84 protein-coding genes, 2 tRNA genes and 2 pseudogenes (2 of these 88 running past the window's edge) are annotated in these 115,343 nt (G+C 41.4%); 36 read left to right on the top strand and 52 right to left on the bottom strand.

The genetic code is table 11. The features are described from left to right. Positions 1-1,119, top strand: partial view of a mechanosensitive ion channel family protein gene (locus C1A09_RS01335; RefSeq protein ID WP_101541938.1) — the 3' portion only. Its footprint begins 687 nt before the window's first position; only the last 1,119 of its 1,806 coding nucleotides appear in the window; the start codon falls outside the window, past its left edge; the stop codon is at positions 1,117-1,119. Between the two features lie 50 nt (positions 1,120-1,169). Here the strand turns inward: C1A09_RS01335 and C1A09_RS01330 are convergent, their stop codons facing one another. The 5 genes from C1A09_RS01330 to C1A09_RS01310 form a co-directional block, all read right to left on the bottom strand. Beyond that, positions 1,170-2,099, bottom strand: coding sequence for a metallophosphoesterase (locus C1A09_RS01330; RefSeq protein ID WP_180949158.1), 930 nt, complete (start codon positions 2,097-2,099; stop codon positions 1,170-1,172). A gap of 23 nt (positions 2,100-2,122) precedes the next feature. Then, entirely contained in the window at positions 2,123-4,891 is a 2,769-nt protein-coding gene (locus tag C1A09_RS01325) for a TonB-dependent receptor (RefSeq protein WP_101541937.1), read from the bottom strand. Positions 4,892-5,079: 188 nt separating this feature from the next. After that, positions 5,080-6,339, bottom strand: a complete 1,260-nt coding sequence (locus tag C1A09_RS01320; protein ID WP_101541936.1) for a THUMP-like domain-containing protein — start codon at positions 6,337-6,339, stop codon at positions 5,080-5,082. Between the two features lie 7 nt (positions 6,340-6,346). Further along, positions 6,347-7,975: a redoxin family protein gene (locus tag C1A09_RS01315; RefSeq protein ID WP_101541935.1), complete on the bottom strand. Its 1,629-nt coding sequence runs from the start codon at positions 7,973-7,975 to the stop codon at positions 6,347-6,349. 104 nt (positions 7,976-8,079) lie between these two features. After that, on the bottom strand, positions 8,080-8,859 hold the full coding sequence (locus C1A09_RS01310) for a M15 family metallopeptidase (protein WP_101541934.1): 780 nt from the start codon (positions 8,857-8,859) through the stop codon (positions 8,080-8,082). Positions 8,860-8,991: 132 nt separating this feature from the next. Between C1A09_RS01310 and C1A09_RS01305 the strand changes: the two genes are divergently transcribed. After that, complete coding sequence (locus C1A09_RS01305; protein WP_101541933.1) at positions 8,992-11,736, top strand: TonB-dependent receptor; 2,745 nt, start codon at positions 8,992-8,994, stop codon at positions 11,734-11,736. 226 nt (positions 11,737-11,962) lie between these two features. On the opposite strand, the gene C1A09_RS01300 is transcribed toward C1A09_RS01305, so the two are convergent. Then, complete coding sequence (locus C1A09_RS01300) at positions 11,963-15,952, bottom strand: hybrid sensor histidine kinase/response regulator transcription factor (RefSeq protein ID WP_101541932.1); 3,990 nt, start codon at positions 15,950-15,952, stop codon at positions 11,963-11,965. Positions 15,953-16,908: 956 nt separating this feature from the next. Between C1A09_RS01300 and C1A09_RS01295 the strand changes: the two genes are divergently transcribed. From C1A09_RS01295 to C1A09_RS16780, 12 genes and pseudogenes are all read left to right on the top strand, one after another. Further along, on the top strand, positions 16,909-17,949 hold the full coding sequence (locus tag C1A09_RS01295) for an SIR2 family protein (RefSeq protein WP_145998960.1): 1,041 nt from the start codon (positions 16,909-16,911) through the stop codon (positions 17,947-17,949). Positions 17,950-18,383: 434 nt separating this feature from the next. Next, entirely contained in the window at positions 18,384-19,874 is a 1,491-nt protein-coding gene (locus C1A09_RS01290; protein ID WP_180949157.1) for a tyrosine-type recombinase/integrase, read from the top strand. 17 nt (positions 19,875-19,891) lie between these two features. Then, on the top strand, positions 19,892-21,136 hold the full coding sequence (locus tag C1A09_RS01285) for a DUF6043 family protein (RefSeq protein ID WP_061448473.1): 1,245 nt from the start codon (positions 19,892-19,894) through the stop codon (positions 21,134-21,136). A 178-nt stretch (positions 21,137-21,314) separates the two neighbouring features. Then, the gene (locus tag C1A09_RS01280; protein WP_061448472.1) at positions 21,315-21,632 is read left to right on the top strand and encodes a DUF3853 family protein; all 318 of its coding nucleotides are present in this window, start codon (positions 21,315-21,317) and stop codon (positions 21,630-21,632) included. A 4-nt stretch (positions 21,633-21,636) separates the two neighbouring features. Next, positions 21,637-23,022, top strand: a pseudogene (locus C1A09_RS01275) (virulence-associated E family protein). Between the two features lie 136 nt (positions 23,023-23,158). Next, positions 23,159-23,506, top strand: coding sequence for a hypothetical protein (locus C1A09_RS01270; RefSeq protein WP_061448470.1), 348 nt, complete (start codon positions 23,159-23,161; stop codon positions 23,504-23,506). Between the two features lie 51 nt (positions 23,507-23,557). Further along, complete coding sequence (locus C1A09_RS16460; protein WP_245874948.1) at positions 23,558-23,869, top strand: hypothetical protein; 312 nt, start codon at positions 23,558-23,560, stop codon at positions 23,867-23,869. A gap of 17 nt (positions 23,870-23,886) precedes the next feature. Beyond that, positions 23,887-24,249 (top strand): hypothetical protein, encoded by a 363-nt coding sequence (locus C1A09_RS16455; protein ID WP_245874947.1) that lies wholly within the window; start codon positions 23,887-23,889, stop codon positions 24,247-24,249. A gap of 173 nt (positions 24,250-24,422) precedes the next feature. Further along, a complete protein-coding gene (locus tag C1A09_RS01260; protein WP_101541930.1) occupies positions 24,423-24,821 on the top strand; it encodes a plasmid mobilization protein in 399 nt (132 codons plus the stop codon). Positions 24,822-24,836: 15 nt separating this feature from the next. Further along, complete coding sequence (locus C1A09_RS01255; RefSeq protein ID WP_101541929.1) at positions 24,837-26,030, top strand: relaxase/mobilization nuclease domain-containing protein; 1,194 nt, start codon at positions 24,837-24,839, stop codon at positions 26,028-26,030. Positions 26,031-26,054: 24 nt separating this feature from the next. After that, positions 26,055-26,603 carry a hypothetical protein gene (locus C1A09_RS01250; protein WP_101541928.1) on the top strand — a complete coding sequence of 183 codons (549 nt, stop codon included), beginning with the start codon at positions 26,055-26,057 and terminating at the stop codon, positions 26,601-26,603. A gap of 208 nt (positions 26,604-26,811) precedes the next feature. After that, positions 26,812-27,318: pseudogene (locus C1A09_RS16780) on the top strand (restriction endonuclease subunit S domain-containing protein); the annotation flags it as partial. A gap of 100 nt (positions 27,319-27,418) precedes the next feature. On the opposite strand, the gene C1A09_RS01240 reads toward C1A09_RS16780, so the two are convergent. Genes C1A09_RS01240 through C1A09_RS01215 form a run of 6 tightly spaced genes read right to left on the bottom strand, consistent with a single transcriptional unit; the run spans position 27,419 to position 34,584 of the window. Continuing rightward, the gene (locus C1A09_RS01240; protein WP_101541927.1) at positions 27,419-28,024 is read right to left on the bottom strand and encodes a restriction endonuclease subunit S; all 606 of its coding nucleotides are present in this window, start codon (positions 28,022-28,024) and stop codon (positions 27,419-27,421) included. Further along, positions 28,021-28,320: a hypothetical protein gene (locus C1A09_RS01235; RefSeq protein ID WP_008646594.1), complete on the bottom strand. Its 300-nt coding sequence runs from the start codon at positions 28,318-28,320 to the stop codon at positions 28,021-28,023. Before C1A09_RS01235 ends, C1A09_RS01240 begins: the two co-directional genes overlap by 4 nt. A 9-nt stretch (positions 28,321-28,329) precedes the next feature. Then, positions 28,330-29,463 carry a PDDEXK nuclease domain-containing protein gene (locus C1A09_RS01230; RefSeq protein WP_101541926.1) on the bottom strand — a complete coding sequence of 378 codons (1,134 nt, stop codon included), beginning with the start codon at positions 29,461-29,463 and terminating at the stop codon, positions 28,330-28,332. Continuing rightward, a complete protein-coding gene (locus tag C1A09_RS01225; protein ID WP_101541925.1) occupies positions 29,456-31,117 on the bottom strand; it encodes an HsdM family class I SAM-dependent methyltransferase in 1,662 nt (553 codons plus the stop codon). Before C1A09_RS01225 ends, C1A09_RS01230 begins: the two co-directional genes overlap by 8 nt. Before the next feature lie 12 nt (positions 31,118-31,129). Further along, positions 31,130-34,360, bottom strand: coding sequence for a type I restriction endonuclease subunit R (locus C1A09_RS01220; protein ID WP_101541924.1), 3,231 nt, complete (start codon positions 34,358-34,360; stop codon positions 31,130-31,132). Then, positions 34,357-34,584, bottom strand: coding sequence for a helix-turn-helix transcriptional regulator (locus C1A09_RS01215; RefSeq protein WP_021980359.1), 228 nt, complete (start codon positions 34,582-34,584; stop codon positions 34,357-34,359). Before C1A09_RS01215 ends, C1A09_RS01220 begins: the two co-directional genes overlap by 4 nt. A gap of 106 nt (positions 34,585-34,690) precedes the next feature. On the opposite strand from C1A09_RS01215, the gene C1A09_RS01210 reads away from it, so the two are divergent. Next, positions 34,691-35,644, top strand: a complete 954-nt coding sequence (locus tag C1A09_RS01210) for a hypothetical protein (RefSeq protein WP_101541923.1) — start codon at positions 34,691-34,693, stop codon at positions 35,642-35,644. Between the two features lie 154 nt (positions 35,645-35,798). On the opposite strand, the gene C1A09_RS01205 is transcribed toward C1A09_RS01210, so the two are convergent. The 5 genes from C1A09_RS01205 to bamJ (C1A09_RS01185) all read right to left on the bottom strand — a co-directional run bounded on the left by C1A09_RS01205 (position 35,799) and on the right by bamJ (C1A09_RS01185) (position 38,407). After that, positions 35,799-35,872 (bottom strand) — tRNA-Ile (locus C1A09_RS01205). Positions 35,873-35,965: 93 nt separating this feature from the next. Further along, the gene (locus tag C1A09_RS01200) at positions 35,966-36,277 is read right to left on the bottom strand and encodes a DUF4491 family protein (RefSeq protein WP_101541922.1); all 312 of its coding nucleotides are present in this window, start codon (positions 36,275-36,277) and stop codon (positions 35,966-35,968) included. Between the two features lie 11 nt (positions 36,278-36,288). Then, the gene (locus C1A09_RS01195) at positions 36,289-36,753 is read right to left on the bottom strand and encodes an Lrp/AsnC family transcriptional regulator (RefSeq protein ID WP_004291634.1); all 465 of its coding nucleotides are present in this window, start codon (positions 36,751-36,753) and stop codon (positions 36,289-36,291) included. A 184-nt stretch (positions 36,754-36,937) separates the two neighbouring features. After that, positions 36,938-37,801 carry a BamJ family beta-barrel-assembly machinery protein gene (gene bamJ, locus C1A09_RS01190; protein ID WP_101541921.1) on the bottom strand — a complete coding sequence of 288 codons (864 nt, stop codon included), beginning with the start codon at positions 37,799-37,801 and terminating at the stop codon, positions 36,938-36,940. Between the two features lie 12 nt (positions 37,802-37,813). Beyond that, entirely contained in the window at positions 37,814-38,407 is a 594-nt protein-coding gene (gene bamJ, locus C1A09_RS01185; RefSeq protein ID WP_101541920.1) for a BamJ family beta-barrel-assembly machinery protein, read from the bottom strand. Between the two features lie 143 nt (positions 38,408-38,550). Here bamJ (C1A09_RS01185) and C1A09_RS01180 point away from each other — a divergent pair, with 143 nt between their 5' ends. After that, positions 38,551-39,249, top strand: a complete 699-nt coding sequence (locus C1A09_RS01180; RefSeq protein ID WP_101541919.1) for an SIR2 family NAD-dependent protein deacylase — start codon at positions 38,551-38,553, stop codon at positions 39,247-39,249. A gap of 96 nt (positions 39,250-39,345) precedes the next feature. On the opposite strand, the gene C1A09_RS01175 is transcribed toward C1A09_RS01180, so the two are convergent. The 3 genes from C1A09_RS01175 to C1A09_RS01165 are packed head-to-tail and all read right to left on the bottom strand — an operon-like array spanning position 39,346 to position 42,611. Beyond that, a complete protein-coding gene (locus C1A09_RS01175; RefSeq protein ID WP_101541918.1) occupies positions 39,346-40,089 on the bottom strand; it encodes a glycosyltransferase family 2 protein in 744 nt (247 codons plus the stop codon). After that, positions 40,082-41,344, bottom strand: coding sequence for a glycosyltransferase family 4 protein (locus tag C1A09_RS01170; RefSeq protein ID WP_101541917.1), 1,263 nt, complete (start codon positions 41,342-41,344; stop codon positions 40,082-40,084). The genes C1A09_RS01175 and C1A09_RS01170 overlap by 8 nt, the downstream gene beginning before the upstream one ends. Before the next feature lie 4 nt (positions 41,345-41,348). Then, the gene (locus C1A09_RS01165; protein ID WP_101541916.1) at positions 41,349-42,611 is read right to left on the bottom strand and encodes a glycosyltransferase; all 1,263 of its coding nucleotides are present in this window, start codon (positions 42,609-42,611) and stop codon (positions 41,349-41,351) included. Positions 42,612-42,795: 184 nt separating this feature from the next. On the opposite strand from C1A09_RS01165, the gene C1A09_RS01160 reads away from it, so the two are divergent. From C1A09_RS01160 to C1A09_RS01140, 5 genes are all read left to right on the top strand, one after another. Beyond that, positions 42,796-43,647 carry a hypothetical protein gene (locus C1A09_RS01160; RefSeq protein ID WP_101541915.1) on the top strand — a complete coding sequence of 284 codons (852 nt, stop codon included), beginning with the start codon at positions 42,796-42,798 and terminating at the stop codon, positions 43,645-43,647. Beyond that, the gene (locus C1A09_RS01155) at positions 43,644-44,396 is read left to right on the top strand and encodes a cytidylyltransferase domain-containing protein (RefSeq protein WP_101541914.1); all 753 of its coding nucleotides are present in this window, start codon (positions 43,644-43,646) and stop codon (positions 44,394-44,396) included. The genes C1A09_RS01160 and C1A09_RS01155 overlap by 4 nt, the downstream gene beginning before the upstream one ends. A gap of 99 nt (positions 44,397-44,495) precedes the next feature. After that, positions 44,496-45,539, top strand: coding sequence for an N-acetylneuraminate synthase family protein (locus C1A09_RS01150; RefSeq protein WP_101541913.1), 1,044 nt, complete (start codon positions 44,496-44,498; stop codon positions 45,537-45,539). Then, positions 45,536-46,396: a glycosyltransferase family protein gene (locus tag C1A09_RS01145; RefSeq protein WP_101541912.1), complete on the top strand. Its 861-nt coding sequence runs from the start codon at positions 45,536-45,538 to the stop codon at positions 46,394-46,396. Before C1A09_RS01150 ends, C1A09_RS01145 begins: the two co-directional genes overlap by 4 nt. Positions 46,397-46,432: 36 nt before the next feature. Then, a complete protein-coding gene (locus C1A09_RS01140; protein WP_101541911.1) occupies positions 46,433-46,936 on the top strand; it encodes a 3-deoxy-D-glycero-D-galacto-nonulopyranosonate 9-phosphatase in 504 nt (167 codons plus the stop codon). Here C1A09_RS01140 and C1A09_RS01135 read toward each other — a convergent pair. From C1A09_RS01135 to metG, 3 genes are all read right to left on the bottom strand, one after another. Continuing rightward, positions 46,911-47,933: a glycosyltransferase family 2 protein gene (locus C1A09_RS01135; protein ID WP_101541910.1), complete on the bottom strand. Its 1,023-nt coding sequence runs from the start codon at positions 47,931-47,933 to the stop codon at positions 46,911-46,913. The two genes, C1A09_RS01140 and C1A09_RS01135, sit on opposite strands and share 26 nt — an antisense overlap. Positions 47,934-47,935: 2 nt before the next feature. Further along, the gene (wzx, locus tag C1A09_RS01130) at positions 47,936-49,381 is read right to left on the bottom strand and encodes an O-glycosylation flippase (protein ID WP_101541909.1); all 1,446 of its coding nucleotides are present in this window, start codon (positions 49,379-49,381) and stop codon (positions 47,936-47,938) included. A gap of 77 nt (positions 49,382-49,458) precedes the next feature. Further along, a complete protein-coding gene (metG, locus tag C1A09_RS01125) occupies positions 49,459-51,501 on the bottom strand; it encodes a methionine--tRNA ligase (RefSeq protein WP_101541908.1) in 2,043 nt (680 codons plus the stop codon). Between the two features lie 327 nt (positions 51,502-51,828). Between metG and C1A09_RS01120 the strand changes: the two genes are divergently transcribed. Continuing rightward, positions 51,829-53,889 (top strand): acetate--CoA ligase family protein, encoded by a 2,061-nt coding sequence (locus tag C1A09_RS01120; RefSeq protein ID WP_101541907.1) that lies wholly within the window; start codon positions 51,829-51,831, stop codon positions 53,887-53,889. A gap of 42 nt (positions 53,890-53,931) precedes the next feature. Here the strand turns inward: C1A09_RS01120 and C1A09_RS01115 are convergent, their stop codons facing one another. The 4 genes from C1A09_RS01115 to xerD form a co-directional block, all read right to left on the bottom strand. After that, positions 53,932-55,470 carry a YifB family Mg chelatase-like AAA ATPase gene (locus tag C1A09_RS01115; RefSeq protein ID WP_101541906.1) on the bottom strand — a complete coding sequence of 513 codons (1,539 nt, stop codon included), beginning with the start codon at positions 55,468-55,470 and terminating at the stop codon, positions 53,932-53,934. 45 nt (positions 55,471-55,515) lie between these two features. Further along, entirely contained in the window at positions 55,516-56,580 is a 1,065-nt protein-coding gene (locus tag C1A09_RS01110; RefSeq protein ID WP_101541905.1) for a TlpA disulfide reductase family protein, read from the bottom strand. Between the two features lie 107 nt (positions 56,581-56,687). Next, complete coding sequence (locus C1A09_RS01105; RefSeq protein ID WP_101541904.1) at positions 56,688-58,379, bottom strand: tetratricopeptide repeat protein; 1,692 nt, start codon at positions 58,377-58,379, stop codon at positions 56,688-56,690. A 135-nt stretch (positions 58,380-58,514) separates the two neighbouring features. After that, the gene (gene xerD / locus C1A09_RS01100; protein WP_101541903.1) at positions 58,515-59,465 is read right to left on the bottom strand and encodes a site-specific tyrosine recombinase XerD; all 951 of its coding nucleotides are present in this window, start codon (positions 59,463-59,465) and stop codon (positions 58,515-58,517) included. Between the two features lie 77 nt (positions 59,466-59,542). Here xerD and aroQ point away from each other — a divergent pair, with 77 nt between their 5' ends. The 3 genes from aroQ to C1A09_RS01085 all read left to right on the top strand — a co-directional run bounded on the left by aroQ (position 59,543) and on the right by C1A09_RS01085 (position 62,249). Continuing rightward, a complete protein-coding gene (aroQ, locus tag C1A09_RS01095; protein WP_101542412.1) occupies positions 59,543-59,968 on the top strand; it encodes a type II 3-dehydroquinate dehydratase in 426 nt (141 codons plus the stop codon). A 27-nt stretch (positions 59,969-59,995) separates the two neighbouring features. After that, positions 59,996-61,453 (top strand): pyruvate kinase, encoded by a 1,458-nt coding sequence (gene pyk, locus C1A09_RS01090; protein ID WP_101541902.1) that lies wholly within the window; start codon positions 59,996-59,998, stop codon positions 61,451-61,453. A 166-nt stretch (positions 61,454-61,619) separates the two neighbouring features. Then, complete coding sequence (locus C1A09_RS01085; RefSeq protein WP_101542411.1) at positions 61,620-62,249, top strand: O-methyltransferase; 630 nt, start codon at positions 61,620-61,622, stop codon at positions 62,247-62,249. Positions 62,250-62,284: 35 nt separating this feature from the next. Here C1A09_RS01085 and C1A09_RS01080 read toward each other — a convergent pair whose 3' ends face one another. Together C1A09_RS01080 and rbfA are read right to left on the bottom strand one after the other, a co-directional pair. Next, positions 62,285-63,520: an FtsX-like permease family protein gene (locus C1A09_RS01080; RefSeq protein WP_101541901.1), complete on the bottom strand. Its 1,236-nt coding sequence runs from the start codon at positions 63,518-63,520 to the stop codon at positions 62,285-62,287. Between the two features lie 30 nt (positions 63,521-63,550). Next, on the bottom strand, positions 63,551-63,883 hold the full coding sequence (rbfA, locus tag C1A09_RS01075; RefSeq protein ID WP_101541900.1) for a 30S ribosome-binding factor RbfA: 333 nt from the start codon (positions 63,881-63,883) through the stop codon (positions 63,551-63,553). 265 nt (positions 63,884-64,148) lie between these two features. Between rbfA and C1A09_RS01070 the strand changes: the two genes are divergently transcribed. Next, positions 64,149-65,789, top strand: a complete 1,641-nt coding sequence (locus C1A09_RS01070) for a DUF4168 domain-containing protein (RefSeq protein WP_101541899.1) — start codon at positions 64,149-64,151, stop codon at positions 65,787-65,789. A 773-nt stretch (positions 65,790-66,562) separates the two neighbouring features. On the opposite strand, the gene C1A09_RS01065 is transcribed toward C1A09_RS01070, so the two are convergent. Then, the gene (locus tag C1A09_RS01065; protein ID WP_101541898.1) at positions 66,563-69,073 is read right to left on the bottom strand and encodes a YfhO family protein; all 2,511 of its coding nucleotides are present in this window, start codon (positions 69,071-69,073) and stop codon (positions 66,563-66,565) included. Positions 69,074-69,218: 145 nt separating this feature from the next. Between C1A09_RS01065 and C1A09_RS01060 the strand changes: the two genes are divergently transcribed. From C1A09_RS01060 to C1A09_RS01050, 3 genes are all read left to right on the top strand, one after another. Next, positions 69,219-69,929 (top strand): 5'-methylthioadenosine/adenosylhomocysteine nucleosidase, encoded by a 711-nt coding sequence (locus tag C1A09_RS01060; protein ID WP_101541897.1) that lies wholly within the window; start codon positions 69,219-69,221, stop codon positions 69,927-69,929. A 10-nt stretch (positions 69,930-69,939) separates the two neighbouring features. After that, positions 69,940-70,422: an S-ribosylhomocysteine lyase gene (locus C1A09_RS01055; protein WP_101541896.1), complete on the top strand. Its 483-nt coding sequence runs from the start codon at positions 69,940-69,942 to the stop codon at positions 70,420-70,422. Between the two features lie 155 nt (positions 70,423-70,577). Beyond that, a complete protein-coding gene (locus C1A09_RS01050; protein ID WP_101541895.1) occupies positions 70,578-71,750 on the top strand; it encodes a sensor histidine kinase in 1,173 nt (390 codons plus the stop codon). Positions 71,751-71,831: 81 nt separating this feature from the next. Here C1A09_RS01050 and C1A09_RS01045 read toward each other — a convergent pair whose 3' ends face one another. The 4 genes from C1A09_RS01045 to rpsO form a co-directional block, all read right to left on the bottom strand. Continuing rightward, a complete protein-coding gene (locus C1A09_RS01045) occupies positions 71,832-73,481 on the bottom strand; it encodes an AMP-binding protein (RefSeq protein ID WP_101541894.1) in 1,650 nt (549 codons plus the stop codon). A 92-nt stretch (positions 73,482-73,573) separates the two neighbouring features. Beyond that, positions 73,574-74,149, bottom strand: a complete 576-nt coding sequence (locus C1A09_RS01040) for a helix-turn-helix domain-containing protein (RefSeq protein WP_101541893.1) — start codon at positions 74,147-74,149, stop codon at positions 73,574-73,576. Positions 74,150-74,282: 133 nt separating this feature from the next. Beyond that, positions 74,283-74,771, bottom strand: coding sequence for a DUF4251 domain-containing protein (locus C1A09_RS01035; protein ID WP_101541892.1), 489 nt, complete (start codon positions 74,769-74,771; stop codon positions 74,283-74,285). A 230-nt stretch (positions 74,772-75,001) separates the two neighbouring features. Further along, the gene (gene rpsO, locus C1A09_RS01030) at positions 75,002-75,271 is read right to left on the bottom strand and encodes a 30S ribosomal protein S15 (protein ID WP_101541891.1); all 270 of its coding nucleotides are present in this window, start codon (positions 75,269-75,271) and stop codon (positions 75,002-75,004) included. Between the two features lie 156 nt (positions 75,272-75,427). Between rpsO and typA the strand changes: the two genes are divergently transcribed. After that, on the top strand, positions 75,428-77,227 hold the full coding sequence (typA, locus tag C1A09_RS01025; RefSeq protein ID WP_101541890.1) for a translational GTPase TypA: 1,800 nt from the start codon (positions 75,428-75,430) through the stop codon (positions 77,225-77,227). Between the two features lie 89 nt (positions 77,228-77,316). Here the strand turns inward: typA and C1A09_RS01020 are convergent, their stop codons facing one another. Beyond that, on the bottom strand, positions 77,317-77,964 hold the full coding sequence (locus C1A09_RS01020) for a nitroreductase family protein (RefSeq protein WP_101541889.1): 648 nt from the start codon (positions 77,962-77,964) through the stop codon (positions 77,317-77,319). 97 nt (positions 77,965-78,061) lie between these two features. Beyond that, positions 78,062-79,669 (bottom strand): phosphoenolpyruvate carboxykinase (ATP), encoded by a 1,608-nt coding sequence (gene pckA / locus C1A09_RS01015; protein WP_101541888.1) that lies wholly within the window; start codon positions 79,667-79,669, stop codon positions 78,062-78,064. A gap of 308 nt (positions 79,670-79,977) precedes the next feature. Between pckA and upp the strand changes: the two genes are divergently transcribed. Further along, positions 79,978-80,637, top strand: coding sequence for a uracil phosphoribosyltransferase (gene upp, locus C1A09_RS01010; RefSeq protein ID WP_101541887.1), 660 nt, complete (start codon positions 79,978-79,980; stop codon positions 80,635-80,637). 464 nt (positions 80,638-81,101) lie between these two features. Here the strand turns inward: upp and C1A09_RS01005 are convergent, their stop codons facing one another. Together C1A09_RS01005 and C1A09_RS01000 are read right to left on the bottom strand one after the other, a co-directional pair. Further along, a complete protein-coding gene (locus C1A09_RS01005; protein WP_101541886.1) occupies positions 81,102-82,106 on the bottom strand; it encodes a 2-oxoacid:ferredoxin oxidoreductase subunit beta in 1,005 nt (334 codons plus the stop codon). A gap of 13 nt (positions 82,107-82,119) precedes the next feature. Continuing rightward, positions 82,120-83,967 (bottom strand): 2-oxoacid:acceptor oxidoreductase subunit alpha, encoded by a 1,848-nt coding sequence (locus tag C1A09_RS01000; RefSeq protein ID WP_101541885.1) that lies wholly within the window; start codon positions 83,965-83,967, stop codon positions 82,120-82,122. Between the two features lie 167 nt (positions 83,968-84,134). Here C1A09_RS01000 and C1A09_RS00990 point away from each other — a divergent pair. Then, positions 84,135-84,206 (top strand) — tRNA-Arg (locus C1A09_RS00990). A 208-nt stretch (positions 84,207-84,414) separates the two neighbouring features. On the opposite strand, the gene secDF is transcribed toward C1A09_RS00990, so the two are convergent. From secDF to C1A09_RS16795, 5 genes are all read right to left on the bottom strand, one after another. Then, a complete protein-coding gene (gene secDF, locus C1A09_RS00985) occupies positions 84,415-87,420 on the bottom strand; it encodes a protein translocase subunit SecDF (RefSeq protein WP_101541884.1) in 3,006 nt (1,001 codons plus the stop codon). An 83-nt stretch (positions 87,421-87,503) separates the two neighbouring features. Further along, positions 87,504-89,588: a M3 family metallopeptidase gene (locus C1A09_RS00980; protein ID WP_101541883.1), complete on the bottom strand. Its 2,085-nt coding sequence runs from the start codon at positions 89,586-89,588 to the stop codon at positions 87,504-87,506. A gap of 64 nt (positions 89,589-89,652) precedes the next feature. After that, positions 89,653-90,753: an endonuclease/exonuclease/phosphatase family protein gene (locus tag C1A09_RS00975; RefSeq protein WP_101541882.1), complete on the bottom strand. Its 1,101-nt coding sequence runs from the start codon at positions 90,751-90,753 to the stop codon at positions 89,653-89,655. A gap of 36 nt (positions 90,754-90,789) precedes the next feature. Further along, on the bottom strand, positions 90,790-91,680 hold the full coding sequence (locus C1A09_RS00970; protein ID WP_101541881.1) for a rhomboid family intramembrane serine protease: 891 nt from the start codon (positions 91,678-91,680) through the stop codon (positions 90,790-90,792). Further along, positions 91,661-92,344, bottom strand: coding sequence for a rhomboid family intramembrane serine protease (locus tag C1A09_RS16795; RefSeq protein ID WP_503092582.1), 684 nt, complete (start codon positions 92,342-92,344; stop codon positions 91,661-91,663). The genes C1A09_RS00970 and C1A09_RS16795 overlap by 20 nt, the downstream gene beginning before the upstream one ends. Before the next feature lie 268 nt (positions 92,345-92,612). On the opposite strand from C1A09_RS16795, the gene C1A09_RS00960 reads away from it, so the two are divergent. Both C1A09_RS00960 and argS read left to right on the top strand, forming a co-directional pair. Next, positions 92,613-92,879 carry an HU family DNA-binding protein gene (locus C1A09_RS00960; protein WP_101541880.1) on the top strand — a complete coding sequence of 89 codons (267 nt, stop codon included), beginning with the start codon at positions 92,613-92,615 and terminating at the stop codon, positions 92,877-92,879. A 108-nt stretch (positions 92,880-92,987) separates the two neighbouring features. Then, entirely contained in the window at positions 92,988-94,805 is a 1,818-nt protein-coding gene (gene argS / locus C1A09_RS00955) for an arginine--tRNA ligase (RefSeq protein WP_101541879.1), read from the top strand. A 154-nt stretch (positions 94,806-94,959) separates the two neighbouring features. On the opposite strand, the gene C1A09_RS00950 is transcribed toward argS, so the two are convergent. The 5 genes from C1A09_RS00950 to C1A09_RS00930 form a co-directional block, all read right to left on the bottom strand. Next, positions 94,960-98,952: an SUMF1/EgtB/PvdO family nonheme iron enzyme gene (locus C1A09_RS00950; protein ID WP_101541878.1), complete on the bottom strand. Its 3,993-nt coding sequence runs from the start codon at positions 98,950-98,952 to the stop codon at positions 94,960-94,962. 61 nt (positions 98,953-99,013) lie between these two features. Beyond that, positions 99,014-101,365, bottom strand: a complete 2,352-nt coding sequence (gene topA / locus C1A09_RS00945) for a type I DNA topoisomerase (RefSeq protein ID WP_101542408.1) — start codon at positions 101,363-101,365, stop codon at positions 99,014-99,016. Between the two features lie 137 nt (positions 101,366-101,502). After that, complete coding sequence (locus C1A09_RS00940) at positions 101,503-103,158, bottom strand: TonB-dependent receptor (RefSeq protein ID WP_101541877.1); 1,656 nt, start codon at positions 103,156-103,158, stop codon at positions 101,503-101,505. A gap of 12 nt (positions 103,159-103,170) precedes the next feature. Continuing rightward, positions 103,171-106,203 (bottom strand): tetratricopeptide repeat protein, encoded by a 3,033-nt coding sequence (locus tag C1A09_RS00935; RefSeq protein WP_101541876.1) that lies wholly within the window; start codon positions 106,201-106,203, stop codon positions 103,171-103,173. A 104-nt stretch (positions 106,204-106,307) separates the two neighbouring features. Further along, positions 106,308-106,841 carry an NUDIX domain-containing protein gene (locus C1A09_RS00930; protein WP_101541875.1) on the bottom strand — a complete coding sequence of 178 codons (534 nt, stop codon included), beginning with the start codon at positions 106,839-106,841 and terminating at the stop codon, positions 106,308-106,310. Between the two features lie 166 nt (positions 106,842-107,007). Between C1A09_RS00930 and C1A09_RS00925 the strand changes: the two genes are divergently transcribed. Continuing rightward, on the top strand, positions 107,008-108,594 hold the full coding sequence (locus tag C1A09_RS00925) for a glycoside hydrolase family 31 protein (protein WP_101541874.1): 1,587 nt from the start codon (positions 107,008-107,010) through the stop codon (positions 108,592-108,594). A gap of 170 nt (positions 108,595-108,764) precedes the next feature. Beyond that, positions 108,765-109,928: a Gfo/Idh/MocA family protein gene (locus tag C1A09_RS00920; protein ID WP_101541873.1), complete on the top strand. Its 1,164-nt coding sequence runs from the start codon at positions 108,765-108,767 to the stop codon at positions 109,926-109,928. An 80-nt stretch (positions 109,929-110,008) separates the two neighbouring features. Here C1A09_RS00920 and C1A09_RS00915 read toward each other — a convergent pair whose 3' ends face one another. The 4 genes in view from C1A09_RS00915 to C1A09_RS00900 are tightly spaced (at most 37 nt apart) and all read right to left on the bottom strand, a layout consistent with a single transcriptional unit that may run on beyond the window. After that, positions 110,009-111,181, bottom strand: a complete 1,173-nt coding sequence (locus C1A09_RS00915; RefSeq protein WP_101541872.1) for a DUF4998 domain-containing protein — start codon at positions 111,179-111,181, stop codon at positions 110,009-110,011. A 5-nt stretch (positions 111,182-111,186) separates the two neighbouring features. Beyond that, positions 111,187-112,467, bottom strand: a complete 1,281-nt coding sequence (locus tag C1A09_RS00910) for a DUF5000 domain-containing lipoprotein (protein ID WP_101542407.1) — start codon at positions 112,465-112,467, stop codon at positions 111,187-111,189. Between the two features lie 37 nt (positions 112,468-112,504). Then, positions 112,505-114,457: a RagB/SusD family nutrient uptake outer membrane protein gene (locus C1A09_RS00905; protein WP_101541871.1), complete on the bottom strand. Its 1,953-nt coding sequence runs from the start codon at positions 114,455-114,457 to the stop codon at positions 112,505-112,507. 14 nt (positions 114,458-114,471) lie between these two features. Continuing rightward, positions 114,472-115,343 carry the end of a SusC/RagA family TonB-linked outer membrane protein gene (locus tag C1A09_RS00900; RefSeq protein WP_101541870.1) on the bottom strand. The gene runs 2,356 nt beyond the window's last position, so 872 of the gene's 3,228 nt are visible here — the last part of the coding sequence; its start codon lies off the right edge, out of view — the gene reads right to left on this strand; the stop codon is at positions 114,472-114,474.

Here is a 115,343-nt window from a genome sequence, read left to right as displayed (position 1 = left end):
CGGTTCACCAATTGGTTGTTCAGGAAACTGAAAGTGCGTATACAGAAGCTGAAGGATACGAAACTGAAGCCTGTTTCCATTCAAGATTACGAACTGCTGGATACACAGAAACAGGTAAATCTTCTTGTTTTTTTTGCCAACCTCTTGCGATATGTATTCATGTTGCTTCAGTTATTGCTCACGGTTCCCCTGCTTTTCTCAATTTTTCCGCAGACCAAGAACCTCGCTTTTAAACTGTTTTCTTACATTTGGGATCCGATAAAAGGTATTTTTCTTGGAGTAGTAGACTATATCCCCAATTTGTTTACCATTTTTGTGATATGGTATGCCGTCAAATATCTGGTTCGATTGGTGCGTTATCTGGCGAACGAAGTTCAGTCTGAACGCTTGAAGATACGCGGATTTTATCCTGATTGGGCAATACCGACTTTTCACATTGTCCGCTTTTTACTTTACGCATTTATGATTGCGATGATATATCCTTACTTACCGGGGTCTAAATCGGGCGTATTCCAGGGTATATCTGTCTTTGTAGGTTTGATTGTTTCGCTTGGCTCCAGTACGGTTATCGGCAATATCATAGCGGGTTTAGTCATCACTTATATGCGGCCTTTCAAATTGGGTGACCGTATCCAGCTGAACGACACTACGGGCAACGTTATTGAGAAAACTCCGCTCGTCACCCGTATTCGTACTCCGAAGAATGAGGTAGTGACTATCCCCAACTCTTTTATCATGTCTTCCCATACCGTGAACTATAGTGCTTCTGCACGTGAATACGGTTTGATTATCCATTCCGAAGTAACCATCGGCTATGATGTTCCCTGGCGGCAAGTACATCAGTTATTGATAGATGCGGCATTGAATACCCCTGGTGTAATAGACGATCCTCGTCCTTTTGTATTGGAAACCTCTCTCAGCGACTGGTATCCTGTTTATCAGGTAAATGCCTATATCAAAGATGCCAACCGTTTGGCGCAGGTTTATTCAGATCTGCACCAGAATATTCAGGATAGATTCAATGAAGCGGGTGTAGAGATTATGTCACCCCACTACATGGCGACACGTGACGGGAGCGAGACGACAATTCCGAAAGATGATTGGCGGGAAAAGAAGTGAGCCGGACTGTTGAGGGGAGCCGGCTCTATTAAGAATATGAGTTGTGCCAATTATTTGTTTCTGGTCACCGTGTGCAACACGTTTCCTTTCTTGTCAATCATACGCAGTTCCAGGGCATTTTTATTAGCTGATACGATGGAGAAACCCGGTTGGGGACTGCAGAATACCGTTCCTTCGATTGGCTTTACTTTGCGGCTGAGTGAAGCGGAAGAGTTGGTGATATAATCAATGTTACTACCCGCTATACGAACATGCTGAAAGTTGTGAATATGTCCGCAGATATACATGTCTACTTTATGTTTACGCAAGATCGGGTCAAGACGGGTTTGCAGATCCATGCGTTCGCTTTCATCTTTTGGCGTTTCAGCATAGATGGGATGGTGTCCGGCAACGATTACCCAGTCTTCTTTTGCGGTAGTGAGTACAGAATCTATCCATACGAGCTGTTTTTCATAGTCTTGCTTACAGGCATCAGGGTAAGTTCTGTTTTCGTTCCGGTATTTATCGATCATAGGAGCGGTATCTATCCACACCACGCGGAGGGTAGTGCCTTTATCTTCAAAAGTCTTGGTGTAATAACGGGCGGGCATGGTCCAGCGGCGGCTGACATGGGTATAGTCTAATACGGCTTGTGTGTTACCGCGATACTCATGGTTGCCCAATACGGGAAACCAGTCGATCATCAGTTCGGGATGGCTGTAGATTAGTTCAAAGTTTGTCATCCAAAGCGGATCGTTTACACTGCGTACGCCTTCAAAATGATGTACATCACCGGTGGCCAGTACAAACTCAGGTCCTACTCCTTCTCCCATCACACCCATAAGTTCTGCAATTGGCTTCTGGTCGTAATAACCGTTACGCCCCAAATCGTTGGCGACATAGAAATTGAATTTCTTGTCAAAGATGGAATAATCGCTGATTTGTGCCGTTGCCAGATTACTGAGAAAGGCAACGAATAATAAGAGGAATATTTTTTTCATTGTTATTTTCATTGTTTTATTATTTAAAAGTTGATTTTTACTCCTGCATTTACTTTCACCCCGTAATATTCAGCTTGCATGGTGCGGTCTTTAGTGCCTTGATAATAACGTAAAGGCTGGTTCAACAGATTGTTTGCTTCGGCATAGAAAGTTGTCTTGATCTTCTTTCCGAATGTATAGCTTGCATTGGCGTCCATATAATTCACTTTGTCATAGTAGCGATCATAGAACGTGCTTTCGCCCATTTCGTCAATAAAGTCGGAAGCGAAGTTGTAACTCAGGCGAATATTCAAACCATTCTTCTCAAAATAGAGTGAGGCATTGGCTGTATGTTCCGGTGACCCCGGTAAGCTGAGGCCTTTCTCATTCTCACGTCCTTCGAAGTTGAAATCTTCCACGCGTGAGTGTGTATAAGTGTATGTTCCGTAGAAGCCTATGCATTTCAATGCAGGGGCAATGAAGCCGAAATCGCGTTGATAGGATAGCTCTACGCCAAGCAGATTGGCATTGCCTGCATTCTTGGGTTGTGTGAAGCGTGTATATACATTGCCCTGATACTCGTAGTTGGTACTGATTTGGTCTACGATGAAATCATCAATCTTTTTATAGAAGATACCGGCACTGACCAGACCGATACTACGGAAATAATAATCGGCGCTCAAATCGAAGTTGTAAGACATCGTCGGTTTCAATTCGGGATTGCCGATGGTAATTTCGTTGTCGGAACGTTTGATGTTTACGCTTGGTACAAGGGCTGAATATTTAGGACGTGACAACGTTTGGGTGAACGAGCCGCGCACTTTAAGGTCATCGTTTACATTCCATTTCAGCAGTAAAGAGGGTAGGAAGTTGATATAACTGTTCCGCTTGCGTTCGGTTTTCGAGGTTATATCTTCGTCGGCATCATAAGTACGTCCCGTATAAGCCAGATCTGTATTTTCAATGCGAAGTCCTGACATCCATTCTATATCGTCCGTAATTTTCAGGTCGAAACGGATATAACCCGAACTGACAGTCTCACGCGCTTCGAAGTTACCGGCAAGTTCCTCTTGTACCTGTTCCTTCTCAAAGAGTGAAGCGTTATTCAAGTCCAGCGAACCGGTATATTCCTTGCCGGCATAAATGCCTGCCTGATATTTTTTGTTGGGCATGAAGTGCTTGTTGGTCTGATTTACAGTGCTTTTCAAGCTGTTTGCCATGAAAGCGTCTTCGTCCAGCGGAGTATATTCATAAAAATCCACTTCTTTATCTTTTGTTTTGCGTACCACCTTTGCTCCGAATTTCAATTTGTTTCCGTTCTTGAAAGGAAGTTTGAAGTTGGCAGAGAATTTCAGGTCTTGTTCCTTAATATCTTCCTGTTGCTCGGTCAACTCCTTTAAACTGAACTTGTCATTCAGGATCATGGTAGAACCTTCTTGAGGAGTGGCATACGGTTGGCGTTCATCATTCAAGTCGACGTTAAAGTTTTGCTTTTTCAGTTGGAAGTCGATGTAACGTTCGTTGGGGCGCTCTTCACTGGCTTTGGCATAACTGGCGTGCCAGTCCATAGAAAGAGAGCCAAACAGGTGCTCTCCACCGAGAGCGAAGTCCATGGTGCGTTGACGTTCCAAACGGGCGTTACGGTTGTCCGGCGTACCGGCCTTGGTCTGTATACGTACGGTTGCTTTTCCGTCAGCACTAAGGTCTTTCAAGGTAGTACGGTAACGGTTTTCCCAGTCGTTACGGTTGTTGAAGATACCTTTGAAAGTTAACTTGTGATTGGCATTGATATCCCAATCCAAGGCAGCCGAATAACTTTGGCGTTCGCGAGTGACGTAATATTGGCGGATTTGGTAGTCATTGACGAAAACTTTTCCGTTGTCATCCTGTTCCCACATGAATTCCGTATCATAGGAACCCGAAGGTGAATTCTGGTAGGATGCGGAAAGTATCAAACCCAATTTACCGTTGAAGAAGCGGTCTCCGTAGGTGAACCCCAGGTTTAGCTGTGCCTTCTCGCTTATCCAATTGTATCCGGTTCCGGCAGTGGCGGTGATAGTACGTTTGTAAGGTGAATTTTTGGTTACCAAATTAATAGATCCGCCGATAGCGTCGGCATCCATATCCGGGGTCACTACCTTATTGACTTCAATGGTTTGTATCATATCGGCAGGTATCAGGTCGAGCTGTACATTACGTGTGTCACCTTCGGCAGAAGGAACACGATTTCCGTTGATGGTGACCGAACTGAGATCGGCGCTCGTACCGCGTACTTGTCCGAAGCGTGCTTCTCCTTGGTCGTATTGCACGTTGATACCGGAGATACGTTTCAATGCATCGCCGATATTGGAGTCGGGGAATTTTCCTACCTGGTCGGCAGAAACGATGTTGGTGATACCGAGGTTGTTTTTCTGTGAGTTGATAGCTCGTCTCTGGCCTTGGAATGCACCGCCAACAACGACCTCTTGAAGTTCGACCCCCTCATTCAGTACCACGTCTTTCTCTAAAGTACGTCCGGCGGGAATAGTGATTTTAAGTTCTACAGGTGAATATCCCACATAACTCACCTTTATGGTATAAGTTCCCGGGTCAAGGTTAGAGAAAGTGTAGAACCCGTTGACGTCGCTTGTCACACCTGTGCGTAGTTTCTCGATGTAGATAGAGGCACCCGGGAGGGTTTGTTTGGCAGCATCAATGATACGGCCACGTACCGTACCTTGTTTCACGATATTTGCTTTTTCATCAGCCATGGCAACATTGCCGGCTATGGCGAAAAGAAGTAAAAATAAGAATGCTCTTACAATCTGTTTCATACTTGTTATTGTCTGTTAATATTCTGCCGCAAAAGTAGAGGGATGCCGTTACGTGCAATTTACGGAAGATTGAAGAACAAGTAACAATTCGGTTACAATCCGGTTACGGGGAATAGGGGTATAATTATATTGAGTCTACCTCAGTGGTATACTCAGAAATCTCAGCCGTATACAGAGATATGCCGATTTTAATGGATTTGTTTACAGGAGATTAGCAGTTTCCTTTCATCGGCAAGAGTGGTAGCGAACAGATAGAGTTCTCCACCTTCTGCCAACTTCAGACGTTTACGTAGTTCGGCAACGCTGGCGGGGAAATTGCGTACAGTAAGATTGGATTTCTTTTCTGTACCTAACAGTTCCTTGACTTCCTTTTTGTTAAGGCTGCCGCTCTTGATTATCCGGAATTTCCGGCCGGGGAAGTCCGGTATATAGTTGTCGGAAGTGTAAAGATGGCTGTTGGGATGTAGTTTCTCTACCTTATATATAGAAGAGATACTCCGATAAGCGCCCGCTTTCAGAATAGAAACATTTGGCTCATAAAGATAGGTTTTGAGAGTGGAGGTGTATCGGGTCGGTAGCTCTTTTTCTTCCCGGCGGTTGAATATCAATGATTGTACTCCCTGTTGATAGTTGAGATTGATACAGTGAATGGGGATATTCTCAATGGGAACTTCTGCTTCTGCCTCTTTAGACGGAGATATCCCCACTTTTTCTACGTGCCCCAGTACAAGTAATAGCTCTTTACACTCGTTGTTCAAGGAAACGACATGAACTTGTTGCACATGTTTCAGGTCATGTAGCGCCAATGTTAAATCCAGCATCGGTGATAGTTTTACCAGTACATGTCGTGCTTTTTCAAGTAATAACTTTTCCAGGGCGGCAATATTCGGTTCACAGTCACTGATGGCCACCGTCTTCCCTCCGTGACTGTCTCTGCGGGCAGGGTCAATGAATATCCAATCTACAGGAGCCATCTGCTGTAAATGCCGGATACCGTCTTCATGAGAAACGGTGATATGGTTTAAGCCGAGTAGCGGAAAGTTATGCGAAGCGATTTCACATAATATTTCTTGTTGTTCCACGTAGGTTACTTTTTTGAAGCAGGAAGACAGAAAAGCACAATCTATACCGAAACCACCGGTGAGGTCGGTAAGACTATCCCAAGGAGATATATCTTCTTTTTGGGAAAAGGTACGGATAACTTCTGTTTTGTAGCGGGCTGTGGCTTCTGAAGAACATTGTTCCATGGAGAGATGAGGTGGATACAATAACATTTCATGAGTTGCCCATGTGGGTATTTTGTCTCGTGAAACTTTCCATCCGGTTATCTGCGTCAGTGCATTGGGCATATCCACCATCGGATATCTATGCGCCAATAGAGCAAGAACACGTACGTCCTCGTTGCGATGTTCGCGAATAAAGTGTAGAGTCTCTTCTGATAAGTTCATAGGCTTTTTACAATAGTTTCTCTAACCACATTTTTACTTGTTCTGCATCAGGATGGATCGCTATGATACACCCTTCCCGGTCTACAAGAAAGGTTCGTCCTCCTCCGTTACCTATACCGTATTCTTCCCATATTTTGTTGCTGTCATTCAGTTCCAGCAGATTGAGCCACGGGTATTTATCTCTGTTTATACAGTTGGTCATATCCGAAAGTTTACGTTCACGTGCAACACCTACCACAGTGAAACCTTTGTCTTTATAGACCTCGTATATTGGGATCATACTGATGGAAAGGCGCCGACACGGCCCGCACCATGATGCCCAGAGATCTATCAGTGCCACTTTCCCTTTGATTTCCTCGGATAAGGTGTGAAGTTTACCCTCTGCATCGGGAATTGTGAAATCAATAAACCGGCTACCTACTTGTATTTGTTGGGAGATTATCCAATGTTTCATATAGTTACTCATTGGATTATCGGTGAATTTACCATCATATAAGGCGTTGTATATCTCTTTGATGGTATTTATACCTTCGGGTTCCAAGTCAATTGCAACTTGGCTCATTAGTAAGAAAAGACCGGGTAACGTAACGTTTCTACGAATGTATTCATTTTGGAAATCTTTCATTTCCCGGTACATTTTTTGCATTTTCTTTTCAAAGGCCTGATACTCCTCAGTATAAACTTTCCCTTTTTCTTTCAATGTCTGTATCTGCTTGTCCAGCTCTTTTAGTTTATTCTCTTTGTCTGCCTGTTCTGTTTTATACAAAGTTTCCATTTGTCGGTACAAGATTTTCATTTCGGGAGTCATCACTTTATCTGCCTTTTCCAATTGTTCGCGTTCTTGACGGATGCTGTTTGTGAAACGTTCTTTTATCTCTTGTCTAAAACGTAATAATTCTTTGTTTAGTGGGGTTTCAGTATGTATCTCGGATATTTCTTTCAATGGACGAATAGTTATTCTTATCATACCTTCTTCAGCGAAGAAACTGACCGGAGACCAAGCGCCATTCAAGTGGGCACTCCAAGGATAGAGCTCATAGGGTTCGTTAAGGTCTGTGTATAGATCGTACGAAAATTTCCCGTCGATGACAGGAATAGATATCCATTCGTTGACTCGTGGATCGCTATTGTAGCGCATTAGCATTATTCGGCTGTATGCTGGGTGGTTAATGACTGTTCCTTCTATCCGACAATGTATTTTTGAACTTTTTGTTTTTGTGGAAAGACGGATGTCATTAACGGTAAATCCTGTATTATTATCGGGTGTTTCATAAAAGTCTACGTATTCATCTTTAGGATCAACCGGTTCAAATTGCATACTGAATGAACGGGTATAAGTATCGGGCATATACTCTTTTCGGTCTGTTTGTATACCAGTGGTACGTATCAGTCGATAATTCTTATTCGTGTTTTTTCCTTTTAGTATGGATGATGAGGCTATTTTAACCCAATAATTGGGACGGTTGTATAGATTGCCATATAAGATAACGGCTGTATCTGATACTTCTGCCCGATAGATTTCCAACGATTCGGTGGTACGTACTCCACTGACGGGATAGTCAATAACTTTATTCTGTGCATTAATAATCCATGCTCCCATAGTTATCATTCCGAGAAAGAAAAGTAGTTTTTTCATGACTTTGTTGTGTTTTGATTGGATTATTGGCAACAAAGTTACTTTAATAATCCAGATAAACAAATGGTACAAAGGAAGAGTTTTGCTATCTTTTGAACACGAAATCAGGGTATTACTTGATATTTCTCTCTGGCAGTCTGTCGGCTATACCGATTGAAATGCCACCACTCACTTGGCAACGGACGAAAACCGGCTTTCTTCATCACTTGGCGTAATAACAAACGGTTATTGCGTTCTTGGACGGTAATCTTACCACTTTTCACCAGTTGTTCTTCATGGGTGATATGGGCTTCTTTGCCAAAATAGTCTACAGGGGTTCCCATAGATAGAGGATTTCCTTTTTCATCGAGGATACTGAGGTCTACGGCAAGGCCGTAATTGTGCAGACCACCACCATGAGCGGGATTGGATACATAGATATATTGTGCAGTACCTTTCACGATATTCCACATGGTTTGCTGAATGGACATGGGGCGTGCCGCATCGTATACGATGAGAGTATAGGCGGGGTGTAATTCTTTTAAAAACTGTTGTGCCTTTATCAAGCTTTCCATTGCTTCGGGATGGAGATAGGCTTCACGTAAATCTTTGTATAAGAGTTGACCAGTAAAGTTGTCGGTACGAGAGTACATCAATTCGATGGCGATGGTACTATCCGCCTCGGCTATATTAATGAAACCTAATGAGTCCAGATAATGTGCCATGCAACTTTTGGCGGGAAGCGGTGGCTTCTCTTTCTCTTCCTTTGCTAGAAAAACGGTAATAGATTGTTCATTGGTCCGGCAGTTTCCAGTAGAGTTTTCTTGCGCGGGATATTGTTGCTGACGGCATCCACGGCATCCGGATAAAAAGAATAAAATATAAAAGAAGAGAATATATTTCATTGATTTGTCCTATTTCAGTTGATATTGTTGGGACAAAGGTAATTGAAATATGTAAAATTGATTAAACCTTTTGCTTATATTCTTGTCATATAAATTACAAAACCATAAAGAAACACACAACACACTCACATAATGAAAAACATAATTGTTGGGCTATTACTTTTTTTATTTGTACCAGGAACTATCTTGGCACAAAAACGTATCATTACAGTTTCAGGGCAGGTTGTAGAGCAGGAAACTAAAGAAACTATAGAGGCTGCCACTGTACAATTATTAGCGTTGTCAGATAGTTCGCAGGTTGCGGGTATTGTAACTCGTGCGCAGGGACGTTTTGTCTTACCTCGTGTCAAAGCCGGTAATTATCTATTAAAAGTATCTTTTGTGGGATATACCACATTCTTTCAGCCTGTAACCTTATCTGAAAAGAAAACGTCGAGAGATCTCGGTGTGATAGAACTATCGGCAGATGGTATATTACTGGATGAAGCGGTTATTACAGCTGAGGCTCCTCCGATAGTTATCAATGAAGATACCACAGAGTATAACGCTTCCGCTTATAGGGTAGCGGCAGGTTCGATGCTTGATGAACTGATAAAACAGTTACCCGGTGCTGAGATTGATGAAGATGGGAAGATAACATTGAATGGTGAAGAAATCAAGAAAATAATGGTAAATGGTAAAGAGTTTTTTGGTAATGATACGGATATGTCACTGAAAAACCTACCTGCTGATGCTGTACAGAAATTAAAAGCCTATAAGGAAAAGAGTGATAACGAACGGTTAACCGGTATTAAAGATGGTAATGAAACACCGGTATTGGATCTTACCTTGAAGAAGAACAGCGGATGGATGGGAAATTTGAGTGGTGGATATGGAACGGAAGACCGTTATGAGGGGAATATAAATGTAAATCATTTCACGGATGATATCAATCTTTCATTTGTAGGGGCGGCTAATAATACCAATCGTCAAAGTAGTGGTCAACGTACTCATCAAAGTGCAGGTATTACTTATGCTCGTAAGAGTGAGAAATTAGATATAAGAAGTAATGTACGCTACCGTCATAATGTGAATGATGTGATTACGGAAACTTCTTCTGAAACTTTTTTGGGTGATGAATCGACTTTCTCCAACAGAGCCTCAAATAGACAAAATGGCAGTCATGGCCTGAATGGAAATGCGCGAGTGGAATGGAAGATAGATAGTTTGAATACTTTGAATACTCGTATAAACTTTGATTATAGTAAAGGTAGTTCATGGAATGAAAGTAGGAATAAACGACTCAATAATGATAAGGAAGATATTAATGAAACAGTTTCTGCAGGTAGTGGGGATACAAATAATCATGGAATAGAAGGTGCAATAGCTTATTATCATAGATTTCGGAAACCGGGGCGTAATTTTCATGTCTCACTCAATTTTGATTATAGTGAAAACAGTCGGGATAATTTCAATAAATCTTATTCCCAGTTTTTTATGCAAGACAGTATTTCGGATATTGAGCGAAATACGAAAGGTGAGGGTCATAATCTAAGCTGGAATATTTCTGCCAGATATATTGAGCCTCTCTCCAAACATTATAGAATTAGTGTCGGTTATACTTTTTCTAATAGACATGGGTTATCGCAGTCGTTGGTGTATGATAGTATCAATTATGCAGATCGTATGAACTATGGATATAATGACAATCTAAGTTCTCGCGTAGAAAACCACTATGGCAATCAGCGGTTTAATCTTTCCTTACAGGGCGACCATACGCAATGGCAGGGTGAACGTAAAGGTTTAAATTACAATATAGGTATTGCTTTAAATCCGCGTTTTACTGAAAGTGTGACTACTATCGGGCCAAATACGAATAAAGATTTACCACGGCAGAATGTTATAAACTGGTCTCCTTCCGTATCGTTGGATTATTATTTTTCACGTCGTGAACGTTTTACCTTTCGATATAGCGGACAGAGTTCTGCGCCTAACATGGAGGATCTTCAAGAAGTTATAGATGTTACTGATCCGATGAATTTACGTTATGGAAACCCGAATCTGAAATCTTCGTTTTCGAATACGGTTAGTGCTAATTATAACCGATATTCAGTTACTACTATGAGAAGTTTCCGGGTAGGAGTAGGATTTAACAATACTATGAATTCAGTTGGTAATCGCATGACTTATGATACCAGAACCGGTGCGCGTACTTATCATAAGGTCAATATCAATGGTAATTGGAGTTCGAATATGAACATCTCTTTTGATACTCCGTTCAAGAATAAGAAGTTTACAATCAGTACAGGGGCTAATGCCAGATATAGCGATCAGGTCAGTTATACGTCTGTAAATAAAAAAAGTACAGATGCGGAACTGAGTACTACGCACAACTTTTCTGCTACAACTCGTCTACGGGGAGCATATCGCAGTAACAAATCCGATATTGCTTTAAACGCTTCATTCCGTTACAATAACGTACAGAATAATAAACAAAAGAACAGTAATCGTGAAACATTTGATTATACACTGGGGGGAAATACGAATATTCGCCTTCCATGGGATATAGAGTTTTCTACAGATATGCATTGGCGGATACGTGAAGGATATAGTGGTGATGCGAATAGAGATGAATTCTTATGGAATATGCAGCTCTCAAAACGTTTTATGAAACGGAAACAAGCTATGGTGCGTGTTAAAGTGTATGATATTTTGCGTCAACAGAACAACCAGAGCCGTTCAGTGAGTGGCACGAGTATCACTGATACAACTACCAATATGCTTACTAGCTATTGTATTGTCCATTTTGTCTATCGTTTTAATACATTGGCCGGTAGCCGTGGCGGTGGCGGCAGGGGAGAAGGCAGGAGAAGAATGCACAATGTTGACGAATATTAGTTCTTTTCTTTGCGAGTTATTAATAGAAGAATAATAATTGTCGGAGTGATTACTTTTAAAATATTTGTCACGTAAACCTCGCTCAGAGAAGTCGGAGACACAGTGAGGGTATACAAATAGATTTGTCTTGAATTAGAGGTAAAAAGAACGGGAATGACAAGGTTGTACTTGGAGAGTGTATAAGAGGTTCTATTCTGTTAAGAATGAGCCTCTTAATTTCTAACCATCACTCTTCCGATTTTTTATAAAATTTGCTTGGGCTTACATTATAATATTTTTTGAATACCTCACGAAAGTACTTTGCATCCGAAAACCCGACAATATCAGCAATCTCCGCTATTGTATGTTCGCCTTGCTTTAGTAATTGTGCAGCATGTTGCAAACGTATCATCCGGATATAGTCAGCCGGAGCATAACCGGTCAGTGCCTTTAATTTATTGAAGAAACTTGTACGGCTCATATAATGTTGACTACTGAGTATCTCCACATTAAAGTCCGAGTCTCCCATGTTCTTTTCTATACATTCCTTAACGGAAGCTATAAATTTCCAGTCCATGGTGTTAGTACAATTCACTGGAAGATTTTGTTTTTTATCTTCGATACTGTTATAAGCCTGACGGAGCAAAGCGCGATTTGCAAGTATGTTCTTAATCATTGCTTTGAGTATTCCCACACTGAAAGGTTTGATGATGTAGGCGTCCGCCCCGATTTCCAGCCCTTCCAACATGTTTTTCTCATCTCCCAGTGCAGTTAGCAAAATGACTGGAATATGGGATATTTCAAGATTTCCCTTTATAGCTGAGCAAAGTTCATCTCCGTTCATCTCGGGCATCATTATATCGGATATGACGAGATCGGGATTGAATTCTCGTATTATAACAAGTGCGTCTTTTCCATTCGGACAGGACTGAATATTATAATCCGTACTAAGCATATCCATAAGATAACTACGTAAATCATCATTATCTTCCACTATCAGGATACGTTGTGAAGGACTGTTTATCTGGAATGTTTCCGTAGACGAACCGGAATTTTGAGTCGGTATGATAGCTTCCGGATGTTCATCTGGTGTCTTGGGTGAGATAAATTTTGCTTTATGGAGGTGCCTGTTTCCTTTCGGGAAAGTGATCCGTACACAGGTACCTTGATGTTCGGTACTTTGAATCTGAATCTTACCTTTATGTAACTTGACCAGTTTATATACCAGCATTAATCCGATTCCACTGCCTGTCACTTTTAGATTGATGACATTACTACCCCGAAAACAGTTTTTAAATAATTTCTTTTGTTCACGCGAAGGAATACCGATTCCGGTATCTTTTACCTCGATACTCCAGGTATTTCCTTCCTCACAGGCATAAATGCATACACTGCCACCTTCAGATGTATACTTTAATGCATTTGATAAGATATTTTTTAGAATAGATCCCATCTTGTCACTGTCAAACCACACATTCAGATAGTCAAAATTGCTTTCGTAGACAAACCTTACACGTTTCATTTCTGCATATTTACGGAAAACGGCGTAAATATTATTCATATAAGAATTCAGTTCATACTCGGAAATGTAAAGAGTGGAAGAGTAGACATCTATCCGTTCGAAATTTATCAGGTTGGTCGTCAGCTGAAGTAATGTATTCACATTTTTAAGAGCCATATTCATATGCGGTAATGCTTGTTCCATCACCATGTGGTTTTCTACAATCTCTTCCAGTGGAGCCTTTATCAATGTAAGTGGTGTGCGTATGTCGTGAGCTGTGTTAATGAAGAACCGTGTTTTCTCATCCGAAACTTTCTTCTGTTTGTGCAACATGATGATACGGAATATAATAACCAGAATCAGAACCAGTAAGATTGCATATCCTACCATAGCCCATACACTGGCCCATATCGGAGGTGTTATGATAATCTGGATGTTTCTTGTTTCATAGGTTTTGTATTGTTCCTCATTGGATACTGTACGAATTCGTAATGTATAACTGCCTGGAGGTAGATTTCTTACAATAATCCGGTTGTCCAGGCTTGGACGACTCCATTCTTTATGAAAACCGTCAATTTTCCATGAATAAAGAATATTGGAAGGATAATCATAATTAATGGAAATTACATCAAGAGAAAAAGTGTTTTGTCTGTAGGTCAGTTCTAATCGGTCAGTCTCATTAATGTCTTTCTTTAGGGGAGATCCGTCATCACCCGGATAAATGGGGTGATAAGCTATCATAAAATCGCGCAGTAACAGACGTGAATAATAGGGTTCCGGTATCTGTATGTCTGTCGGGAACTTGACAGCACCGTCATTACCGCCAAAAATGAGCGTACTTTTGTTACATGCTGTGGCAGAGCCTGCATTAAAATTGACACTCATCAATCCTTGCTCTCGTGTCCAGTTACGGAAAGAGTGTTTCTTTGTTGAATATATGGTAATACCGTTCTCCGTACCCATAAGTAGACTTTCGTCCTGACGTGGAAGAATTGCATAAATATTATCGGAAATCAATGCACAGTTGTCTGTAAGGTACTGATGGATAAACTCATTATTATTAATGTCGTAAACTAGAAGGCCGGATCCGCGTGTACCAATATACAAGATACTGTCATCTCTTTGATACAATGCACATATATAGGGAGATTCGATAGGTAGGTCAACATATTGATAAACACCGGATTTCTTATCAAGTTGGTAGAGCCCCATTCTTGTACCGATCCACATCTGCCGGGCATCCTTTTCCTGAATGGTAGTGATAGAATTTACTCCCGGATATAAGCGCACGCTTTTGGTCTTAAGATTGATACGCTTCAAATGGTAATACCCACCGGACCATATATCACCGTTCGAATCTTTTTTAATGTCATAAATATATTGATCAGGACGTACTCCTGCAATAGCAGCCGGAGAAAGATAACTTATCTTAAATTCTTTCTTCTTTTCTATCTTGTAAATACCTGACGTAAAGCCGCCGGCCCATATCACACCGGGAGTGACTTCACACAGTGCTAAGAAGATGTGATTTTCATCATCTAATGCCGGGTCAAAAGAACTGAAGAAAGAACGCCACTCTTTTGTAGTAGGTTGATAAAGACTGATACCGTTACTGGTCGCAAACCAGAGATCACCATCACTGTCCTCTATCACGTCATGAACCTGATTGTTCACCAATGAATGGTTATTACCGAGAGAATGTCTGATTAGGTCGTAACTCCTATAGCGGTTGTTACGGATGGTAATGCCTGTAGGATAATTGGCAAGCCAGATGCGCTGTTCTTCATCCACATAAATATCATTGATATTGTTCCCGTTCATACCGTTATAACTACTATAATCGGCTGTTATGTAGGGGGTACTCATGCGGGTATTTATGTCTAGTTTATATACTCCTTTTCCACCTGTGGCTACCAGAAGCTCATGAGCGTTCAAAGCAACGATTTGATTGATCTCTACATTATTGGGTGATTGGCAGGAACTGATTTTTGCTGTTCTGCCTATGTCATATACGAGTATTCCCTCTTTATAGTTTCCCACAAACAGTTGTTTTGAAACGGCATGATAATAGAGTTTATGCACTGGGGTATCGATATTTTCCACCGCCTTATCTGAAACCAGTTTCCACCCTTTATCTTCTATCCTGGCTCGGAACAGACCACTTCCCGTACCGATAAAGAAATGCTCATCGTCTGTCTGTTCAATGGCCGTTATTTCATCATTAACAGGCGTTGGTATATGCAGAGCTGTTCCAGTACGAGTATTATACCATGTAATACTATCTTTACAACATAACCAAATACGACCATTCTTGTCTAAATAACCGTAATTAAGGAATGCCTGTGACTTATTTCTGATCAGTCTCGGATGTACGTAAACCAGTTCGAACTTATCATGTTGCGAATCATATTTGAAAACACGACCTTTTTGACCGATTACCCATAATACATTCCCCTTGTCCATATAAAGCCAGTGTAGGGCAATTCGTGAATCTAACTTCATACTATCGTCTGAAAAATTGTAATGCTTGATATGTTTTCCATCATAGCGATCTATCCCCTCTTGAGTTAGAAACCACATATATCCCCGTTGATCTTTCTGGATATGATATATTTTCTGATTATTCAGACCGTCTTCCAGCCCTATGTACTTATAAATCTGCCCCTTACTTACAGTACCGTTAATGAAAAAGATTGCAAAAAGTAAAAGTCGTCTAATATTCAAAAGTGTTTTCATATAATATTCAAAAAATACATTTGCAAAATTATAAAATATTAGTTAAAATACCATCGGGTAAATTAATAATCATATATCAAAACAATAAAATTGAATCAATAAAAAGTGGACGATATCTTGTTGTATCAAACATTTTTGATTTGGATTGTTCCAATTATGAGTTCTATTTAATAGATTATGGGTACAGCAAATTTAACAAAAAGTATACATTCTGGAATAATGTTCATGATTTCTAACGGTTTCTTTATGCTTACCGAATAAAGAGATAAAGATCGATTAGAGGGTACACACTTACCCTGCTGCATTAACTTTTTTGTTCGTGCTTCACGCTCTTTGTTAAATCATTTAGGGTTACGAATAGGCTTGTTGATATACGTTTCATTCTTCTGTTAAGAGTAAATCTAAGCCTTACGGTGAAATAGTCATTTGTCTTTCTTTGTACTTCTACTACTTCTGGGTTGATTGTCGGCATATTACATATTGTTTAATTGGTGAAACAACTGTTCTTTCTTAAGGCTAATGTAATCAAGCAACAGACCCTTAATTGGAGGTATCTATGAACTAAAAAAACTATATTCTGTTAAGAATGAGATTTTTAGCTCGTGGATCAGTCTGGGCTTGAACCAGGGATCTTCAGATTATGAGAACGGCAAAGTGATATTCAGCGATAGTCCATTTTATCAAATTCTATTGTGTATCAATTAGTTCGATTTTCGCCACTTCCTATAAAACTCACTAAATCCCCCTAACTGAAACCGTTTGTTTTCGCATTGTTTTCGCAGAAATGGTAGAGAAATACATAAAATAGGCAAGACAATGCTGTTTTCTAGTAACAAAAAAATCACAAGAAACATCCTACTATACAATAAAAATCTATAACTTTGGATTTTAAAAGTAAATTATATTAGTTGTCTATTATAATTAGGCGACAACATATCGACCTATATCAAAAATATATGGCAAAAGAAGGATTAAATAAAAAAACAATATCTCAGCTCGTTCCTGCGGGTAAAACATGGGCATTATGTGTTGGTGCTGGTATATCATTCCCGATTTTTCCATCATGGAATACTTTAGCGGAAAGAATTATTTTACACAGTTCTCCAAATTCTATTAACATCATAAATGAGATAAATAGCTATTTTTCATCTGAAGTCATAATACAATCCTGTTATGAACAATTAAGATCGAAAAATAAAGATATAAAATTCCCTGAAATACTAGCAGAACTACTTTATAAAGATTTATTAAAATCAGTCAACCAAAGAGATAGAGATTTGTTGTGTAAATGTTTATCAACACAAGTACCTTCCCCTAATTTGGATTGGAATAGATTTCTTACACTTATAAAACAACTATCACCTGTAAGCTCAATAGATTTAGCTCAATTAGTTATAGAAGCCTATAAGAAAGATGCTGGTTTAAATAGTATAATTACTTTTAATGCAGAAACTCTTTTCCCTACACTTATAAATGCTTATGCCCAAATTAGCTTGAAGAAAAATGACAAAATATTAGATTATATAACAGAACCTACAACTTCTCATTATCGCGGTAGGATACCTTTTTATTTTTGTCATGGATTAGTCCCTTTGCCAGGAAGTAAGCAAAAATGGATGAATGCTTCTGATAAACTGGTTTTCCTAGAAAATGAGTATTTACAACTTGCAAATAATGCTTTTTCCTGGCAGGCAATAAGTTTTTATAATATCTTATCTACTAATACCGTCTTTTTTATAGGTTTGTCATTTCGAGATGCAAATGTCAGAAGGTGGCTTTCCTGGTTGCATAAGGCCAAAGTTGATACTATCAATAAATATGGCGGCGCAAATGAAAGTACCACTCATTATTGGATTGAAAAATCTCCAGAATCTTCTCAATTGAAAAAATGGTATGAAGCTTCGGTTGCGCATCTAGGTATAAGATTAATCTGGATAACAGAGTGGACAGAGGTTGCTTCTATAATTAGAACATCGGTTGAAAATTTACGTACATGATATTGTAATAAGTTATAGTTTTTAATCTTCTTATTGTACAATAGTGAAAATAATTCATTACCTTTGCATCATTATGTAAGGTGAGCCATGACCAAAAGGTGCTCTTTCCCCAAAAGGAAAAGTGAGTTTGCCTAACTTTCGTGGGAGGGTCATCCCATTCCGATGAATCGAAGCGTAGAGGGAGTATTAGTCGGAAGATACTCTATTTCAAACAATACGTGAGAGTTGCTTCAGGGGTTGAGACCGATTAGCAGAAGCCCGGTTACCAGTCAGCGACAGGAGACAACGAGATTGCACCGCTGCATATAACGACAATGTTTTATCCGTCAAAGGATAGGGACTCAGTGGTTATATGCAGCGTTTTGTATATGTACGCCTCACATTACAAAGCGGCTGTGTTCAGAGGTTATGTTGAACATAAACTATTGAATGCAATGGAAAAATTAACCAAATCCATGCCCCTTTTCAAAGAGTGTGGTTGTACTGTATCACTTGCCCTTGATATTCGAACCAACAGGAGGAAATCAAGTGAGTACCCTTTATCTGTGCGTTTTACATTAGAACGTAGAGCTTTTTATTATCCCGTTGGTGGGTCTTATACTGCAAAAGAGTTTTCGGACATTTGTAGTGCTGTAAAATGTAGGAGCGAGAACTACAAGTTGCAAAAGGAATGGAAGGACACGTTTATTCCCAAGTACAAGGAAATCTTGATGAATCTGAACAAGGGAGGCATCCTCACATACGAAATGGTACGTCGATGTATAATAGACGGTGAAGAAGCAACATCCATAGATGACAACGCTACTGTCTCTCAATCTTTTGTTGGCATTTGGGAGCAAGTCATCCATGACCTCCGAACAGAAGATGGCGGAGTACGCTTTACCACAGCCGAAAGTTACGAGTGTTCTCTCAAATCATTCAGAAAGATTCTTGGAGAGAATGCCATAAAAGGCTTTTGTATCAGTGCGGCAGAACTTCAGAAGTGGAAGGATGGTATGCACAATGGGGTAAAAGATGAAAATGGTGCGATTGTCGGGAAAATCAGCGACACTACGGCCGGTATCTATTTGCGTTGTTGCCGTGCCGTATGGAACAGGTGTGTGCATGAGGGTTACCTCAAAGATGTTCCTTATCCCTTTTCTAACAAGAAAGAGAAAGGCTTGGTAAGCATTCCCAAGAGCGCAAAGCGCAAGCAGAGTTTCCTGAACGTAAACCAGATGACAGAGCTTTATAACCTTTTCGTTTCAAAGCAATACCCCGAACATTGGACGGAAGATTATATGAAACGTGCCCATTATTCATTAGGGCTGTTCCTTGCGCAATACCTGTGTAATGGTTTCAACATGGCTGATGCCGGACGTCTGACTTACAACAGTTATTATTACCAGACAGAAGGCAAGGCGTTCCGCTTCAATCGCAAAAAGACTTCCCGAAGATGCCCCGATGGTTCCGAGGTGATAGTTCCTATTATCCCTCCCTTACAATATATCTTGGATGAGATTGCTGCGCCTCCGACTCGTGATGGCTTGGTGTTCCCCGACATATTAAAGGGATCGGAGACAGAAGAACTGCGCCGCAAATACACGGTACAAGAAAACTCAAACGTGAAAGACCGAGTCATCAAGATTTGCCATGAGGCATTGAATTGGGATAAGTCCATCTGTCCGTCCGGCACATGGTGCCGACACTCGTTTGCTACTAATCTGCATAATGCCGGAGTGGATATGGATTATATCTCTGAAAGCATGGGGCATTCAACTTCTGATCATGCCATTACTCAAATCTACATTGAGCATTATCCTCTCGATATACAGATGCAAAACAATTCAAAACTGCTAAACTTGGATAACACTTCTGAAAGGGATGCTCTGTTAGCGAAGCTGGCAAGCATGTCCACAGAAGAATTGCTCAAACTATTCAGATAACCTTAATCAGTAATACAATGATAAACTTCATAGAGAGGATAAAATCCTATTCCAAAAGAAAGGATACTGCTGATATGGCTATTCGTGCGTGGAAATCGGCCAATGAGGAAGCGTATGCCAACTTTTGTAAGCGCATAGATGCTGTGGCTAAAGGTAACATATCAGTTATGATGGACATGTATCTGATGATGCGGGATTGCGTACCACCTGAAGCCTTGATGATGTATAACTGGCTCTCTGATTTTGTAAACGGCAAGGATGTGTCAGACATTGCAAACCAACAATGGGCTGGCCAATATACCGAGACCATCGCCAGATGTATCACCAACATGCGTTTGTGGATAGGCATCAATGTGAAAACAGGTACGGTAGAACTGCTCACTTCTCCAAAGTCAGGGCTACTGATGGTTCATTCTGAAACACCTATTGAAATATGGAATCGTCTGCCGCAGGAGTTAAGGTCCTACTTGATTGGGCAATTAGATATGTTCATGAGAAACAGCAAAGGATGTTATCTGTTGAGCAAACTGGAAAGAAAAATGGTTTATCAGTTCTTGACCTATATCTCTCAAATTGTTTTCCTCTTTCATGCAGTATTCATTGGTGGGTTCATGGCTAACCTGTATGACCGTGTAATGGAAAAGAAAGAGGATTTGGCTTATTGTATGTATTATTTCGTGGTATTTGACCACGGTCTTTCACGTATGGCCAAATTACTTAACCGTCTGTTGAACAGTGAAGAGGTTGACCATGGCGATATACTTCTTGTAAAGTCATGCGTTACCCTGCTTGTAAATGGAAGTATAGAGATGGGCGCAGAAACCAAAGCGGATTGGGAAAACACCGTTGAGAAGTGTAACCCAGAAATCTGGAAGGAGGTGATGTTTGCCTTACGAAAAGTAAAAGGCAGGCGAGGCAATAGAAAGGTGATACAATCATTGGATGATATTCTTTTGGGCGACAAGGAACGTATCAAGCTGGGTATCCTTTTGTTTCTTGAAGAGAATACAGAGGACATAAGTCTTGCCTATCTGTTGAAATCATTGGTAAAGTCTGGCAAGATAAAAGCGTCCACAAGATACATGACATTCCACCGTGCCATAGAACAGTTCTCTCAACGACATTACGGGCACGACATTCCACAGAAGCGGTACTGGGAAATCAAAGAACTTACGTTGAACTCACCTCAAAGAGGAAGCAGTTACACCAAAGCAAAACGGATAATAGACCGATGGACGGACTATTTTGCCAATAACGGGTAGTTGGGAAATCCAGCTATCCGTTTTTTACAGCAAACATCTGTTGTAATTCGGTCGGTAAAATTAAGGTATAAATAAACCGACCAACACACAGAGTTTCATACACTACCTTTGCTTGCGAAATCGGTTTCACAGAGTTGAACCGAGGCTTAAAGTATTTAATCATCAAACAAGTAAAGATATGGAAGAAAAACTCAATTTTACCCAACTACTCCAAAAGCCCATCGCCATGATGACGGGTGAGGAGCTTTGCTTTCTCATCACTAAAAGTGTGGAAAGTACAGAAGTGGCCATTCCCCAAGTGGCATCCAAAGGCAACTACTATGGTATAGAGGGTATCGCCCGTGTATTCGGTTGTAGCGTACCCACCGCCAACCGCATTAAGAAAAGCGGTATCATAGATAAAGCTATCACACAGATAGGACGAAAAATCGTAGTGGATGCAGACCTTGCGTTGGCTTTGGCAAAGGAATCAGGTGGCATTCGCATCAAAGAATAGGTGTATGGAAGATGATTGGAAAAAAAATCTGGCAACAGACAGTTACGGAAATCCTGCTCGTTCCATCAGTAATCTCCGGCTTATTTTCACACTGGATGAGAATCTTAGTCAGATAAGGTACGATACCTTCTGTCAGGACGATGTATGTTTCTGCCCTTTGTTCCGCAATGTCAACGGAAACAAGATAGATGAAGAGTCGGCAGGAAAGATACAGGATTATTTGGAAAGGACATACAGAATACGTCTGACGCAGAATAAGGTATTTGAGATATTGAAGACCACTTCTTCTGAACGGAGTTTCAATCCTGTACAGGGATTCATCGCACAAGAGACATGGGACGGACAACCTCGCATAGCCACAACCATCATAGATTATCTTGGAGCGGATGACACTCCGCTTGTTAGGGAACAGACAAAACTTTGGTTCGTGGCGGCTGTAGCAAGAGTATTCAATCCAGGTTGCAAGTTTGACAACGTACTGACCTTGCCCGGTCCCCAAGGTATTGGTAAAAGCACCTTCTTCAAAGCCATCAGTGGGAGATGGTTCAACGATTCATTCTCTTTCGCCAGTGGTGACAAGGAGAAAGTGGAGACCATAACCAACGGTTGGATTATTGAAATCAGTGAGTTGAATGGTTTAAAACGGGCGAATGACGCGGAAGCAGCCAAGGCTTTTCTAAGCCGTTGCAGTGATTATATGCGTCCGGCTTATGGGCATAAGGTGGTGGAGTTCATGCAGCATAATGTTTTTGCTGCGACTACTAATGAAATGAACTTCCTACAAGGAGACAATGGAAACCGCCGATGGTGGATTATCCCTGTCAAAGGCAGCGGTCATGTGTCAGATTGGTTGGATGATTTGCAGTGTTCCGTTCCTCAACTTTGGGCAGAGGCATACGCATATTATCGACAAGGAATGAAACTCTACTTGTCACCGGACATGGAGAATGAGGCCAACGAGGTGCAGATGTAACATTCCAACATTCTTGTTGACCCAATCATGGAGGACATAGAAATGTATCTGGAACGTGAGGTTCCCGTGCAGTATGCAAATTGGATGATTCCGACACGACTGGCTTATCAGAAAGGAGCATACTCAGAACCAAATTCCACAATGACCTCACTCAATATGGTTTGTGCCCGGCAGATTATAGAGGAACTGCCCAATGATTTAGTCAGACGAAATCCGTCCAAATACACTTCGCAATACCTCAACCGCCTGATGTCCATGTTTCCCAATTGGAAACGGAGTGAACAGGAGAAGGTCAAGGGGCTGCATCCAGCCTACTGTGATAAGACGGGACGGACGAAATACCCATGGGTGAGGGTGGACGCTCCAAGTGAAGAGTCCTGCGCAACGCTGCCAAGTGAACTGGAATTACCATTTTAATTTCAAAATAAGGGAAAAGAAAAAACCAATGTCCCCTTGTCCCCCTTTTGCCCTCGAAAAAGAATAAAAACAGGAAGTAAGCAAAATAGAAAATTATAAAAAACGCTTGGGACACGGGACAATATAAACCAACAATATGAGGAAAGAAGAACTTATCAAACAGCTACAAGAATGTGACCCGTTGTTGGCAAATGCGGTCAGCCACATGGTTACGTATGTTCAAGACCGTTATCCCTCCACCTTTCCAAGCAAGGAACAGACCGAGGCGGTGAACAATTACCTACGAAGTGTCCATGCCGATGGAGACGGAAGTATATCAGAACGGAATTGTGAACACCGCCGTATCGCTTCACAGAACATTACCATTGCCGCCATCCGTATATTAGACAGCCGTCAACTTGACAGGCTTCAAGACGTGCTTGACCACATCGCATACGACAAGGAGTATTATGTGCCGGAGAGAGGTTACGGTATGCACCGCTGACTTTCTCTTTTGGCTGCACCATTTATAAACCATCTTCAAAATTGACAGACGATGAAAACAAACTTGAATTATTGTATAGTGCTTTCGTCAGAGCAACTTGCATATCTGGCAGGGAGCAAGTATGGCATTGACCGCATGAAAATTCTGCACCAACTTATCGAAGCGGCAGTGCTGGAAGAAAACGATTATGCCATAAAAGGATTTTCCACAACCTTACAAGTGGGGCAAGCCATCCTTTCGGAAGTGGATTTGTCCAGCAAATTGGGTTATGACAAGAAAACCATATCCCGCGTGTTGGACAAGATGAACCAGTTGAGAATTGTCGCATCTGCGAAAGCAACAGAACAAGTGTCCACACGCTGAAATGTATATCGGCATGGATGGAAAATGGCAATCGCATAGACAACCCTTTTTATGTCCGACTAAAAGACCAACAAGACGAAAAGAAGAACGCACCTGCAATGTCCGATGATACCGTACCCGTTTTGTCAATGGCTCCATTGGAGGATTCGGATAGCTGTATGAAGGAAAACTTACCCAACTCAAATGATTGTAAGCAAATAGAAGCGACGAATGAGGTCTGTGCTTCTGACACTGATTTTTCCTTAGTAGGCAAAGAACCTGTTATATCAGACGAGGGCGAACTGCTTACCCTTTCATCTTTTCCTTCTGTTCCGAATTCTCTACAGCCTGCGAGAGAGGAAGAATCTAACGAGGATGTTTCAGCAGATGGTCAGACATAATCATATTGGATATGGCGGTAGAGCCTATATTTTGTGCGGGGTCTTGCAAGAAGTTCCTATGTCGCACAAATTCGTTACACTCATCCGTACTACATAGGCGTATTCCGGCAGTCGCAAGCTCCCACCCTGCTGTCCCTTTTTAGATTGATGTCTCACCCATAACATAACAAAACATGAAGAAGAAAAAGATTACCAACAAAGATGTTGATGAAGAGAACGACAAGAAAGTTATGAGGCGTACCTTGCGACTTGAAGCCAGAGTAACGGAGCAGGAATACACCCAAGCGAAAGAACTTGCCAAAACCTGCGGTTTGTCCATGAGCAACTATGTGCGCCGCACTGCTTTAGGGCAGCATCCACGGCAACGGTTGTCTGAGCGTGAGGTAGAAGCCTTGTGCAGCCTGACGGATGCAAGAGGCGACCTCATCCGTATTGCGGCTGCCGTGAAATCCATCCAAGCGGATAAACGAGCCATGTATTTCAGTGACACACGCTTTGTGGAACAATGGATGATGACAGCCACGCAACTAATCAACCGCTGGAGCCAGATAGAGAATTATCTTACCGAATAAATTTCCTTACCCGTTATGATAGCAAAAGCCAGTACCATACCGCATGGCGCAAATGCCATAAGATATTCCGTCAATAAAGACAGAGCGGATATAGTCAAAACCAACCTGTTGCCCGATGATATTTCACCGGAAGCGATGTACGGTCGGATGATGCTCGTGCAGAAGATGTTTACCGAGAAAATCAACAAGGGCAGACCTCTTGGCAGAAACGTGATAAGAATTGAAATTTCCCCGTCCGAAAAAGAGAGCCGAAACTGGACAATGGATGACTGGGCTCGTTTGGCAGATGAGTTCATCCGGGTATTCGATTCCATAGACCTTTCCCAAAAGACCAAACGGGCTTCCTCAAAACAAACCAATCTCAAAGGTTCGCAGTACATAGCCGCCCTGCATCGTGATTCTAAAAGTGGCATTCTACACCTGCACATTGATGCCAACCGTGTGGATATGAATGGGAAAATAAATGATAGCCATAAGATTGGTGAGAGGGCAGTCATGGCTGCGAATATCATCAACGAGAGACGTGGCTGGGTGCAGTCTGAAGAAATAGGTATACGGCACAAGCAGGAAATCTCAAACTGTTGTATGGAGATACTTCGTACAATGGACAAATTCAGTTGGCGACAATATGAAATGGAACTGACAAAACGGGGGTACAAAGTACACATACAAGAAAATGATAAGGGAAAAGTTTATGGTTATTCCATCAAACGGGGTAACTCAAATTATAAATCATCCGTGTTGGGTATCGGGAGAAATCTGACTCCATCAAAGATAGAGGCTACTTGGGCAAAACTGCATCAGCAGGAAAGGAAATCCGAGCCAACAAAATCTATTCCTCAACAAACACGGACAGCAGATTTGACTCCTATTTTACTGCCTGTTATAAAGCATTACGATATTGCGACAGACGAATATCACAGCTACCATGTAGAGATACCCGAAGCCGCTGACAATATCATCCGGCAAGATTGTTCTTTGAAGGAAGCTCATCCGTTAGCTAAGATTAAAGAGATACAACACACGGCTCTTTTACTCTTTGCAGGATATATGGATGCTGCTACCAGTATAGCTGTTTCAAGTGGCGGTGGCGGTTCTGACACTGGAGGTTGGGGAAAAGACAAGGACGAGGATGAACTTGAATGGGCACGCCGTTGCGCACGAATGGCAAACAGCATGTGCAAACGCAGGAAAGGGCTGCACAGATAATTCACTTTTTATAAATACAAGAACATGGGTATAGGAAAATCAAGAGGCACATCGCCTATAAATGTCAATGACATGCTGGAGAAGGTTGAAATGAACCAACAAATTGAGTCAGAAAAGCAAGAAATTGATAAACTTCTCGTAGAAATCAGAGAGGCAAAAGAAACGCTGATAAAGTTCAATGAGGATTTGGAGAAAGCTATCGCTGCCGAATGTCACATTGAGGGTGCGCTCAAAGCGGCAGTTGGCAGTTGCGATAATATTGTCAATGACATCTGCAATGCCATTGTGAAAGCTGAACGAGACACGAAATTCAAAACAACAATTACCCCTGACCAACTTGCAAAGCTTAAGCAACTGATAGACCATTCTGTAGAAAGTTGGATTTCGGTATTGGCAAATCACCGTGCCGAACAATCGAAACTTATTACTGAACATGAATCCAACATGCGTAAAATCCTCAGACGGAATGAAGGCGTTTGGTTCTCGGATTTTTGGATGAGAGGCTTGGTGATATTCTTACTCGTTTATACGTTGGGATTAGGGCTGGTTGTATATTATGTAACATACAACTAACAGGGACGGTGTTCCGCCCCTGTTATAGTCTACTTATTGTGGTTTTTGTGTTTATCGGCAAATTGCCAGCAAATGAAATGTGAGCAAAATCGCACTGATACTCAATAATATACATCCGAATAGTTGCTTTTCGGCAAATTGCCGGCAAATGAAATTATGCCTAAGTTTCTGTATACCGAAATCAAGATATAGGATAAGATGCATGCCAATAAATCAGAATTTAGAGGCGATGGCAAAGCAGCTGTACGACTACTGGTTTGTGCAGTTTGACTTTCCAAATGAAGAAGGCAAGCCCTATAAATCAAGCGGTGAGGTAATGGTATATAATGAACGGTTTGGAAGAGAAATCCCGCAAGGGTGGTCAACAATGCCGATATCTGAAATTTTAGATAAGTATCCTACAACAAAACGGTATGAAACAAAGGAATATCTTTCTTGTGGGAAATATCCAATTATAGACCAGGGTGATTCGTATATTGTTGGCTTTACAAATGAAGTTGACCATCTTTTAACACGACATCCTGCGGTTTTGTTTGGCGACCACTCCACAAAGGTCAAATTCTTAGACTTTGATTTTGCACGAGGAGCTGATGGTACCCAAATTTTATATTCCTCAAACGAGGCTGTATCTCAATACTATTTGTATTTGGCAGTAAGCGCATTGCAAATTTCCAATCCAGGGTATTCTCGCCATTTCAAATATCTCAAAGAATTGCCAATTATTATTCCAGATTTGAAAATTGCAAACACATTTAAAAATATTGTCAAGCCATTATTTGAAGAATGGACTAAGAATATATTCTGTAACATAGAACTCACAAAACAGCGTAACGAACTTTTGCCTCTCCTGATGAATGGCCAAGTATCGGTAAATTCTGATTTATCGCTCGGTTAAGTTCTATCTTGCGGTCAATGGAGCGCAATAACTTACCGATGCGTTTTTGCTCAGATAATTCGGGAATCCACACTGTGCAATCCTTGATTTTATCAGGTGAAGTGTGACGAATTTTAGTCTGTTGGGCAGCAGCACTTAGCTGTTGCTTAACGAGGGCGGAGGATATGAGATAAAATGCGAAATCCTTATCTAACAAGTCTTCCTTGCAGATAATCTTTGCTACATCTTGACTTTGTATGTATTTGCCGCTTTCAGGAATAATGGCAGTAGAACCAAGCAAGCCTATTGCCTGTTCTGTCAAAGGGGTAATAATATCTCCCTCTTCCATTAGAAACTCAGATTTGAAGTCTCCGACATAATAAAGATTGTCCTTGGACTTGTTCTCCTTAAAACAGTTGTTCTGATAGTCGAAATTGCCACAAGTCAGACGGATATATTCACCCTCAGTGGCGTAATACTCGCCACTGAGACTTGCACCTCTTGTAACATCAAGGATTTCTCCCAATTTATATTTCGTCAAAATCATAATAATCTATTTTGATTTTTTAGATATGATTTGGCTTCATGTTCAAAGCAATTCAAAAAGTATTCTTGTCCATTTTTTACATCTTCTTTATGCTCTGTAGTCCAATATGGATTTTCTTCAACTTCTTTTTTCATCTTAGCTTTTAGCCATTCTACACCATCGTGCAAGTCTTTTTCGGATATAGAGTAATGATTGCCTAACATTTCATTTATCGCAAATGCAGACAACTGAAAACCACCGTTCGCATTCAATCCCATAGTGGTCATATATTCGGTTATTTTATCATAATCTATCATATTTTTCTTTCAACTTTTATCTTTATTGCCCAATTTTGCTTCTATCTCTTCAATCGTTGGTATTGTTCCATCCACCTTTTCTGGATAGAGTTTAGATAACTCATATTCAGATATTCCTAAAGGAAGATTACTTCCCTCCAATGCGTATTGCGCAAGTAATGAATCCTTTTGACGACAAATGAGCAAACCAATTGTTGGATTGTCTCGTCCTTCTTTTTTAAGGATATGGTTGCATGCAACAACATAACCGCTTAACTGTCCCAAGTCTTGAAAGTCAAACTCGCCGATTTTGACTTCAATTACCACATAACATGACAAATTTATGTTGTAGAAAAGCAAATCTATGAACTTTTCCTTTTGCCCGATTTGAAGCCGATATTCTTTTCCAACGTAGGCGAATCCCGTGCCGAGTTCCAATAAAAATTGCGATATATTGGCCAGCAAAGCATCTTTAAGAATCTGCTCGTTGTAGGGTTTTGTGATTCCTGTAAAGGCAAAATTGTAAGGGTCTTTCGTCAGTTCTTGTGCGAGATCGCTTGCTTCGTCCGGTAATGTTCGGGTGAAGTTTGTTAGTGCCTTGCCTTCTCGTTCATATAACCCTGAGTCCATAAAGTTGAGAAGCACATCACGACTCCAACCCTCTTTCATGGTTTTTTTAACATAAAAGAAAGCCTTTTCAGGTTCAGTTCCATACCTGTCAATCAAATAACGGTGGTGCCCCCAAGGTATGGAAAAAAGCATTTCTTCTAATTGTCCCACAACTTGTGGGACAACTTCAGAGGAATCTTCCGTGACTTGTGGAGCATTTTCATCCTCCAATTGTCCCACAGCTTGTGGGACAACTTTTAGGTATTGGGAATAAAGCAAATAAAATTTCTTTGCATAGTAGATGTTGGTACGTGAAAGTCCTGTTGAGTTTGGGTTCTTGAGTTGCAAATCCACAGAGAGATTTTTAATGACACTCTGTCCCCAACGTTCTTCAACGTGCATTTCTTCTATATCTCGGCCGAGTTCCCAATAATACTTGAGCAGTTCTCGGTTTACTCTTACTGCAGCCTTGGTTTGACTTTGGCGATAACGCACACTAAGGTCTTCTACCCACTGGGTGTAGTCCTTATCTATGATGGTCAATCCTTTACTCATTGTTACCTACATTTGCGTTGAAATGCAAAGCATCCAACTGTTTCATGATTTCTTCTTTCAGCCGATGACTTTCTGCAAATTGCTCGGAAAGCGTTTGTTTGTAATTTGCCATACGAGCATTAAACTCGTCCTCAGTAATATCTACATAATCAATCTTTATGTCGAAATATTGTCCGGCTGAGAGAGAATATCCCTTTTCTTTTATTTCATCGTAAGTAACGGCTACAGAAAAATCCTCCACAGCTTCCTTTCGTTGGAATGTACCGACAATCTTTTCTATCTCTTCGTCATTTAGACGTACTTTCTTTAATCCGTTGGCATCTTTGTATTCCTCACCCAATTTGCTGGCGTCAATCAAGATAACCTTATCTGAGGTTGCAGACTTGTCAAAGAACAGAACACTTACATTCGTACCCGTATTGGCAAACACATTGCTTGGCATGGAAACGCAACCATACACAATTTTTTCATCTACTATCTTGTGAAGTATCTTGTTTTCAATACCACTTTTAGCTGTGATAAATCCTGTCGGGATGACAATCGCACCTTTACCCGTCTTTTTCAGTGAGTTGATAACATGTTGAATGAAGCAAGTATAGATTGCCATTGATTCTTTTTTCTTGGCAGGCACGTTTGGAACTCCTGCCCAGAAACGTGCTGGCATGGCAGCTATCTTTTCTCTTGTATCTGAGAAATCCATTTTGAAGGGTGGATTGCTGACCACGAAATCAAACTGTCGTAACTGTTGCCCATCATCACTCTTATGATAAGGATTGACAAGAGTGTCGCCTTGAATGGCATTATCAAGCGAAGAGACAAGCCCGTTGAGTAACAGATTAAGTTTCAACATCTTATTACTACGTTGAGAAATATCCTGCGAGAAGATAGTACAACGGTCTTCACCAATCTGGTGACTGAGTGCCATAAGAAGTGTACCTGTTCCTGCTGATGGGTCATAACATTCCATACTATGCAGGTCGGCATTGTCTCCCACCAAAAGACGAGCCATAATAGTGGCAATAGCATGAGGGGTATAGTATTCTGCATACTTACCACCTCCGGCTGTATTGTAGTCCTTTATCAGGTACTCAAAGATGCTGGAGAAGAAATCGTAATTTTGTGCAAATACTTCCTCAAAGGAGAAGTTTACGAGTTTATCTACCAAAGCGCGGGCAAAAGGCGCACGTTGTGCTGTGTCGGTCACAAACGGTGTCAAAGCCTCAAACAAAGGAATCTTTGTATTGGCCGTGGTCTGCGTGGAGAATATATCCGCATTTTGCTCCGCAATGTCTGTCATTGTGGAATCAAAGATGGTATCGAAGTCCCCTTTACCTTGCTGGTTCCAAAGATTAGCAATCAGGTGATAGGGTTCGAGCATCGGCACATCTGGAGAAATGGCACTTTGGATAAGCATACGCTCATCATCCGAAAGATTCTCGTATGCCGTTTCCCATTTCACATCCCCTGTCAGTTTCCTGGCAATATCGCTTTTAGCGTTTTTCAGTTCATAGCCAAACTTGTCATTCAGGAATTTATAGAGAAACACCTGAGTGATTATCTTATATTCGTTACCATCGTTACCCATGCCGTAAGACTGGCATGTGGCTTTCAGTCCGTCAATGAGCTTTAATGTTTTTTCTTTTATATCAGACATGATAATTTCTATTTATGCTAAGCCGTATGTGGCATTATATTGGTTGATGTATTGTTGTGAAATTCGTTGCTGGATGAACTTATAATCTTCTGGATTAGGGTCCAAGTTTACAATGCCATTTATGCTTCCACTAATAGCTGCCATTACTGTACGTCCAAAATAAGCATCCTTTTTTAGAATGTTATTGCGGTCATACACTTTACCATCAATATCCTCTTTAATCATATTGAGGACAACCATAATTTCTTCATCAAGCAAAGCAAGTATAGGCTTCCCTCCATGCATTTCTCTTTCTCTGTTCACTTCACGGATGCGCTTGTGTACTCGGGCAAACTTCTCATCCCCTTTATATTTCTTTACCAAAGCATTATTTCGTTTTTGCAAGTCCTGTAAACGGGTTATAATTTCATCCAAAGCCTGAGTCTCTTCGTTGAACTTGGCTATGCTGTCAATCACAAAGCCATGCTCCTTGAAGCGTTCCATAAAAGCATCACGCAGCGACATAAATTCAGGATCGTCTTGGTCGAAGTTCTGGGTAAACGAAGCAATGGTGCGTTGCCATTTCTCTTTCAGCTCCGCTCCGCCTGAAATAAGGCGCATTTCTTCCTGTCCTATTTTAGAGAAGGTGAACTCTATATCCATCATCGCCTCATTAATAAGTGTCTTTGTTTCATCACCTATGCTAAAAGTTTCCTTCTGGTTGATGATGCTGATACGCCTTTGCACTTCGGAAAGCAACTGAGGCAACTTCGTGATTTCAAGTTTGGCGAATTGTTCCTTCATGTCCTCATCGCCGAAAGTACGCACGAGGTTTGCCATATTTTTCGCAGATTCCAAAGCCTGTTTTAGGTCAAGCAGAACAGCCTTGTCTTCTTCCGTGGAAATCTCCGAAGAAAACTCTTCCGCATTATCGTAGGAATAATCGAAGAGGGTCTGGCGTACTTTTTTCATTTGTGCCACAATCTCGTCCTTGTCCTCAATCACTTGAGTGAAAGTGTCTGTGGCATTGCCGTCACCAGTCTCATCCACATCGTTAAAACGATTCAACTCTTGCAGATAAGCCTCGTTTGTTTCTTTGAAGTTACGTTTAATGTCGGCAAAGTCAATGACAAATCCGTAACGCATTCCGGGATATGGACGATTTACACGGGTAATGGCTTGAAGTAGATTATGGTCTTTCAACTTACGACCGAAATACAAACGCTTCAAACGAGGTGCGTCAAAACCAGTCAATAGCATGTTGAAGACAATAAGGATGTCCACGGTCATATTCTTTTTGAAATCCTTGACTATCTGTTTTCTGGTTTCCTTGTCATCTGTGTCGTGGAGAATGATTCCGGCTTTCAGTGGTCTATACTTTGACTTGTAATCCACTTCGGGTTCACCTACCACAAACGTCCCGTCAGGGAGCTTAATCTTGATAGGCTTTGGTTGGTATTTCTGCCACTCCTCTTGGAATACATCATAAAGCCGTCTTGCTTGTTCACTGGTTTCGCAGATGACCATACCGCCTAATGTATCATCTCCTTGTATCTTACGAAACTCTTTCAAGTCCTTCATGATATAGTGAGCCAACTCGTTCACATAGCTGGGGTGCTCTATGATTTCCGATTTGCGGATGTCTTTCTTTTGCACCAATGTGTCCAGCTTGTCGTACACGTCCGAAAGTCGCTCTTTGTAGGATGTTTCTATATCTTCACGAATGATTTTCAGCGTATAACCGTCTGCAATGGACTTGTCATAATAATAGGTATGCAGGTAAGTGCCGAAGACCTTGCAACTTGCACGTTCCTCTTTTAACAACGGAGTACCCGTGAGGGCTATCTTTATTGCATCGGTGTCCGCATCAAAAAGGTTGGCAAGAAAACACCCACCGGGCTTATAGCCACGGTGTGCTTCGTCGAGAATGAAGATACGTTGCAGATTTGTAGCATAATCATTGATGCGTACTTTTTCCTTATCCTCTGCAAAGCGTTGTATATTCACGACTGTAATTTCAGCTTGGCCGCTTGTTCCTTGTTGTGCTTGGTTGCTGCGGAACTGCTCCATCAGTTCCGTCCTTGTGTTAGCAGTTGAAACCACCAGTCCACGGGCTTCAAATTCCTGTGTGGCTTGCTCCAACAAATCAAGGCGGTCAACAATGAAATAGAATTTGGCGACCTTGTTCTGCTTAGAATAGAAGTCGTTGAGAATATAGGTCAGATAATAAGACAAAGCTGTCTTTCCACTACCTTGTGTATGCCAAACAACTCCTGATTTTATTCCCTCGGCAAGTTTCTTACAAATAGCCAATGATGCAAACAATTGCTGGTAACGCATGATATGCTTTTGGTCGGTAGATTCAATCTTACCATCTACTTCTCGCTCCATTCTTACGTATGCTATACCATATTTAATAATATACAGCAAACGTTCTGGAGAACACATAGAAGTCAATATCCTATTAGTGGGTGTATTGACGTCGAGATTAGTTTGATATTCAGGGCTGGTATGGATTACTTGACAGTTGTAATCAGACAGTATTTTCTTTTCCACAGCTTTGTCAATCTCCTTATATGGATAATCATGATGGTATGGAGCAATTTTCTGGCCGCTTGGGTTTTCCTCACGGAAGCAATTGAATGGAGAATAAGTGCGTGCGCCTGTACAATAGAAAGCCCCTTGTATGGGTACGATACCACCCAACGCATCGTATTCCATATTATTACTGAAAATCATCAGTTGGGTTATATTGATGAAGCGACGGAACTTCTTATTCGGGAAACGCTCTTTGTTCATCCGTGCGCTTTCTGCCAGCATACCACCATGATTATTTGGTTTCTTTACTTCTACAAAGCAAAGAGGCAGACCATTTACAAACAGGGTAATGTCTGGTCGGAACTCGTCTTGACCGTTCTTGCAAGTAAACTCTGCTGTAAAATGGAAGGTATTGTTTCCGATATTGTCAAAGTCTATCAGTTTTACAGGAGATACGGCTTTAAGGCGGTTGTAAAAACCACGTCCAAGGTCATCATCATTCAATTCTTTGCGGATGTCTTTCTGTACTTGCATCCATTCACCCTCATGACCAGGGTTCAGCTTTTTGAATTGTTGCTCAAAAACAGGTAAAAGAATATTCGTGTCACCGTCATAGACTGTGCCGTTCTTATCTTCACTCAGCTTACCAAAGTAAGTATATCCTATTCGGGTAAGATGAACCATTGCAGGCATCTGTACCCGAGTCGCTTCAGAAAACTGCTTCATGCCTTTTGAGACAATATATATGATTTATACTCGCGAACTATCAATTCTTTAATATCTACTTCCAACAAATCTGCAATCCTTAGCAAACTGGTTATATCTGGCTGCGATGTGTTTGTACACCATTTTGACACAGTTGATGGATTAACCCCCATTTGTTCTGAAAGCCATTTGCTGGTACGTTTTTTCTCTACTAAAACGAGTTTAATTCTGTTTACGTCTTCCATTATTGCATCTTTTGATTGCAAAAATAATGATTATTTTTCATTTTCGTTATTGTTTGGAAATAAATTTATTAACTTTACACTCGAATATTTAAATCAGATAGGCTATATGAATATTATATTTACTGCCAAAACAATTATTGATGGAAACTTTGCACTGAAAGAGCCAGTACAGATATTATATTGTTTACATAAAATTAGTTTATATCTTGAGGGCGGAATGTACATGTTATCTGTTTCCAAAGAGATTAGTATTGAGCATTCAGATTTAGTCGAATTGTCTAAAAATGGAGAAAACAAATCATTTACCATGAATGTGGACAAATACCTTGACAGTAGGATGCTTGATATATTTCGTAATATAGAAGTTTATGGTGGATTTCAACATGGCATAATGAAAGTCTATTATAATGAATACTTAGACTTATCATGGACAGACAAGGCTAAAAACGAGTTATTGTTTTCTATGAGAAAATCATTAAACAAACAGAAAAAGGTATTAATTACTAGTGACAATTTCTCTAAACTAATGCTTGATAAAACATTTATACCAGAAGCCAAAGTTCCATATAATTTCTTTCGAGAAGCTAATAGCTATCTAGACAAACTAGATTATATTTCTGCTTATATTCATTTTTACATGATTTTAGAATATTGTTTTGCAAAGGGTAAATTTTCTGGAGAGCAAAAACAGAATTTTAAGAAATCTAACATGCTTAAATATGCTGTATTATCGACAATAAGCATGATTAAAGAGCGGAACTATGATTTGTATTTAGAGATTAAACAGGAATGCACCGATAAACACAAAGAACTGAATTTTGATTCTCTTATTGACATAATGTATTGTTATCGCGGAGAGTTGTCACACGCAACGAAAAGAGCTGTTTATGAAGAAAAGCAAGAATTGATAAAACCAATAACACTCTTCATTTCATCTGTTTGCTTTTCTGTTTGTGGCAACATGAAAGTATATTGTGATAAATTTGTTTCGGAAGATACACGAAAACGCAGAGTGAATGATCACATTCAAGAATTAGAAAAGCGACTTGGACTTGAATAACATCAAATTCTACCCAATAACAAATAAAATATCACAGAGATTAACTAATATTCTATTTGTAATAATGTGAAACTCAAACCTTTTGTTTTCGCATTGTTTTCGCAAAACGAAAATCAGCGACTTACGTTTGTGCGTAAGTTGCTGATTTTCATTGTGGACCAGCCTGGGCTTGAACCAGGGACCTCCAGATTATGAGTCTGTTGCTCTAACCAACTGAGCTACAAGTCCGGTGTATCCATCTCTCGGATAGCGGGGGCAAAAGTAGTATTTTCTACTGAAATATGCAAGTGTTTCTGATAAAAATACGGATGACCTTCTATTTTAGAATTTATAAGTACGTTTAGGGTTCTTAGGAAACCAGCCTTTTTTCACCCGATCTTCTTGCTCGAAGATTTCCTTTATCGTCCAAAAAGAAGAAAAAGCAAATACTCCCAAGAGCGAAGCTATCAGGATATTTTCAGTACAAAGTGATGCAATTATACCACCTATACCCAATAATAGGAAAATCCACCAGCATTTAGTACCCCAATAATATTCGGCTTTTACGACTATTGGGTGAAACAGCCCGATAATAAGAAAGGTACAAATGCCAATGACAAGTCCCGAAAGGTGATAATCGTTTAAGAAGCTCATCTTTTTATCTTTTACTTTTCGGGACAAATAGGAATTTCTTTCTTGATGCTCTGTTCCAGTGAAATTAATGTTTCAGTGGCTGTGACACCGGGAATTTCCTGCATTTTGTTGTTCAGCAAATCCATTAAATGTTCGTTGTCGCGGGCATATACTTTAGTCAACATGGTATATGGACCGGTAGTGAAATGACATTCCACAATTTCAGGGATTTTTTGCATTTCGGCAACAACCGCTTTATACATGGAACCTTTTTCCAATTTAATTCCTACATAAGTACATGTCCTATAACCCAAAGACTTGGGGTTTACATGATAGCCGGAGCCAACGATGACACCCAGGTCAATCAGACGCTGTACACGTTGGTGGATGGCAGCGCGTGATACGCCACATTCAGCAGCTACATCCTTAAAAGGAATACGGGCATTTTGAGAAATGATTTCCAAGATTTGCCGGTCGAGATTGTCTATTTTTTCCATAATAGTAAATAAAGTAAAATTCTTGTTGTTATCAAATAGTAAGCAAATATAGGACTTTATTTTAATTTATCTATAAAAAGGAGGGGAAAAAAGGATAAAGTATCAAAGATTGAGTATAAAGTAATAGGGTGGTAAAGTATCATCACCTTACCACCCTATTATTTTATTACTCTATTATTTTCGCTTACTTTTCAATATCCAGTAATTCTATTTCGAATATCAGAGTAGAGAAAGGCTTGATTTGACCGCCGGTTTCTCTTGATCCGTATGCCAGGTCATAAGGGATATAAAGTTCCCATTTAGAACCGACAGGCATCATGGTAAGAGCTTCAGTCCAACCCTTGATAACTTGGTTGGCACGGAAAGTGGCAGGTTCTTTACGTTTGTATGAACTATCGAATTCAGTACCGTCAATCAAAGTACCTTTGTAGTTTACTTTCACCTTGCAGGTATCAGCAGGGATGGCACCTGTACCTTTAGTGATGATTTTGTATTGCAAACCGCTTTCGGTAGTTACAACGCCTTCTTTAGTCTTATTGTCGGCAAGGAATTTTTCACCGGCAGCCTTGTTGTCGGCATATTTCTTTTCAGTAGCTTTTTCTTTGATGGCATCCATCTGAGTCTGCATGAACTGTTGAGCTTCTTCCTTGGTCATGATACCTTTACCGATAACTCCGGCAACAAAACCTGCCAACAGGTTCTCGCGGCTGATAGTCTGTGTGGAGTCACCACCGAAAATTTGCTGATTGAAACCTTCAACCCATTGTTTGCTAACCATCTGGCCTATTTGCAGACCTGTCATGTAAGCTACGTCTTTTTTGTCAATCTTAGTGGCTCCTTCATTGAAACCTTTGATGAATTCTGCCATTTGAGTAGAATCGACGCCTTGTTGTGCCAGGTATTGGTCCAAACCTTCGGTGCGGGCCATGCCGATAGCATAAGATAATGAGTCAACGTCTGTTTTCAAGTCAGCTTTCGGACTTTGTGCAGTACAAGATGCCAAACCGGCAACTACTGCGATAGCCATGATAAATGTTACTTTCTTCATTTTGCTTTAAAATTATTTATTTAATACTTTAAGTAGTTCTACTTCAAATATAAGTGTACTGTGAGGAGGGATCATTTCACCTGCTCCTTGTGCTCCGTAAGCCAGTTCGCTGGGGATATAAAGCTTCCATTTGGCACCTTCGGGCATCAGTTGCAAGGCTTCTACCCATCCCGGAATAACTTGGTTAACACCGAATGTGGCAGGCTGTCCGCGCTTGATAGAGCTATCAAACAGAGTTCCGTCGATAAGCGTACCTTCATAGTGGCATTGTACCTGGTCGGTAGCTTTGGCATAGGTACCTACATTACCTTCATTGATCACTTCGTACTGAAGTCCACTCGGCAGGGTGACGACACCCGGACGTTTCTTGTTTTCTTCAAGGAACTTTTGGCCTGCTTCAATATTGGCGGCATTCATTTTCTGTTCCAGTTCACTGAAGTATTTGTTTACTATATCACGGGCTTCCGTATGGCTGATAGCCGTCTGATTTCCCTCCAATACGTCTTTGATTGCTTGTGCAAAGTCATCTACTGCGATGCCTTTAGCACCCATGCTTAAAAGATTTTGACCTATTCCCAGGCCGATAGCATAACTGAATTTATCCATTTTTACTTAATTAAGAGTCGCAAAAGTAACCTTTTTATTTGAATGATAGGACTTTTCGTCATTTAATTTTTCTTATTTAAGTATCAACTATGTCTATCTTTTGTATTTTTGTAAGAAACAAAATAAAAAATAGGATACGGGATATGAAAAATTTGGTCATTTTATCCGGTGCCGGCATGAGTGCCGAGAGTGGTATCAGTACATTCCGTGATGCGGGAGGTTTGTGGGATAAATATCCGGTAGCTCAGGTAGCCACTCCTGAGGGGTATGCGCGTGATCCGGAACTGGTTATCAATTTTTATAACGAGCGTCGCAAGCAGCTGTTGGAAGTAGAACCTAATGCCGGGCATATTGGAGTTGCCGCACTGGAAAAAGATTTCAACGTGACAGTGGTTACGCAGAATATCGATAATTTGCATGAGCGTGCAGGCAGTCAACGCATCATCCACCTACACGGTGAACTGACGAAAGTTTGTTCCAGCCGTGACCCTTACAACCCTCATTATATAAAGGAGTTGAAACCGGAGGAATATGAAGTAAAGTTGGGTGATAAGGCAGGCGACGGAACACAATTCCGCCCGTTCATCGTTTGGTTTGGAGAGCCGGTGCCCGAAATAGAGCGAGCCATCGGTTATGTGGAGAAAGCGGATATCTTTGTCATTATCGGCACTTCCATGAATGTATATCCGGCTGCCGGACTGTTGAACTACGTGCCTCGCACAGCAGAAGTCTATCTGATTGACCCTAAGCCGGTGGACACGCACACCATGCGTCCGATACATGTCATTCAGAAGGGAGCTTCGGAAGGGGTAAAGGAGTTGGCGATGATACTTGAACATTGAGGTTAATGCCACCGTATTGGCACAGTCTTGCCTCTTTGTTGGCACGGTCGTGCCAATACGGTGGCATAACAGTGCCAATATAGTGGCACTGTTGGGTTATTTAATAACCGCTCTCAGCGCGAACCACGCGTGATGTGCCACGGTACTTATAAGCCCGTAGTGTTTTGACATGATGCAGAACCGTTCTTTGAGAGATGCTTTCCGGTTTTGTGTAGTCATTCCTTCCTCCAGGTAATCGATAAGCGTGAGATGTGTGTTGTGCAGGGTCCGCGCTTTTTTCATGATCTTGATACACCAGTCGAAGTCGGCCGAGAAACGGTACTGCAAGTCGTATGGCTCTACCAGTATACGTTTGGCAAAAAACGCCTGATGGCAGACCAGCATGCCTTGCTTGAAACTTTTCCATGTCAGGACCTCAGGGGAGGAGAGACGGCGCATGCGGATAAAGTGTCCTTCTTTATCGACTAAAGCTGTTTCACCGTACAGAATGTCAGGCAGTCCACCGTTACTGAGAGTATGTACCATTTGTTGCAAAGTGTCGTCTTCGTGAAAACTGTCTCCGGCGTTGAGGAAACAAAGATAATCGCCTGTCGCGTGTTCAATACCCTTGTTCATGGCATCGTACAGCCCTTTGTCCGGTTCGCTTACGACCAGGGAGATACGTTCCTTGTAACGGTTGATGATGGAGAGAGTTCCGTCTGTGGAAGCCCCGTCTATGATGATATACTCTACGCGATGATAGGTCTGGGAGATAACACTTTGAATAGTATCTTCCAGTACCGTTTCTGCGTTGTAGGTCACGGTGATGACACTGAACTTAGGTGTAAGATGGTTATGCATTTCTTCCGGTAACTTTATTATAGAGATCGATATATTTCTTAGCGATGGTACCTTCTGAATAGTGCGTCACGGCTTTCCGGCAAGCCTGTTCCGACAGGCTTGGATAGTCGGGTTCGGTCAGTGTCCAATAAATACCGTTGGCAAAGTCCTCGGACGATTTATATTGTGCCACGTATCCATTGTGGAGATGGTCTATCATTTCAGGAATACCACCCACGTTGAAACCTACACAGGGAATGCCGCAGGCCATAGCCTCCATAATCGTGTTAGGAAGATTGTCTTCTAACGATGGGGTGACGTAGATGTCTACGGCATTGTATATATCTACCAATTGATGTTCATTCTTTAAAAAATCCATTGGATAAACTTTGAATGGCAATAAATTCTCCAACTGTCGGGATTGATTGCCGAAAGCCACGACAGCTAATTGTTCTTTCAGTTCAGGATGTTTCTTGAACAAAAGATGGCAGGACTCTATCAGGTAATTGATCCCTTTTCTTTGATCGGTGATTTTTACCGAGCCGAATAACACGAGCTTGACGTTGTGAGGTAACATATATTTGTCACGAGCCGCGTTTTTATTGTGGGGCTTGAAAAGATTTATATTGATCGGGTTGGGTATACTGATTACTTTATGGTCATGAAATAGCGCACTCTTTTGTGCTAACTCCCCTAACCATCGGCTGCATGTCACGAAATGGATACGATTTTTTTTGTATAACTTTTGTTTTTTGTAGAAAGTACGGTAGGCAAGATCTTTCTTGCCATTGGCGTAAATATATGGACAATTGTGGCACTCTTGTTCATAGTTGGTACATCCGATGCTGTAATGACATATACCCGTACATGGCCACATATCGTGCATCGTCCAAACAACGGGCTTACCTGATGCCAGTATTTTCTCGATATTCTTTAGCGAAAGCATTCCTTGATTTATCCAATGAAGGTGGATCACATCGGCCTGTTGAAACTCGGGCAAAGAGGTGATGTCCGTACCTGTATTGGCTATATCGACAGCAAAAAGGTTATTTTTCTTGAAATGGTTAGCTTTCCAAATTACAATACGTTCCCATACAAATTTCCATACCATACGCCAATTATGTTTTAACTCAACGACGGTAATTTGTTCTGTCTGTTTGTCGCGTACCAGCATTTTAGCTTTGATGCCATTGTTTTTCAGAGCTTCCATAAGACGGCTGGCTGCTATGGCAGGTCCGCCTATTTTTTCTGTAGTATTTATGAGTAGTATTCTCATTATATTACTTTTTTTTGATAACAGTCTTATAAAGGTCGAGATATTGATTGGCAACTACCTTACTGGAGTATTTTTCGAACACATAATTTCTCATACTTTCTTTGGAAAGGGTGTCTTTTCCTTCCGTCATTCCCCATTTGATTCCTTCTGCCAGGCTGTCAGCCGATAGATAGTCTGCTAAGAAGCCATTCTTTTTGTGGTGTATGATGTCCGATTGTCCGCTGTTTCCAAATGAGATCGGGATACAACCACATGCTTGCGCTTCGATAAGTGTCTGTCCGAAAGTCTCGTACAGTGAGGCTGAAACTGTAACGTCTGCCGCAGAATATAGTTGCGAGAGCTTATGAGAACTGTCAATTCTTCCGAAATATGAATAACTGATGGGAATATGGACAAGTACTTTCTGGGGATATTTTATTTTTCCGAATAAGGCCAGATGCAACTCTTCGGATTGGAAATGTTTTTGTTTGATTAATAGATGTATGGCTTTTAATAAGTACTCAAAACCTTTGATGGGGTCATCAATTCTGGCCGCACCAAATAAAATGATGTACTTGTTGGGCAAGAAAAGTTCTTTTCGGGATATCTTTTTATCCAATATTTTAAAATCGGAAAGAGAAAGCACATTCGGAATTACAAGAATATCTTTGTTTCCCAACAAAGCACTCTGTTTGACTTGTGTAGAAAGCCAGTTGCTGACTGCTACAATACTTAAATCATGATTAGAAAAGAGTTTTAATTTTTTTCTGAATACTCTATGTGCTAAATCGTTATTGCCGGGAAAACGCAGAAACCGACAATTCTTACACTCACTTTTAAAGTTTGTACAGTTATGTGCATGATGGCAAATGGCGGTACATTCCCACATGTCATGCATTGTCCAGATGACAGGTTTGCCCGATTTTAGAATTTCCTGGATACTTTTAATGGAGAGTAATCCCTGATTAATCCAGTGCAAATGGATGATGTCCGCTTCTTGAAACGAAGGTAGTTTAGTGATATTAAATCCTGTATTGGCAATGGATACGGTGAATAGATTTTTTCTACTGAATAAGTTGTTAATCCATATAATCAGTCTTTCCCATAAGAAAGTATACCGCTTTTGCCAGTTTTTACCTATTGACATTACCTGAGACAAATCGCTTTCTTTGTGTAGAACAAGCATTTTTGCATCTACATCTACTGTATGAAGCGATTTCATTAAACGTTTGGCGGCAATGGCTGCTCCACCGGTTTGCTCAGATGTGTTTACTAATAGTACTCTCATTTTGGAGAATGTTTGTGCAAAAGTACTGTTTTTGTCGTTTTATATTCTATAAAAACATTTATTTTTTAGTCTGTAATCACTAAACTCTCTATCTTTGCGACATTAAAATCAGCTATTGTAAGACCGGTATATACATTGGGTATCTGGGGTGTGAATAGCTTTAATTGTATATAATTTTATAGCTATGGGAGAAAAAGGACTAAAATGGTTGGAACAATTGTGGCAATGTTTTCTTAGCGTAGTGAAGGTATTGTTGCAATCTAAGTGGAATACTCGCTTGCCATCTTCTTTCAGTAATGCGGATGAGTTATTGATATTGGCTAATGGCCCTTCATTGAACCATACGGTGCAGGAATTCCCGGAATTTGTGAAAGAAAAGACATTGTTGGCAGTGAACTTTTGTGTAACGTCACCTATGTTTGAACAACTTCGCCCTGAACTTTACTTGATAGCAGACCCTTTGTTCTGGATTGTTCCCGAAAAACGGGTGCAATTGTTTCAAACTCTGGCGGAAAAAACTACCTGGCCGATAAATTTGTTTATTCCTGCCCGTGCTTTGAAGAATAAAGAATGGCAACCGATGTTGGCAGGCAATCCCAATATCAATCTTTGTATTTATAACACTACTCCGATTGAGGGTTTTCAAGGTTTTTGCAATTGGGTATTCCGTAAGGGTTGGGGTGTTCCCCGTCCACATAATGTACTGATACCTTCCATCGCGATAGGATTGCGTCTGCCTTTTAAGAAGATATACCTGGCGGGTGCCGATCACTCTTGGTTACCGGAAATCACGGTGACGGACGAGAATGTGGTGCTGATGCATCAGAAACATTTTTACGACCAGAATAAGTCGCAGGCGGCTACCGTGAAGCAGGAAAACTTGAATAGTGCCCGTCTCTATGTTATACTTTATCACATGCACGTGGCTTTTAAATCTTACTTTATACTTGAGGCATATGCCCGGAAGTTGGGAAAAGAGGTGATTAATATTACACCGGGCAGTTATATCGACGCTTTTAAACGAATGAAATTATGAAAGACGGAATAATCATTCAGGCACGTACCGGTTCTACCCGGTTGCATAATAAAATACTGCTCCCTTTTTATGGTGAACAGCGCATTATTGATATCTTGATATCAAATATTAGGCAAGCTTGTCCGGAGAAGACAATCGTACTTGCCACTACCGATCGCCCGCAAGACGATGTGTTGGCGGAAGTTGCACGCCAGGCAAAAGTTTTCTGTTACCGGGGCGACGAAGACGATGTGCTCGACCGCTTTATCCGGGCTGCCGAGACATTTGGTATCGACCGCTTCATCCGTGTTTGTTCGGATAATCCTTTCCTGCGTCCGGACAGTTTCAAGGTATTCTTTAATGAACACGATACTTGTCCGGCAGATTACATTGCATACGGCTTTGCTGACGGCCGTCCCACCATCAAGTCGCATCTGGGTTTGTTTGCCGAGTTGACTACGACCGACGCTTTGCGTCGTGCTGCTGCTGCCACGCAAGAGAAACTCTACATCGAGCACGTCACCATATATCTCTATACACACCCCTCGGAGTTTAGTGTTCGCCTGCTTCCCATGCCCGATGGGCTGGAGGAGCGGCTCGATCTCCGCTTTACCCTCGACACCATGGAAGATTTTACTCTGCTGCAAACGCTTTATGCCACCTTTCATGAGCAGACAGACCATAGTATCCATGCTCTGTTGCAGTTGGTAGAAACGCATCCGGAGTATCGTGTAAAGATGTTGGAGAACATTGCCCGCAATGAAAAATGACATTCCGCGACGTTCTTTTGTGCAATTTCGTTAAGGCTGAATGCCGTTCGTGATGCAACGGAATATTTATCGTAATGGTTGTAAACTATTTTATATAATATGAAGAGTACTTACATTATCGGAGAAATCGGACAAAACCACAATGGTTCGGTCGATATAGCCAAGTTGATTGTTGATTTGGTATCCCGCCCTGTTCGTGAGGAGGTATTCAATATGGAACTGCGTCCGATGGATGCGGTGAAACTGACTAAGCGTGACCTGAATGAGGAGCTGACCGACTCGCAAATGAACCGGCCGTATGTTTCTCCCCACTCTTTCGGACGTACATACGGTGAGCACCGGGCTTTTCTGGAATTGACGGATGAGGAACACTTCGAAGTCTACAAGCATGCCAAGTCTCTGGGATTGGATTTTGTGGAGACTCTTTGTTCTAAGGGCTGTATGTCATTACTGAAACTCTTTACGCCTGATCGGCTGAAAGTGGCAAGCCGTGATCTTACCAACCTTCCTTTGCTGGAAGTAATGGCGGAAACTAAAATACCTATTATCCTTTCTACAGGTATGGCGGGAAAGAAAGAACTGGATGATGCATTGGATGTTATCACCCGTTATCACAGTGATATTTCCATTCTGCATTGTGTGTCACAGTACCCCACTCAGCCCAATAACCTGAACCTGAAAACAATCAGCTATCTGAAGCGGTACTATGGACAGTATGTCATCGGTTTTTCCGATCATACTATCGGCATTGCGGCTCCGGTGGTTGCTGTGGGCATGGGTGCCGAGATCATAGAAAAGCACGTAACTATAGACCGTCGCATGAAGGGTACCGACCAGCAGGGGTCTTTGGGACCGGACGGTGTGAACCGTATGATTCGTGACATCCGCATCGCGGAGCATTGGTTGGGGCAGGAAGAACTGTATGTAGACCCTGCGGTTTCAGCCGCTAAGGTGAAACTGGAACGTTCTATCGCCACTAATAAGGTGTTGTGCCCGGGGGATATGATTACAGAAAATGATATCCATCTGCTCAGTCCCGGAGACGGATTTAAGTGGGCTGACCGTAATAAGGTGATAGGACACCGGGTGCTAAAGGAGATACCCCGTAACGAAATTATTTATCCTTCGTTGATTGAAGAATGAAACTGGCTGCTGTTGTCGTACTCTATCATCCCGGCGAGGATTTAACCGGAAATATCAATAGCTATCTGCCGCAGGTAGACAAATTGCTGTTGTGGGATAATACGCCCGAGGGCGAGAAAAAACAATTGCCTCTGTCGGAAATCTGTCATCCGGAACGTTTGGAATATAGGGGGTGCGGGAGGAATGTAGGTATCGGTATTGCTCTGAATGACGCCGTGGACTATGCCCGTAAGAATGGATTTACCCATCTCTTGACGCTCGATCAGGACAGTTTCTTTCTGGATGGAGAGTTCCGGCGCTACATGACGGCTGTTCGAGGTTATGGAGAAGACGAGCAAACTATCTTTTCTGTGAATTATTTTATCAAGTCGCAACAATCTTCCCTTTATCCGGTGGTGGATACAGTAGATAAAGTATCTTCCGCCATGACTTCCGGTACGATCTATCCGGTCAGCCTGTTTGAGGAATTGGGTACTTTCATGGAAGACTTGTTTGTTTGGGGTATCGATAGTGAGTATTGCTGGCGTGCCGCCCGGAAAGGGGTACCGACCGTTTGCTTCAAGAATATCCTGTTGCAGCACGACTTGGGATATCAGAAGAAGAAACACCGTCTGCTGGGAAAAGAAGTTTTTCCTAATGAGTATCCTCCGGCACGTACCTATTATAATGTGCGGAATGGTATCATTCTTCATAAGCTTTATCCTGAGAGTTTAAATTTGAAGGCTCACTTGCGCTATCATTTATATAAACGGATGGTCTTTGTACTTTTGTACGAGAAGCAAAAGTTTGCCAAATGGAAAGCTCTCTGGGAGGGTTATCGTGATGGAAAACGTGGCAAGCTGGGTGAACGCAGTTGATGGGAATTCTCTATTTTTAATTTTAAATGAATAAGTATGTTACCGAAATTAGTGATTACTGATATTGATGGCGTCTGGACTGATGGTGGAATGTATTATACCGGCGAGGGGGATGTAATGAAACGCTTTTCCGTGAAAGACGGTTGGGGTGTGATTTTCCTGCGTGAGCTGGGAATACCCGTAGCCATTATGACCGGTGAGAATACGCAGATTGTCCAAAAACGTGCCGATAAGTTGAAAATCAAATATTGTTATCTGGGTGTGAAGGACAAGGTGGCTCAGGCTGAAGAATTATGTAACGAACTGGGTATAACCCTGGGAGAAGTTGCTTTTATCGGTGATGATTTGAACGATTTGCCACTGCTTCGTCGGGTTGGTTTCAGCGCTTCGCCCAGTAATACACCCGACTACGTGAAACGTGAAGTGGCTTATGTGACAACTGCACATGGTGGTTATGGGGCTTTCCGGGAGTTTGTGGAGAAACTATTGGCCGACAATGGTATGTTACAGTCGGTTATAGAACGTTGTTTGTCAAAATAGCTTTAATGATTTCTTCTTTTTCGGGTGTGGAGAATGTACAAGGATAGCTTGGCATTCCTTTTACAGCCTTAAGCCCTTTCTGATGATATCTTTGGTCTGCAAGTTTGTTTACCCAACGTAGTAGGGCATATTTTTTGGTAAATTCCATCAGTCTCTTTTTCCATGAAATTCCGGGAGCGTCTTTGGGCATATTACTGATGTTGCATATGAAGGAGATCGCTTCTTCAAGTTTGCTTGTTTCCTGGTCTCTCAATAATTCTCCCACAGCCAACAAGAAACCTTGATATTCTTTTTGATACTCTGGAGAAGTCTTGATGACAGATACTTGTACGGTTTGGTCGGTTGCGGAACCGGATATACGTTCACGTGCACTGTAGAAATAGGGTAATGTGGCGTATTTACCGGATATGAGTGCGGCATGGTTAAAAAACTCTTCTGCCAGAAAAAGGTTGGAAAAACGTAGACTTCCGTCGGTGTTGAAACAGGAGGCATACATCTTCTGAAAAACATCGGTACGTATAACCGAGTATAGGAGGGATGCATACATATTTTTTTCTTGTAATAGTCTCTCACGTGGTGTTTCGTCTGTAATCCGTTTGTCGAAATAACGGATATAACGTGGGTAAAAATGGACTTTCCCTTTCCGAGGGGTGAAGGTCAGGTAATGTCCTTGTGCCGTATTGTAATCAGGATGAGTCTCTAAGAAGGCAACCATTTGCGCAATACCGGTGGGCACTATGAAGTCATCGTCGGCACAGTAAACTACATAGGGGGTATTGATAAACGGAAGTATCTCTTTTATTTTCAACAGGAAGTGTAGTCTGGGACGGTGCAGGTAAGTTACTTTCGGATATTCTGCCGCATAAGGGAATATCCGATCGGACGAGTCGGGAACGAGTATTTTTATATCCGTATGGCGATAATAGTTGAGTAATCGGCGTAAGCGTTCAGGACGGTTGTGTGCAGGGATGATTACGGTAACATTTTGTAGAGTCATTGTTACAAGTTTTTCTTTTTTAATAAATATTGCAGGCTTTCCCGAAAGACGGTGGATCTCAAACTCCACATAAAGAATATATAAAGTGAAGCGGCCAGAATTACCTTTACCGGCAGGGAAATATAGTTATTCTCAATATGGCTTCCTACCCAATAAGTGAAACTCATGGTTACTGCCGACAAGATAACATAGGGACTAATATCCCATAGGATATGCAATAGAGAAATTCCTATATGTTTGTGGGCAAAATATTGCCAGACCAACAACCATAATATATTGATGGAAGTGTAGACTATCAACATTACATTCAACCCGTAAGGATAACTGAACCACACGCATAGTAGTTGGAAGGCTCCCAATGTAATGGTGTTCCACATGTAAATGTTCGGTCGTCCTATACTGTTCATTAGGTTGGAGTAGAGGGTGGAAATGGGCATAAAAGCTCCCCATACACATAAGATCTGCATGATGGGTACACAAGGTAACCATTTGTCGGTAATGGTCAATACAATCAGTTCGCGCGAAATGATAGCGAGTCCTAACATGGCAGGGAAACTGACAAAAGCCGTGAAACGTAATAGTTTCCGGAAAATGTTTTGCAGGCGTTGAACGTCTCCCGAAGCTTCTTTGAATACAGGTTGCCCCACACTGTTTATCATTCCGAAGATGGTGGAGTACCCCATAGTGGTCCATTTGCTTCCTTGTGAATAGTAAGCGGCTTCCTGAATAGTATAAAAACGTCCCAGCAATGCAGAAAATATATTGTTGTTGATATGCGTGAATAAAGATGTAAACAGTTGCTTACTGCTGAATGGAAGTAGTTTCCGTAAAGGAGAGAATTTGAATGAGAAGGTAGGATGCCAAGGAGAGAATATCCAAAGCAATACAGTATTGGTACTGGTATATAATACGGTTTGTATGGCAATTCCCCAATATCCCCATCCGTGATAGGCACAAGTAACCCCTACAATTCCGGAAACGAGAATGGCTGCTATTTGTATTTGACTACGTTCTTTTACCATGAGGTTTCGGAATAAATATGCTGTAGGTGCTGTACCAAAACTTCCGATGAGGAAACTTAAGAACTGGAAGCGTGCCAGCTCGGTAAGTTCGGGAGTATGATAGAAGTCGGCAATGAAAGGAGCGCTTATAAACAGTAACAGATAAAGTGTAATACCGATACTGATATTAAACCAGAAAACGGAATTGTAATCTTGTGGGTTGACTTCCTTTTTGTTGACAAGCGCCAGGATGAAACCGCTTTCCGAGAAAATGCCTGCTGTGGCAGAAAAGATAGTAAGCACAGCCACCATACCATAATCGGTGGTGGATAACAGACGTGCAAGAAATATTCCGAAAACAAGGTTCAACAATTGCATGGCACCGTTGCCTATGCCACCCCAGAATAATCCTTTAGCTGTTTTCTCTTTTAGCGATAAATCACCCATCTTATATTGATCTTTGTGAGATTGCCGGTAAAAGTCAATATTCCTCACCGCATGGGTACGTGCGGTGAGGATAAGTCTTATTTTACTTCACTACCCGGTTTTACTTCTTTCAGCAATGAAGTCACTGCCAATGCGCCATCATAGTTTTCGGCGGAAAGAATCATTCCTTCGCTTACCAGGCCATTCTTGAATTGCCGGGGAGCCAGGTTGGCGATAAACAATACTTGCTTACCTATCAACTCCTCGGGTTTATAGTGCTGGGCAATACCACTCACGATAGTACGATTTTCCAGTCCATCGGCAATCTTGAATTTTAACAACTTCTTCATTTTGGGAACAACTTCGCACTCCAATACGGTACCTACACGGATATCCAGTTTCTCGAACTCTTCAAAAGAGATGGTAGGTTTGATGGGATTTGCCTTGTAGCCGGCTGCTTCATTGGCTTTCTTTGTAGCGAGCAATTTGTCTACCTGTGCTTGAATGACATCATCCTCAATTTTCTCGAACAACAATTCCGGTTCTGCCAGCTTATGTCCGGCGGGAAGTAAATCTGTATGTCCCAGTTCTGCCCAATCAAAATTATCCATATTCAGCATTTTGCGCAGTTTTTCACTACTGAACGGTAAGAACGGTTCAAAAGCAATGGCGAGATTGGCTACTAATTGCAAAGAAATATTCAGAATAGTAGCAACACGCGGCATGTCTGTCTTGGCAAGTTTCCAGGGCTCAGTGTCTGCAAGGTATTTGTTGCCGATACGTGCCAAGTTCATAGCTTCTTTCTGGGCATCGCGGAACTTGAATACGTCTAATAATTTTTCTACTTCAGCTTTTACATCGGCAAATTCTTTAAGAGTTTCCTTATCGTAATCGTTCAGTTCGCCTGCAGCGGGAACCACACTGTCAAAATACTTCTTTGTCAGTTGCAAGGCACGATTCACGAAGTTACCGTATACGGCTACCAATTCATTGTTGTTACGTGCCTGAAAGTCTTTCCAGGTAAAGTCATTGTCCTTCGTCTCCGGAGCGTTGGCAGTGAGCACGTAGCGCAATACATCTTGCTTTCCGGGAAAATCCTGCAAATACTCGTGTAACCATACAGCCCAGTTACGAGAAGTAGAAATCTTATCTCCTTCCAGGTTCAGGAATTCGTTACTCGGTACGTTATCCGGTAGGATATAACTTCCTTCAGCTTTTAACATGGCAGGAAATACAATGCAGTGGAACACGATATTGTCTTTTCCGATGAAATGTACAAGACGGGTTTCAGGGTCTTTCCACCATTTCTCCCAAGAGTCGGGCAGCAGCTCTTTCGTATTGCTGATGTAACCGATAGGTGCATCAAACCATACGTAAAGTACTTTACCTTCAGCACCTTCTACGGGTACAGGAATACCCCAGTCAAGGTCACGGCTAACGGCACGTGGTTGCAAACCCATGTCGAGCCAACTTTTACATTGGCCGTATACATTGGGACGCCATTCCTTATGGTCTTCCAAAATCCATTGGCGTAACCATTCTTCGTGTTTGTCCAGTGGCAGATACCAATGTTTTGTTTCACGCATTACAGGTTCGCTTCCACTGATAGCACTCTTGGGATTAATCAGATCCGTAGGGCTAAGGCTGGTTCCGCATTTCTCACATTGATCACCGTAGGCACCTTCTGCGTGGCAATGAGGACATTCACCGGTAATATATCGGTCGGCAAGGAAAGTTTTTGCTTCCTCATCGTAGTATTGCATGCTGGTCTTTTCAATGAATTCACCTTTGTCGTACAATTTACGGAAGAAATCGGAGGCCGTGTCGTGATGAGTTTTTGAAGTTGTGCGGCTGTATATATCAAATGAAATACCGAAATCTTCGAAAGATTTCTTAATGAGTGTATGATAACGGTTTACTACATCCTGCGGTGTGATACCCTCTTTTTTGGCACGTATAGTGATGGGTACTCCGTGCTCGTCAGACCCTCCAATGAATACAACTTCTTCTTTTTTCAGTCTTAAGTAGCGGACATAGATATCTGCGGGAACATAGACTCCGGCCAAGTGTCCGATATGAACGGGGCCGTTTGCATACGGCAGTGCCGATGTCACGGTGGTACGTTTGAATTTCTTTTCCATTGTGTTATATGTATCTCTTTTGTTATGAACGCTTTTAGGATGTGCAAAGATAACGGTTTTCTGTTAAATACGAATAGTATATATAAACATAAAACGTAGGTTGTCTTCCCGGTGTTTTGTGTCAGTCGTTATTTTTCTTTTCTTGGATGATACTTTTCTAATGAAATGAATTGTTTCTTTTGTTTTATGTATAGAATGATTTTCTTCTGAATTTGTTTTGCGTAGAATGTAAATAATACTTCAGGAAAAACTCTCCTATCTCTTGTATCCACGTATAAAAAATGTATATTTGTGCATTGTATAGTTGAAACATAATATAAACAGATTATGATAACAAACCAATTGTTGCATCCTGCCAGTATTGTGGTAGTGGGGGCGTCCAATAATGTGCATAAGCCGGGAGGTGCTATCTTGAGAAATCTGATGAACGGTGGATATACAGGAGAATTACGTGCTGTCAATCCGAAAGAAACCGAAGTACAAGGTGTAGTGGCGTATGCTGATGTAAAGGATATTCCTGAAACGGATTTGGCGATACTTGCCATTCCGGCGACGTTATGTCCCGGGGCGGTACAGGTACTTGCTGCTGAAAAGCAGGTGCGTGCATTCATCATTCTTTCTGCGGGTTTTGGAGAAGAAACCCATGAGGGTGCACTGTTGGAAAACCGTATTTTGGAGACGGTGAATAAATACGGTGCTTCATTAATAGGACCTAATTGCATCGGATTGATGAATACTTGGCATCATAGTGTGTTCAGCCAGCCTATTCCTAACTTGCATCCGCAAGGCGTTGACCTGATATCCAGTTCCGGTGCGACTGCGGTATTTATTTTGGAGAGTGCGGTTACCAAAGGTTTACAGTTCAATTCCGTCTGGTCTGTAGGTAATGCCAAGCAGATTGGAGTGGAGGATGTGCTGCAATATATGGATGAACATTTTGATACGGAAAGAGATTCTAAAATAAAACTGCTTTATATAGAGAGTATCGGCGATCCGGACAGATTATTGTTCCATGCTTCTTCACTGATAAAAAAAGGATGCAAGATTGCGGCTATCAAGTCTGGTAGCAGTGAAAGTGGAAGTCGGGCAGCATCCTCGCACACAGGTGCCATTGCCAGTCCCGACTCTGCGGTGGAAGCTCTGTTTCGTAAGGCAGGTATTGTGCGTTGCCATTCACGGGAGGAACTGACTACAGTGGGGTGTATTTTCACTTTGCCGGAGCTGAGAGGGAAGAATTTCGCCATTATTACTCATGCGGGAGGGCCGGGTGTGATGCTGACGGATGCCTTGAGTAAGGGTGGATTGAACGTACCGAAGTTGGAAGGCCCGCTTGCCGAAGAGTTGAAAAGTTTACTTTTTCCGGGTGCGGCGGTAGGAAACCCGATAGATATCCTTGCCACGGGGACCCCCGAACATCTGCGCCTTTGTTTGGAATACTGTGAAGAGAAGTTTGACAATGTGGATGCCGTGATGGCTATTTTCGGTACACCCGGGCTGGTCACCATGTTCGAAATGTATGATGTGCTGCACGGAAAGATGCAGACCTGTAAAAAGCCTATTTTCCCTATTCTTCCTTCCATCAACACCGCAGGAGCGGAAGTTGCCGCATTTCTCGCGAAAGGACATGTGAACTTTGCGGATGAGGTGACGTTAGGTACAGCGCTGTCTCGCATCATGAATGTGTCGAGACCAGCGAATAATGAAATTGAACTCTTCGGGGTGGATGTTCCTCGCATACGTCGTATTATTGACTCTATTCCCGAAGACGGTTATATAGAACCTCATCAAGTACAAGCATTGCTTCATTCGGCAGGTATTCCGGTAGTGGAAGAGTTTGTCTCAGCCAATAAGGATGAAGTACTCGCTTTTGCCCGTCGTGCGGGATTTCCTGTGGTGGCGAAAGTTGTAGGACCCGTGCATAAGTCTGATGTGGGCGGTGTGGTACTGAATATAAAGAGTGAGCAGCATCTTGCTTTGGAGTTCGATCGTATGATGCAAATTCCTGAGGTGACAGGTATTATGGTGCAACCCATGCTACGCGGTACGGAGTTGTTTATCGGGGCCAAGTACGAAGAAAAATTCGGTCATGTGGTACTTTGTGGTTTGGGTGGCATTTTTGTCGAAGTGCTGAAAGATGTTTCCTCTGGTCTGGCTCCTTTGTCCTACGAGGAAGCTTATTCCATGATTCATTCTTTGCGTGCTTATAAGATTATCAAAGGTACGCGTGGCCAAAAGGGTGTCAATGAAGATAAGTTTGCCGAAATTATAGTACGCCTCTCTACCTTATTGCGTTTTGCTACGGAAATCAAGGAAATGGATATCAATCCGTTGCTTGCAACGGAGAAGAATGTGATTGCGGTGGATGCACGTATCAGGATAGAGAAATAATAAGTACTTTGTGTATAAAGGATCGGGTATTGGTGGAATTTTTTATCCGGCCCAATCTTCCCTATCCAGGTTTCTATATCCGATGGCTTCCGCCAGATGAGCGGGTTGTATTGATTCGCTGTCTTCAAGGTCGGCAATGGTGCGCGATACCTTTAAGATACGGTCGTATGCACGTGCTGAAAGATTGAAGCGGTTCATGGCGTTTTTTAGTAGCTCAAGACCTTTGTCATCTGGACGGCCATAGCGTGCGAGTAGCTTACTGTTCATTTGTGCATTACAATACACACCCGGAATGTCTGCATATCTTTCGGCCTGAACTTGACGGGCGTGTATCACACGTTTACGGATACTCTCACTCGATTCGCTTGGGCGGGTATCGGACATCTTTTCAAATGGAACCGGTATTACTTCGATTTGAAGGTCGATACGGTCGAGCAAGGGGCCGGAAATTCGGTTCAGGTATTTCTGTACCTGCCCCGGACTACAAACGCAAGCTTTAGTCGGATGATTATAGTATCCGCAAGGACAAGGATTCATAGAAGCAACCAGCGTGAAACTGGCCGGATATTCTACCTTGCATTTAACACGTGAAATTGTAATCTTCCGGTCTTCCAGAGGTTGCCGCAGCACCTCAAGCACATTCCGGTTGAACTCCGGCAATTCGTCCAAAAACAGTACTCCGTTGTGGGCGAGGCTGATTTCACCCGGTTGAGGAAAACTGCCTCCTCCGGTCATGGCTACGGTAGAAATCGTGTGATGTGGGTCGCGGAATGGCCGCTTAGAAATAAGTCCTCCTTCTTTTTCCAGTGTTCCGGCTACTGAATGTATTTTAGTGGTTTCGAGACTTTCACCTAGTGATAATGGTGGTAGTATGGAAGGGAGACGCTTTGCCAGCATAGACTTACCGCTACCCGGTGCCCCAACTAGAAGTATGTTGTGCCCACCTGCAGCCGCTACTTCCAGTGCACGTTTCACGTTTTCCTGTCCTTTCACATCGGCAAAATCCAGCTCAGAAGTGCTTTGGCGGGTATAAAACTCTTCACGTGTATTGACCTGTATTGGTTTAAGCTCCTGTTTCCCATTGAAGAACTCAATCACTTCTTTCAGATTTTCCACTCCATATACTTTCAGGTTGTTTACAACAGCTGCTTCACGCGCATTCTGTTTAGGAATGATGATGCCTTCAAAGCCCAGCTCCCTTGCTTTTATGGCAATTGGCAAAGTACCTTTGATAGGTTGTAGACTACCATCCAGACTCAATTCTCCCATTAGCAGGTACTTCCCCATTTTGTCAGCTTGAATTACTTCATTGGCACCCAGCATGCCGATGGCTAATGGTAGGTCGTATGCAGAACCTTCCTTACGAATATCCGCCGGAGCCATATTGATGACAATATTACTTGTTGGCATCCGGTAGCCATTGACCTGTAATGCTGAAATAATGCGTTGATGACTTTCCTTGACTGCTGAGTCCGGGAGTCCGACGAGATAGAACATACAGCCTCTGGAGCTGTTGACTTCAATGGTGATAAGGGTTGCATCAATACCTTGAACAGCCGCTCCAAAAACTTTGATGAGCACGTGAATTAATGATTAATTATTAGTAATGAAAAGGAGACAATGAAATTAACGTTTTATTTTCTTTTGTTTCCTTTCCGTCTCTTTCTTTTCTCTTTCCTCTATTTCTTTCAGTTTCTTTTCGATAGCCTTTTCGCTCAGGTTTTTTCCTTCAATTCTTCCCGAAGGACTGAGTAATATATTAGCTGGTAAACTCCGAATGGAGAACAACTTGACAGGTTCAGCATTCCAACCGGAGAAATCACAAACTTGCTCCCAGTTCAAGGTATCAGCTTTAATGGCTTTCTGCCATTTCTCTTTGTCTATATCCAGAGAGATTCCCAACAAGGCAAATTTTTTATTTTTCTGTTCCTTTTTATAGATACGCCTGTAAACAGCATTACTGTCCCGACTCAAAGTATCCCATGAAGCCCAGAACTGTATCAATAGATACTGATCCTTAAAATCGGAACGGCTTATAGTTTTTCCTTTATCATTGGGTAAACGGAAATAAGGAGTGGTCTTTCCGACTTCCGACTTCTCTTCTTCTTGAATACGGTTCAGAAGTTCATCAATAAAAGGACGATCTTTTAGTTCGCCTGTCATGTGTTCGATTAACCTTTTAATATGGTTATAATCAGGTTGATGCTTTTGAATGAAATACTTGTCGAGTAAGTAGAGACTTGCTAATGAAGCAAGATGACTATTGATAAAATTTTCTGCCTTTTCTTCCATCACTTTCTGCGATGGTTTACCCAGCTCTTTCAACTCATTTTGGAAAGCTGTCAGTTCCTCGTTAGCGCTATTACCGCTTATTTCCAATATACCGGGCTCGGAGACAGAACCTTTAATGCGTATCTTGTCTCCTTTATCCATAAAGAGCGGATATTGAGAACCGTTGCTGAACAATAGATACGTTTCTACTAAAGTATCCGGAGTAAGAGTGGCGGAAAATTTATCATCTTTGACGAGTAATGTATCCATACGGTCATATAACCTATCTGCACCATAGATATAGAGAGTATCATTTCCTAATCCTTTGATTTCACCGTTCAGGCTGACCGTTTCGGACTTCTTACCGCCACAAGCGGATAATATGATAATGAGGAAATATGCAAGGTAAATATTCTTCATATGGATTTTTCTGCTACTTTGTTGCGAAAATACTTCTTTTTGGTGTGAATAAAAAAAAATGCCCGACATATTTCTATGTCGGGCACTTCTTTTCATCTATATACTTATTATTTGATGATACTCATAAAGTCTGCATTCGTGAAATATTTGGAGAATTCCAAGTCAGAAGCAGCTTTCTTAGCCAAAGTAGAATCTTTAGCAACAGCCTTCTTCAAGTTGTCCATAACCATAGAAGAGTTATTTGTTCTTGCACCTACAACAGCCATCAAATAGTCAGTGTAAGCATCCGGTTTTTCTACATTAGCCAAAGTGTTTTTAGCCTTGTTGTAGTCTTTAGCCAGAATTTGTGCCAAAGCAGCGCTGTTAGTCTTTGTATCACCGAAAGCATTGACAGCTCTGTCGTACTGACCTTGAGCTACGTACAGATTACCCAGTGCTTCGTTCAATTCTTTTGTTCCAGAAGCTTTGCTCAGATAAGATTCAGCAGTTGCTTTGTCACCCTTCTTCAAAGCGATAAGACCCATGTTCATGTTAGCTTCAGGAGAATTCTTGATAGAAAGAGATTTCTTGAAATAACCTTCAGCCTTATCATAATTACCAGCCTGATAAGACAACTTACCTAAATTGTTATAAGCACGGTAATCGTTCGGATAGATTTGAGTAGCTTTGGTAAAGATAGCTTCTTGCTTAGCAGGATCATTAGTCAAAGTAGTAGCATACAGCAATTCTTCGATGTTCAATTGTTTTGCATCGCTGTCAGCCAAAGAAGCGATTTCTTCGTCAGACTTACCAATAACATCATAGTTCAAAGTCAAACGAGAACGACGCAGTTGCGGAAGGATTTCGTCAGCCAAAGTCTTGTAAACAGAAGAAATATTTTTGATTTCAGTTTCTCTTTGTTCAGGATCAGAATACATAGACAGTACACGAAGAATCAATTCTTTATCTTGGATGTTGGATTTGCTAACCAATTCCTGGAACCCTTCCCAGTCTTGTGCAGTATATTTAGTGTCAACTGCAGCCTCAATTTTAGCTTTCTTCAGGTCTTTGTTGATAACTTTAGCTGTATTGTCTTGACGATTTTCGGCCAAACCTGTATTCAACTTAACACCACCATCAGGAGAGGCGTAAGCGGAAATCTCAATGTTGTTGATTTTTTTGTTGGCAGCATCGTTTACATTCTTAACTTCTTCGTTGAAGGATTTTGCTGTTTTCAGCTCACTTGCACGTACGTTAGCTTGTTGGATCAAGAACATGATATTAGCATCATATTTTTCCTTAATAATACGTTGGAATGCATCGTCACCGTTAGCTGGATTGGCAGTACCCAAAGTCTGGCCGATCATTTCAGAAGTAGAGATTACACCATCAGCTATCTTTACAGCAGGAATTGTAATTTCTTTCTTACCAACTTTAGCTTTGAATTCCAAATACAGTTCAGATTTAGCCATTTCAGGAACATAGTCGAAAGAAGTCTTCATTGTGTAGCTACCACCTGTCTTGTAAGAGATAGACTGGTCGTTACCTTCAACTTTTTCACCCTGGAATACAGCAGGCTGACCTTTAGCTTCGCCACCGTCCCATTTCAAAACCGGAGTTACTTCTACTACAGCATTCTTCTTGAAGTACTTTTCAGGGAATTTGCCATTAATGGTAGCGGGAACTTTACCACCTACGGCTTCCAATACTTGAGGAGTCACTGTGAAATAGTCAGAAGACAGTTCACCCATTTTGCTGCTGCATGATGTCAAAACAGCAACAAGTGCCACTAACAAAGGCAGATACAATTTTTTAGTCATTTTAGATATAAATTAATTGTTTGTAATTGAAATTCGTCTATTCACAATTCGCTGCTATAGTCCTATAGATATAGCTTCGCAAAGGTATAAATTCTCTCGTCAATTTGTTAATAATACTGTCATATTTATTATAATTTAATAAAAGCTATGTTCTTTTCTGTATTTTATATTACGCGGGTGATGCTCAATTATTTCACTTCTCAACATATTCCGGTCGATATGAGTGTAGATTTCCGTGGTAGCAATAGATTCATGGCCCAACATACATTGTATAGCACGTAAATTGGCACCTCCTTCCAATAAATGAGTAGCAAAGGAGTGACGGAAAGTATGCGGGCTGATATTTTTGGTAATTCCAGCTTTTTGTGCCAGCTCTTTAATCAGATGAAATACCATAATGCGTGATATGCCGTTGCCCCATCGTGCCAAAAATACATAATCTTCGAAATCTTTTTTTATTTTCCAGTGGCAACGGTCTTTAAACCAATATTTTATTTCTTTGATAGCGCGATGAGAAATAGGAACCAGCCGTTGCTTGCTGCCTTTCCCTTCTACCTTTATGAACCCCTCTTCAAAATAGAGATCGGATATTTTCAGATTGCAGAGCTCCGATACGCGTAAGCCGCAACTGTACAGTGTTTCCAGGATGGCTCGGTTGCGTTGACCTTCATTTTTCTCCATATCGACGGTAGAGATAATCTTGTCGATTTCTTCCACAGTGAGTACTTCCGGTAATTTAAATCCGATTTTGGGTCCTTCAAGTAATTCACTCGGGTCGGTTTCTTGATAATCAGCTATGACAAGAAAGTGAAAGAAAGATTTGATACCCGAAAGAATACGTGCCTGGGAGCGCGGATGAATGCCTATGTCGTGTAGACCAGCAGTAAAACGCTGAAGGTCATCAAGTGTAGTATCGAATATCTTGATATTTTCGCTTTCCAGGAAATCCAGAAGTTTTCTCAAGTCTGTCATGTAAGCATCGAAGGTGTTATCAGAAAGTCCTTTCTCCAACTTCAGATATTGTTTATACTTTCTGATTATCAACGCTCGCTTTTCTTTATCCGTTGATTTTTCTCCTACTTTCATTTCTTTTTCCTACCTTTATACTATCTTTGCACCTTGAAAAATTGTTCTCTGTGGACAAAGGTATAAAAAATTGTGTTATGAGGATACAAATTATTAACGGTCCCAATATAAATCTGTTGGGCAAACGTGAACCTTCCATTTATGGCAGTGTTACTTTTGAAGACTGCCTTGCCGAACTTCGTAAAAAATATGTGGATGTACAAATTGACTATTTCCAGTCCAACATCGAGGGAGAACTGATAGATAAGATACAGCAAGTCGGTTTTGATGTGGACGGCATTATTTTGAATGCAGGTGCTTACACTCATACGTCCATTGCTCTGCAGGATGCTATTCGTTCGGTCACTGCTCCGGTGATTGAGGTGCATATTTCCAATGTACATGCCCGTGAGGTATTTCGTCATGTATCCATGATTGCCAATGCCTGTCAGGGTGTCATTTGCGGTTTCGGGCTGAATTCTTACAGATTAGCTTTGGAAGCGCTGCTGGATAACAAAAAATAAATATAATAAGTAAATAGGTATAAGATTATGTTATTGAAACAAACAAAAATCGTTGCAACGATTTCTGACCAACGTTGCGATGTAGACTTTATACAGAAGTTGTTCGAAGCCGGTATGAATGTGGTGCGCATGAATACAGCGCACGCAGGACGTGAAGGGTTTGAAAAATTGATAGCTAATGTTCGTTCGGTATCCAATCGTATCGCTATCCTGATGGATACGAAAGGTCCTGAGGTGCGTACTACCGTGCTTGCCGAACCGATTCCTTTTAAAGTGGGTGACCGTGTAAAGGTAGTAGGCAATCCCGATCTGCAAACTACTCGTGAATGTATTTCCGTTTCCTATCCTAATTTTGTGAATGATTTGAATGTTGGCGGACAAATCCTTATTGATGATGGTGATTTGGAATTGGCCGTAGTAGATAAGACTCCTGATTATTTGCTTTGTGAGGTTCAGAATGAAGCTACGCTTGGTAACCGTAAGAGTGTCAATGTGCCGGGTGTTCGTATCAATCTGCCTTCCTTGACGGAGAAAGACCGTAATAATATCCTTTATGCCATTGAGAAGGATATTGATTTCATTGCTCATTCTTTTGTTCGCAACAAACAGGATATTCTTGATATCAAGGCAATTCTTGATGAACACAATAGTGATATCCGTATCGTTGCCAAGATTGAGAACCAGGAAGGTGTAGATAATATTGATGAAATTCTTGAGGTAGCCGATGGTGTGATGGTAGCTCGTGGTGATTTGGGTATCGAAGTTCCTCAAGAACGTATTCCGGGTATCCAACGTATGTTGATACGTAAATGTATTCTCGCTAAGAAGCCAGTAATCGTTGCCACGCAGATGCTTCATACCATGATATCCAATCCCCGTCCTACCCGTGCTGAGGTGACTGATATTGCCAATGCTATTTATTATCGTACTGATGCCCTTATGTTAAGTGGTGAAACCGCTTATGGTAAGTACCCTGTAGAAGCGGTGCAAACAATGACTAAAGTTGCTGCCCAGGCAGAAAAAGATAAGTTGGCAGATAATGATATACGTATTCCTCTGGATGAGAACAGTAACGATGTAACTGCTTTCCTTGCTAAGCAGGCTGTAAAAGCCACTACTAAGTTGAAAATCCGCGCTATCATTACAGATAGTTATAGTGGACGTACCGCTCGTAACCTGGCTGCGTTTCGTGGAAAATATCCGGTTTTGGCCATCTGTTATAAGGAAAAGACAATGCGCCATCTTGCTTTATCCTATGGTGTGGAAGCTATTTATATGCCGGAACTGGCCAATGGACAAGAATATTATTTTGCCGCTCTTCGCCGTTTGTTGAAGGAAGGACGTTTGCAACCTACCGATATGGTAGGTTACTTGAGTAGCGGAAAAGCAGGTACGCAGACTTCTTTCCTCGAAATCAATGTCGTAGAAGATGCTTTGAAACATGCGACAGAGAGTGTATTGCCTAACAGCAATAGATATTTATAAAATACCGTATTTTGCGAAGTACTTTAATTTAAAAGTAATATCTGACAGTACCTGTCATCCTGAATTTTTGTCGAAGGATCTCCTTTTTCTGTGGAGTTGTCTATCTTCCTGAAAAATGGGATTCTTCGATTTCGTTCAGTATGATAATGTTAAACCCTCAATTCCTATGACGTTAGACGAATATATCCTGGCACACATTGATCAAGAGAGCGATTACTTGAAAGCCCTCTATCGAGATACCCATGTCAAGTTACTTTATCCCCGGATGGCTTCAGGACATTTGCAGGGACGTATGCTCAAGATGTTTGTCCGGATGATATGTCCCCGTCAGATTTTGGAGATAGGTACTTATAGCGGCTATTCCGCTCTTTGTATGGCAGAAGGACTTCCCGAAGGCGGGATGTTGCATACATTCGAAATCAATGACGAACAAGAAGACTTTACTCGTCCTTGGTTGGAGAATTCTGCCTATGCTGATAAAATTAAATTTTATATAGGTGATGCTTTGGAACGTGTTCCGCAGTTGGGAATAACTTTCGACCTTGTTTTTATGGACGGGGATAAGCGTAAATACATTGAATATTATGAGATGGCATTGGCGCATCTTTCAGTAGGCGGTTATATCGTTGCTGATAATACCTTATGGGATGGCCATGTATTGGAAGAGCACCCCCATGCTTCCGATTTGCAAACCATTCGTATTAAAGAATTCAATGATCTGGTAGCAAAAGATAACCGCGTAGAAAAAGTAATTCTTCCCTTACGTGATGGATTGACCATTATCCACAAGATATAAAGGGCTTACTATTTCTTTTCCCGTTGTCTTTTTTCTCACCCTTTTTTCAGCAGTCGTTTGCTGAGATATCTCACCGGATACCATACAGATAGGAAACCTACTGCAATTACTGTCATAAATATCAGTATAATATCCGTTGCGTGTACACTCACCGGATAGGCATCGACCACAAAGCTGCCGCTACCGCCTCCCAATGAGATAAGTCCGAATCGCTCTTGCAGGAAACATAGTAACAATCCGATGATAATACCGATAATAGCTCCGAATAGAGAAATTAATCTCCCTTCAAACAGGAAAATGCGAGAAATCAACTGGTCGTCTGCTCCCAGATTACGTAACGTTTCTACATCTTCACGCTTATCCAGTATCAGCATGGACAACGAACCGATGACGTTGAAACAAGCGATGGCGAGGATGAAAGTCAGGAACAGATAAGAAATAAGTTTCTCAATTTCCATAATACGGAAAACATCAGCTTGTTGTTCATAACGGTTCTGTACAACGAACCGATCACCGAGTATATTTTCCATCTTTTTCTGTACAGCGTCAGTGCTTGTCCCTGGTTTTAGTTTTAACTCAATAGCAGAAACCTCCGTGTCGTAATTGAACAAACGGCGTGCAAAGTTCAGGGAAGTAAGGATGTAACGAGAATCGTATTTTTGTTGATTGACAACAAACACGGCTCCTGGTGAGAATAAATAATCTTGGTTGAAAGCGGCGGAAGGATTGGCTATATTCACCCGTACATTCCGTTTGGGAGCAAACACCTGTAATGGATCAACGAACTGAATGCCTGTACCTAGTTCAGAGACCAGTTCCACACCAAGAAAGCCATAGTCTACAATCGAGTCTTCTAAAATGAATTCACCTGTCCCGTAGAGTAAGCTATCAATAGAAGTCAGTTGCTCAAAGTTGTTTTCTACTCCCTTTATAACTGCCATTGCCTGCCGGTCTTTATATTGAACCATAGCACTCTCTTCCAATGTTTCTGTCCAGACATCTATCTCCGGTAGTGTTCGTATCTGTTGAATACGTGACTCTTGCGGATCGAAAACTTTCCCTTCGCGAATTGTAATTTTCAATTCCGGGTCGAAAGCGGTAAAGAACCCTGCCACCATATCCTGGAACCCGTTGAATACAGATAGAGTACATACCAGTGCCAAAGTAGCCAATGTTACTCCGCATACTGATATACCGGAGATTATATTAATGGCATTGTGCTTCTTTCTAGAAAAGAGGTAGCGACGGGCAATGTAAAATGGCAGGTGCATAATTAATGTTTAATCATTAATCACTAAACATTATTTTAAAAGTTCGTCAATGCGTTCTAAATAATCTAACGAGTCGTCTACAAAAAATTTCAGTTCAGGGATAATGCGTAGTTGGTGGCGTACACGTGTACCCAATTCAAAACGTATGGATTTCATGTTAGCATTGATATTCTTGATGATTTCCTCACTCTTTTCCGACGGGAAAATACTGAGATAGGCACGAGCCACACTCATATCGGGACTAATACGCACGGCACTCACAGAAATTAATACTCCGGGCATAGATTTGGTTTGTAACAAGAAGATGTCACTCAACTCTTTCTGGAGTAAACGGGATATTTTATTTTGACGGGTACTTTCCATATACTTTTCTTTTTATTATTAGAACATAAATAGAACACAAAGGTACTGAAATATATTGTTTTGTCCTCGATTTATATGTTTTTTATATTTTTCCTAACGTTATTAGGTGGCTGAAATTCCTAACGTAATTTTTGCATGTCCGATACAAGTGCGTGTTATTTGATAGACGTGACGTTATGTATGTAAAATAATTGGAAGAGAAAGTTTGTTTTTTATTTAAAATATATTGATATTTGAGGAATATTAAAACTTAATAATAATTACTATGAAGGTAACTACACTTTGGCGTGAAAAAGGCGGGAACATTTTCAACGCAGTCTTGATTATTTCCCTGATGCCCTTGATTGAGGCGATTGTATCACTTTATGATAAGATAGACAACTTAAGCGGTATCGGCTATATGCTGATGAGTGGGAATATCGATGGCAGCATGTTTGGGGCGGACGCTTCGGATGTTGTAGTACCACTGCTTATGGTTTTTGCTTACGTGTTGTATTTTGGTGGTTTGACAGGGTTTGCTAAACTACAGAAGGCTGCCGATGCACATGCGATATTGAATATCCGTAAGGGGGCCGTTTGGGGATTGGTGAGTCAGGTCTTGAAATTTATTCCGGTGTTCGGTTGGTTTTTGGCATTTGTGGCGAGTGTAGTTGCATTCTTTATTATGATTGGTGGTTACGGCAGTTTGAAGCGTTCGTACACTTTTCCCGAAGAAGCCAGTCGAGGAGCGGGGCGCTTGCGTGCGGCTATGATATGGTCGGTTGTGGCCGCTGTATTGGGAATCATTCCGTTAATAGGATTCATTCTTGAAGGTATTATATGTTTTATTCTATTTTTTGTGGTACTCAGTGGATGGTCGAGTATCAAGAATGCAATACCTTTGACGGTGGAGGGACGTACTACCGTTGAGCGTTGGCGTATCAGTGATGCGCCTGGCGGATGGATGATTACGTGTAGCATCATTCTGGCTACAGCGTTCTATGACGTATTCAATGGGTTGGTAGGCCGTTATGCAGGCACTGTTGCGCCTGATGTTCCGATAGGAAAATTATATGATGCCGGCTATATCATAGCTTTTATTATCGGTGGAGTGATGATGTTGATAGCATTTATTGTCATACGGTCAAAGCAGATTGAGAAAAAGGCGGTGTTTACTTTGATGGCAGTTGCCGCCGGAATGTATATGATGGGTTATTTGCTCAATGTCATTCTTTTTTATGCCGGTAGTGAAGGCGATATGCGTGTTTGGATTTATCGTGTGTTTTCTATGTGGGCGGCTCCCCTCTTGTTTATCATTGCTTTTTGTCAATTGAGGAAAAATTGGCAAAATCGTTTTGTAAGAGAAGGAACTACTTATCTTATTGTTTACTATTCATTGATCCTGACTGACTTGGTTTATGGATCACTTCGCTCGTATATTCCGGGTGTGTACTTTGAGGGTTTAGGTGATATTTATACTATTCTTCCCTGGATTTATCTTTATCTTGCTATTATTGGCTGGCGTTCTGTCATTTCGGGTGTCTTTGGTAAAGGTGAAGTTGTTCCCGAAGACGACATTGCTGAGGTCGCTTCGCAGCCGCAACGCCCGTGGATACCGGAGTCGTCGGGGATTGACGAGCAAATATCCGCTAAGCTTGCCAACAAATCAGATGAAGAATTGAAAGAAATTTTAGCGAACAGAGAAGATTATAATGAAAGGTTTGTACAAGCTGTGGAAACTATCCAGCAGAATAGGAAAGAGATGAACAAGCAAGCTATGATACATGATAAAGTAGTGCAGAAGACAGATGATGAGTTAGTTGAAATCATTGCAAATTCTGGTTGTTACAGTGAGGAAATGGTGGATGCTGCTTTGAAAGAGCAGGAAGACCGATATCGGTATAATCGATATACTGAGGAAGACTAAAGAAATCTGTGAAAGGAAGTGCCTGAAAACTTATTTTTTCTCTTGTATGGTGTTATAATTTCAGGTACGGATCACCCGGTTTCGAGGTGCTGCTCTATGCGGTTTTCAAGAAATCCTGGTATTGCTGTGTCCATTTTTGACATTTTGTACTTTCCGTGTCCCGGGAAACGCGTATTTCTACCCGTCGGCAGGCGCAAGCGAAAATATACGGACGAAAATCTGTATCTTGCTCATGGATAGTGAAATACATAAATATAAACAATCCAAATAGACGAAAAACTGCGAGCTGATCGTGCAAAAGTACTCTTTTCACGGGAGAAAAAGGGCGTTTGTGGGAGAAATGTCCGTTTTTCCCGTGAGGGAAGTTAATATCCCTCACGCCGGAAGTTAATATCCCTCACGCCGGAAGTTAATATCCCTCACGCTGGAAGTTAATATCCCTTACGTCGGATGTTAACATCCCTCGTGCGGGAGGCGGGATATTCGGTGAAAATGCCGCATGTTTATGCACCCAATCGCACGCTTCCGGATTTTTCGGGAAGCGGGTGTGTCAGCAAAACGGGCGGTTCGGAGATAAAAAGCATCTGATGGGTGCCGTTTTGAAATCAATTTGACAGATTGATGCGCCAAGCATACAGCTTCAGACATCTCGTCCGGTAAAAAAACGATATCCCCTTGTGTTCTCCGTGATGAATACAGTATCAAAAGGATTTATCAAGTATATCAAACAAATCTCCCTTAAATATCTACGTGCCCCGCTTTAACGCAGCTTTTTAAACCATTTTTCTTTTTCGTGTCATCACTACAAGTACGATTACTCCCATAATCAGGAGTGCGAAGGCTCCATAAGCAATACCTTCCGTTACGTGCAGACTCTTTGGGTCGAAACGCATCTCAATGGTATGTTTGCCGGCAGGAACATACAGGACACGTAAGATGTAATCAGCGCGTGCCAGCTTGGCGGCTTGCCCGTCAATGGTGACTTGCCAACCGTCAGGATAGTAGATCTCGGAGAATACAGCGATGCCGTCTTTGGCATTTTCTGTTTCGTATACCAAACGGTTAGGTTCGTAACTTGTCAGGCGAATGGTGGATAAACTATCTTTATATACTTCTGTTACACCATTCAGTATATCTTTGAAACGGACATCCACTACAGCTGTTTCTGTAGGAAGAATGCTATCCAGAGCTTCTATTTCCTGATTGGCGTTATCAACATATTGTACTTTGTCTACAAACCAGGCATTACCGTAAGCGTACGGATTGAGAATGGGTACGGTTTCTCCCTGCTGTCCGGCAGGGAAAATGAAAAACTTGGTGTTCAGCATATTCAGTATGCGGAACTTAGAAGCATCCACACTGTCCATTTCACCACCTGCAGTGGCTACTTCCTTATATACAGCTTGCATTTCAGGACTGATGTGATGCTCTATCATTTCCTGATAACGGCGTAACTTGGCGGCATGGTAACCACCGACACTTTTATGCCAATAAGAAGTATTATTTTCGTTGAATGTATTGCTGGCAAGGTTCAGTACGCGATAATCTAAAGCTTTATCTTGCAAAATCAACTCGTCTGCTTTTGTCTTGGTGAATGTTTGAGTTTGAGTGGAACGCGGAACGAATTGGCTATCGTTGAGATAACGTTTGTTGATATTCCACATATCACCGATACACAATACGATTATGGCGCTGACGGTAACGGTTTTGTTTAATTTACGGGCGGCATAAAGTCCCAATAATGCGCAGCCGATACCGATAATCAAGAAACTGCGTAAAGCATCGGTGCTGACAAGAGCAGAACGTACTTCCTGTAAATTGGCGAGAATACCCGGTAACTCGTTGGCCGGTATCATTTGTTGGTTTACGGCATTCTGTAACATTTGTGCTTCTTGGGCAGGGACGAAACCTGAACCAAGACTACCGGGTGCCACGGCAAGTAACAAGGCGACACCGGCTGTGAGTGCTATGCTGATACCGATCGCTTTTCTGTTTTTTTTCAATATCTCGGGCTCATCCAATATGCGTTTCAAAGCAAAAATAGCCAATAACGGTATGGTAAATTCCGCTATAACGAGGATGGATGATACAGCGCGGAATTTGTTGTACATCGGAATATAGTCGATGAAAAAGTCCGTTAGCGGCATGAAGTTCTTACCCCAGGCAAGAACAATAGAGAAGAAAGTGGCGCCAATTAAAGCCCATTTTAATGGTCCTTTTACGATGAAACACCCCAATACGAAAAGAAACAGCACGAAAGCGCCTACATAAACGGGACCTGCTGTCATGGGTTGGCTGCCAAAATATTGTGTCAGTTGGCTGTATAAACCGCTATACATGGGATTGGCTTTCTCCATGGCCGTTTCGCTCTGGATAAGTGGGGTAGATGCTCCACCTTTGAAATTGGGGACAAGCAAGGTAAGAGTTTCGTCAATGCCGTAACTCCATTGTGTGATATAATCACGATCCAATCCGCTACTTGTCTGTTTGGCTGCATCGCCGGTTTGTACCAGTTCGCTTTTGCCACGCATGGTTTCTTTACTGTACGTATAGGTATGATAAAGGTTGGAGAGGTTGGCAGCTACACCGATGAGGGCAGCTACAAACAACACTGCACTGGCTTTAAAGAATTCGGGCAATGTCTTGTTACGCCAGGCATCCTCAAAATAGGCTCCCATGATGAACAAGATGACAAATAGAAAATAATAGGACATCTGCACATGGTTGGACATAATTTGCAGGGCAACGAAGATGGCTGTTACGATACCTCCTGCTAATAGCTTACCACGGTAAGCCAATATGATACCCGCTATTGTGGGAGGAATATAAGCAAGGGTAATAAACTTCCAGATATGTCCGGCTGAAATCAGAATAAAGAAGTAGGACGAAAAGGCCCATAGAATACTTCCTAAACCAGCGAGCCATACCGATATACCGAATACACGAAGCAAAATGTAGAATCCTAACATCAGGATGAAGGTCAGATTGACATAGCTGGGCAGGAATAGTTGGTAAACTTTCTGCGTCCATCGCAAAGGCGTACCCGATTCATAAGATGGGGCGATTTGGTACGTCGGCATACCACCGAAAAGAGAGTTTGTCCAACGAGTTTTCTCTCCCGTCTGTTCGTTATACAGGGCGGCTTCTTGTCCCGCACCGGCTCCTGCAGCAGTGTCATGCTGGAACAGAATACGGTCTTCTATATCCGCCGGAAAAAAGTAAGCGAATGAAAGTAGTGCAAATGCCAGGATGGCAATCAAATCAGGAAGAATCTTCTTTATCATCTTGAACTACGTTTTTTATAATGGTTGCAAAGATAGTTTAAACTGGAAGTAATGCAAAATAAGCTCGTCTCTTTTTGATGTCAGTATATGGCTTATCTTATGGAAATATTGTACCTTTGCCTTGCAAATATATATTGAGAAGAATATGACAGTAGGTGTTATCAGTGCAATGGATAGCGAGCACCGCCAGTTGGTGGAGCGTTTACAGAAGAAAGAAGAGTCGGCTTATGGCAATTTGCATTATGTGGACGGAATGCTTGGCAGCAACCGTGTGATACTTACACAATGTGGTATCGGTAAGGTGAATGCTGCAGTAGGAGCCACGGAACTGATACGCCGTTTCACGCCCGATTGTGTGGTCAGTACCGGTGTGGCGGGTGGTATTGATACCTGTCTGGATGTAGCGGATGTGGTTGTAAGTGAACGTCTGGTGTACCATGATGTGTGGTGTGGTGAAGATTATGAATATGGACAGATGGCAGAAATGCCTGCCGTATATGAGGGCTGTGCTTTCCTGCTGAAACATGCTTTATCGCTAAACAGCGTCGAGCAAGGCAGCCGTATCCATAGCGGGTTGATTTGTACTGGTGATCAATTTATTACCAACCGTGTAGGGCTGGATGCTATTAAACGTCGTTTCCCTGATGGGATTGCAGTCGATATGGAATCCACGGCCATTGCGCAGGTTTGTTATCTGTATAACACACCTTTCCTTAGTTTCCGCATCATTAGTGACACGCCGGGGATAGAAGACCATTCGGCGCAATATACCGGTTTCTGGGAGACTATGGCAGAACGTTCGTTCCTTACCACTTGGGCTTTCCTTTCTACGCTGCCTGATAAGTTACAATTATAAATTATAAATCATGAAGAAGATTCCCAGTTTTACTATTGATCACATCCGTTTGTTGCGTGGCATTTATGTATCCCGCAAAGATGAAGTGAACGGAGAAGTTGTTACAACTTTTGATATTCGTATGAAAGAGCCCAACCGTGAACCGGCTTTAGGACAGGGTGCCCTGCATACTATAGAACATCTGGCTGCCACTTATTTGCGTAACGAACCACAATGGCAGGATAAGATTATTTATTGGGGACCTATGGGATGTCTTACCGGTAATTATCTATTGATGAAAGGTGATTTGCAACCGCAAGACATCGTATCTCTGATGCAGGATACTTTCCGTTTTATTGCCGGATATGAGGGTGAAATACCTGGTGCTGCTCCGCAGGACTGTGGAAATTATTTGCTTCACGATTTGCCGATGGCTAAATGGGAATCCGCCAAATATCTGCATGAGATATTGGAGCAGATACGGGAAGAGAATATGCGTTATCCGGAGAAATAAGATGAGGTACGGTACTTTGAAAGCGGTAAATGAAGGGCGGTAGTTAAAACTCTTGTCTTTGGAGGATAAAAGTTGCGAGTTTAAGTTGATGAATATAAATGTTTGTTGTATATTTGTTGTTGGCAATTGCCACTAATACTCAATAAACACCTTAAATGGTTGATTACAATAAGAAAACCAAAGAAGAACTGCTCGAGGTTATCCGGCAATTGGAAGAACGGTTGAATACCCAATCTGTTTCTGAGTCTTCTTGCTCCTATTCTATTCCCGGTCGTTTTCGTGAGGAATATTATCGGGATATTCTCGATACTTTTCCTGATATGATTACTGTTTCTGACTATGATGCTAATTTTATCGAATTAGTATCTGCTCCTCACACCAATCATGTGGAAGGTGTTTCTAATGAAGAGTTGTTGCACTCCAACCTGAAGGATGTGGTACCGGCTGAGGCGTATCATCGGATCCGTGCTAATATGGATGAGGTAATTCGTACCGGAGAAACGCATACGGCACGTCATTCGTTGATGTTTCATGGAAAGATGCGCCACTACGAAAACCGGGTTTGTCCGTTGGGCGATAAGTATTTGCTTTGTATGTGCCGCGATGTGACAGAACTTGTCGAAACAGAGACGGCATTGATTGATGCCCGTACCAAAGCGGAGGAAGCCGACCGTCTGAAATCTGCATTCTTTGCTAATATGAGCCATGAAATTCGTACTCCCCTGAATGCGATCGTCGGTTTCTCCCGACTGGTGATAGGACCCGAACATGAGAGTGAAAAGAAAGAATATTGTGAGATAATAGAGCGTAATTCTGAATTGCTTCTGACTTTGTTTAATGATATTTTGGATCTTTCTTCATTGGAAGCAGGTTCTGTTGTGTTTACTAAAGAGAAAATAAATCTTTATTTGATATGTTTGAAGGAATATGATACCTTCCGGGATAAAGTATCCAAAGGGGTATTGTTGAAACTCGATGAAGTGGATACGGAATTGACTATCCTGGGTGACAGAGGGCATATCGCGCAGATATTAAGTAACCTGTTGAGTAATGCAGTAAAATTTACTTCTTCCGGTGAAGTACATTTTGGTTTTCAGCGTAAGGGCAATGCGGTACAGTTTTATGTCAGGGATTCAGGTATGGGTATTCCGGCTCGTCGTGTTGCAACCATCTTTGAGCGTTTTGGTAAACTGAATAATTTTGCTCAAGGAACAGGTTTGGGGCTGACACTTTGCCGTATGTTGGTGGAGCGTATGGGAGGGCGTATATGGGTACGTTCTGGAGAGGGTTGCGGAACTACATTCTATTTTACGTTACCGATTGGCTAATGAATAATTGATAATGGATAAACAAACTGCACATAACATCGTATAGTCATTGTTCATTTTCCATTATCAATTATTCATTAATTAAATGATTTCTATCCCTTGTTCCTTGCAGAGTTGTAATCCTAAATCTTTCAGTTTGAATTTTTGTATCTTACCGCTACCTGTCATGGGGAACTCTTTAATGAAGAAAATATATTTGGGAATTTTGTAACGTGATATCCTGCCAATACAAAAATCGCGTACGTCCGATTCGTGCATATTTACTCCATCGTGCAGAATGATGAAAGCTCCCACGGCTTCACCGTATTTCTTAGAGGGGATACCTGCAACCTGTACATCTTTCACACCTTCCAGTTGATAGAGGAATTCTTCAATTTCACGTGGATAGATATTCTCACCACCACGGATAATCATATCTTTGATACGTCCTGTGATACGGTAGTTGCCGTCTTCGTCTTTCACGCCTAAATCGCCGGAATGTAGGAAATTATTCTTATCGATGACTTCGGCAGTGGCTTGCGGATTTTTATAATAACCTTTCATGGTGTTGTATCCACGATTACACATCTCGCCTTGTACACCGACCGGACATTCTTCACCGGTTTCCGGATCAATCACTTTTACTTCGGTGTATTCAAAGTCACGACCTACAGTATTGCAGCGTACATCAAACGAGTCGTCAATACGAGTAGCAGTCATGCCCGGAGCTGCTTCGGTGAGTCCGTAAACACTGGTTACTTTCATATACATTTTCTCTTCCACTTGCTTCATTAACTCAACCGGACAGAGAGAACCTGCCATGATACCCGTACGCAAACAAGACATATCGAATAAATCGAACATTGGATGATTGAGCTCGGCAATGAACATAGTGGGTACACCATAGAGGGCGGTACAACGTTCCTTATGAATAGAGGCGAGAACTACCAGCGGATCGAAGCGCTCTACCATGACTTGTGTACAACCGTGTGTAAGGCAATTCATCGTGGCAAGTACTACACCGAAACAGTGAAATAAAGGTACACAGCAACAAAGTTTGTCGTCGGCGGTGAATTTCATGTGCTCACCCGTCAGAAACCCGTTGTTGGTAATATTGTAGTGAGTAAGCATTACGCCTTTGGGAAAACCGGTAGTGCCGGAGGTATATTGCATATTTACTACGTCGTGGCAATCGACCTGGTTTTTAAGTTCGGTCAAACGGTTGTCTTCTACATTGTTCCCCAAAAGCAGAATTTCAGAAGTATTGTACATTCCACGATGTTTCTCCTGTCCCACATAGATCACATTTTTCATATAGGGGAAACGTTCACTTTTCAAGTGTCCGCGCTCGCAGGTTTTCAGCTCCGGTAACATGGTATAAGTCATCTGTACAAAATCACTGTCTTTTTCACCGTTCACGATGCAGAGAGTGTGCATATCCGAATTTTCGCACAGATATTCCAGTTCGGCTTGTTTATAATTGGTATTTACCGTGACATATACAGCGCCTATCTTGGCGCATGCATATAAAAGAGTCAGCCAATCCGGTACATTCGCCGCCCAAATGCCGACATGCGTTCCGCGTTCCACTCCGATAGCGATAAGTCCTTTTGCCATGTCGTCTACCCGTCGGTTGAACTGGTTCCAAGTGAAACGTAAGTTGCGATCGGAGTAAACAATGTATTCTTTGTCAGGTGTAGTTGTTGCCCAATGCTCTAACCATTGTCCGAGCGTTCTTTCGTATAACATGATGCTTTATGATAAGATATAAAGTACAAGATATGAAGTATAAGGCATAAAGTATTACATTGTTGTATATCGTAGTTTATACCTTATACTCACACTTAAATTGGTGTATAGATTACTGCTAATATTTTGGCTGCTTGTCCCTCGTAGGCATGTACATGATGGGGTACGATGGAGTCGTAATAGATACTGTCCCCTTCTTCGAGTAGGTAAGAATTTTTGCCGTAGCTGATTTCCATTGTTCCTTCCATAACCATGATAAATTCTTCACCTTCGTGGGAAGAAAGTACAAAGTCACTATCGTCTGTAGGAGCTACATCAATGATGAACGGTTCCATATGACGATCGGCTTTCGACTTGGAAAGAGAATGATATTCCATGTGTTTACGAGAATGGATAGCATTATTAGAGAAACTGATACTGTCTTTGGCTTCCGACCTGCGACATACCACAGGACCGTTTTCATCCTGGTCGTCCAGGAAGGTTCCGAGACGCACACCAAGTACACGGGCTATTTTGATAAGTGGCGCCAACGACGGAAGGTCGATATTGTTTTCTATACGTTCAATCTGTTCAATGGCTAGCCCTGAACGCTGTGCCAGTTCTTCCATACTGATGGATTGGCTTTCACGGAGTGACTTGATTTTTTCTCCTACGATTTTACTTGTATCCATAATGTTAGTGTTTCAAGCCTGAAAAGTTTCAATTTATAGTTGTTGAACCGCAAAAATAAGATAAACTTTCACTTGATGCAACAATCTGTGGGGAAAAGTTTGATATATCCTTACTTAATCTCTGTTTGTTTTTTTATTCTTCGACATCCATCTCTCCCATGAACGAAATGGCTTGCCGGTTCGTAGGCTGAATGTGGATGCTGGTAGAACCGTTGGGATAAATGGTAAGGTTATATCCGTATTTGTCTTCTTCATTATTGACTTTAAAGTTTATTTGTACTTTCCCTTTTTTGAGATGTTTGGTTTGATATTGGCTGATAGGGGCATTGAAGATTAATCCTTTACCTCCACCGTAAGGGATGTTGTAGGCTTCTCCAAAATAAGGCAGGTAAGAAAATACAGAGTCGTTTCTTACTTCTACGGAATAATTGGAGGTCAAGGAACGGCTTCTGCCTTTCATGGGTAACATGTGATTTACGTTGATTTTGTACTGTTTGGAGTTCACTGCCTCTTTCACTTCGCGTTCAATGAATGCTTTTCTTTCACTTCGGTTTTGGGCTTTGACCGGTTGTATGGCAAGCACACCGATAAACAATAATAGAATAAGTTTACTTGTCTTCATAACTATATCGGTTAGGTTTCTACAAAGATAGAAAATTATGTTTCTCGGTTGTGGACGGATTTATTATTTTTGCATTGAAATAGGATATATTTATAAATGTACCAATGATATACATGGAGACTTCACGTTTATTGTTGCGTGATTGGGAAGAGAAAAATTGATAAACGGGAACAAAAAAGGGAAATATTCTTTTGAATATTTCCCTTTTTAATGGTTTTGCCGCAAGTAGATTACTTACGCAAGCCAAGTTCTTTAACAATAGCACGATATCTGTTGATATCACGGTCTTTCAGGTAAGTCAGCAAAGCGCGACGTTTACCTACCAACATTGTCAAAGCTCTTTCAGTACTATAATCTTTTCTGTTGAGCTTCATGTGCTCAGTCAGATGAGCAATACGGTATGAAAACAAAGCTATCTGGGCCTCAGCTGAGCCAGTATCAGAGTTAGACTTTCCGTATTTGCCGAAGATTTCTTGCTTTTTAGCAGCGTCTAAATACATAATGTTTAATTAAAAAGTTGATATTAATTGTCTCTTTCGAGCGTGCAAAGATAGACATTATCTTTTATATGACAATGATATTCAGCATTTTTTTCTGTCCTATACTATATATCTAATGCAAAATTAGTACCTTTGCAGCCAAATAATAGGTATTATATGCAAAATATTAGAAACATTGCAATTATTGCCCATGTTGACCATGGGAAAACGACTCTTGTAGACAAGATGCTTCTGGCTGGAAATCTGTTCCGTAACAACCAGAGTACAGGTGAATTAATGCTGGATAATAATGATTTGGAACGTGAACGAGGAATAACGATTCTTTCAAAGAACGTTTCCATCAATTATAAAGACACCAAGATTAATATTATTGATACTCCGGGTCACAGCGATTTCGGAGGTGAAGTAGAGCGTGTGCTGAATATGGCAGATGGATGTATCTTGCTTGTGGATGCTTTTGAAGGTCCCATGCCGCAGACACGTTTTGTATTGCAGAAAGCTCTGCAAATCGGTTTGAAACCTATCGTTGTAGTAAATAAGGTGGATAAGCCTAATTGCCGTCCCGAAGAGGTATATGAAATGGTGTTTGACTTGATGTTCAGTTTGGAAGCTACAGAAGAACAATTGGACTTTCCGGTTGTGTACGGTTCGGCTAAAAATAACTGGATGAGTACTGATTGGCAGAAACCGACCGACAATATTTACACTTTGCTGGATTGTATTTTAGAGAATATCCCGGCTCCCGAACAATTGGAAGGTACACCACAAATGTTGGTGACTTCTTTAGACTACTCTTCTTACACGGGGCGTATTGCCGTGGGACGTGTGCATCGTGGAACGTTGAAAGAGGGTATGAATGTTTCTCTGGTTAAGCGTGATGGAAGTATTGTGAAATCAAAAATCAAAGAGTTGCATACCTTCGAAGGTATGGGTCGTGTGAAAGTGCAAGAGGTTTCTTCCGGTGATATTTGTGCATTGGTTGGTATCGAAGGCTTTGAAATCGGTGATACGATTTGTGATTTCGAAAATCCCGAAGCATTGCCGCCTATCGCTATTGATGAGCCTACCATGAGTATGCTTTTCACCATCAACGACTCTCCCTTCTTCGGTAAAGAGGGTAAGTTTGTGACTTCCCGCCACATTCACGATCGTCTGATGAAAGAGTTGGATAAAAATCTTGCTTTGCGTGTCCGCAAGAGTGAGGAAGATGGAAAATGGATCGTTTCCGGTCGTGGTGTGCTCCACTTGTCGGTATTGATTGAGACGATGCGTCGTGAAGGATACGAATTGCAGGTAGGACAACCGCAAGTTATCTTCAAGGAAATTGATGGTGTAAAGAATGAGCCTATTGAAGAATTGACAATCAATGTTCCTGAGGAATATGCCAGCAAGATGATTGATATGGTGACACGCCGCAAAGGTGAAATGGTGAAGATGGAGACCTCAGGCGAGCGTGTAAATCTTGAATTCGATATGCCGTCGCGTGGTATCATTGGTTTGCGTACCAATGTGTTGACCGCTTCTGCCGGTGAGGCTATCATGGCACATCGTTTTAAGGAATACCAACCTTATAAGGGTGAGATTGAACGGCGTACCAATGGTTCCATGATTGCGATGGAGTCGGGTACCGCTTTTGCATATGCCATCGATAAATTGCAAGATCGCGGTAAATTCTTTATCTTCCCACAGGATGAAGTATATGCGGGGCAGGTTGTAGGTGAACATTCCCATGATAACGACCTCGTGATAAACGTAACGAAGTCCAAGAAGCTTACTAATATGCGTGCTTCCGGTTCTGATGAAAAAGCTCGTTTAATTCCCCCGGTACAATTCTCGCTTGAGGAAGCGTTGGAATATATCAAAGAGGATGAATATGTAGAGGTGACGCCGAAGTCCATGCGTATGCGCAAGGTTATTCTGGATGAACTGGAGCGTAAGCGTGCCAACAAGAACTGATAAACTTAGTTGTTATATACAAAAGAGTGCTCTACATGGGTTTTAACTGTGTTTGGAGCACTCTTTTTGTATGTCTTTGATAGAAGGCTTTAGTCTATGAATTTGATTTTTGCGGCATTTCTCGGTTTGGCGGCGGGAGTTTCATCGGGGTAACCAAATGCAATACAGTATAATAGTTGATAACCTTCCGGTATATCAAGTTTCTTCAGATATTCAGCTGCAGCCGGTGAGGTGGTCAGGAAACGTGCGGGCCCTCCCAGGCAACAAGTACCGATACCCATAGACCAAGCGGAGAGAATCATATTCTCACCCAATAATCCGCAATCAATTTGTGACATGTCATAAGATGTATCATTGGCTATAAACACTACTGTAGAGGCATTTCTGAACATGTTCTTGAAATTCGGGTCTTTGGTGGCATTCGGATTTTCTTTCTTGAAGACTTCGGTCACTCCGTTGATAAATTCAGGGTTGTCTACTACGCGAATTTCCCATGACTGCTTGTTTTGTCCGTTGGGAGCATTGATGCCACATTCCAGAATAACCTGCATCGTATCCCGGTTTACCGCTTGCGGTTTATATTTGCGGACACTGCGGCGTGACATAATCGTTTCAATTACTGCGTTTTCTTTACTGTTCTCGGAGGTGGTGACTTCGCTCTCTTTCTGTGCTTGTGTGTTACATCCGAAGCACAACAACAGGCTTGCGCCTAGTAACATAAACTTTAAACTCTTCATAAATTGTACTATATTGAGGTATTTACTTTCCGCAAATCTAATAAAAAAGCGGCTCCCGTAAACGGAAGCCGCCTTAAAAATATGTAATCTACTTCTATTAGAGTTTCGGACCAGCAGCAACCAAAGCCTTACCTGCTTCGTTACCAGTGAACTTAGAGAAGTTCTTAATGAAACGTCCGGCCAAATCTTTGGCTTTTTCTTCCCACTTGCAAGCGCATTCGTAAGTGTCACGAGGATCAAGGATTTTCGGATCAACGTTAGGCAATGCAGTAGGAACTACAAAGTCGAAATACGGGATAACCTTCGTCGGAGCCTTGTCGATAGAACCGTCAAGGATAGCATCGATGATACCACGGGTATCTTTGATGGAGATACGCTTGCCGCTACCGTTCCAACCTGTGTTCACCAAATATGCTTTGGCACCAACCTTGTTCATCTTCTTAACCAGTTCTTCTGCATATTTAGTAGGATGCAAGCTCAAGAAAGCAGCACCGAAACAAGCGGAGAATGTAGGAGTCGGTTCAGTGATACCACGCTCTGTACCGGCCAACTTAGCGGTGAAACCAGACAAGAAGTAGTACTGAGCCTGTTCCGGGTTCAGGATAGATACCGGAGGCAATACACCAAAGGCATCGGCAGACAGGAAGATTACCTGATGAGCGTGAGGACCTTTAGATACGGGCTTAACGATGTTATTGATATGGTAGATAGGATAAGAAACACGAGTATTTTCGGTTACGCTCTTATCGGTGAAGTCAATCTTGCCGTTAGCGTCAACAGTTACGTTCTCCAACAGGGCGTCACGTTTGATCGCATTGTAGATATCAGGTTCGCTGTCTTTGTCAAGGTTGATAACTTTTGCATAGCAACCACCTTCGTAGTTGAATACGCCTTCATCATCCCATCCGTGTTCATCGTCACCGATCAACAGACGTTTCGGGTCGGTAGACAAAGTGGTCTTACCTGTACCGGACAGACCGAAGAAGATAGCAGAGTCGGTACCTTCCATATTGGTGTTGGCAGAACAGTGCATAGAGGCGATGCCACGCAACGGGTTCTTGTAGTTCATGATAGAGAACATACCCTTCTTCATTTCACCACCATACCAAGTATTCAGGATAACTTGTTCGTTAGTCTTCAAGTTGAATACAGTAGCCGTTTCAGAATTCAGACCCAGTTCCTTGTAGTTGTCAACTTTTGCTTTAGAAGCGTTGAATGATACGAAATCAGGTTCTCCGTAGTTGGCAAGTTCTTCGGCGGTCGGGCGGATGAACATGTTAGTTACGAAGTGAGCCTGCCAAGCTACTTCCATGATGAAACGTACTTTCATACGGGTAGCTTCGTTAGCGCCACAGAAAGTATCAACAACGAACAGGCGCTTGCCGCTCAACTGCTTAACAGCTTTTGCCTTCAGGTCAGCCCAAGCTTCTTCAGAGCAAGGTTTGTTGTCGTTTTTGTATTCTTCGGAAGTCCACCATACAGAATCCTTGCTGGCTTCGTTCATTACAAAGAATTTATCTTTAGGAGAACGTCCGGTATAGATACCGGTCATTACGTTCACAGCACCCAGTTCAGTTACTTGACCTTTTTCGAAGCCTTCCAGACCCGGTTTGGTCTCTTCAGCGAACAATACATCATAAGACGGGTTGTGGATAATTTCCTTCACGTCTTTGATACCGTACTTGCTTAAATCTAAATTTGCCATTTTTTTTAAGATTTTAAAATTGGTATTTGGTTTATAATCTCTCTTATTAATCTCTTTTTACCTATTGCCAAGGGGATGAAATCAGTACTCAAAAAGCTCTCTTTTTGTTTACTTTGTAGTAGGTCCCTTGTTTTTCGACTACAAAAGTAATACTTTCTTTGGAAAGAAACATCCGATTAGAGAAATTTTTCTTTAATAAGAAATCTTTTATAAAACCGTAACAATATCTGCAAACTGAACGTTGCAAATTGGGTGAAAATCGTTTACTTTGCAGTCGCTATACTTTGCACATTAACACATTATATATTATGAAGATAATTAACTTTGCCGAGACAAACTCTGTTTTAAATCAATACGTTGCGGAAATTCGGGATGTGGAAGTACAGGGTGATCGTATGCGTTTTCGCCGGAACATAGAACGTATCGGGGAAATTATGGCGTATGAAATGAGTAAGGAACTGAAGTATTCTGCCAAGCAGGTACAAACTCCGTTGGGGATAGCTTCTGTCAGTACTCCTGATGACGATGTGGTGATAGCTACGGTTTTCCGTGCCGGACTACCCTTGCACACAGGATTTTTGAACATGTTCGACCGTGCCGGCAATGCCTTTGTTTCTGCTTACCGCTATTATAAGGATAAAGAGTGCCGCACGGTGGATGTGCATATAGAATACATTGCTACTCCCGATTTGTCGGGAAAGACTTTGTTATTGGTAGACCCCATGCTTGCTACGGGTGAGAGTATGGAACTTGCCTGGAAGGCTTTTCTTACGAAGGGTGTACCAGCCAAATTGCAGATTGCTTGCGTTATAGCCAGTCAGCAAGGAGTAGACCATCTGCAGAGGCTCTTTCCCGGTGATGGCGTAACGTTGTGGTGCGCAGCCATCGATCCCGAGTTGAACGAACGTTCTTATATCGTCCCCGGTTTGGGAGATGCGGGGGATTTGGCATACGGGGATAAGATGTAAAAACGATATGTGGAGAAGGTAAAACAAAAACGGAGGGATAACGCCCCTCCGTTTACAGTCATTTGAGACTGAAGTATCTGTAAATTGACTTTACAAAATATAATATCGGGAAGACGTTGCCAAGTCTTTCAAGAATTATTCTTTATTTGATATTTATCCAATATAACGTATTTTCAAGAACTTCTGCTTTGTTGAAGTCTGTATCACCTACAAGTTCCTTTACTATCGACAATGGGTTTGGATGTCCCCTCTCATTGAAAGAGACTGTCGTTCCTATTAGGGGAAACTGTCGTTCCCATTAGGGGAAACTGTCGTTCCTATTAGGGGAAACCGTCGTTTCCATTAGGGGAAACTGTCGTTCCCTCTTAAAGGAAACTGCCGTTTTTGTTAAGGGAAACAACAAGCCCCTCCGTCTTTACTTGTTGTAGCATGATGGAGGGGCTGATTGTGTGAGATAGATCTATTTATTTCACTTCCCAAGTATCATTAGTCATCAATAACTCTTCAAAGTTGTGATACTTTTTCTTGGAAGCTACTTCTTCGATTTGCTCGTGAACGGCATCGTTATAGGTCGGAGCTTCCACATCACGGATTACACCGAGGGCGATCGGGAAATCGGGCCCCTCCATCAAAGCAAGTTTCAGTTGCAGGGTGTTATCCATACAGTGGGCATCGTGGATGAGGATGTCTTTTTCTGTAATGCCGTTTTCGTCGAGTTTCACCACCTTCAGTCCGAAACCTTCCTGCATCAGGCCATATTCGTTGTTTTCGCCAAAGAGCATCGGTTTGCCATGTTCCAGGTAAATGGCGTTCTTGGCACGATCTTCCTTCTTGGCGACAGAATCATGAGTTCCGTTATTGAAGATAACGCAGTTTTGCAGAATTTCGCACACAGAAGCACCTTTGTGATTGTAGGCCGCTTTCAAAATTTCTACCGTACCGGTTGCATCTGTAGCTACTGCGCGGGCAAAGAAACGGCCGCGTGCGCCGAAACAGAGTTCTGCCGGATGGAACGGATCTTCTACTGTACCGTAAGGAGATGATTTGCTGACAAATCCACGGGGAGAAGTAGGAGAGTATTGTCCCTTCGTCAAACCATAAATGCGGTTGTTTAACAAAATCATGTTTAGGTCGATGTTACGACGTACGGCATGGATAAAGTGGTTGCCTCCGATGGCTAACCCGTCGCCGTCACCGGAGATTTGCCATACCGTCAGATTAGGGTTGGCAACTTTTGCGCCCGTAGAAATGGCAGCGGCACGTCCGTGGATGGTCTGCATCGCATATGTATTCATGTAATAAGGCAAACGGCTGGAACAACCGATACCGGAGATAACGGCTGTTTCCCAAGGAGCTATACCAATCTCTGCCATTGCTTTGTGCAGTGAAGCCAGAAAAAAGTGGTCACCGCAACCCGGACACCAACGAGGTTGTCCTTTCTTGAAATCTTTTGCTGTATATTCGCACATGATGTTTCTTTTTTTATTTATCAGTTATTTCATTGAAAGCTGCTACCAATTCGGCCACTACAAACGGTTGTCCTTTGACCTCGTTGAATTGGTACGGTGTGAAGTTATCTATTTTCATACGCAGATAACCGGCAAATTGTCCGAGGTTCTGTTCGGCAACTACCACTTTCTTATATTTCTTCAATACGGCTTCTGTATTCTTAGGCAGCGGATTGAGGTAGGTGAAGTGTGCGAGGGCAACTTTCTTGCCGGTCTTGATCATTTCTTCCATTGCTGAGTACAAGTGGCCGTAGGTACCGCCAAAACCAACAATCAAGAGGTCGGCATCGTCTATGCAACCTTGTACCTTTACATCGGGTACGGGGATTTTGGCAACTTTCTCAGCACGCAGGTGGCACATCAGGTCGTGGTTATCGGGATCGGTAGAGATGGCGCCGGTATTACTGTCTTTTTCAAGACCACCAAGAATGTGCATATAACCTTCTTGCCCCGGAATAGCCCAATAGCGGACACCTGTTTCCGGGTTACGTTTATACGGAGTATAGTTATCCTTCATTTCTGCAGTAACGTATGGCGGATTGATGGCGGGATAATCTGATAATTTCGGTAATTTCCATGAACCGGAACCGTTGGCTACGAAGCCGTCGGTCAATAATACAACCGGAGTCATGTGCTCCAAGGCTATCTTACTTGCCATGAAAGCTGCATCAAAACATCCGGTGGGTGAAGATGCGGCGATAACGGGCATTGGACTTTCACCGTTCCGCCCGAACAAGGCCTGCAACAAGTCGGTTTGTTCCGATTTGGTGGGTAGACCGGTAGAAGGACCGCCACGTTGTACATCGAGTACCACAAGCGGGAGTTCGGTGATTACAGCAAGATTCATTGCTTCTGATTTCAAGCAAACACCTGGACCGGAAGTGGAAGTCACTGCCAATGCGCCCGCGAAAGCGGCACCGATAGAGGTGGCACAACCGGAAATCTCATCTTCGCACTGTACGGTCATTACACCCAGTGATTTATGTTTGGAAAGCTCGTGCAGTACGTCGGTTGCCGGAGTGATGGGGTAGGAGCCGAGGAACAGTTTCAAACCCGCTTTTTCGGCGGCGGCGATGAAGCCATAGGCGGTTGCCTTGTTACCTGTGATGTCCATGTAACGGCCTGGAACGGCTGTTTTGCTTTCAATCTTATAAGTATTGGCTACAGAAGCGTGGGTGTTGTGTCCGTAGTCATATCCTGCATGAATAACTTTGATATTGGCTTCGGCAATTTCGGGCTTCTTGGCGAATTTCTCGCGGATAAAATCTTCGGCAATTTTCAGGTCGCGATTAAACAGCCAGCAAACCAGACCTACTGCAAACATATTACGGCATTTCAACATGGATTTGTTGTCCATTCCAGTATCTGCAAGACAATCTTTCACCATCTTGGAGATAGGAGCGGCAATAACATCCTGTTTGATAGCCATTTCTTCGATGGGATTATCGGTCTTGAAATTTGCCTTTTCCAAATCTGTTTTTTGGAAAGCGTCCGTATCAATGATGATACATGCGGTAGATTTAGCAAACTTATATTGTGTTTTCAGTGCGGCGGCATTCATTGCTACCAATACGTCGCATTTATCACCCGGAGTATAGACTTTATCTGCACCGATATGTACCTGAAAACCGGATACACCGGTAAGTGAACCTTGCGGGGCACGGATGTCTGCCGGATAATCGGGAAATGTACTGATGTCATTTCCTACCGTAGCCGAAACTGTTGAAAAGATGTTGCCGGCGAGCTGCATACCATCACCGGAGTCTCCGGAGAAGCGGACTACCACTTGCTCCAGTTCTTTAACCATCATGTCGTTTGCCATAACTTACGAATTAGTATTTTGATTAATTTTTAGGACTTACAATTGTTTTTACACAGTCGACAAATTTCGTAAAGTTAATCGGATTAACAAAACTTTTTTCGGAAAATCAGCAGAATACATTATCTTTGTACCCGCATTCTACTGCTATATGCAGAAACTATGCAAAAGGTCTTGTAGTTCAACGGATAGAATAGAAGTTTCCTAAACTTTAGATCCGGGTTCGATTCCCGGCGAGACTACTCTCTATACTTCTCCCATGCAAAGAATTGTAATCAATAAAAAGGTAAAATCCGCTTTATTCTTCTGTTACTGTGAATTCAAGTCAGGTATGGATTATGTCGGGGGGGAATTCTATTTTTTTGTAAACAGATGTTTGAGGATAGGGGATATAAAAAAAGAGTAGGGACTTTCCAGTCTCTACTCTTTTTACTTTATATTATCAGTTTATTATTTCACTTCCTCGGCAACAGGTTCTACTGTTTTCTTGTTTTTCATCAACAAGTATGCGATAGGAGATGCAACGAAGAGTGAAGACAATGTACCGAATACGACACCCAAAATCATAGCGAATGCAAAGCTACGGATAGAATCACCACCAAGGATGAAGATACACAACAACACAATCAAAGTACTCAATGAAGTATTGATGGTACGTGCCAAAGTTGTATTCAGCGAATCGTTGAATAATTGGAACTTGTTACGCTTCGGATATAGGTGGAAGAACTCACGTACACGGTCGAAGATCACCACTTTATCATTGATAGAGTAACCGATAGCTGTCAGGATAGCGCCGATAAAGGTCTGGTCAATTTCCAGAGAGAATGGCATCCAGCCCCAACAGAGTGAGTAAGCACCCAAAATTATAATGGTATCGCAGGCTAATGCTGCAACAGAACCGATACTGTAAGCAATATTACGGAAACGGATCAGAATATAAATACCGATAGCGATCAATGCAAGTACAACAGACCAGATCGCAGATACCTTGATGTCGTCTGCAATACTCGGACCTACCTTTTGTGAACTGATGATACTACCACCTGTGTGGTTTTCGCGGTCGATGAATGTTTCCAACGTAATGTTTTGAGTCAATACGGGTTTCAATGTTTCATACAGATATGCTTCGATTTCGGAGTCTACATTGTTCCCTTCTTCTTCGATACGGTAGTTGGTACTGATACGTACAGTTTTACCGTCTGTACCAATAGCAATAACACTAACGTTTGCGTCACCGAACTTACTTGCGATTAATTCACGGACTTGTTCCGGTTCTACTTTGTTTTCAAATTGTACTTTAAAGTTACGTCCACCGGTAAAATCAATACTTTGGCTTAAACCACGGGTTACGAGTGAACCGATACAAATTATCAGGGCGATACCTGTAATGGTGAACCATAATTTGTTTCTACCCATGAAGTTGAAGTGTACATTTGCCATTAAATTCTTGGAAATACCGGAAGAAAATGTTAGGTTCAACAGCTTATCCTTGTTCATGAAGTGTTCGTAGAACAGACGTGTCATAAACACTGCTGTAAAGAACGAAATCAAGATACCTATAATCAATGTGGTGGCGAAACCACGGATAGGACCTGTACCGAAGTTGAACAGGATGATACCAGTGATGATAGATGTCAAGTTAGAGTCGAAAATGGCAGAGAATGCGTTGGAGTAACCATCTGCCAATGCTTTCTTAACTCCCTTACCTGCGCGTAATTCTTCTTTAGTACGTTCGTAAATCAACACGTTGGCATCTACAGCCATACCAAGTGACAATACCATACCGGCAATACCGGACATGGTTAAAGCTGCCTGGAAGGACGAAAGGATACCCAGTGTGAAGAACAGGTTCAGTACCAAAGCACCGTTGGCTACCATACCCGGAATGAAACCGTACATAGAGCACATGTAAACCATCAACAGGATCAATGCGACAGCAAATGAGATGATACCGGCGTTGATAGACGCTTGTCCCAAAGATGGACCAACGATGTCTTCCTGTACGATATGTGCAGGAGCCGGCATCTTACCGGACTTCAATACGTTTGCCAAGTCTTTTGCTTGTTCGGGAGTGAAATGACCGGTAATTTGTGAATTACCGCCTGTGATTTCCTGATTTACATTAGGTGCGGAATATACATAACCATCCAAAACGATAGCGATTGCTTTACCTACATTCTGCTTGGTAAGTTGTGCCCAGCGGCGTGCGCCGTCTGAATTCATGGACATACTTACAGCAGGTTTACCGTAATGGTCATACTCATCCTTGGCATTTACTACTACATCACCTTCCAACGGAGCGCGCCCGTTACGTTCAGTAGATTTGATAGCATAAAGCTCGAAAGTCTGAGCTTTCGGATCATATTCGTAAGGAGATACCCCCCATTTCAAACGTAAATCCTTCGGTAACTCAGATTGGATTTCCGGCATAGAAAGATATTTGTTGATGTCGGCGGTATCCTTATAATTGGCATATGCTACGACAGGACCTTGTCCGTTCGGGTTAACTTGCATGATAGCCAGCAACGGATGATCTTTCTTGATTTGTGCAAGATTGGCAGTTTGGGCTTTACTTTCACCCTTCAAAGCTGCGGCAAGGCTGTCTGCCGTACTGGTAGTCTGGGCTACGGTAGGAGCTTCGGTTACTATACTATCTGTTGTAATGCTGTCTGATTGAACTGTATTTGCCAATATAGCACGCAACTTGGAGTCGGCTGCTTGTAAATAAGGTGTAACGTCTTTTGCATTGTAAGTTTCCCAGAATTCCAAGTTTGCAGAACCTTGTAATAATTTTCTTACACGTTCAGGCTCCTTGATACCGGGTAGTTCCACCATGATACGGCCCATTTTGTCTTCCAGACTCTGAATATTGGGCTGAACCACACCGAAACGGTCAATACGCGTACGAAGTACGTTGTATGAGTTATCAACAGCTGCCTTTACTTCTTCACGCAGTACTTTTTCAACCACTGCATCTGAAGATTGTTGGGTTACTTTGTCTTTTAATTGTTGGGTTGCGAACAATTCCGAAAGACGTGCCTCAGGAGCAATCTTGTGATACTCTCTGATGAATAATGTGATGACGTCTTCTTGGCTTGTAGTAGCCTGTTTCGCAGCTGTTGCCAGTGCTTTGTTGAATGCTTCGTCTGGTTTGTTATCTGCCAATGCTTTGATAACATCGGGTACAGAAACTTCAAGGATAACGTTCATACCACCCTTCAAGTCCAAACCTAAACTGATCTCCATTTCACGACATTGTTTCAGCGTCCAATTGCCGAACCACACTTTCTCATTTGCCAGAGAGTCAAGATAGTCTTGTTCTATTTTCACATCACCTTTTGCGAACTCTTTTGCCTTGTTTGTGTAATGGCGAGTCACAAAAGAGAAGGAAAGATAGAACACACACACCAGTGTGAGCAATATCGCAAAAACCTTTACAAATCCTTTGTTTTGCATGTTACTTTTAGTTTATTATGATTACTTCTTTATTAATTTCTATTGCATACAAGGCTGCAAATATAGCTTTTTTTTCACAAATCTTACTTCATACCGCGATTTTTTAACATCGGTTCTAATTGGGGTTCAGCGCCTCTGAAATTTTTATAGAGTGTCATCGGATCTTCACTGTCACCTTTCTCCAAAACATTCCGATGGAAAAGCTCGGCTGTGTGTTTATCGAAAATGCCATGTTCCTTGAATGCCTCGAAAGCATCATTATCCAGTACGTTAGCCCATAGATAGCTGTAATAACCTGCTGCATAGCCACCGATGATATGATTAAAATAGGTGGTACGGTAGCGTGGAGCGATTTCAGGAATTAAACCGAGTTTGTCCATAGCTTCTTTTTCGTATGCTACTACATCAAGCTCCTGCGTATCCGTCAGATTATGTAAATTCATGTCGAGAATGGCGGCTGCAAGAAGCTCGGTGGTCATAAAACCTTGGTTGAAAGTTTTTTGATTCAGTATCTTTTCTATGAGACTGTCAGGAATGATTTCACCAGTTTGGTAATGTTTTGCATACATTTTCAACACTTCGGGTTCAGTTGCCCAGTGTTCGTTGATTTGAGAAGGCAATTCGACAAAATCGCGGGCAACATTTGTACCGGAAATCCCTTTGTAATTACATTTGGTCAGTAAGCCATGTAGCCCGTGTCCAAACTCGTGAAACAAAGTTTCTACTTCATCAATAGTTAACAATGAAGGAGTATCGCCTACGGGTTTGGTGAAACTTGCTACATTGCATACCAGCGGGCGTATGTTACCTTGTTGTTCACGATAGTTACTCATCCATGCTCCACCACGTTTACCTGCACGGGGAAAATAGTCTACGTAGAAGATACCCAGTTGACTGCTTTCGGAGTCTTTTACTTCAAACACTTCGACATCGGGATGATAAACGGGCACACCTTCCATCTTGGTGAGGGTAATGCCATAGAGTTTATTGGCTACGGCAAAAGCACCTTCACGAACATTATCCAGTTTAAAATAAGGCTTGATTTCTTCTTCTTTAAGATCATATTTCTCTTTGCGAAGTTTTTCGGTGTAATACCACCAATCCCATGCTTCCAGTTTCTCTCCCTTGCCTTCTTTGTCCATCAGCTTTTGAAGTTCGGTTGCTTCGGCCTTTGCTTTAGGTAGAGCATAATTCCACAAGTTATTTAGGAAATCCATTACTGTTTGGGAATTCTTTGCCATACATTCGTCCAATACAAAGTTGGAATAACAATCATAGCCTAAAAGGTTAGCTTTTTCCAGTCTTAGGGACACAATATTGGTTATCACTTTTTTATTGTCATTTCCATCATTGTTGTTTCCGCGGTTAATATACGCTTTATAGATTTTTTCACGCATGGGGCGGTTGGCAGAATATTGCAGGAAGGGTAACCGGCTGGAATTTTGTAAAGTGAAAAGCCATTTGCCTTCTTGCCCGTCTGTCTTGGCATCGGCAGCCGCTGCCTGACGTACACTTTCAGGTAGACCAACGAGATCTTCTTCTTTCTCGATATAGAGTTTGAAAGCATTGTTTTCATTTAATACATTATTCCCGAAGGTGATACCGAGACTGGAAAGCTGCTTGTTGATTTCGCGTAAACGAGTTTGTTTGTCGGCAGGCAAATTGGCTCCAGAACGTACAAATTTCTTATAAATTTTATTCAGTAGTCGTTCTTGTTCCTTGGTTAATTTTAAACTGTCTTTTTGTAGATATATAGTATTTACTTTCTTGAACAACTCTTGATTTAGTAAAATATTGTCATTATGCTCTGACATTAAAGGTCCCATCTTCATTTCCAAATCTGCTAATCCGTCGTTGGTTTCGGCTTCCGTCATGTTGAAGAAAACACCTGTTACCCTATCGAGCATGGGTGAACTGTTGTCAAAGGCAATAATTACATTTTCAAAGTTTGGAACTTCTGTATTATCGATAATCGCCTGTATATTGGCATTTTGCTCTTCTATACCTTTCAGAAAAGCAGGTTCGTAGTGTTCGAGTTTGATTTTATCAAACGGAGGAACACCATTCGGAGTTTGAAACTCGGTGAAAAACGGATTACTTTCCGTTTGAGTAGTACAGGAGTACATCATACAACTTGCAGCTAAAATTAGAATACTTCTTTTAAACATAAGCATTAAAGTATTAGATATTAAGTAGTTTGTTTATATTTATACTTCTTTATAAATAGAGAAATCACGGTCGTTTGGATATATAACACCATATCGGGTAGTGGTCGGATTCTTTTATGGAGCGATCTACCGTACAATTATAGGATCGAAAGTTCTTACTAATTAATATATTGTCTATTCGAAAATAGAATTTATTCTGATTGTATGAAATACCTAATCCACGTCCTGATTGAGTAAAAGCATCGTTCATGTTTTCTGCGATGACACGATGGGTATATGAAATGGGAGTATCGTTAAAGTCCCCACAAACAATGACGAAAGGATGGCGGGAGGAATTAATTTCTTGTACAATAGTATCAGCTTGTGGGGCACGGATGGCAGAAGCTTCTGCTAATTTGCGAATTAACAGTCGTGCTCCATTTTTTACTTTTTCTTTTTCGGGAGATTTCAATATACCTTCGTAGATATCTTTGTCTGCTTTCGTCAGTTTATTGGACTCCAGATGGTTATTAATAAGGGTTATTGTGTCTTTGTCTAACTTCAATTCGTAAACTACGGAACCGTTGTATTCGCTTGCATATTTCAGTATCCGGGCTGATAGGATAGGATATTTTGAATAGCAGGCTATTTTGTTGGTATATCCATTGGCGCTACCCACTGCGTTGATACGGTGATAGGGGTAATCGGCTAATTCACGTTCAATGTCTTTCTGGGTCAGATAATGGGGAGATTCTACGGTTGCATATTCTTGCAAACAGAGGACATCTGCATTACTTTCTTTCAGATAGGTAAGTATGGCATTTTTGCCGTCCTTTTTGTTGGCCCCATTGAAGCCCATGATGTTATAGGAAAGTAATTTGATACTTCCTTCAGGAAAGTTGTCCGTACGGAAATTGATGGGAAGATAAGTACGTATTTGGGAATAACACAATAAGAAACCTATTAAAGGGAGAAGGGCGGATTTATAACGTTGTATCATCAGCCAAAAAAATAAAAAGCAACCATTAATCAATGCAAAAATAGGGAAAGTCAGTCCAAGACAGGATTGTACCGGATGCGTCACCGGATAAATATACGGGCTATAAGCTGTTAATAGCATGAGCCCTGTAAATAAAGCATTGATCACCAGTATGATAAAAACGACAAAATTACCGAGATGCTTCATTCTTTTTGTGCATGATTAATGGTTGATACTGAGTGATTATCGTTTACTTGCATCAAACAAACTTTTCTTTTCTTCTGTAGTCAGGCTTTCGTATCCTGATTTTTTCAGTTTATCGAGGATACGGTCTATCTCATCGTTTTGGGCTTTTTTACGGGCATTGTAGTCATAATCTTTTCCCCTTTCTGTTCCATAATGAATTTTCATTTTAGGCTTATGGGGGCGGATACTGGATAAAGAAGTGATGGCATCGAGGAATTTATTGATCCAGGATGTAATATCCGTGCCTTTACTCAGGCCGGCAGCAAACCAAAACCCTGCCAACGCCCCTCCCAGATGGGCGATGTGGCCTCCTGCATTACTGGAAGTGATAAAAAGTAAATCGGTACAAATGACAATCAGCGCCAGATATTTCAAGCGGATTGTTCCAAAAAGGAAGAGTTGTATCGGATAGTTAGGCTCACGATAGGCGGTTGCGGTAACAATGGCAAGTACGGAAGCTGACGCACCCAACATGAAAGAATATTCTATCATGGGACGGAAATAAGGGAAAATGTTGTAAGCCACTATATAAAGTACACCTCCACAAATCCCTCCTAGAATATATATACCCCGCAGATGCTTTGTCGAAAAAAAATTCAGAAACAATGCACCGAACCAGTACAACCAAAGCATATTGAAGAGTATATGCATTAATCCGGCGTGCATAAACATATAGGTGAATATAGACCAAGGTTGTATAATGAAACGTGAAAGTGAAGCCGGAAGCTCCATCCATTCGAATACACCTGCCAGGCTCCGGTTAAAAAGTTGCAGTATGACTTCTGTCAATGTAGTAAGGATAAATACTCCGACATTGATATAAATTAACTGTAAATAGATATTTCCTCTACGGAATGTATTTTTCAGATCAGTTATAATAGTTGCCATTTCCTCTACTTTTTTTTCTCCAGTACGTAATTAATATGAAACCGAATATCATACCCCCTAAATGTGCAAAATGTGCTACATTGTCTCCCGCATTGTTGGCAAATCCGGCATACAACTCTATGAGGGCATATCCAATAACAAAGTACTTTGCCTTGATAGGGAAAGGTAATGGGAAGATAAACATCGGTTGGTTGGGGAATAACATCCCGAAACCCAGTAAGATGGCATATACGGCTCCGGAAGCTCCAACAGTAGAACTGTTTAGCGTAAGGTTTAGACTTGCCATGATAGGATCAATGAAGTTCATGTTTTGATGAAGTGCTTTGGTACCTTCTTTCAAAACGGCTTCAACCATTTCGGGAGTCATACCAGCTTCCAGTGTCATGTATCGAATACCTGTTACCACTTCTTGAATAAGCCCTGCCCCTATACCACATACCAAATAATAGAACAGGAAACGTCTTGGACCCCATACCTGCTCAAGGATACGACCAAACATCCATACGGCGAACATGTTAAAAAACAAGTGGGTGAAACTTGCATGCATGAACATATAGGTGATCAGTTGCGCCACGTTGAAATCTTCGGCAAGAAAGAAGTGTAACCCCAGATATTTAGCCAAATCAATGCCATAACTTTGGGCTACAAGTGTACCGAGAAACATCAGCACATTAATAATCAAAAGGTTTTTGGTAACTGTTGGTATACTATTCATAATCTGTATATTCGTTCAACTTGTTTTCGCTTTATTTGGCAAAAGTACGAATAAATTCTGTTCTATAACAGAAAATACAATTCCTATTCCTTTTTTTTCATCTTTTTCCAATCTTTTTTTAATGTTTTTATTTGATATTCAGATTTATTGCTCTATTTTTGTAGGAAGTTGTGATAACGAATTTATCTTTTGTGTAACATATTAATCAATTTGTATTATGAATAAGGCAGAACTTATTAGTGCAATGGCAGCTGAAGCTGGATTGTCAAAGGTTGAATCTAAAAAGGCGTTAGATGCATTTATTGTATCCGTAACAAAGGCTTTGAAAGCAGGTGATAAAGTGTCATTGGTGGGTTTCGGCACTTTTTCAGTAGTTGAAAGAGCAGAACGTACCGGAATCAATCCGGCAACGAAAAAAACTATTCAGATTCCTGCAAAGAAGGTTGCTAAGTTTAAAGCCGGTTCTGAATTGACTATCGAATAAATAGATCATAAATAAAACTAAAAAAGGAAGGGGGCGTATACAACGTCTCCTTTTTTTATGGAATTAAAAATAGTTCGTATCTTTGCAAAGAGAAAATACATTTAAATCATGAATATAGAACAGAAATTGGTAACGTCCGTAATTAACGGACTTAAAGCACTCTACGGACAAGATATTCCTGCCGCTCAAGTGCAGTTGCAGAAAACCAAAAAAGAATTTGAAGGGCATCTCACCTTGGTTGTTTTCCCTTTTCTCCGTATGTCTAGAAAAGGACCGGAACAGACAGCACAAGAGATTGGTGAATATTTACAGGCAAACGAATCTTCGGTTTCGGCATTCAATGTAATCAAGGGATTCTTGAACCTGACCATTGCTTCTTCGGCATGGATTGAGTTGTTGAATAGTGTTCATGCAAATCCTCAGTATGGAATTGTTCCTGTAACGGATCAGTCACCGTTGGTGATGATTGAATATTCTTCTCCCAATACTAATAAACCACTTCATTTGGGGCATGTCCGTAACAATTTATTGGGTAGTGCTTTGGCAAATATTATTGCTGCCAACGGAAATAAGGTAGTAAAAACCAATATTGTGAATGACCGTGGTATTCATATCTGTAAATCTATGTTGGCATGGTTGAAGTATGGAGAGGGTGAGACTCCTGAATCATCTGGTAAAAAGGGGGATCATTTAATTGGTGACTATTATGTGGCTTTTGATAAACATTATAAAGCAGAGGTCAAAGAACTGATGGTTAAATATCAGGATAAGGGTCTGAGTGAAGAGGAAGCTAAGGTAAAAGCGGAAGCGGAATCTCCTTTAATGAAGGAAGCCCGTGAAATGTTGGTGAAATGGGAAGCTAACGATCCTGAAGTTCGTGCTTTGTGGAAGAAAATGAACGATTGGGTATATGCAGGCTTTGATGAAACTTACAAAATGATGGGTGTAACCTTCGATAAGATTTATTACGAATCTAATACTTATCTTGAAGGTAAGGAGAAAGTGATGGAAGGTCTGGAGAAAGGCTTCTTTTATAAAAAAGAAGATGGATCTGTTTGGGCTGATCTTACTGGTGAGGGACTAGATCATAAACTGTTACTTCGTGCTGACGGTACTTCTGTCTATATGACTCAAGATATTGGTACAGCCAAGTTGCGTTTTGCTGATTATCCTATCGACAAAATGATTTATGTAGTAGGTAATGAACAAAATTATCATTTCCAAGTACTTTCTATCTTGCTTGATAAATTGGGTTTTGAGTGGGGTAAAGGATTAGTTCACTTCTCTTACGGTATGGTAGAATTGCCCGAAGGTAAAATGAAAAGTCGTGAGGGTACGGTAGTGGATGCTGATGACCTGATGGCTGAGATGATTGCAACTGCTAAGGAAACTTCAGATGAGTTAGGTAAACTTGATGGTTTAACGAAGGAGGAGGCTGATAACATTGCTCGTATTGTGGGATTGGGCGCTTTGAAATATTTTATTCTGAAAGTGGATGCTCGTAAGAATATGACTTTTAATCCGAAAGAATCCATTGACTTCAACGGCAATACCGGTCCGTTTATTCAATATACCTATGCCCGCATTCAGTCTGTATTGCGTAAGGCAAAAGAGATGGGTATTGTTATTCCTACCCAGATACCGGCAGGTATTGAATTAAGTGAGAAAGAAGAAGGTTTGATACAGATGGTTGCTGATTTTACCGCTATTGTAAAACAAGCTGGTGAAGATTATAGTCCTTCTATCATTGCAAATTATACGTATGATCTCGTGAAAGAATATAACCAGTTCTATCATGATTTTAGTATTTTGCGCGAAGAAAACGAAATAGTAAAAGTTTTCCGTCTTGCTTTATCGGAGAATGTTGCTAAGATAGTGCGTTTAGGAATGGGATTGTTGGGTATTGAAGTACCTGATAGAATGTAATTGTTTGTAATCATTATATAGAAAAGCGGAGTATACATTTTCTTTGTATACTCCGCTTTTCTATATAAAATATCTCTGCTTCTCTTTGTGAAAAATATATTATTCGTGATTGCCTTTTTCATGTTAAATCAGGCGTAAAAACGCCTGATTTATGTTACTCTTCAATAATCACACGGAAACCGACGTTGAAAACACGTTGATAGGGATAGTATCCCTTACGTGAATGTGAAGTGGAGAATTTAGGACGTTCTATATACGAACCACCACGTACTACTTTGTGGTCGGAAGTTTCTTTATTATTCACCTTATAAGGATAGGGTAAATAATCTGAACGTGTCCACTCGGCCACATTTCCGTGCATATTGTATAAACCGAACGGGTTGGCTTCATAAACTTTATCGCCTGTTTGTATGAGTTGTCCGTCATCTACATTCTTTTCCTTCGGCAGGAAAGTATAATACTTATACCAGCTGCTGTTGGGACTCATCGGTTTGGGATCTACGCCTTGTACAGCGAAGAGAAGAGTCGTTTTATCCGCCAGATTTTCTTTTTTACCGAAATCAGTATTTTTGTTTCCATACCAGAAGTCGTCATCACTACCTCCACGACAAGCCCATTCCCATTGTGCTTCAGTGGGCAGAGTAATGTTCAAACCTGTCTTTTTACTCAGCTTTTGGCAGAATTCAACGGCATCGTTGTAACTAACACGGATAACTGGTTGTTGAGGCTCATTTGCCGGGTAACCTTGTACTACATGGTCTTTCCACATCTGATCTACGAAACGACTATCATGATCCGGGAAAATAACATTGAATTGTTCGTTTGTAATTTCTAACTCACCCATCCAGAAAGGTTTGTCTATCTTTACCTTGGCAGTGGGATAAGCATCGGGTTCACCATTGTAACTTCCCATGACAAACTGTCCAGCAGGAATACGGACAAAATTAATTTTGATACCCGGAGCTATTTCTATACTTCGATGTGTTTCGCCGGATTTGGTTTGCATTGTTTTAGCTGTAGCAGCGTCAAACGGCCATCCTTTTACTTTCAGATCTTTTACTTTTACTGCTTTCTCCGGTTCGGGCATTACAGGAGTAATTTCACCTTTACTCTTCAAATAATCAGCATAGTCTTTAATTTCTTTCTTCCAGTCTACACCGGCGCCGTTACCGTATTTGTTTGTCAATTCTATGCGGCGTTCTATCTGGTCATATCCTTTATAAGGAAGTGAAGTCAAGACATTGGCATTGAAGTAACCTTTGTCTGGTGCATTGTAGTCTATCCAATTATATAGTGTCAACCATTCTTTATCGGTTAATTGTACGTTGTAATGTCCTTTTTTTAGCATACGTACCAATTCACTGGTGTTAGGATGATATTCGTATGGCTGGAGTACTACCATATCACCTTCTCCTCCTTGACGATGTACATATGGGTGCAAGTTGAGATAAGAAAGACCGTAGCCTAACTGGTCTTTCTTACCACCACGCAGGTCGAAAGCTTTATTGCCATTGTGGCAGGCGATACAAGCGCGATCCAAAATGGGTTGTATTTCCAAATCAAACGTGAAAGAACGTGAACCACCTTCGGGGGCAGTCAAAGCCACAGGAGCTTTTTGTGAAGCTATCACACGTTTAGGCATCGCAATTTGGTTTTGGTCTTCGTGACAACCAATACATGATACTACTTCACCTGGTTGTCCGGTTACCCAACTACGCATCCATTGAATGGCCACTCCATCTTTGTCCAGTGGTTGAATTGATACAGGAGTATTGGCGGGTACACTGAAGATAGCCGAACCGTCTTCTTCTACGGGAACAGTACCTAGCAGACGTTTAATATCCCAACCGGATTGTATACCATGCCAATTATGGTCAGAACGGGTTTTTACATACGCATATTCGTAAGCGTGAATACGAAGTGATTTCACAGTGCCACGAGGAATTCCTTTCAAACCTTCACCTTCGTAAATATCTTGAATGAAGAATGTAGAATTTTTCTCATTCAATTTTACCCGGTCGGAGATTACTGGTGGAAGCTGTGTTTTTTTTACAAGGATAGGGCTGATAAAACCTTCTCCTTCTGCTTCCATAATGCAGGTTACGTTATCATATACGTCTACCAAGTAAATGCCCCATAGAGATTCTGGAGACAGCTTAGCGGCTACCAGATAGTATTTATCGTTCAGAACGGTGGGTTTGATGAATTGAGGCCATACACCGTCTACCAAACGGTCTTTGATGAGTTCCTTTATAGGACGATTGCGATGAGGAATTTCTTGCACCATACCGGCCACGTTCTTACGCCCTTTGGTGGGATCGAAGATAATCATACGACCAGAACGTGCAACCCCGTGATGACCGGAGATGATACCTACGAAAGCGGAAGCATGATTGGGGAGTGGCTGTATATCAAAAGTACTGTTTGGAAACATAGAACCACTTCCATAGAGAGCTTTGTTTTCTGTTCCATCCGGATTCATGTGCATTACGATACGTGAGTAATAGTGTGTCAAGTCAGTATATTCCCAACGAGTATACATTACACGGCCATTACTCATAACTACCGGGTTCCAATTGGCATCTTGGTCGTATGTGAGACGGCGCAGATTACCTTTTTGGGGGTCATAAAGCACCAGATTACCTACTGCATCGCTTCCGTTTACACAAGGTACACCTTGATAACCGATATTTGAGATCGCTAAAATACGTCCATCCGGCAGGTAAGTACCGTCATAGAATTCCAAGTCCGGTTCTTCATTGTTGATAAGAGGTTTGAAACCACTTCCGTCCAGTTTCACTTCAAATACGTTCCAGCGTTTATCATCGCGTGTTTGAGTAAACATTACACGATCACCATCCCAATGCAAGCGTAAATCTGCGATAGAAGAACCGTTAGTCGGTTTATATACTTGTCGCATCTGTATATCATTGCGCAGGTTACTTAGTTCAATGATTTCTGCATCGAAACCTCCACGACGTGCAGATTCCTGATTACTCCAGTTATTACTTTGCGTACCCAATTCAGGAGTCATTATACGGCGTGCCCTATTACCGATTTTGTAACGTGCTGCTACAATCTTATCACTATCTAGTAGAGGATTACCTAATAAAATAGCTCGGCGATTATTCAAGGCTTTACGGGTGTCAGCTATGGCTTTCTCATCACCATTGTAGATACCGTTAAAACCTTTGGTTGCTAATGAGAGTGTTTCATTGTAAAGTGGTTCATATTTGGCTACATTGAAGTTCTTTTGTTGTTTCATATCATTGTAGGCCAATTTCAAAGCTTCCAGATTGAACCATTGCAACTCTTGTTGTATCAAGTAAATGTTTTGTACCTCTTCCATCAGTGACAGATAGGCTTTTGTACATTCTATACCTTGCTTTTCTTTCTCTATTTGATTCAGTTTCTCAAGATAATAAGTCGATTCGTTCAGTTTACCGATTTGTTTTTTTATGGCATTCTTTTCTATAGAAGTATCACCGGAAATGAGCCATGTTTCTAATCCTCCAAATACATTTGATAGTAGTCCAGCTTCTTTGGGATATTGAGCTTGTAGTTTTTGGGCAATGTCAGAAGGGATGACATTAAGTGCCTGAAAATAGACACTTCCACTCTGTGACTGGTCATCAATACCTACTTCGGCCTCGAAACGTATATATTTCTTGTTGAGGGCATAAACCAGCATACCTTCAGCATGACAGAATACACCGTGCTCAAATTTCTTTCCACCTACTGACAGTGGTTTACCATAGGCATTGATGTTCATACGGGGTTTATCCCATCCAGCCTTACCATATTCGTACTTTACTTGATCCAGCCAAACGGAAGAACCATCAGTGGCAATTAGCCGTGCATTTCCCCATACTGCCTGATCATAGTCCGATCCATCACTACCTCCGGTAGTCACCAGTACTAATTTGTCCATCCCTTTTACATCTACAATAAAAGTTTCCGCATTTTGTTTGCGTTTCATCCATTGTGAGACGATGGGCATACCCGATTTTTTTAACTCTGCTTGTAGTTCTGCCTTTGCTTTTACAGAAGCGTCAAGCCATGTTTCTACTTTTTTAGCACCGGCACCTGAGGCACCGATAGAAGAAAGTAGAAAACAAACTGCCAATAGTTTACTTCTATACTTCATGATAGGTTAACAATTAATATTTATAATTTTTTAGTTCAATATTTATGTTTCAAATATTGAATTAATTTGTTTTCTTTTTGGTATATCGTCTCTTTTTAGCTTTTGGAGCAGCCGGATCATCTTGGATCTTGATTAACTCCAGACAAGACTGTAAACTCAAATCTTGCGGAATGATATCTTTGGGTATTTTATAGTTACTGCCTTTGTAAGCTATATAAGGACCATAACGACCATTTAAAATCTCTAAATCAGGTTCTTCCTCAAACTTTTTAAGATGTTTCTGGGCTTCGGCTTCTTTCTTTTTCAAGATTAACTCGATGGCTTCTTTCAAGGTTATAGCCATCGGATCTATAGTCTTGGGTAATGAGGTGTACATGTTGTTGTTGTAAATATAGGGTCCAAAACGCCCATTACCTACCGTAACTGTTTTACCTTCGTACTCACCCAAAGTACGTGGAAGCTTGAATAGCTCCAGGGCTTCCTCTAAAGTGATGGTCTCGATAGACATATCTTTCTTCAGTTGTGCAAAACGAGGCTTTTCTTCATCACCTGCTGTTCCTATTTGTACAACGGGACCGAATCGTCCGATTTTTACAGAAACTGGTTTCCCACTGGCAGGATCATTACCTAAGATACGTTCACCGGCTTTGTGAGCGTTCTTGGTGGCAAGTGTAGTTTCTACTGACGGATGGAAATCTGTATAGAAATGTTTTAGAATGGTAGTCCATTGTTCTTCTCCCTCAGCTATTTCGTCGAATTGTTTTTCTACATTTGCTGTAAAATTGTAATCAAGGATATTAGGAAAATACTCCATCAGGAAGTCGTTGACTACTGTACCTGTATCGGTTGGTAATAATTTGGATTTTTCTACTCCTGTAATTTCAGTCTGGGTACTGTCAATAATCTGATTATTTTGTAATGTGAGTACATTGTAGGCACGTTCCTGACCCTCTTTTTCACCTTTTACTACATATTCGCGTTGTTGGATAGTTGAAATGGTAGGAGCATATGTAGACGGGCGACCGATCCCTAATTCTTCTAGTTTATGTACAAGGCTTGCTTCCGTGTAACGAGGCGGATGTTGCGTAAAACGTTCGGTAGCCGTGATGTCTTCACGTTGCAACGTTTGTCCTTTTTTAAGAGGAGGTAACAGGCGCGTTTCATCTTCCTGTTCCATATCTTCGTCGTAAGATTCGCGATAAACACGGAGAAAACCGTCGAATTTAACTACTTCACCGGTGGCATTGAATGTATCTGTATCATTACTGATACCAATGGTCACAGTGGTCTTTTCCAATTCCGCATCAGCCATCTGTGAAGCGATGGTACGCTTCCAGATTAGGTCATATAGTTTTTTTTCTTGTGGACTACCTTCTATTTTAGCATTTTCCATATAGGTAGGACGGATAGCTTCATGCGCTTCCTGTGCACCTTTGGTTTTGGTCGCAAAATGACGTGAATATACGTAACGGTTACCCATCATTTTAGTGATAACTTCCTTACTGCTGTTCACTGCAAGTTCCGACAAGTTTACAGAATCAGTACGCATGTAAGTAATCTTTCCTGATTCATACAATCGTTGAGCTACCATCATGGTTTGGGCTACCGTGAACCCTAGTTTACGGGCAGCTTCCTGCTGTAAGGTAGAAGTCGTGAAAGGAGCAGCAGGTCCTTTTTTCAACGGGCGGGTAGAAATATCATTAATGGTGAACGTTGCAGTTTTACAACGTTCTAGAAGCATCTGCGCTTCAACTTTGGTTTTGAGACGGCGGGCTAGTTCGGCTTTCATCTCTACCAACTTACCTTCAGAATCCGGTACAAGGAATATGGCAGTCACACGATAGGAAGCCTCTGTGTGGAAAGCTTGTATTTCTCGTTCCCGTTCTACGATGAGACGTACGGCAACTGATTGTACACGACCTGCCGAAAGGGCAGGTTTTACTTTTTTCCACAATACAGGTGAAAGTTCAAAACCTACGATACGGTCCAGAATGCGGCGTGCCTGTTGGGCATCCACCAGATTGATATCGATATTGCGTGGTTGTTTAATGGCTTTTAGGATAGCTTCTTTAGTAATTTCGTGGAAAACAATACGTTTGGTGTTTTCCGGTTTAAGTTTTAGTACTTCGTATAAATGCCATGCGATAGCTTCTCCCTCTCGGTCCTCATCAGATGCTAACCATACAGTTTCAGCATCTTTGGCTTCGGTTTTCAGTTCTTCTACAACCTTTTTTTTATCTGCCGGGATTTCGTAATGTGGTTTGAAATCTTTATCGACGTCAATACTAAATTCTTTTTTCTTCAAATCACGTATATGACCATAACTGGAAAGGACTTTATAGTCTTTTCCCAGGAATTTCTCAATGGTTTTTGCTTTTGCCGGAGACTCGACAATGACAAGGTTTTTTTGCATAAATTTCTGTTTTATAGTGACTCCTGCCACTCTATTTGCCCGCAAAAGTAGGAAAAAAACCAACTTCTCACCTTATAATATAAGGAGAATTTAGCAAAAATGATTTTTTTTGTTCATATCTTCTTCTATTTTTACGATTAAAACTTAAAGTTTACTCCTCCGAGGAAGTTAATTCCTTCAGTGGGATATCCCCAATAGTATTGATAATTTTTATTTAATAAATTATTGATGCGTATGTAAACAGAAATTCCTTTGAAAAATTCGTAATTTCCTCCTAAATATAGATTACTCACCGAATTGACTTTCCTTTCTTCCATTTTTTCACGATTGATGTACTGATAACCAAAGTTAATTGATGCTACGGATATCGGTTGGAAGTTTATCTCGAATTTTGTTTCAAGGGAGGGCTTGAAAAGCAGACCGCCCTTGTTGATATCTTCATAGTTGATACTCCAATTACGATAAATTCCTGAGGCAGAGAATGAAATGAGATTTTTGTAATCGTAGCTTACTTCTGCACCGGTATATATATTGTGTGTGTTAGCCGTACCCAACAACAGTGCATGGGGGTAATCTTCCGAATTATTGTAAATGGAAAATTGCATTTGCAACAAGTCGTTTTTAAGATTTTGATATCCTCCGTAAAAATTGAGCCACAATCCAGTGACAGGACTTGCCTTGAAGCCGAGAGCAGTATTCAATTGCTCATAAGTGGCTTCCGGCTGCACCATTGTCTGTCCGTAGGGACTGATGGTTTCCATCCGACGAAAATCGTTCAACTGCTTTCCTCCTTTAGCTTGCGCATAGAGTTGGTAACTGTCAGAGAATGTATATTGCACCATTACATCCGGCGAGGCATAGAACTTTTTTCCAAAACCAAAGGAGAAATCTACGTGGACTCCCAGGCGGATTTTCCAATCGTCATTCTTAAAAAGATAGTAAGGAGTCAGATTTAACGAGGTGTAATCTTCAAATAGATTGTTTTTATAAAAAGCATTGTCCATGGCAAATGCTACTCCGATGAACTGTTCTTCCGAGATAGGAGCGCTTGCTTCTGCCAGAGTACGTACAATAGATTCCTTCGTATCCATATAACTCAATTCATGTTGACGGCCATAAAGCAACAGGTTAGTCTCTGCACGAAACTGAACAGGCAGTTCGTCGCCAGTAGATTTTACCCCGAAATGCAGGCTACCGGCAGTAAACTTCTGCTTATTATTAACTGAACCTGGTAGAAAATTAAAATTACTCAGGTCAAAGTTACCGGCTGTATTCATATCCACTTTTTTGAAAGTGTGTGTGTAGTCTATACCTGCATAGGTATGATAATAATAGGCGTTCCATTTTCCAAGATTATCCGGCAGTTCCAGTTTGCCATCCATACCGTTCATGTGTAAAGTCAGATTTAGTCGGTCTCGATCTGAAAATGTAAACAGGTAGTTGGCTCGCATATCTAAATTCCCTTTACTTCCATAGCCCATACGAATGTATCCAGGCAGGACCTTTGTCTGTGCTTCTTTACCTGTATATACTTGCATCACAGTTGTCGGAATTTGCCCCGTAGGTATTAAGGTGATATCATACTCCACTATTTTTTTACTCACAGTGGGTGGCTCAACCTGTGGCAACACGTTTATTTTAGATGCGTCCATAATATCTGGGTTATATTCTTGTTCCACAACGACCGTACGGTTTACCGTAGAGTCTTTGGATTGTTTTTGTGCCTGAGTCTCTAAAGGGAAGGCTAATAAGACTAATCCTCCGAGGATATATTGTATTTTTCTCATAATCATCAAATGTTTGAATTATTTCAACTTTTCCAGCCGTTCGTTAATCATTACTGCAATATCATCATCTGCTTGGTAGTTTTGCTGTAGACTCAATAAATATTGGCGTGCGTCCAGCTTTTTGTCCATTGCTACATACACATCGGACAACAGTATAAAACTACGTGCCAGCCAATAGGCATGTGGGGTACTCTGGTCGATGAAGTTGAGTATCTCTTTTTCAGCCGCAACCAGTTCACCGGCATTGTACAGTTGCTGTGCCAGCAGGTATTTAGCTTCTGCACCATACTGAGTACGGGTGTCTTTTGACAACACTTTCAAGTCGTCCATCGCTTTTTTCACCGCCTTTTGGTTCAGATAGGCTTTGGCACGATAGTACAATGCCTCATTGCTCAGTTCTGGGGTCAGCTTTGCTTCGGCAAGTAAAGCGGTAGCGGCATGTATCACTTCTACGTCATCCTTCAACAGTACGGCACAACGTAGTACCCCGGTAGTCCCCAATTGTCGTCGCTCTGCAGTGGCGGCACGAGCTTGTAACTGTTTGTAATCGGCAAGTGCTTGTCCATATTGCCTGCGATTGAACAATATCTCTCCTCGCATTAACAAAGCTTCTTCGGAATAAGGAGTGTCGGGATATTCAAGTAGCTTCCCGGCGTGTTCCAATATACCTTCTTCATCCTTTTGGTCTTTGTTGATGAGGCATAAGTAATAGTGGGCGTTCAAACTGAATGCACCATTGGGATAACTTTGCAGATAACGGGTGAAACTTGTTTTTGCAGAGGTTATTTCGCCTTTTATGTACACTTTCTCGGCAGCGATGTAGGTCAGTGAATCCTGTTCACTGGGCTCAAAGCGTATCTCTCCCGGCATTTGTGAGGCGAGCGTTGCAAATTCATCCACACGGTTGGCATCTACATAAATTGATTTCAAGTCACGCATGGCAAGACGTGCTTCCTCACTGCCTGGATATTGGGTGATGACATATTTATATGCTTCAATCGCTCGGTCATAGTCATCATTCTGGTAATATAGCAGGCCGATCTCAGTAGCTGCCTTCCGGCTGACGGGGCTTTCGGGATATTTGCTCAGCAATTCGCGGAATGTGGCAATCGCCAGGCTGTTGTTATTACCCTGTACATAAGAACGTCCTTTTTCGTAAAGTGCATTCACTGCATACGGCGAGTTGGGATATTTACTTGCCAAATGGTTCAATAAATTCACTTTTTCGTCATAGTCCTTTTGCAAACCAGCTACCAGCGCCAACTGGTAATAGGAATAATCGCCTGTAGGTGTTCCCAATTTTTCGGCACGGGTATAATATTGCTTGGCTTCATCGAAATGGCGCACGTGCAGGTAACAATCACCGATACGGTTATAGGCATCGGCAAGCAATGTGGAATTTTCGCTTTTCTCCAGTTGTACGAATTTAAGGAAACGGTCTTGTGCAGTGGTATATTCTTTTTTATGGAAAGCAATGTAGGCCAGGTTATAATAGGCCAGCGCAAACATTTCCGTATTTTTTTGAGGGGTGATTACCAGGTAGTCGTTGAAGTTGCGGGCGGCCTCCTGCATACGGCTTAATCGGTAATATGATTCGCCTCGCCAATAAAGAGCGTTTGCTTTGGTCTGAAGGTTATATTGCCCCAATGCAATACTTTGGCTGAAAGATTTGATGGCCTGTTCAAACTGTGTATTGGCGAAAGCCTGTGTGCCGAGTTGGAACAGAATTTTTTGTTTGGCTTCCAGGATAGCTTTGCTGGGATGCGTGATACGCTCGATGGATTTCAAAGCTGCATCATAACTGCGGGTATTCATATACACCTCCACCAGATAATTACTGACTTTGTCGGCATACTGCGAATGAGGGAATTCGTTGAGGAACTTTTCAAAGACCGTAACCGATTCTCCGAAAGCGGAATAAGAGGTCTCGTGTATGCAGAGTGCATAATTATAGGCGGCCTGTTCCTTGACTTTTAAATCGGCATCGGAAATGGCGGCTTGTTCAAATGCCATGCGTGCCTTGTTTTTGTCAGACAATTGAAGATATGCCAGTCCTATATGTAACCAGGCATTCTGTGCCAGAACATCTTTCTCGGTAGTCACTTCACCTAGAATAACAGGCACTTGGGTGTATACTCCGGTCTGATAACATGACATTCCCAGCATGTAAAGTGCATCTCTTCTGTGGATTGTTTCCGTATTGTTTTCAAGATATTTTTCAAAGGCTCTGATGGCTTCATGGTACTTACCGAAATGATAATCAGCTGTACCTTGTATACGATACATTTCTCCTGTGTACGCATGATTTGGGAAAGTTGACAAGTAATTCTGTGCTACGATTCCGGCTTTGTCGTAGTTCTTTTTTATCAAATAAATTTCAGCGATGTAGTAAGGTACCAACGCTTTGTATTTGGAATTGTCCTGTAAAGATAGAAATCCACTGAGGGCATCATCATATCGTTGCTGGGTGTAACGTATGTAAGAAAGGTAATAGGTACAGTCCGTTACATATTTACGGCTGGTATTACGCAGGGTTTTAAACCAGATAGCAGCTTCCTTTACATTATCAGTTTTCAGGTAACAGGTTGCCATACGGTAGGTCATATCATTTCTTTCCTCATTGCCTAACAGATCAAGTCGGGCAGCATTGAACATTGCCAATGCATTGTCATATTTCCCTTCAAAAAAATAGGCGGATGCAATGAGAGCATAAATGCGGTTGGCATGAGGAGTATCGGGATAGTTCTCCAGATAATCGCGAAGATGTTCTATACTTTGCGGGTTTTTCAGCTCATATTCGGCACAAACCAGCATATATTCTGCTTCTTCCCTTTCTCCGGTGGAAGATAAAGGTTTCCCTTTGGCATCCGTTTGTTTTACAAACGCTTGTAACGGGGAAATGGCAGCTGAGTATGCTTTTTGTTGGAACAGAGTTTCTCCTTCCTGATAAAGCCTCTTGGGAGATTCTATTTTATTGTTTGTTTGGGCGGTGGCAAACAGAGATACACAGCAAAGTATCGTACAAAGTATTCGGGAGGTTTTATGTTTCATCTTTTACTATATTGAGTATTTTACAAAAATACAGATTTTGACCGAATTTTGTTTCATTTGTTTATTCTTTTTAAGATATGGGATACCCTATCTCGGAATATGCTTTATGGATGGATAAGATCTTCATTCAGTGCTTTTTCCAATCCTTTACGGATTGAGCCTAGGCCAAATTCCATGGTATTTATCTTTTTCAACGGTATGAAGAAAGCGTCAGCAGCATCGTCCATTGCCTTCAAGTGCAAGGTATCTGTCACCGTGCAGCGGAAAAACATATCCAGTGTATGTACAGGAAAACCTGAATAGATATAAATATTAGGTAATGAAAACAGATAGTTCGCTTTGATAACTTCCATACCTGTTTCTTCTTTCACTTCACGCATCACGCCTTCCTCACCTGTTTCTGCCATATCGATGAAGCCACCGGGAAGATCAAGAGTCCCCTTAGCGGGGTCTTTAGCGCGTCGGCACACTAAAAGTTCGTTCTGTTCATTCAAAATTAGTGCTACCGTGGCAGCCGAAGGATTGAAATAATAAGTGAAGTCGCAGTCGGTACATTGCTTTGATTTTTCATTATGAACCTCGAAATACTTTGAACCACATTTCGGACAATATTGGAATTGAAAAAGAGGATGTTCCATGATTTTTCTGAGTTGAAGTTTTCGTTGGTGGCAAAGATAGAAATAAAGTTGCTCGCTTCTTATTGTTAATTGTTATTTTATTTCTAATATTGCAGTGAGTATTTTAATTATTGACAATCTCTTTATGAGTATATAAGAGAAACACTAATCTTAAATTGAAACCTACATGAGAAAAGTCTTTTTATTTGTTGGGGCTCTGTATTCAGTGTTTTCAGTGATGGCACAGAGGTACGAAACGATTGTAGCGCCTCTGAACGATGAAAAATGGTGGGGAGGACTGGTTGCATTGGGCAGCCGTATGCCTTTTGCCTCGACGACGGAATGGTATGATTTAGGCAAGGTAAATTTAAATAACCAGATTGTTCCGTTGTTATTATCCTCAGAAGGACGTTATGTTTGGAGCGAACAACCTTTTTGTTTCCGATTACAGAATGATACATTGATCCTTCGTTCTGATTATATAGAGCTGAATGCGGTTTCTGCCGGAACAACATTAAAGGATGCTTATCTTGCAGCTTCTGCCGTATATTTCCCGCCTTCAGGAAATATTCCTACAGATCTATTTTTTTCCAAACCACAGTATAATACATGGATTGAGTTGATGTATAATCAGAATCAGGCTGATATAGAGAAATATGCTTGGGATATTTTAACAAATGGTTTTCCTACCGGTATTTTTATGATAGATGATAACTGGCAGAAATATTATGGTAATTTTGAGTTTAAACCTGACAAATTTCCTGATCCGGCAGGAATGATCACCCGCTTGCATGAGCAGGGTTTTAAAGTGATGTTGTGGATATGTCCCTTTGTTTCGCCTGATAGTCCAGAGTTCCGTTTGCTGGCGAAGAAAGGATATCTGGTGAAAAAGAAAAACAATAATTCTCCAGCCATGATTAATTGGTGGAATGGAGTAAGTGCTTGCTATGATATGACAAATCCAGAAGTAGTCTCTTATCTAGAGGGACAATTGCGTGATGTACAAAAAAAGTATGGCGTTGATGGTTTTAAATTTGATGCAGGAGATGTAGTACATTTTACCGGAGAGTATACTTTCCATGATCCGGTGGCTAATGCCTGTACTTTTTCGCAAAAATGGGCAGAGTTGGGACTTAAATTTTCATACAATGAATATCGTACTTCGTTCAAATTGGGAGGTCAGGCGCTGGTACAGCGTTTGGGTGATAAATCTTATTCCTGGAATTCTTCTTCCCTGCTGATACCCGATATGATTGCGGCTGGTTTATTGGGACATGCTTATACTTGTCCCGATATGATTGGTGGAGGAGAGTTCAACTCTTTTTTGAATATTGATACCGGTAATTTTGATCAGGAATTGATTGTGCGTTCCTGTCAGATACATGCGTTGATGCCAATGATGCAGTTTTCGGTAGCCCCTTGGCGTATTCTTGATAAAAAACATCTGGATATCTGTTGTAAGTTTGCCGGATTTCATGAGCAGATGGGAGAGTATATATTGAAAACGGCTGTTCATGCTTCTCAGACAGGAGAACCAATTGTGCGGCATCTGGAATATAGCTTCCCTCATCAAGGGTTTGAGGAGTGTCATGATCAGTTTATGTTAGGAGATAAATATTTAATAGCTCCAATGGTGGTAAAAGGTACTCATAGAAAAGTAAAACTTCCTAAGGGTGTATGGCGGGATGATATGGGGAAAAAAATCCGAGGACCGAAAGTTATAGAAATAGGAGTTCCACTGGAGCGTTTGCCTTATTTTGAACGAATTAAATAATTCTCCATAAAGTGTGGAAGAACGTTCGCTTTCGTATGTTACTATTGTTGTTTTTTGTATTTTTGCCAACCGGATTAGGAGGTATAAATGGGATCATTATCATATCAGAATAGATGATCTGGTTGTCATAAATGTGAACCGTAAAGTTGTTAAAATAGAGAAGTAAAAGTATGGAGAAAATTAAAACTACTTTTATAGGGGTAGGATATCGGGGCATGCAATTGTTGAAATTGTTACGGCATATACCTTTTTTTGAAATTGTTGCAGTTGCTGATCCGGAAATTTCGGATGTAGGTATTCCTGATATCGTTTGTTACAACAACGGGAATGACGATTATCTGAATATGCTTGATGTTCATAAACCTGATTTGGTTTTTGTGACTTCTCCATGGCAATATCATGTAAAACATGCTATGCAGAGTGTAGACAGGGGATGTCATGTTGCTTTGGAAATAAAAGGCGGACTTTATCTCAATGAATATCAGCCGTTGATAGATTTGGCTGAGCAAAGAGGATGTCGTATTTATCCTTTGGAAAATACATTGTTTCTGCGCGAGGTTATGGCTGTTCATGAGATGGTAATTAATGGCATATTTGGAGAAATTGTTTATATGCGTGGAGGATATCGTCATGATTTACGTTCTTTGTTGTTGGATGATGTTGGAAATATCGGTAACCGTGAAAAGACGGAAAGTATTTGGCGAGGTAAATTTTATCAATGTGATAATGGCGATATTTATCCGACACATGGTTTAGCTCCTTTATGTATGATTGCGGGTATCAATCGAACTGATCGGATTAAATTTCTGACTTCTTCTGCTTCCAAGTCTGTAGGTATGTTACAGCGGATTAGGGAACTGGGGGGAGACGAAAAAGTAAGAATAACAATGGGTGATATAGTTTCTACACAGTTGGAAACAGAAAAGGGTGTTCTTGTATTATTGACTCATGACACAACTTTACCTCGTCCTCGTAGTCTGGATTTTGAGGTACAGGGCACAAAAGGCATTTGGCAGGGAGACCGTCGTCAGATTTATATAGAGGGGAATAGTCCCGAGGAAGTTTGGGAAGATGACATCTCCTATATAGACTACTATGAACACAGGTATTGGAGACAGTGGGGAAAAGAAGCTTTACTCCGGGATACTCATCATCAAGGAATGGACTATATTATGCTCAAGGCACTGGAAGAGGGAATAAAGGGAATGTCTTCTTATCCGGCAACTTTACATGACCTTGCTCTTTGGACTTCTATTACTCCTTGGTCTAAAGTATCTATTGCTGAGCATAGAACGATTTGTTGTTTTGGTTCATTGTATGAATTCAATTTATAGATTACAATTGGTCTCAATATAAAAAGGCAACTGTATTTAGCAGTTGCCTTTCATATTATTTTCAGAAAGTATTTATTCCTTTATCTTGGAGGAGCAGTGAACATAATTTCTGCGATACTTGCATTAACACCATTATTACTATTGACTACTGAGACTTTCAAATAACGACCTTTTACAGCTGTTGGCAATAACAGAATTTGTGAGTTGGGATTGGCATTGTTTGGAAATGTTAAACTACCGAATAGACTCCAAGTTATGCCATCGTTACTGATAGAAAATTCTACTTCACGTGTATCCTTGTTCTTTTCCCGTCTTGCCAACTCTACAGAAATGATTTCCTGCTCATGTTGCATGTCCAGGATGATATCGTGTGGACAGGGAGGATTAGCACCTTCACCCTTATATTGAGAATGCCAGAATGTTTTTAGGTTTCCGTCTATCAGAGCGATGGCACGACCATTTGTAGCCCCTTCTCCTTCAAGCTCTTCTGTACTAGCGGTAACTAGCCATCCTGTACGGTCTATGTCTTCATAGAGCACATGATACGTATTGTCCCATTCAGACTTGGAAAGAGTGTAATGAGCCGGGAAATTCCCCTTTTTCGATAGAGAATTGATATCTTCATAAGCATTGATCTCTGGAGTGTAAGCACTGTAATACTCGTATTCACTTCCCATTACGTAGTCTGTGATGATTGTGGTAGTTTCTGCTTCTGGTATTACCACCGTTTTCTTTTCACCATTGATATTGATATAAGAAAGAACTGTTTTTTTACAGCCTTCCTCTGCATTCCATTCGATAGTCACTCCTTTTTCGGGAGTGGCAAGTATGGAGGTAATGATACGTTGTGTCAGGCGAGCTTGATAAAGTGCGCCATAAGATTCACCTTCAACGGTTTCTGTCAGTGATTCTTCACCCGATTTACTTCTCATTTTAAGAGAAAATATGTATTGCCCCTCCGGAATCTCCAATACATGATTCATGTATTCTACAGAACGGTTAACGGGGATTTCTACTGGTGTTTCACAACCGTTCCAGGTAATGACACATGTTTCGATACGTGGGTCAACGTTAAGTTTCCACACTAAGTTTACTTTGTTGAAACCACCTTGAGCATATACGGTGTCGGCATGTCCGATGTAAGTTCGTTCACCCTCGGTAATATATTGTTCGTGAACTTCATAGATATCACCGCAAGCGGTGATGGTAAGTCCTGCTATACAACCGGCTATGTATTTTAAAATATTTTTCATAATAATTATTCGTTAGGTTGTTCTCCATTGATTATCTGCCCCCAAAATGACATCTCTTCAATCTGTCCGATGGTACCACCTGACCAGTTTTCGAGCATGAGAATACGGATATAACGGAAAGAAGGAGCTTCTATTGGTACTTCGTGTTCATCACCACCCAAAATATATTCCTTGTCTTCGTTTGTTACTACAGTGCTGTCAAATCCGGAAGGACGATAGCAGTGTACATCTTCCATAATCAGATTCCAGCCTTCAAAAGTAGGCCATACTTCTCCATTTTCATCCTCTTGACCGGAGTCATATCTCATCCACTCCGTGATTTCGTTACAACCATAGATACTGTAACGCTTTAGGTTGTTATGATTGTAGATAAAAGAAGCGTTGGCTGTACGTTGCCACATTTTGAAACGGCTAAGTTTTACTTCCTGACCTAGGTCAAAAGTTACGCATAACCCTATACCTTTATTACCACCGCAATGGAAACAGTTACTTTCCGTAGTATTCCCGTTCCAAATTCGGTCAATGGTATACGAAGAATTGAGTTCAGTGGCATCTCCTGGCAGATAGTAACCTAGTTTCTTGAAATATTTCTTGCTGATTTCTACTTCTTTCCAAGGTAAATAACCGCCTTCGGGTACTTCTGTGAATTCAGAATAATTATCCCAGCGGTCACGTACACGGAACTTGAAGTTTACCGGATTGGCAGAGTAACCACGTAGTACTCCTTTACCATCTTTGGCGCTTGTATAGAAATTCTCTACAGAAATCCATTCACCCTCTTTCTCTTCAAAAGCTTCAATGATGACATTGGCTTCTGTTTCATTCTCCCAATGTAGTACAACACCACCAAAAGATTCTTCAATCTTAATGGATTCAAAAATGGCTTTCACTGGTGGAATGGTAGGATTGATGGTTACCATTACAGGCTCTGATACATTCTTACTTTTATCTACGGAATTCAATTTTATTTGATATTCTCCTTCCATAAAACCTTCTACCTTTAGGAAGTCGGTAAAAGGAGAAACCATGGTAGTCCGTTCTACGCCGTTTATGGTGTAGGTTGCCATTACATAGAGTAAATCATCATCCAGAGGAGCGATAAAGTGGATGATGGCACCGCCGTTTATGTTTTCTACCGTAATATTGGTGGGAATACCGGGTGCCACGCCATCAGTAGGCTCCATTCCGAGTTTGGTTTCCTCATTACATGCTGTCAGGAGGAACAAACTAAGTAGAATAACCGACAAATGGCTTGTTATTTTTAGTTTATAGTTTATTTTTTTCATATGTTTTTTCATTTAGTTTATGAATAGCAAAAAAGGATTACCAACCGGGGTTTTGAACCAAATTCGGATTGCGTTGAATATCTTGTAACTTAATTGGCCATAAGAAATCTTTATAAGTATATCTAGGCCGGTTGAAGACAACGACTTGTCTATAGTATTGTTCTGCATTTTCGCCGTTTATATTCCAACCCATTACTTGTTGGGGAAGTTCTATTTTCCAACGACGTAGATCCCAGAAACGTTTTCCTTCACCTGCCAATTCGTTCAGACGTTCAGTACGGATAATTTCACGCATTCCGTCACGAGTATTTGGCTTATTGGGATGGGTGGAATATTTAGTCCAAGACTCTTTTACCCCTTCTAGTCCAGCACGTTCACGAACTAAATCAATATATTTAAATACTTCTTCGTTAGGAGTCTCCATAGTCTCGTTCAAAGCTTCAGCGTACATTAGATACAGATCTGCCAAGCGGATGATAGGAAATGGGTAACGTTTAGGACTCCATGCGCTACTTGTCAAGCTAGACTTATAGCTACATACTTTTTTGTTCAGGTATCCTGTAATGGAGTGGTCTTCGGAGTCTAATAAACCGCCACTTTCTTTACGTCTCATCTTATAGTGAGCCAATTCTGCTTGTGTGTCATCCTTGTATCCGGAGGCATATCGAGTACAACGATCGAAGAACAAGGACGCATAGTAGCGAGGCTCACGGTTAAGATTAATGATGCCGGTTGTTTCGTTTTGTGTGAAATAATAGATATTGTTTCCGTCTGCTGGAGTTTGGGTATACTCATAACGCCGGGGATACATTTCTTGCCAAAAAGCACTATTATCTTCCGAGATAGGCACACCATTGGAGGAGTAGAAATTTTCTACCACACTCATGGTAGGGGACAACAGTGCACGGGCTGTATAATAAGCACCTTTATTACTTAATGCTATAGATAAAGTTTGCAGGTCGTTTACGTTTTCCTGTACACTCCCCCAAATAATTTCACGATTGTTTGCCCAGTCATCTTCAGTTACAGAACCACCAATGGTGAGTTGTTGAATCGTAGCATCTGAAATACCACGGATACTTTCAGTGAAATAGTAAAGTTCTGCAGCATTTGCACCGAGTTCTTTGGAAGTTGCTGTTTCAATGGCATCTTTTGCGGCAACAGCAGCCTTTTCCCACTTAGTTGGATCGTATTCTGTTGCAAAGATTTTTACTCCACGGTTGTCTGTCACATCCTTGTATGCAGTATTACCATTAAATAGCGGACTGGCGGCAAGTAACCATAATTGTGCTTTTACGGCCTTGGCAATGGGGCGTGTAATGCGTCCCATTTCTTCGGCGGGAACCATAATATAGTCAGGCAGGTTTTCAAGCGATTCGTCCAGCAAATCGGAAATATACTGTACTACCTGATCTACCGGTTCACGATATAGACGTACATCTTCGGTAGTGGCATCTACCGGTACATTTTTTTCCATGATGGGAATAGGACCATATAATTGGAACAAGAAGAAATGGTAATAAGCTTTTAGGAATTTTACTTCCGAAATCCAACGGTCGCGTTCATAATCATCTACATCCATCGGTTTGTGTATGTTTTCCAAAAAAATGTTACAATCACGTATGCCTTGCCACAAATTGTTACCTCCTTCTGCACCATTCCAATAATCCATTAACGGTTTGTTTATGTTTTGAGAACCACGTCCTATGTCCCAGCAATACTGTTTTACACGGCTTTCAATCATACCTGTTCCTTTGGGAATTAGCCAATGTTCATCACCTGCTAGAAAACCTAAAGAATAGCCTGCATTACCCCATTGAGGAAGATAGCTGTAACAACCATGCAAGTATTTGAAAGAATTAATTCGATTGCTGAATGCATTGTCTATTCCTGGGGTACCTTCAGGCACGATGTCTAAATAGTCACTGCAAGAGGTACCTCCCAGTAACAAAGATATAAACAATGATATAGAAAGTATTATTTTTTTCATATGTAATACAGTTTTTAGAATGTAACTTGAAGACCAAGGTTGAACACGCGTTGTAAGGGGTATTTTAATCCACTACCTCCCATTTCGGTGTCCCAAAGTTTGAAATTGGAAAAACAAAGTAAGTTAGTACCACTCACGTATACACGGAAATTTTGCATATATGCTTTCTTAGTATATTTTTGAGGTAGGGTATAACCTATTTCTGCTGATTTTAAACGTAGGAATGTACCATCGCGCAACCACCAGGTGCTGGACTGATTATTATTATCGATGTCTACGGCAGACAGACGAGGCCATTCTGCATAGGGGTTTGGATTCGTTTCGCTCCAATGATTGTCTGCTATGAACTGTAATAAGGCTTTGTTGCCTTTTTTACCATCAGTTGTTACCGATTTGAACGGAGAAATATCACTTGGGCTAATGAAGAAGGAGGACTGACCTGAACCTTGGAAAAAACAGTTGAAATCAAAGTCTCTATAGCCAAGTGAGAAACCGAAGCCATAGATTATTTCCGGTGTTTTCGGGGCACCGATAGCTACTTTATCGCGGGAATCAATTAAACCATCATTATTGATATCTTTATATTTGATATCACCTGCCATGACAGGTTGTCCGCCGAATGTTTGTTTTGGAGAGTTTTTCACATCTTCTTCATCAATGAATAGACGTTCGGCAATGTAGCCTTCTTGTTGACTTAACTTCCGACCGGTTTTTCTTAACCATGGAGTATCTTCGTAGGCAGGTTCTTCATATTTGGTATATTTACTGGTGGCATAAGTAAAATTACCTCTTACTGTCAACCAAAGATTCTTATTGAAAGAATGGTTATAGTCTATGGAAAATTCCATACCTTCTCCTTGGGCCTCACCGATATTGGCATACGGGA

Origin of the sequence: Bacteroides cutis (assembly GCF_900241005.1) — a bacterium.
GTDB classification, from domain to species: Bacteria; Bacteroidota; Bacteroidia; order Bacteroidales; family Bacteroidaceae; genus Bacteroides; species Bacteroides cutis.
Note: the sequence above shows the minus strand (reverse complement) of the source record. Positions and strands in the feature narration are given on the sequence as shown.

Bases quoted from the DNA above. Each gene is read 5' to 3' on its own strand.
- C1A09_RS00925 (WP_101541874.1), top strand. From the start codon at position 107,008: ATGAGAAAAGTCTTTTTATTTGTTGGGGCTCTGTATTCAGTGTTTTCA.
- C1A09_RS01300 (WP_101541932.1), bottom strand. From the start codon at position 15,952: ATGAAAACACTTTTGAATATTAGACGACTTTTACTTTTTGCAATCTTT.
- C1A09_RS01060 (WP_101541897.1), top strand. From the start codon at position 69,219: ATGACAGTAGGTGTTATCAGTGCAATGGATAGCGAGCACCGCCAGTTG.
- C1A09_RS00940 (WP_101541877.1), bottom strand. From the start codon at position 103,158: ATGATTATGAGAAAAATACAATATATCCTCGGAGGATTAGTCTTATTA.
- C1A09_RS01150 (WP_101541913.1), top strand. From the start codon at position 44,496: ATGAAGAGTACTTACATTATCGGAGAAATCGGACAAAACCACAATGGT.
- C1A09_RS01110 (WP_101541905.1), bottom strand. From the start codon at position 56,580: ATGAAGAATATTTACCTTGCATATTTCCTCATTATCATATTATCCGCT.
- C1A09_RS01140 (WP_101541911.1), top strand. From the start codon at position 46,433: ATGTTACCGAAATTAGTGATTACTGATATTGATGGCGTCTGGACTGAT.
- C1A09_RS00950 (WP_101541878.1), bottom strand. From the start codon at position 98,952: ATGAAGTATAGAAGTAAACTATTGGCAGTTTGTTTTCTACTTTCTTCT.
- C1A09_RS01175 (WP_101541918.1), bottom strand. From the start codon at position 40,089: ATGCATAACCATCTTACACCTAAGTTCAGTGTCATCACCGTGACCTAC.
- bamJ (WP_101541920.1), bottom strand. From the start codon at position 38,407: ATGGATAAATTCAGTTATGCTATCGGCCTGGGAATAGGTCAAAATCTT.
- C1A09_RS01070 (WP_101541899.1), top strand. From the start codon at position 64,149: ATGAAGGTAACTACACTTTGGCGTGAAAAAGGCGGGAACATTTTCAAC.
- C1A09_RS01330 (WP_180949158.1), bottom strand. From the start codon at position 2,099: ATGAAAAAAATATTCCTCTTATTATTCGTTGCCTTTCTCAGTAATCTG.
- C1A09_RS01230 (WP_101541926.1), bottom strand. From the start codon at position 29,463: ATGAGTAAAGGATTGACCATCATAGATAAGGACTACACCCAGTGGGTA.
- C1A09_RS01315 (WP_101541935.1), bottom strand. From the start codon at position 7,975: ATGAAAAAACTACTTTTCTTTCTCGGAATGATAACTATGGGAGCATGG.
- rbfA (WP_101541900.1), bottom strand. From the start codon at position 63,883: ATGGAAAGTACCCGTCAAAATAAAATATCCCGTTTACTCCAGAAAGAG.
- C1A09_RS01005 (WP_101541886.1), bottom strand. From the start codon at position 82,106: ATGTGCGAATATACAGCAAAAGATTTCAAGAAAGGACAACCTCGTTGG.
- C1A09_RS01120 (WP_101541907.1), top strand. From the start codon at position 51,829: ATGATAACAAACCAATTGTTGCATCCTGCCAGTATTGTGGTAGTGGGG.
- C1A09_RS01055 (WP_101541896.1), top strand. From the start codon at position 69,940: ATGAAGAAGATTCCCAGTTTTACTATTGATCACATCCGTTTGTTGCGT.
- C1A09_RS01000 (WP_101541885.1), bottom strand. From the start codon at position 83,967: ATGGCAAACGACATGATGGTTAAAGAACTGGAGCAAGTGGTAGTCCGC.
- typA (WP_101541890.1), top strand. From the start codon at position 75,428: ATGCAAAATATTAGAAACATTGCAATTATTGCCCATGTTGACCATGGG.
- pyk (WP_101541902.1), top strand. From the start codon at position 59,996: ATGTTATTGAAACAAACAAAAATCGTTGCAACGATTTCTGACCAACGT.
- C1A09_RS01065 (WP_101541898.1), bottom strand. From the start codon at position 69,073: ATGATAAAGAAGATTCTTCCTGATTTGATTGCCATCCTGGCATTTGCA.
- bamJ (WP_101541921.1), bottom strand. From the start codon at position 37,801: ATGAAGAAAGTAACATTTATCATGGCTATCGCAGTAGTTGCCGGTTTG.
- C1A09_RS16795 (WP_503092582.1), bottom strand. From the start codon at position 92,344: ATGTTTCTCGGTACACTTGTAGCCCAAAGTTATGGCATTGATTTGGCT.
- C1A09_RS00930 (WP_101541875.1), bottom strand. From the start codon at position 106,841: ATGGAACATCCTCTTTTTCAATTCCAATATTGTCCGAAATGTGGTTCA.
- C1A09_RS00970 (WP_101541881.1), bottom strand. From the start codon at position 91,680: ATGGCAACTATTATAACTGATCTGAAAAATACATTCCGTAGAGGAAAT.
- C1A09_RS01180 (WP_101541919.1), top strand. From the start codon at position 38,551: ATGAAAAATTTGGTCATTTTATCCGGTGCCGGCATGAGTGCCGAGAGT.
- C1A09_RS01270 (WP_061448470.1), top strand. From the start codon at position 23,159: ATGAGGAAAGAAGAACTTATCAAACAGCTACAAGAATGTGACCCGTTG.
- C1A09_RS01285 (WP_061448473.1), top strand. From the start codon at position 19,892: ATGATAAACTTCATAGAGAGGATAAAATCCTATTCCAAAAGAAAGGAT.
- C1A09_RS00915 (WP_101541872.1), bottom strand. From the start codon at position 111,181: ATGAAAAATATTTTAAAATACATAGCCGGTTGTATAGCAGGACTTACC.
- C1A09_RS01260 (WP_101541930.1), top strand. From the start codon at position 24,423: ATGAAGAAGAAAAAGATTACCAACAAAGATGTTGATGAAGAGAACGAC.
- C1A09_RS00905 (WP_101541871.1), bottom strand. From the start codon at position 114,457: ATGAAAAAAATAATACTTTCTATATCATTGTTTATATCTTTGTTACTG.
- C1A09_RS16460 (WP_245874948.1), top strand. From the start codon at position 23,558: ATGAAAACAAACTTGAATTATTGTATAGTGCTTTCGTCAGAGCAACTT.
- C1A09_RS01250 (WP_101541928.1), top strand. From the start codon at position 26,055: ATGGGTATAGGAAAATCAAGAGGCACATCGCCTATAAATGTCAATGAC.
- C1A09_RS01310 (WP_101541934.1), bottom strand. From the start codon at position 8,859: ATGAAATATATTCTCTTCTTTTATATTTTATTCTTTTTATCCGGATGC.
- C1A09_RS01210 (WP_101541923.1), top strand. From the start codon at position 34,691: ATGAATATTATATTTACTGCCAAAACAATTATTGATGGAAACTTTGCA.
- wzx (WP_101541909.1), bottom strand. From the start codon at position 49,381: ATGGGTGATTTATCGCTAAAAGAGAAAACAGCTAAAGGATTATTCTGG.
- C1A09_RS01295 (WP_145998960.1), top strand. From the start codon at position 16,909: ATGGCAAAAGAAGGATTAAATAAAAAAACAATATCTCAGCTCGTTCCT.
- C1A09_RS01155 (WP_101541914.1), top strand. From the start codon at position 43,644: ATGAAAGACGGAATAATCATTCAGGCACGTACCGGTTCTACCCGGTTG.
- xerD (WP_101541903.1), bottom strand. From the start codon at position 59,465: ATGAAAGTAGGAGAAAAATCAACGGATAAAGAAAAGCGAGCGTTGATA.
- aroQ (WP_101542412.1), top strand. From the start codon at position 59,543: ATGAGGATACAAATTATTAACGGTCCCAATATAAATCTGTTGGGCAAA.
- argS (WP_101541879.1), top strand. From the start codon at position 92,988: ATGAATATAGAACAGAAATTGGTAACGTCCGTAATTAACGGACTTAAA.
- C1A09_RS01280 (WP_061448472.1), top strand. From the start codon at position 21,315: ATGGAAGAAAAACTCAATTTTACCCAACTACTCCAAAAGCCCATCGCC.
- upp (WP_101541887.1), top strand. From the start codon at position 79,978: ATGAAGATAATTAACTTTGCCGAGACAAACTCTGTTTTAAATCAATAC.
- C1A09_RS01235 (WP_008646594.1), bottom strand. From the start codon at position 28,320: ATGATAGATTATGATAAAATAACCGAATATATGACCACTATGGGATTG.
- C1A09_RS16455 (WP_245874947.1), top strand. From the start codon at position 23,887: ATGGAAAATGGCAATCGCATAGACAACCCTTTTTATGTCCGACTAAAA.
- C1A09_RS01200 (WP_101541922.1), bottom strand. From the start codon at position 36,277: ATGAGCTTCTTAAACGATTATCACCTTTCGGGACTTGTCATTGGCATT.
- C1A09_RS01085 (WP_101542411.1), top strand. From the start codon at position 61,620: ATGACGTTAGACGAATATATCCTGGCACACATTGATCAAGAGAGCGAT.
- secDF (WP_101541884.1), bottom strand. From the start codon at position 87,420: ATGCAAAACAAAGGATTTGTAAAGGTTTTTGCGATATTGCTCACACTG.
- C1A09_RS01170 (WP_101541917.1), bottom strand. From the start codon at position 41,344: ATGAGAATACTACTCATAAATACTACAGAAAAAATAGGCGGACCTGCC.
- C1A09_RS01305 (WP_101541933.1), top strand. From the start codon at position 8,992: ATGAAAAACATAATTGTTGGGCTATTACTTTTTTTATTTGTACCAGGA.
- rpsO (WP_101541891.1), bottom strand. From the start codon at position 75,271: ATGTATTTAGACGCTGCTAAAAAGCAAGAAATCTTCGGCAAATACGGA.
- topA (WP_101542408.1), bottom strand. From the start codon at position 101,365: ATGCAAAAAAACCTTGTCATTGTCGAGTCTCCGGCAAAAGCAAAAACC.
- pckA (WP_101541888.1), bottom strand. From the start codon at position 79,669: ATGGCAAATTTAGATTTAAGCAAGTACGGTATCAAAGACGTGAAGGAA.
- C1A09_RS00920 (WP_101541873.1), top strand. From the start codon at position 108,765: ATGGAGAAAATTAAAACTACTTTTATAGGGGTAGGATATCGGGGCATG.
- C1A09_RS01165 (WP_101541916.1), bottom strand. From the start codon at position 42,611: ATGAGAGTACTATTAGTAAACACATCTGAGCAAACCGGTGGAGCAGCC.
- C1A09_RS01040 (WP_101541893.1), bottom strand. From the start codon at position 74,149: ATGGATACAAGTAAAATCGTAGGAGAAAAAATCAAGTCACTCCGTGAA.
- C1A09_RS00975 (WP_101541882.1), bottom strand. From the start codon at position 90,753: ATGAAGCATCTCGGTAATTTTGTCGTTTTTATCATACTGGTGATCAAT.
- C1A09_RS01325 (WP_101541937.1), bottom strand. From the start codon at position 4,891: ATGAAACAGATTGTAAGAGCATTCTTATTTTTACTTCTTTTCGCCATA.
- C1A09_RS01135 (WP_101541910.1), bottom strand. From the start codon at position 47,933: ATGACTCTACAAAATGTTACCGTAATCATCCCTGCACACAACCGTCCT.
- C1A09_RS01080 (WP_101541901.1), bottom strand. From the start codon at position 63,520: ATGCACCTGCCATTTTACATTGCCCGTCGCTACCTCTTTTCTAGAAAG.
- C1A09_RS01050 (WP_101541895.1), top strand. From the start codon at position 70,578: ATGGTTGATTACAATAAGAAAACCAAAGAAGAACTGCTCGAGGTTATC.
- C1A09_RS00935 (WP_101541876.1), bottom strand. From the start codon at position 106,203: ATGAAACATAAAACCTCCCGAATACTTTGTACGATACTTTGCTGTGTA.
- C1A09_RS01215 (WP_021980359.1), bottom strand. From the start codon at position 34,584: ATGGAAGACGTAAACAGAATTAAACTCGTTTTAGTAGAGAAAAAACGT.
- C1A09_RS00960 (WP_101541880.1), top strand. From the start codon at position 92,613: ATGAATAAGGCAGAACTTATTAGTGCAATGGCAGCTGAAGCTGGATTG.
- C1A09_RS01290 (WP_180949157.1), top strand. From the start codon at position 18,384: ATGGAAAAATTAACCAAATCCATGCCCCTTTTCAAAGAGTGTGGTTGT.
- C1A09_RS01035 (WP_101541892.1), bottom strand. From the start codon at position 74,771: ATGAAGACAAGTAAACTTATTCTATTATTGTTTATCGGTGTGCTTGCC.
- C1A09_RS01020 (WP_101541889.1), bottom strand. From the start codon at position 77,964: ATGAAGAGTTTAAAGTTTATGTTACTAGGCGCAAGCCTGTTGTTGTGC.
- C1A09_RS01195 (WP_004291634.1), bottom strand. From the start codon at position 36,753: ATGGAAAAAATAGACAATCTCGACCGGCAAATCTTGGAAATCATTTCT.
- C1A09_RS01225 (WP_101541925.1), bottom strand. From the start codon at position 31,117: ATGTCTGATATAAAAGAAAAAACATTAAAGCTCATTGACGGACTGAAA.
- C1A09_RS01240 (WP_101541927.1), bottom strand. From the start codon at position 28,024: ATGATTTTGACGAAATATAAATTGGGAGAAATCCTTGATGTTACAAGA.
- metG (WP_101541908.1), bottom strand. From the start codon at position 51,501: ATGGAAAAGAAATTCAAACGTACCACCGTGACATCGGCACTGCCGTAT.
- C1A09_RS01145 (WP_101541912.1), top strand. From the start codon at position 45,536: ATGAAACTGGCTGCTGTTGTCGTACTCTATCATCCCGGCGAGGATTTA.
- C1A09_RS00980 (WP_101541883.1), bottom strand. From the start codon at position 89,588: ATGTTTAAAAGAAGTATTCTAATTTTAGCTGCAAGTTGTATGATGTAC.
- C1A09_RS01320 (WP_101541936.1), bottom strand. From the start codon at position 6,339: ATGAACTTATCAGAAGAGACTCTACACTTTATTCGCGAACATCGCAAC.
- C1A09_RS01255 (WP_101541929.1), top strand. From the start codon at position 24,837: ATGATAGCAAAAGCCAGTACCATACCGCATGGCGCAAATGCCATAAGA.
- C1A09_RS01105 (WP_101541904.1), bottom strand. From the start codon at position 58,379: ATGACTAAAAAATTGTATCTGCCTTTGTTAGTGGCACTTGTTGCTGTT.
- C1A09_RS01220 (WP_101541924.1), bottom strand. From the start codon at position 34,360: ATGAAGCAGTTTTCTGAAGCGACTCGGGTACAGATGCCTGCAATGGTT.
- C1A09_RS01160 (WP_101541915.1), top strand. From the start codon at position 42,796: ATGGGAGAAAAAGGACTAAAATGGTTGGAACAATTGTGGCAATGTTTT.
- C1A09_RS00910 (WP_101542407.1), bottom strand. From the start codon at position 112,467: ATGAAAAAAATAAACTATAAACTAAAAATAACAAGCCATTTGTCGGTT.